The organism is Sphingomonas sp. PAMC 26621, assembly GCF_000251145.1.
GTDB lineage: Bacteria > Pseudomonadota > Alphaproteobacteria > Sphingomonadales > Sphingomonadaceae > Sphingomonas.
The window spans coordinates 57,672-172,143 of record NZ_AIDW01000006.1; the positions used below are offsets into that span (position 1 = coordinate 57,672).

The 114,472-nt window shown below is 66.8% G+C and carries 97 protein-coding genes and 6 pseudogenes (1 of these 103 running past the window's edge); 55 read left to right on the forward strand and 48 right to left on the reverse strand.

Annotated features, from left to right (window positions below; all coding sequences use genetic code 11):
* Positions 1 to 168: 168 nt before the first annotated feature.
* Positions 169 to 690 (forward strand): DUF1993 domain-containing protein, encoded by a 522-nt coding sequence (locus RI03_RS02885; protein ID WP_010215067.1) that lies wholly within the window; start codon positions 169 to 171, stop codon positions 688 to 690.
* Between the two features lie 28 nt (positions 691 to 718).
* On the opposite strand, the gene RI03_RS02890 is transcribed toward RI03_RS02885, so the two are convergent.
* The 11 genes and pseudogenes from RI03_RS02890 to RI03_RS02935 form a co-directional block, all read right to left on the reverse strand.
* A complete protein-coding gene (locus tag RI03_RS02890) occupies positions 719 to 2,842 on the reverse strand; it encodes a hybrid sensor histidine kinase/response regulator (RefSeq protein WP_010215069.1) in 2,124 nt (707 codons plus the stop codon).
* A 135-nt stretch (positions 2,843 to 2,977) separates the two neighbouring features.
* Positions 2,978 to 5,404, reverse strand: coding sequence for a polyribonucleotide nucleotidyltransferase (gene pnp / locus RI03_RS02895; RefSeq protein ID WP_010215071.1), 2,427 nt, complete (start codon positions 5,402 to 5,404; stop codon positions 2,978 to 2,980).
* 248 nt (positions 5,405 to 5,652) lie between these two features.
* Positions 5,653 to 5,922, reverse strand: coding sequence for a 30S ribosomal protein S15 (gene rpsO, locus RI03_RS02900; protein WP_010160983.1), 270 nt, complete (start codon positions 5,920 to 5,922; stop codon positions 5,653 to 5,655).
* A gap of 21 nt (positions 5,923 to 5,943) precedes the next feature.
* Positions 5,944 to 6,930 carry a tRNA pseudouridine(55) synthase TruB gene (truB, locus tag RI03_RS02905; protein ID WP_010215074.1) on the reverse strand — a complete coding sequence of 329 codons (987 nt, stop codon included), beginning with the start codon at positions 6,928 to 6,930 and terminating at the stop codon, positions 5,944 to 5,946.
* A complete protein-coding gene (locus RI03_RS02910) occupies positions 6,927 to 7,631 on the reverse strand; it encodes a site-2 protease family protein (RefSeq protein ID WP_010215075.1) in 705 nt (234 codons plus the stop codon). The genes truB and RI03_RS02910 overlap by 4 nt, the downstream gene beginning before the upstream one ends.
* Positions 7,632 to 7,645: 14 nt before the next feature.
* A complete protein-coding gene (locus RI03_RS02915; RefSeq protein WP_010215077.1) occupies positions 7,646 to 8,224 on the reverse strand; it encodes a thymidine kinase in 579 nt (192 codons plus the stop codon).
* Between the two features lie 65 nt (positions 8,225 to 8,289).
* Positions 8,290 to 9,711, reverse strand: coding sequence for a hypothetical protein (locus RI03_RS02920; RefSeq protein ID WP_010215079.1), 1,422 nt, complete (start codon positions 9,709 to 9,711; stop codon positions 8,290 to 8,292).
* Positions 9,712 to 9,847: 136 nt separating this feature from the next.
* Positions 9,848 to 10,243 carry a 30S ribosome-binding factor RbfA gene (gene rbfA / locus RI03_RS02925; RefSeq protein ID WP_010215081.1) on the reverse strand — a complete coding sequence of 132 codons (396 nt, stop codon included), beginning with the start codon at positions 10,241 to 10,243 and terminating at the stop codon, positions 9,848 to 9,850.
* Between the two features lie 140 nt (positions 10,244 to 10,383).
* Positions 10,384 to 13,101 (reverse strand): translation initiation factor IF-2, encoded by a 2,718-nt coding sequence (infB, locus tag RI03_RS02930; RefSeq protein WP_010215083.1) that lies wholly within the window; start codon positions 13,099 to 13,101, stop codon positions 10,384 to 10,386.
* Positions 13,096 to 13,208, reverse strand: a pseudogene (locus RI03_RS25315) (translation initiation factor IF-2 associated domain-containing protein); the annotation flags it as partial. The gene infB and the pseudogene RI03_RS25315, both read right to left, overlap by 6 nt.
* A gap of 32 nt (positions 13,209 to 13,240) precedes the next feature.
* A complete protein-coding gene (locus RI03_RS02935; protein WP_010215084.1) occupies positions 13,241 to 13,978 on the reverse strand; it encodes a DUF448 domain-containing protein in 738 nt (245 codons plus the stop codon).
* A 155-nt stretch (positions 13,979 to 14,133) separates the two neighbouring features.
* Between RI03_RS02935 and RI03_RS02940 the strand changes: the two genes are divergently transcribed.
* Positions 14,134 to 14,415, forward strand: a complete 282-nt coding sequence (locus RI03_RS02940) for a GIY-YIG nuclease family protein (protein ID WP_010215087.1) — start codon at positions 14,134 to 14,136, stop codon at positions 14,413 to 14,415.
* A gap of 130 nt (positions 14,416 to 14,545) precedes the next feature.
* On the opposite strand, the gene RI03_RS02945 is transcribed toward RI03_RS02940, so the two are convergent.
* From RI03_RS02945 to rimP, 3 genes are read right to left on the reverse strand one after another with little or no spacing between them, the layout of a single operon-like run.
* Positions 14,546 to 14,776, reverse strand: a complete 231-nt coding sequence (locus tag RI03_RS02945; RefSeq protein WP_010215088.1) for a tautomerase family protein — start codon at positions 14,774 to 14,776, stop codon at positions 14,546 to 14,548.
* Positions 14,776 to 16,458, reverse strand: a complete 1,683-nt coding sequence (nusA, locus tag RI03_RS02950) for a transcription termination factor NusA (RefSeq protein ID WP_010215090.1) — start codon at positions 16,456 to 16,458, stop codon at positions 14,776 to 14,778. Before nusA ends, RI03_RS02945 begins: the two co-directional genes overlap by 1 nt.
* Positions 16,458 to 17,120 (reverse strand): ribosome maturation protein RimP, encoded by a 663-nt coding sequence (gene rimP, locus RI03_RS02955; RefSeq protein ID WP_010215092.1) that lies wholly within the window; start codon positions 17,118 to 17,120, stop codon positions 16,458 to 16,460. The genes nusA and rimP overlap by 1 nt, the downstream gene beginning before the upstream one ends.
* Positions 17,121 to 17,316: 196 nt before the next feature.
* Between rimP and RI03_RS02960 the strand changes: the two genes are divergently transcribed.
* The 3 genes from RI03_RS02960 (at position 17,317) to RI03_RS02970 (ending at position 21,397) form a co-directional block, all read left to right on the forward strand.
* Positions 17,317 to 18,567 carry a PQQ-dependent sugar dehydrogenase gene (locus tag RI03_RS02960; RefSeq protein WP_010215093.1) on the forward strand — a complete coding sequence of 417 codons (1,251 nt, stop codon included), beginning with the start codon at positions 17,317 to 17,319 and terminating at the stop codon, positions 18,565 to 18,567.
* A 98-nt stretch (positions 18,568 to 18,665) separates the two neighbouring features.
* A complete protein-coding gene (locus tag RI03_RS02965) occupies positions 18,666 to 20,102 on the forward strand; it encodes an amidohydrolase (protein WP_010215095.1) in 1,437 nt (478 codons plus the stop codon).
* On the forward strand, positions 20,099 to 21,397 hold the full coding sequence (locus tag RI03_RS02970) for an amidohydrolase family protein (protein WP_010215097.1): 1,299 nt from the start codon (positions 20,099 to 20,101) through the stop codon (positions 21,395 to 21,397). Before RI03_RS02965 ends, RI03_RS02970 begins: the two co-directional genes overlap by 4 nt.
* 294 nt (positions 21,398 to 21,691) lie before the next feature.
* Here the strand turns inward: RI03_RS02970 and RI03_RS02975 are convergent, their stop codons facing one another.
* From RI03_RS02975 to RI03_RS03000, 6 genes and pseudogenes are all read right to left on the reverse strand, one after another.
* A complete protein-coding gene (locus RI03_RS02975) occupies positions 21,692 to 22,480 on the reverse strand; it encodes a crotonase/enoyl-CoA hydratase family protein (protein ID WP_010215098.1) in 789 nt (262 codons plus the stop codon).
* Positions 22,481 to 22,491: 11 nt separating this feature from the next.
* Positions 22,492 to 24,027 (reverse strand): acyl-CoA synthetase, encoded by a 1,536-nt coding sequence (locus RI03_RS02980; RefSeq protein WP_010215099.1) that lies wholly within the window; start codon positions 24,025 to 24,027, stop codon positions 22,492 to 22,494.
* A 288-nt stretch (positions 24,028 to 24,315) separates the two neighbouring features.
* Positions 24,316 to 25,757: pseudogene (locus tag RI03_RS02985) on the reverse strand (DEAD/DEAH box helicase).
* Positions 25,758 to 26,252: 495 nt separating this feature from the next.
* Positions 26,253 to 26,678 carry an acyl-CoA thioesterase gene (locus RI03_RS02990; RefSeq protein ID WP_010215103.1) on the reverse strand — a complete coding sequence of 142 codons (426 nt, stop codon included), beginning with the start codon at positions 26,676 to 26,678 and terminating at the stop codon, positions 26,253 to 26,255.
* Complete coding sequence (locus RI03_RS02995; protein WP_010215105.1) at positions 26,679 to 27,461, reverse strand: SDR family oxidoreductase; 783 nt, start codon at positions 27,459 to 27,461, stop codon at positions 26,679 to 26,681.
* A 140-nt stretch (positions 27,462 to 27,601) separates the two neighbouring features.
* Positions 27,602 to 28,774 (reverse strand): acetyl-CoA C-acetyltransferase, encoded by a 1,173-nt coding sequence (locus RI03_RS03000; RefSeq protein WP_010215107.1) that lies wholly within the window; start codon positions 28,772 to 28,774, stop codon positions 27,602 to 27,604.
* A gap of 101 nt (positions 28,775 to 28,875) precedes the next feature.
* Here RI03_RS03000 and RI03_RS03005 point away from each other — a divergent pair, with 101 nt between their 5' ends.
* A complete protein-coding gene (locus RI03_RS03005) occupies positions 28,876 to 29,541 on the forward strand; it encodes a nitroreductase (RefSeq protein WP_010215108.1) in 666 nt (221 codons plus the stop codon).
* Positions 29,542 to 29,591: 50 nt separating this feature from the next.
* Here RI03_RS03005 and RI03_RS03010 read toward each other — a convergent pair whose 3' ends face one another.
* Positions 29,592 to 30,221 carry a flavin reductase family protein gene (locus RI03_RS03010; protein ID WP_010160959.1) on the reverse strand — a complete coding sequence of 210 codons (630 nt, stop codon included), beginning with the start codon at positions 30,219 to 30,221 and terminating at the stop codon, positions 29,592 to 29,594.
* 92 nt (positions 30,222 to 30,313) lie between these two features.
* On the opposite strand from RI03_RS03010, the gene RI03_RS03015 reads away from it, so the two are divergent.
* From RI03_RS03015 to RI03_RS03035, 5 genes are all read left to right on the forward strand, one after another.
* The gene (locus RI03_RS03015; RefSeq protein ID WP_010215111.1) at positions 30,314 to 31,069 is read left to right on the forward strand and encodes a cytochrome b/b6 domain-containing protein; all 756 of its coding nucleotides are present in this window, start codon (positions 30,314 to 30,316) and stop codon (positions 31,067 to 31,069) included.
* Positions 31,066 to 31,827 (forward strand): molybdopterin-dependent oxidoreductase, encoded by a 762-nt coding sequence (locus RI03_RS03020; RefSeq protein ID WP_010215112.1) that lies wholly within the window; start codon positions 31,066 to 31,068, stop codon positions 31,825 to 31,827. Before RI03_RS03015 ends, RI03_RS03020 begins: the two co-directional genes overlap by 4 nt.
* An 18-nt stretch (positions 31,828 to 31,845) precedes the next feature.
* Positions 31,846 to 33,072, forward strand: coding sequence for an SAM-dependent methyltransferase (locus RI03_RS03025; RefSeq protein WP_010215113.1), 1,227 nt, complete (start codon positions 31,846 to 31,848; stop codon positions 33,070 to 33,072).
* A gap of 59 nt (positions 33,073 to 33,131) precedes the next feature.
* The gene (locus RI03_RS03030) at positions 33,132 to 34,349 is read left to right on the forward strand and encodes an argininosuccinate synthase (RefSeq protein WP_010215114.1); all 1,218 of its coding nucleotides are present in this window, start codon (positions 33,132 to 33,134) and stop codon (positions 34,347 to 34,349) included.
* Positions 34,350 to 34,795: 446 nt separating this feature from the next.
* Complete coding sequence (locus tag RI03_RS03035) at positions 34,796 to 36,211, forward strand: hypothetical protein (protein WP_010215115.1); 1,416 nt, start codon at positions 34,796 to 34,798, stop codon at positions 36,209 to 36,211.
* 118 nt (positions 36,212 to 36,329) lie between these two features.
* Here the strand turns inward: RI03_RS03035 and RI03_RS03040 are convergent, their stop codons facing one another.
* The gene (locus RI03_RS03040) at positions 36,330 to 36,758 is read right to left on the reverse strand and encodes a glycine zipper 2TM domain-containing protein (RefSeq protein WP_026046404.1); all 429 of its coding nucleotides are present in this window, start codon (positions 36,756 to 36,758) and stop codon (positions 36,330 to 36,332) included.
* 140 nt (positions 36,759 to 36,898) lie between these two features.
* Between RI03_RS03040 and RI03_RS03045 the strand changes: the two genes are divergently transcribed.
* Positions 36,899 to 37,876: an esterase-like activity of phytase family protein gene (locus RI03_RS03045; protein WP_238542211.1), complete on the forward strand. Its 978-nt coding sequence runs from the start codon at positions 36,899 to 36,901 to the stop codon at positions 37,874 to 37,876.
* A gap of 18 nt (positions 37,877 to 37,894) precedes the next feature.
* Here RI03_RS03045 and rpmB read toward each other — a convergent pair whose 3' ends face one another.
* Positions 37,895 to 38,197, reverse strand: coding sequence for a 50S ribosomal protein L28 (gene rpmB, locus RI03_RS03050; protein ID WP_010215119.1), 303 nt, complete (start codon positions 38,195 to 38,197; stop codon positions 37,895 to 37,897).
* Positions 38,198 to 38,411: 214 nt separating this feature from the next.
* Between rpmB and RI03_RS03055 the strand changes: the two genes are divergently transcribed.
* The 3 genes and pseudogenes from RI03_RS03055 (at position 38,412) to RI03_RS03065 (ending at position 40,606) form a co-directional block, all read left to right on the forward strand.
* On the forward strand, positions 38,412 to 38,699 hold the full coding sequence (locus RI03_RS03055) for a hypothetical protein (protein WP_037514676.1): 288 nt from the start codon (positions 38,412 to 38,414) through the stop codon (positions 38,697 to 38,699).
* A gap of 75 nt (positions 38,700 to 38,774) precedes the next feature.
* Positions 38,775 to 39,203 (forward strand): nucleoside deaminase, encoded by a 429-nt coding sequence (locus tag RI03_RS03060; RefSeq protein ID WP_026046407.1) that lies wholly within the window; start codon positions 38,775 to 38,777, stop codon positions 39,201 to 39,203.
* 99 nt (positions 39,204 to 39,302) lie between these two features.
* Positions 39,303 to 40,606: pseudogene (locus RI03_RS03065) on the forward strand (hemolysin family protein).
* A 208-nt stretch (positions 40,607 to 40,814) separates the two neighbouring features.
* Here RI03_RS03065 and RI03_RS03070 read toward each other — a convergent pair.
* Both RI03_RS03070 and purD read right to left on the reverse strand, forming a co-directional pair.
* A complete protein-coding gene (locus RI03_RS03070; protein ID WP_010215122.1) occupies positions 40,815 to 41,480 on the reverse strand; it encodes a helix-hairpin-helix domain-containing protein in 666 nt (221 codons plus the stop codon).
* 62 nt (positions 41,481 to 41,542) lie between these two features.
* The gene (purD, locus tag RI03_RS03075) at positions 41,543 to 42,814 is read right to left on the reverse strand and encodes a phosphoribosylamine--glycine ligase (protein ID WP_010215123.1); all 1,272 of its coding nucleotides are present in this window, start codon (positions 42,812 to 42,814) and stop codon (positions 41,543 to 41,545) included.
* On the opposite strand from purD, the gene xseA reads away from it, so the two are divergent.
* From xseA to RI03_RS03095, 4 genes are all read left to right on the forward strand, one after another.
* A complete protein-coding gene (gene xseA, locus RI03_RS03080; RefSeq protein WP_026046408.1) occupies positions 42,813 to 44,207 on the forward strand; it encodes an exodeoxyribonuclease VII large subunit in 1,395 nt (464 codons plus the stop codon). The two genes, purD and xseA, sit on opposite strands and share 2 nt — an antisense overlap.
* 23 nt (positions 44,208 to 44,230) lie before the next feature.
* Positions 44,231 to 44,440: a DUF2093 domain-containing protein gene (locus RI03_RS03085; protein WP_010160944.1), complete on the forward strand. Its 210-nt coding sequence runs from the start codon at positions 44,231 to 44,233 to the stop codon at positions 44,438 to 44,440.
* A 166-nt stretch (positions 44,441 to 44,606) separates the two neighbouring features.
* The gene (locus RI03_RS03090) at positions 44,607 to 45,350 is read left to right on the forward strand and encodes a peptidoglycan DD-metalloendopeptidase family protein (protein WP_010215126.1); all 744 of its coding nucleotides are present in this window, start codon (positions 44,607 to 44,609) and stop codon (positions 45,348 to 45,350) included.
* Between the two features lie 271 nt (positions 45,351 to 45,621).
* Positions 45,622 to 48,672 (forward strand): TonB-dependent receptor domain-containing protein, encoded by a 3,051-nt coding sequence (locus RI03_RS03095; protein WP_026046410.1) that lies wholly within the window; start codon positions 45,622 to 45,624, stop codon positions 48,670 to 48,672.
* Here the strand turns inward: RI03_RS03095 and RI03_RS23415 are convergent.
* The gene (locus tag RI03_RS23415) at positions 48,669 to 48,941 is read right to left on the reverse strand and encodes a hypothetical protein (protein WP_138995594.1); all 273 of its coding nucleotides are present in this window, start codon (positions 48,939 to 48,941) and stop codon (positions 48,669 to 48,671) included. The two genes, RI03_RS03095 and RI03_RS23415, sit on opposite strands and share 4 nt — an antisense overlap.
* Positions 48,942 to 49,009: 68 nt before the next feature.
* Here RI03_RS23415 and RI03_RS03100 point away from each other — a divergent pair, with 68 nt between their 5' ends.
* Positions 49,010 to 51,970: a TonB-dependent receptor domain-containing protein gene (locus RI03_RS03100; RefSeq protein ID WP_010160941.1), complete on the forward strand. Its 2,961-nt coding sequence runs from the start codon at positions 49,010 to 49,012 to the stop codon at positions 51,968 to 51,970.
* A gap of 69 nt (positions 51,971 to 52,039) precedes the next feature.
* Here RI03_RS03100 and RI03_RS03105 read toward each other — a convergent pair whose 3' ends face one another.
* A complete protein-coding gene (locus RI03_RS03105) occupies positions 52,040 to 53,065 on the reverse strand; it encodes a hypothetical protein (protein ID WP_010215128.1) in 1,026 nt (341 codons plus the stop codon).
* Between the two features lie 80 nt (positions 53,066 to 53,145).
* Between RI03_RS03105 and RI03_RS03110 the strand changes: the two genes are divergently transcribed.
* A complete protein-coding gene (locus RI03_RS03110) occupies positions 53,146 to 54,420 on the forward strand; it encodes an aspartyl/asparaginyl beta-hydroxylase domain-containing protein (protein WP_010215129.1) in 1,275 nt (424 codons plus the stop codon).
* Positions 54,421 to 54,427: 7 nt separating this feature from the next.
* Here the strand turns inward: RI03_RS03110 and RI03_RS03115 are convergent, their stop codons facing one another.
* On the reverse strand, positions 54,428 to 55,882 hold the full coding sequence (locus tag RI03_RS03115; protein ID WP_010215131.1) for a tetratricopeptide repeat-containing sulfotransferase family protein: 1,455 nt from the start codon (positions 55,880 to 55,882) through the stop codon (positions 54,428 to 54,430).
* 41 nt (positions 55,883 to 55,923) lie between these two features.
* Positions 55,924 to 56,442 (reverse strand): hypothetical protein, encoded by a 519-nt coding sequence (locus tag RI03_RS03120; RefSeq protein ID WP_010160936.1) that lies wholly within the window; start codon positions 56,440 to 56,442, stop codon positions 55,924 to 55,926.
* A 249-nt stretch (positions 56,443 to 56,691) separates the two neighbouring features.
* On the opposite strand from RI03_RS03120, the gene RI03_RS03125 reads away from it, so the two are divergent.
* A complete protein-coding gene (locus RI03_RS03125) occupies positions 56,692 to 59,841 on the forward strand; it encodes a TonB-dependent receptor domain-containing protein (RefSeq protein ID WP_010215132.1) in 3,150 nt (1,049 codons plus the stop codon).
* 186 nt (positions 59,842 to 60,027) lie between these two features.
* Here RI03_RS03125 and clpB read toward each other — a convergent pair whose 3' ends face one another.
* Positions 60,028 to 62,607, reverse strand: a complete 2,580-nt coding sequence (clpB, locus tag RI03_RS03130; protein ID WP_010215133.1) for an ATP-dependent chaperone ClpB — start codon at positions 62,605 to 62,607, stop codon at positions 60,028 to 60,030.
* 144 nt (positions 62,608 to 62,751) lie between these two features.
* On the opposite strand from clpB, the gene RI03_RS03135 reads away from it, so the two are divergent.
* Both RI03_RS03135 and RI03_RS03140 read left to right on the forward strand, forming a co-directional pair.
* Positions 62,752 to 64,887, forward strand: coding sequence for a penicillin acylase family protein (locus RI03_RS03135; RefSeq protein WP_026046412.1), 2,136 nt, complete (start codon positions 62,752 to 62,754; stop codon positions 64,885 to 64,887).
* Between the two features lie 120 nt (positions 64,888 to 65,007).
* A complete protein-coding gene (locus RI03_RS03140; RefSeq protein WP_238542213.1) occupies positions 65,008 to 65,802 on the forward strand; it encodes a hypothetical protein in 795 nt (264 codons plus the stop codon).
* A gap of 142 nt (positions 65,803 to 65,944) precedes the next feature.
* Here RI03_RS03140 and RI03_RS03145 read toward each other — a convergent pair whose 3' ends face one another.
* On the reverse strand, positions 65,945 to 66,664 hold the full coding sequence (locus RI03_RS03145; RefSeq protein WP_010215136.1) for a carbon-nitrogen hydrolase family protein: 720 nt from the start codon (positions 66,662 to 66,664) through the stop codon (positions 65,945 to 65,947).
* Between the two features lie 310 nt (positions 66,665 to 66,974).
* Here RI03_RS03145 and RI03_RS03150 point away from each other — a divergent pair.
* The 3 genes and pseudogenes from RI03_RS03150 (at position 66,975) to RI03_RS03160 (ending at position 72,184) form a co-directional block, all read left to right on the forward strand.
* Positions 66,975 to 69,787 (forward strand): annotated as a pseudogene (locus RI03_RS03150) (M16 family metallopeptidase).
* A gap of 20 nt (positions 69,788 to 69,807) precedes the next feature.
* Positions 69,808 to 70,110 (forward strand): hypothetical protein, encoded by a 303-nt coding sequence (locus RI03_RS03155; protein ID WP_010160928.1) that lies wholly within the window; start codon positions 69,808 to 69,810, stop codon positions 70,108 to 70,110.
* Between the two features lie 178 nt (positions 70,111 to 70,288).
* On the forward strand, positions 70,289 to 72,184 hold the full coding sequence (locus RI03_RS03160; RefSeq protein ID WP_010215139.1) for a CocE/NonD family hydrolase: 1,896 nt from the start codon (positions 70,289 to 70,291) through the stop codon (positions 72,182 to 72,184).
* Positions 72,185 to 72,302: 118 nt separating this feature from the next.
* Here the strand turns inward: RI03_RS03160 and RI03_RS03165 are convergent, their stop codons facing one another.
* Positions 72,303 to 73,370 (reverse strand): 5-(carboxyamino)imidazole ribonucleotide synthase, encoded by a 1,068-nt coding sequence (locus tag RI03_RS03165; RefSeq protein WP_010215141.1) that lies wholly within the window; start codon positions 73,368 to 73,370, stop codon positions 72,303 to 72,305.
* Positions 73,367 to 73,822, reverse strand: coding sequence for a 5-(carboxyamino)imidazole ribonucleotide mutase (gene purE / locus RI03_RS03170; protein ID WP_238542214.1), 456 nt, complete (start codon positions 73,820 to 73,822; stop codon positions 73,367 to 73,369). Before purE ends, RI03_RS03165 begins: the two co-directional genes overlap by 4 nt.
* 154 nt (positions 73,823 to 73,976) lie before the next feature.
* Here purE and RI03_RS03175 point away from each other — a divergent pair, with 154 nt between their 5' ends.
* A complete protein-coding gene (locus RI03_RS03175) occupies positions 73,977 to 74,621 on the forward strand; it encodes a hypothetical protein (protein WP_010215144.1) in 645 nt (214 codons plus the stop codon).
* A 178-nt stretch (positions 74,622 to 74,799) separates the two neighbouring features.
* Here the strand turns inward: RI03_RS03175 and gpmA are convergent, their stop codons facing one another.
* The 3 genes from gpmA to RI03_RS03190 all read right to left on the reverse strand — a co-directional run bounded on the left by gpmA (position 74,800) and on the right by RI03_RS03190 (position 77,437).
* Positions 74,800 to 75,486, reverse strand: coding sequence for a 2,3-diphosphoglycerate-dependent phosphoglycerate mutase (gene gpmA / locus RI03_RS03180; protein WP_010160923.1), 687 nt, complete (start codon positions 75,484 to 75,486; stop codon positions 74,800 to 74,802).
* Between the two features lie 110 nt (positions 75,487 to 75,596).
* Positions 75,597 to 76,745 carry a M14 family metallopeptidase gene (locus RI03_RS03185; protein ID WP_010215146.1) on the reverse strand — a complete coding sequence of 383 codons (1,149 nt, stop codon included), beginning with the start codon at positions 76,743 to 76,745 and terminating at the stop codon, positions 75,597 to 75,599.
* The gene (locus RI03_RS03190) at positions 76,742 to 77,437 is read right to left on the reverse strand and encodes a DUF4136 domain-containing protein (RefSeq protein ID WP_010215147.1); all 696 of its coding nucleotides are present in this window, start codon (positions 77,435 to 77,437) and stop codon (positions 76,742 to 76,744) included. The genes RI03_RS03185 and RI03_RS03190 overlap by 4 nt, the downstream gene beginning before the upstream one ends.
* A 151-nt stretch (positions 77,438 to 77,588) precedes the next feature.
* On the opposite strand from RI03_RS03190, the gene ykgO reads away from it, so the two are divergent.
* Positions 77,589 to 77,714: a type B 50S ribosomal protein L36 gene (ykgO, locus tag RI03_RS03195; RefSeq protein WP_010160916.1), complete on the forward strand. Its 126-nt coding sequence runs from the start codon at positions 77,589 to 77,591 to the stop codon at positions 77,712 to 77,714.
* A gap of 7 nt (positions 77,715 to 77,721) precedes the next feature.
* Positions 77,722 to 78,339, forward strand: coding sequence for an HAD family hydrolase (locus tag RI03_RS03200; RefSeq protein ID WP_010215148.1), 618 nt, complete (start codon positions 77,722 to 77,724; stop codon positions 78,337 to 78,339).
* Between the two features lie 172 nt (positions 78,340 to 78,511).
* Here the strand turns inward: RI03_RS03200 and pyk are convergent, their stop codons facing one another.
* Positions 78,512 to 79,966, reverse strand: a complete 1,455-nt coding sequence (pyk, locus tag RI03_RS03205; RefSeq protein ID WP_010160914.1) for a pyruvate kinase — start codon at positions 79,964 to 79,966, stop codon at positions 78,512 to 78,514.
* A gap of 81 nt (positions 79,967 to 80,047) precedes the next feature.
* On the opposite strand from pyk, the gene RI03_RS03210 reads away from it, so the two are divergent.
* From RI03_RS03210 to ruvA, 5 genes are all read left to right on the forward strand, one after another.
* Positions 80,048 to 80,344: a DUF1244 domain-containing protein gene (locus RI03_RS03210; RefSeq protein ID WP_010215149.1), complete on the forward strand. Its 297-nt coding sequence runs from the start codon at positions 80,048 to 80,050 to the stop codon at positions 80,342 to 80,344.
* Positions 80,345 to 80,585: 241 nt separating this feature from the next.
* A complete protein-coding gene (locus tag RI03_RS03215; protein WP_010160912.1) occupies positions 80,586 to 80,825 on the forward strand; it encodes a DUF2312 domain-containing protein in 240 nt (79 codons plus the stop codon).
* Positions 80,826 to 80,962: 137 nt separating this feature from the next.
* Entirely contained in the window at positions 80,963 to 81,706 is a 744-nt protein-coding gene (locus RI03_RS03220) for a YebC/PmpR family DNA-binding transcriptional regulator (protein WP_010160910.1), read from the forward strand.
* A 505-nt stretch (positions 81,707 to 82,211) separates the two neighbouring features.
* A complete protein-coding gene (gene ruvC / locus RI03_RS03225; RefSeq protein WP_010215150.1) occupies positions 82,212 to 82,697 on the forward strand; it encodes a crossover junction endodeoxyribonuclease RuvC in 486 nt (161 codons plus the stop codon).
* 134 nt (positions 82,698 to 82,831) lie between these two features.
* Positions 82,832 to 83,428, forward strand: a complete 597-nt coding sequence (gene ruvA / locus RI03_RS03230; protein WP_010215152.1) for a Holliday junction branch migration protein RuvA — start codon at positions 82,832 to 82,834, stop codon at positions 83,426 to 83,428.
* A gap of 8 nt (positions 83,429 to 83,436) precedes the next feature.
* On the opposite strand, the gene RI03_RS03235 is transcribed toward ruvA, so the two are convergent.
* Positions 83,437 to 84,336 (reverse strand): 2-hydroxyacid dehydrogenase, encoded by a 900-nt coding sequence (locus RI03_RS03235; RefSeq protein WP_010215154.1) that lies wholly within the window; start codon positions 84,334 to 84,336, stop codon positions 83,437 to 83,439.
* 59 nt (positions 84,337 to 84,395) lie between these two features.
* Here RI03_RS03235 and ruvB point away from each other — a divergent pair, with 59 nt between their 5' ends.
* From ruvB to RI03_RS03270, 7 genes are all read left to right on the forward strand, one after another.
* A complete protein-coding gene (gene ruvB, locus RI03_RS03240; protein ID WP_010215155.1) occupies positions 84,396 to 85,418 on the forward strand; it encodes a Holliday junction branch migration DNA helicase RuvB in 1,023 nt (340 codons plus the stop codon).
* Between the two features lie 94 nt (positions 85,419 to 85,512).
* Positions 85,513 to 87,783, forward strand: coding sequence for a phosphoenolpyruvate--protein phosphotransferase (ptsP, locus tag RI03_RS03245; protein ID WP_010215156.1), 2,271 nt, complete (start codon positions 85,513 to 85,515; stop codon positions 87,781 to 87,783).
* Positions 87,784 to 87,892: 109 nt separating this feature from the next.
* Complete coding sequence (locus tag RI03_RS03250) at positions 87,893 to 88,828, forward strand: helix-turn-helix domain-containing protein (RefSeq protein WP_010215157.1); 936 nt, start codon at positions 87,893 to 87,895, stop codon at positions 88,826 to 88,828.
* A 52-nt stretch (positions 88,829 to 88,880) separates the two neighbouring features.
* The gene (locus RI03_RS03255; protein ID WP_010215158.1) at positions 88,881 to 89,879 is read left to right on the forward strand and encodes a tetratricopeptide repeat protein; all 999 of its coding nucleotides are present in this window, start codon (positions 88,881 to 88,883) and stop codon (positions 89,877 to 89,879) included.
* A gap of 1 nt (position 89,880) precedes the next feature.
* Entirely contained in the window at positions 89,881 to 90,903 is a 1,023-nt protein-coding gene (gene tilS, locus RI03_RS03260; protein ID WP_010215160.1) for a tRNA lysidine(34) synthetase TilS, read from the forward strand.
* 81 nt (positions 90,904 to 90,984) lie between these two features.
* Entirely contained in the window at positions 90,985 to 92,937 is a 1,953-nt protein-coding gene (ftsH, locus tag RI03_RS03265; protein WP_010160901.1) for an ATP-dependent zinc metalloprotease FtsH, read from the forward strand.
* 225 nt (positions 92,938 to 93,162) lie between these two features.
* Positions 93,163 to 93,471 carry a hypothetical protein gene (locus RI03_RS03270; RefSeq protein WP_238542216.1) on the forward strand — a complete coding sequence of 103 codons (309 nt, stop codon included), beginning with the start codon at positions 93,163 to 93,165 and terminating at the stop codon, positions 93,469 to 93,471.
* A 117-nt stretch (positions 93,472 to 93,588) separates the two neighbouring features.
* Here the strand turns inward: RI03_RS03270 and RI03_RS03275 are convergent, their stop codons facing one another.
* Positions 93,589 to 94,656 carry a DUF3667 domain-containing protein gene (locus tag RI03_RS03275; protein ID WP_010215166.1) on the reverse strand — a complete coding sequence of 356 codons (1,068 nt, stop codon included), beginning with the start codon at positions 94,654 to 94,656 and terminating at the stop codon, positions 93,589 to 93,591.
* Positions 94,657 to 94,727: 71 nt separating this feature from the next.
* Here RI03_RS03275 and RI03_RS03280 point away from each other — a divergent pair, with 71 nt between their 5' ends.
* The 13 genes and pseudogenes from RI03_RS03280 to RI03_RS03330 all read left to right on the forward strand — a co-directional run bounded on the left by RI03_RS03280 (position 94,728) and on the right by RI03_RS03330 (position 103,675).
* Positions 94,728 to 95,996 (forward strand): glutamate-5-semialdehyde dehydrogenase, encoded by a 1,269-nt coding sequence (locus RI03_RS03280; protein ID WP_010215168.1) that lies wholly within the window; start codon positions 94,728 to 94,730, stop codon positions 95,994 to 95,996.
* Positions 95,997 to 96,026: 30 nt separating this feature from the next.
* Positions 96,027 to 96,281: a CopG family ribbon-helix-helix protein gene (locus tag RI03_RS03285; RefSeq protein WP_010215169.1), complete on the forward strand. Its 255-nt coding sequence runs from the start codon at positions 96,027 to 96,029 to the stop codon at positions 96,279 to 96,281.
* Positions 96,282 to 96,288: 7 nt separating this feature from the next.
* The gene (locus tag RI03_RS25320) at positions 96,289 to 96,498 is read left to right on the forward strand and encodes a type II toxin-antitoxin system RelE/ParE family toxin (protein WP_170318337.1); all 210 of its coding nucleotides are present in this window, start codon (positions 96,289 to 96,291) and stop codon (positions 96,496 to 96,498) included.
* The gene (locus tag RI03_RS25045) at positions 96,444 to 96,572 is read left to right on the forward strand and encodes a type II toxin-antitoxin system RelE/ParE family toxin (protein WP_010215170.1); all 129 of its coding nucleotides are present in this window, start codon (positions 96,444 to 96,446) and stop codon (positions 96,570 to 96,572) included. Before RI03_RS25320 ends, RI03_RS25045 begins: the two co-directional genes overlap by 55 nt.
* Entirely contained in the window at positions 96,569 to 97,186 is a 618-nt protein-coding gene (locus RI03_RS03290; protein WP_010215171.1) for a nicotinate-nucleotide adenylyltransferase, read from the forward strand. The genes RI03_RS25045 and RI03_RS03290 overlap by 4 nt, the downstream gene beginning before the upstream one ends.
* A gap of 8 nt (positions 97,187 to 97,194) precedes the next feature.
* A complete protein-coding gene (rsfS, locus tag RI03_RS03295) occupies positions 97,195 to 97,605 on the forward strand; it encodes a ribosome silencing factor (RefSeq protein WP_238542218.1) in 411 nt (136 codons plus the stop codon).
* A 39-nt stretch (positions 97,606 to 97,644) separates the two neighbouring features.
* Positions 97,645 to 98,066 (forward strand): annotated as a pseudogene (locus RI03_RS03300) (23S rRNA (pseudouridine(1915)-N(3))-methyltransferase RlmH).
* Positions 98,066 to 99,238, forward strand: coding sequence for a murein hydrolase activator EnvC family protein (locus tag RI03_RS03305; protein WP_010215173.1), 1,173 nt, complete (start codon positions 98,066 to 98,068; stop codon positions 99,236 to 99,238). Before RI03_RS03300 ends, RI03_RS03305 begins: the two are co-directional and overlap by 1 nt.
* Positions 99,239 to 99,342: 104 nt before the next feature.
* Positions 99,343 to 100,686 carry a S41 family peptidase gene (locus tag RI03_RS03310; protein ID WP_026046414.1) on the forward strand — a complete coding sequence of 448 codons (1,344 nt, stop codon included), beginning with the start codon at positions 99,343 to 99,345 and terminating at the stop codon, positions 100,684 to 100,686.
* 1 nt (position 100,687) lies between these two features.
* Positions 100,688 to 101,155 carry a disulfide bond formation protein B gene (locus tag RI03_RS03315; protein ID WP_010160889.1) on the forward strand — a complete coding sequence of 156 codons (468 nt, stop codon included), beginning with the start codon at positions 100,688 to 100,690 and terminating at the stop codon, positions 101,153 to 101,155.
* Between the two features lie 2 nt (positions 101,156 to 101,157).
* Positions 101,158 to 101,691, forward strand: a complete 534-nt coding sequence (locus RI03_RS03320) for a demethoxyubiquinone hydroxylase family protein (protein ID WP_010215175.1) — start codon at positions 101,158 to 101,160, stop codon at positions 101,689 to 101,691.
* 11 nt (positions 101,692 to 101,702) lie between these two features.
* Positions 101,703 to 102,131 carry a hypothetical protein gene (locus RI03_RS03325; RefSeq protein ID WP_010215176.1) on the forward strand — a complete coding sequence of 143 codons (429 nt, stop codon included), beginning with the start codon at positions 101,703 to 101,705 and terminating at the stop codon, positions 102,129 to 102,131.
* A gap of 32 nt (positions 102,132 to 102,163) precedes the next feature.
* Positions 102,164 to 103,675 (forward strand): hypothetical protein, encoded by a 1,512-nt coding sequence (locus RI03_RS03330; RefSeq protein WP_238542220.1) that lies wholly within the window; start codon positions 102,164 to 102,166, stop codon positions 103,673 to 103,675.
* Positions 103,676 to 103,731: 56 nt separating this feature from the next.
* Here the strand turns inward: RI03_RS03330 and RI03_RS03335 are convergent, their stop codons facing one another.
* The 9 genes and pseudogenes from RI03_RS03335 to RI03_RS03375 all read right to left on the reverse strand — a co-directional run.
* Positions 103,732 to 104,109 carry a tRNA-binding protein gene (locus tag RI03_RS03335; protein WP_010215181.1) on the reverse strand — a complete coding sequence of 126 codons (378 nt, stop codon included), beginning with the start codon at positions 104,107 to 104,109 and terminating at the stop codon, positions 103,732 to 103,734.
* Positions 104,090 to 104,761, reverse strand: coding sequence for a glutathione S-transferase family protein (locus tag RI03_RS03340; protein WP_010160883.1), 672 nt, complete (start codon positions 104,759 to 104,761; stop codon positions 104,090 to 104,092). Before RI03_RS03340 ends, RI03_RS03335 begins: the two co-directional genes overlap by 20 nt.
* A 323-nt stretch (positions 104,762 to 105,084) precedes the next feature.
* A complete protein-coding gene (locus RI03_RS03345; RefSeq protein WP_010215182.1) occupies positions 105,085 to 105,522 on the reverse strand; it encodes a hypothetical protein in 438 nt (145 codons plus the stop codon).
* A gap of 292 nt (positions 105,523 to 105,814) precedes the next feature.
* Positions 105,815 to 110,335, reverse strand: a complete 4,521-nt coding sequence (gene gltB / locus RI03_RS03350) for a glutamate synthase large subunit (protein ID WP_010215183.1) — start codon at positions 110,333 to 110,335, stop codon at positions 105,815 to 105,817.
* The gene (locus tag RI03_RS03355; RefSeq protein WP_238542221.1) at positions 110,332 to 110,727 is read right to left on the reverse strand and encodes a hypothetical protein; all 396 of its coding nucleotides are present in this window, start codon (positions 110,725 to 110,727) and stop codon (positions 110,332 to 110,334) included. The genes gltB and RI03_RS03355 overlap by 4 nt, the downstream gene beginning before the upstream one ends.
* 83 nt (positions 110,728 to 110,810) lie before the next feature.
* Positions 110,811 to 111,107, reverse strand: a complete 297-nt coding sequence (locus RI03_RS03360; RefSeq protein ID WP_010160879.1) for a hypothetical protein — start codon at positions 111,105 to 111,107, stop codon at positions 110,811 to 110,813.
* The gene (locus RI03_RS03365) at positions 111,104 to 112,546 is read right to left on the reverse strand and encodes an NAD(P)-dependent oxidoreductase (RefSeq protein ID WP_010215186.1); all 1,443 of its coding nucleotides are present in this window, start codon (positions 112,544 to 112,546) and stop codon (positions 111,104 to 111,106) included. Before RI03_RS03365 ends, RI03_RS03360 begins: the two co-directional genes overlap by 4 nt.
* Before the next feature lie 159 nt (positions 112,547 to 112,705).
* Positions 112,706 to 113,514, reverse strand: a pseudogene (locus tag RI03_RS03370) (undecaprenyl-diphosphate phosphatase).
* Between the two features lie 51 nt (positions 113,515 to 113,565).
* A protein-coding gene (locus tag RI03_RS03375) for a complex I NDUFA9 subunit family protein (RefSeq protein ID WP_010215187.1) crosses the window boundary here: on the reverse strand, positions 113,566 to 114,472 show its 3' portion. It continues 29 nt past the right edge of the window; 907 of the gene's 936 nt are visible here — the last part of the coding sequence; the start codon falls outside the window, past its right edge; its stop codon occupies positions 113,566 to 113,568.

Below are 114,472 nucleotides of genomic sequence, written 5' to 3' on the forward strand. Positions count from 1 at the left end.
TCACGCGCGGAAGGGCAAGTTCGACGGCCCGCAACGCCGCGGTCCGTCAAACCCGGCCGCCGCGTTCGTCGGCAAGGTTGGCGAGGCGCGCCGCTCCGCTGCGCAACGGCCGATGGACCGTAGCGCAGGGAGGCTGCATAAGGCCGCAGCTTCCAAAGGATCGAGACGATGACCTTCTCTTTGTACGACGCCGTGGTACCGTCCAACCTCCAGATCCTGCGCTCGGTCGATGCCCTGGTCGACAAGGCGGCGGCATTCTGTTCCGAGCACGGACGCGCGGAGGCGGACCTGATCGACGCGCGTCTCGCGCCCGACATGCTGCCGTTCGGCTATCAGGTGAAGTCTTGCGCCGCGCACTCGATCGGCGGGATCGAGGGGGTCCGCGCGGGGACGTTCTCGCCCGATCGGTCGGCCTGGCCGACCGACTTTGCAGGGCTGCACGCCATCCTTCAGACCGCGGTCGCCAGCCTCACCGCCATCGACCGGGCGGCGTTCGACACGCTGGTCGACAGCGATACGCACTTCGCGTTCGGCGAAACCCGGATGCCGTTCACAGGCGCGAACTTCCTGCTCTCCTTCTCGCAGCCCAACTTCTATTTCCACGCGAGCATCGCCTACGCGATCCTGCGCGCGGAAGGGGTGAAGCTGGGCAAGCGGGACTTCCTGGGCATGCCGCGCATGAAGGCCTAGGCCTCGCCGCTCGCCCGGGATGACCGCCTTATCCCGGGCGTACGGAGGCTGCCGGCGCGCCCGGCAGCATGTCCGCGACCTTCGCGGTCAGTTGATGCATCGTGAAGGGCTTGGTCAGCAGTTCCATCCCGTCGTCGAGCGGACCGTTGCCGAACGCAGCGGTCTCGGCGTAGCCGGTCACGAACAGGATCCGGAGCTCGGGCCGCAACAGCCGCGCAAGATCCGCGACCTGCCGCCCGTTCATCCCGTTGGGCAGCCCCACGTCGGTGATCAGCAGGTCGATCCGCGCGCCCGACTGAAGCACCTTGATCCCCGCAGCGCCGTCCGCCGCGCCGATCACGGTATAGCCGAGATCATCGAGCACTTCGTCGATCAGGTGGCGGATGCTGGCTTCGTCGTCGATCAGCAGGATCGTGCCGCCGCGCGCGACGGGCAGGGGGGCGTCGCTCGCCGTCTCCTCCTGCGGCACCGCCGCGCCCGCATGCTGCGGCAGATAGACGCAGATCGTCGACCCCTGGCCGAGCGTCGAGGTGATCCGCACCTGCCCGCCCGATTGCCGTGCGAAGCCGTAGATCATCGACAGGCCAAGCCCGGTGCCCTGGCCAATCGGCTTGGTGGTGAAGAACGGCTCGAACGCATGGTCGATCGTCTCGGCGGACATACCGGTGCCGGTGTCGGTGACGCACACCGCGAGATAGGGCCCCGCCACGAGATCGCGATCGCGCGCGGTCGCTTCGTCGAGCCACGCGTTTTCGGTCGTGATCGTCAGCGCCCCGCCGTCGGGCATCGCGTCGCGCGCGTTGATGCACAGGTTGAGCAGCGCGTTTTCGAACTGCGTCGGGTCGATCATCGCGGTCCAGAGCTCTGGCGCGCCGGCGACGTGGATCGTCGTTGCCGGGCCGACCGTGCGCCGCAGCAGATCCTCCATCCCGTGGATCAGCCGGTTGACGTCGGTCGCGCGCGGATCGAGCGTCTGGCGGCGCGAAAAGGCGAGCAAGCGTTGCGTGAGCGCCGCCGCGCGGCGCCCGGCCTGTTGCGCGGCCAGAATGAACCGCTCCAAGTCATCGACCTGACCGCGCGCGATGCGCCTTTCGAGCAATTCCAGATTGCCCATCACGCCGGTCAGCAAATTGTTGAAGTCATGCGCAATCCCGCCGGTGAGCTGCCCGACCGCTTCCATCTTCTGCGCCTGGCGCAACTGCCCCTCGGCGGCTTCGAGGGCGCGCGCCTTGGCCTTGTCCTCGGTCGAATCGCGGCCGACCGCGATGATCTTGCCGTCGCCCGGCCCCGCGTTCCACACGATGTCGCGGTAGCTGCCGTCCTTGTGGCGGTAGCGATTGCCGAAGCGGGCGAACACGTGGCCGTCGCCAATGCCTTGCGCGGCACTGATCGTATTTTCCAGATCGTCGGGATGGATGAAGCCGAACAGCGGCTGTCCGAGCAATTCCGCCTCGCTCCAGCCGAGCACGTGCGTCCAGGCGGGGTTGACCGCATTGATCGTGCCGTCGAAATCCGCAACGAGCATGATGTCGGACGACAATTGCCACAACCGGTTGCGATCGGTCGTGCGCGCGGCGACCTGCTGCTCGAGCGTCGCGTTGAGATCGAGCAGATCGGCCTGCGCGCGCAGCAGCGCTGCGTCGCTGAGCACGCGATCGGTCGTCTCGTTGGTCAGGATGAACAGGCCGGCGATCTTCCCCGTGGAGTCGAGGATCCGCGAATAGGAGAAGGAGAACCACGTCTCCGCCAAACCCCGGTCGGTGTCGAGCTTCCACGGCAGGTCGCTGAACCGCTGGCTGCGCCCGGCGAACGCATCGTCGATGATCGGCTTGGCCTGATCCCAGCCATCCGCCCACACCTCGCGGAACGGCGACCCCATCGCCCACGCCACCCGCGGCCCGAGCAACGGAATATAGGTCTCGTTGAAGAAGAAGCTGAGCGTCTCCGCCCCCCAGGCGAGGATCATCGATTCCGGCGAATTGAGGATCGTGCTGATCTGCGATTTGAGTGTGTCGCACCAGTCCGCGGGCTCGCCCAGCGGATGATCGGACCAGTCGCGCGCGAGGATGAGCTGCGTCGCCGCGCCGCCACCGGCGAGGAACCGGAGATCCGGCGCAAGCAGGGCCGGGTCGCGAGCATCGGGTGAGATCATGATACGCTCTTACAGGGCCATGCGACGGATCGCGCGGTAAAAAATGGTGCCAGGTGCGGGGAAAGGGCGCCCCAAGAAAAAGGGCCCGGATTGCTCCGGGCCCTGATCCTACCCAACGCTTTCGCGTTTAAGGTCTTAGTCGCGATCGCCGGTCAGGAAAGCCGGTGCGAACTCGGGCGCGGGGCCGTCGTCGTCGCTCGGCTTGTCGTTACGCGGAGCGCGCTCTGCGCCACCGGCACCGCCGCCCGAACCGCCATCACGGCGCGGGCCGCGACCACCGTCGCCGTCACGACGCGGGCCACGGCCTTCGCCGCGACCGCCAGCGCCGTCACCACGACCGCCGCCGCCTTCGCTGCGCGGCGGACGACCACCGTCGCCATCGCGACGCGGGCCACGGCCTTCGCCCCGACCTTCACTCCGGCCTTCACCGCGCGGACGCTCTTCGCGTGCCGGACGGGTGTCCTCGATCTCGGCACCGGTCTCCTGGTCGACGACGCGCATCGACAGGCGAACCTTGCCGCGCGGGTCGATCTCGAGGACCTTGACCTTGACCTCCTGGCCTTCGCTCAGGACGTCCGAGACCTTCTCGACGCGCTCGTTCTTGATTTCGGACACATGGACGAGACCGTCCTTGCCACCCATGAAGTTCACGAACGCCCCGAAATCGACGAGGTTGACGACCTTGCCGTCATAGACCTTGCCGACTTCGGCTTCCTCGACGATGCCCTTGATCCACTTGATCGCGGCTTCGATCTGCGCGGTGTCGGACGAGCTGATCTTGATCAGGCCCTCGTCGTCGATGTCGACCTTCGCGCCGGTCTGCGCGACGATCTCGCGGATCACCTTGCCGCCGGTGCCGATGACTTCCCGGATCTTCGCCTTGTCGATCTGCAGCGTCTCGATCCGCGGTGCGTGCGCCGACAGTTCGGTACGCGTCGAATCGAGCGCCTTGTTCATCTCACCCAGGATATGCGCACGGCCTTCCTTGGCCTGCGCGAGCGCGACACGCATGATCTCGTCGGTGATGCCGGCGATCTTGATGTCCATCTGCATCGTGGTGATGCCGGCCTCGGTCCCCGCGACCTTGAAGTCCATGTCGCCGAGGTGATCCTCGTCGCCAAGGATGTCCGAGAGGACCGCAAAGTCCTTGCCCTCGAGGATCAGGCCCATCGCGATGCCCGACACCGGACGCTTGAGCGGAACGCCCGCGTCCATCATCGACAGCGAACCGCCGCAGACCGTCGCCATCGACGAGGAGCCGTTGCTCTCGGTGATGTCCGACAGGACGCGGATCGTGTACGGGAACTCGTCCTTCGACGGCAGCACCGGATGCAGCGCGCGCCAGGCGAGCTTGCCATGGCCGATTTCACGACGGCCCGGCGCGCCGAAGCGGCCGACTTCACCGACCGAATAGGGCGGGAAGTTATAGTGCAGCATGAAGTTTTCGTAGGACAGGCCGGTCAGCCCGTCGATCATCTGCTCTGCGTCCTTGGTGCCGAGCGTGGTCGTGCAGATCGCCTGCGTCTCACCGCGGGTGAACAGCGCCGAACCGTGCGCGCGGGGCAGGAAGTGCACCATCGCCTCGATCGGACGGATCTGCGTGGTGGTGCGGCCGTCGATGCGCGTGCCATCCTTGAGGATCGCGCCGCGGACGATCTCGCCCTCGAGCTTCTTGACGAGCTTGCCCGCTGCCATCTGGTCCTGCGGTGCTGCATCGGCGAACGCCTCGCGTGCCTTGGCGCGGACTTCGTACAGCATCGTCGAACGCTTCGACTTGTCGGTCACCTTGTAGGCGGCGGCAATGTCGGCACCGACGAGCTTGCGCAGCTTGTCCTTGGCGGCGGTCAGATCGCTCTGAACCGGCATTTCCCACGGATCCTTGGCAGCCTGCTCGGCCAGATCGATGACGAGGTTGCAGACTTCGCGGCACGCCTTGTGCGCGAACTGGACCGCGCCGAGCATGATCTCTTCCGAAAGCTCCTTGGCTTCGGATTCGACCATCATCACGGCGTCGCCGGTCGCGGCGACGACGAGATCGAGTTCGCCTGCCTTGATCTGCTCGACGGTCGGGTTGAGGATATACTCGCCATCGATGTAGCCGACGCGCGCTGCGCCGATCGGGCCCATGAAGGGAACGCCCGAGATGGTCAGCGCAGCCGAGGCAGCGACCATCGCCAGCATGTCCGGCTCGTTCTCGCCGTCATACGACAGGACCTGGCAGATCACGTTGATCTCGTTGTAGAACCCTTCCGGGAACAACGGGCGGATCGGGCGGTCGATCAGGCGGCTGGTCAGCGTTTCCTTCTCGGTCGCGCCGCGCTCACGCTTGAAGAAGCCACCGGGGATACGGCCGGCAGCCGAATATTTTTCCTGATAGTGAACGGTCAGCGGGAAGAAGTCCTGGCCTTCCTTCACCGACTTGGCGGCGGTCACGGCGCACAGCACCACGGTCTCGCCGAGCGTTGCCATCACGGCGCCGTCAGCCTGGCGCGCGACGCGGCCGGTTTCCAGCGTCAGCGTCTTGCCACCCCATTGGGTGGTCACGGTCTTGGTATTGAACATGCTTTTTCCTTCAACACCGCCGGCCGGATGCCGACGGGGCCACTGTGCGGACTAACCGGTCCGCGCGGTCTGGAGCGCTTGATCGCTCCCGACGGAAGGGCCGAATTGCCATTCCCTCTGCACTTCCCCGGCTTTAGGCCGGGGTCCAGGTGCGCAGCGTCCGCTGAAGGGCCGCTGCGCCCGAACTCGTTATGCCCGATGTCGGGCCGGAATGCCAAAAGGGGCGACCTTTCGGCCGCCCCCCGGTGTTACTTGCGAAGACCGAGCTTCGCGATCAGGTCGAGATACCGCTGACCGTCCTTGTGACGGAGATAGTCGAGCAGCGAACGCCGCTTGTTGACCATCATCAGCAGACCGCGACGCGAATGGTTGTCCTTCTTGTGGCCCTTGAAGTGCTCGGTCAGGTTGCGAATGCGCTCGGTGAGGATCGCGACCTGGACTTCGGGGCTGCCGGTGTCGCCTTCGACGCGGCCATGTTCCTTGACGAGCGCGTCCTTGCGCTCTGCAGTGATCGTCATTTCAGTCTTCCTTCGACATCGTCACAGGTTGAAACCGCGAACGACGCGGACCTCGCGGTCCTGAACCTCCACCAGAGCAACCGGACTGTCGTCCAATGTCGCGAAGTAGGGGCCATCGTCTGCGGCGATCCCGACCAACACCCGCCCCTGTCGGAGCAGCCCTGCCTGATCGGGGGTGAGGGATAGAGCCGGGATGTCGTCCAGCCCCGCCCTCAACGGCAGGAGATTGTGTTCAAGGGTGCGCGCTTGGCCGAATTCGGCCAGTTTGTCCAGCGATATCGCGTGGGACAGGTCGAACGGCCCGGCCCTGGTGCGGCGGAGCATCGTGACATGCCCGACCGTGCCGAGCGCGATCGCGATGTCGCGCGCGAGGGAGCGGATGTAAGTGCCCTTTGAGACGTGCGCGGTGAGGGTGACGTCGTCCAACGACGGCTCGTCACCTCGGCCCTGTGCCGAGGTCCACGCCTCGACCGACCCGGCGGCTTGCGGCACGGTGGACCCCGGGACAAGCCCGGGGGGACGGATCGTGAGTGTGTGGATCGTCACCCGGCGGCTTGCCAGCACGACGTCCTCGCCGGCGCGCGCGCGATCATAGGCGCGTTCGCCATCCACCTTGAGCGCGGAATAGATTGGCGGAACTTGCTCGATCGGCCCGGTGAAGTGTGCCAGCACCGCCTCGACCCCGGCGAGCGTCGGCCGCACGTCGGACGTCGCGATGACTTTGCCCTCGAGGTCGAGCGTGTCGGTCTGGCTCCCGAAGCCGATCGTGAAGTCGTAGATCTTGTCGCTGTCGAGCATCCGCCCCGCAAGCTTGGTCGCCTCGCCGAGCGCGATCGGCAGTACGCCGGTCGCCAGCGGATCGAGCGTGCCGCCATGCCCGACCTTGATCCCGCGCTTGCTCGCATCATAGCCCGCGGCGCGGAGCGCGCGCTTGACCGCGGTGACCCCGTCGGTCGACCCCAGCCCGAGCGGCTTGTCAAGGATCAGCCAGCCGTTGATTCCGCTCACAACCCACCCAACTGCGCAAAGCCGAGGAAGAAGTCCGCGACCGCGCTCGCGATCGGGCCGATCACGCGGCGGACGATGTCGGCCTTGGGGCTGATCATCGGCAGCACGAACAGCAGGAACAGCAGCAGCGGAAACCCGAAGCGCGCGAGCTTGGAATAGTGGATGGCTGCCGCGCGCGGGAGCAGCCCCTGCACGACATGCCCGCCATCGAACGGCGGCAGCGGGATCAGGTTGAAGACGCCCAGGAACACGTTGACCAGCACGAAGCTGTAGAGGCTGTCGAACACGAACCCCGCCACCGTATGCGGTGCGCCCTGCGCGGGGATCCCGCCATGCAGCCCGACGAACGCGCCAAGCGCCAGCGCCGCGATCGTCGCCAGCACGAAATTGGTCGCCGGCCCCGCCAGCGCCACCAGCATCATGTCGCGGCGCGGGTTGCGCAGCCGCGTCGCGTCGACCGGCACGGGCTTGGCCCAGCCGAAGATCGGCGCATGCGCGATCGCCAGGATCATCGGGAGCACGACCGTGCCGATCGGATCGACATGGCGGAGCGGGTTGAGCGTCAGCCGTCCGAGCCGGTCCGCGGTCGGATCGCCGAAGATCCGCGCGACATAGCCGTGGGCGACTTCGTGGAAGACGATCGCGATGACGAGGGGGATGAGCCACACCGCGATGGTGTAGGGCAGGTTGGGGTCGTTCATTCAGGTCCGTTCGGTCAGGAGGCGGCAAGCGCTTCCCGGAAATGGCGACGACACAGGGCGATGTACAGGTCATTGCCGCCGATCTCGGTCTGCGCGCCCGCCGCGATCGCGCGGCCGTCGGCATCGACGCGCAGGTTCATCGTCGCCTTGCGCCCGCACGCGCAGACCGATTTGATCTCGATGAGCGAGTCCGCGATCGCCAGCAACCGCGCCGATCCCTCGAACAGCGCGCCGAGGAAATCGGTGCGCAGGCCGTAGGCGAGCACCGGGATACCGTGGTCGTCGGCAAGTTCGGCGAGCTGATCGACCTGCCTGGCGGTCAGGAACTGCGCTTCGTCGACCAGCACGCAGGCGGGCGGCGTCTCGCCTTCACGCGCGACGACCGCGATCAGATCGGTATCGCGATCGAACGCGATCGCATCCGCGGCAAGCCCGATCCGCGAGGTGATCGTGCCGGCGGCGAAGCGATCGTCGATCGCCGCGGTGAGCAACACGGTCCGCATCCCGCGCTCGCGATAGTTGAAATCGGCTTGGAGCAGGTTGGTCGATTTGCCCGCGTTCATGCTGGCGTAGTAGAAATAGAGCTTGGCCATTTCCCGCTAATGGCGAGATTGCGTTCGTCCGTCCATTGTCGCGCCGTCCGGCATGCGCCGCAGGATCAGGCCTGCAGCGCCCCGGCATCGCGCAGCAGGCGAATGCCGTGCGGGCGGCTTGCCCGCATCCACGGTGCCGGCGCGATCGCGACGCGTAGCGCGACGAGACTTCCGAAGATCAGGGCATTAAACGGTCCGAAATCCACCACCGTGCCGGCACCGAGCGCCGGAACCGCGACGACGATCAGTGCGATGCGGCTGCCGAGGCACATCGCGCGCAGGCCCGGATCACCCCGTGGAACCGGTGCAAACAATGCCAGCGATACGAAGGCGAGCAACAGACCGGCACCGAGAAGGCCGGTCCCGGTCAAAACCGCCAGGAGCCAGTTCGAGGTTCGTGTCGATCCGACACCGACGCCAAAGCCGTTCGTTTCCAGCAACCCGTCGAGGCTGACGCTGTTCCACGTACTGCGTTCCAGGTACGAACTCGACTCGCCCTTTTTCAGCAGGATGGTATCGATCGTCCCGTAGATTGCCGACCGGATTGCGGGATCCAGCAGCAGGACCGTGACGATACCGATCGATACCGCGCCGAGCGCGAGGACATCCCAGACGAGCGCGCGACCGTCTTCGGGCGCGCGTTGGACGATCGCGCGGCGCACGACATCAACCACCGCGCAGAGAATGAATGTCGCCAGGCCGGCATAGGCCGCCGAGGACGTCGAAAGGATCGTCATCGCGAAACACGCCGCCGCCAGGACCTGCTGAAACGACCGCGCAAACGGACCGAGGATGTTGGCCGGGCGGATGAAATAGAGGATCGCCGCGAACGACAGGGCCAGCGCGCCAAAAGACGATGCTTCCGTGTCGAAGCCGACAACCCGCCGCATCGCACCGACGCTGTCGTTGGTAAGAAGGGCGTAGGTTGCCGTGCGCACTGGTTCGAGCACCGCCGTGCCGGCCGCGGCCATGTCGGCAAGACCTGAAGCGACCACGACCGTACCGCCCACCAGCACCGCACGCGCCACGACCGGACGATCCTCCGGATTCAGGAGCAGGCAATACAGGCTGGCAGTAATCAAGAATGAACTCGACAGGTAGACGCTTTGCGTCAGATTGCCTGCACCATGGGCAAGCGGTGTGATCGTCAGGGTATTGAGGCCCATGACCGGCGTTCCGGAAAACAGTTGCGGCGCGGTCGCCGTTACGATCAGTGCCACCAGAACGAAGCCGGTCAGCAGGCCAAGCCGCCTGATGCCGAGCAATCCGTCGATCAGTGTGATGCGATGGCGATCATCGCTAAACACCTTGGCCACCATCAGTGCCGAACAGACGATCACCGGGAGGATCGTGGTTCCTCCCGTAATCTCGGTCGGAATGACGCTGAAGGCTCCGAAAGGAAGCATCGCGAAAAAGAGATAGACGCTCCAGTGCTTCGGCAGAATGGCCGCAAGCGCAAAGCTCAACCAGAAGATCGCGAGGACCACGGCAGTGCATCTCCACTTCGCTAATACCGGAAACCAGCTGTGCGGGAAGCATAGCTGGTCTTGGACGCGGTGTCAGTGTGGAATGATCGAAAGACTTCGCCGGCCGGTCGTATCAGCGGAACGGCATGTCAGGCGCTCATGCCTCTGGTTCGAGATCCCGCGCAACCTTGGGGTCCCGTAGCAACGAGTCGATATGGCTGCCCTCGTCGAAGCTGTCGTCGGCGAGGAACTTGAGCTTGGCGGCGTATTTCATCCGCACCCGCGATGCCACTTCTCGCTGGAGATAGGCAGTGTTGGTGCGCAGCGCCTTCAGCACTGCTTCCTCGTCCTTGCCGAGCAGGGGTTTCATGAACACGGTCGCGTGGCGCAGGTCGGGCGACATGCGGACTTCGGTGATCGTCACCGGATGCTTGGCCAGCGTCTCGTCATGCACGTCGCCGCGGGCGAGGATCTCGCTCAGCGTGTGGCGCATCTGCTCGCCGACGCGAAGCAGGCGGACGTTGCGGGACTCTGGGGTATCGTTGGGGCGCATATTCTTCTCACTTCCTCTCCCCTCCGGGAAGAGGGTCGGGGAGAGGGGCAGCCCAGCAGACCAACGTCCGCGGCACTGCCCCTCTCCCGACATCGCTTCGCTCGTCTGCCCTCTCCCCGCGGTCGGGGAGAGGGAGACGATTACAGCGTGCGTTCGCGCAGTTCGACTTCGAACGTTTCGAGGAAGTCGCCCGGCTTGATGTCGACGAAGTTCGACGTGAAGGTCACGCCGCACTCCAGACCAGCCCGCACTTCGGCGACGTCGTCCTTGAAGCGCCGCAGCGAGGCGATCTCGCCCTGGTAGATGATGACATCCGCCCGGGTGATACGCGCCTTGAGCGCCTTGCGGATATTGCCCTCGGTAACGAGCAGACCAGCCGCCTTGCCGTGCTTGCCGGCCGAGAAGACGTCGCGGATTTCGGCGCGGCCAACGACCGTTTCGAATGCCTCGGGTCCAAGCTCGCCCGCCATGCCGGCGCGGATCTCGTCGGTCAGGTCGTAGATCACGTCATAATATTTGAACGCGACCTTCTGCCGTTCCGCGATCTCGCGTGCCTTGGCGTTCGGACGGACGTTGAAGCCGATGATCGGTGCGCCCGATGCCCCGGCCAACGTGACGTCGCTCTCGGTGATGCCACCGACGCCCGAATGCAGGACGCGCGCCTTGATGAGATCGGTCGAGATCTTGTTGATCGCGCCAACGATCGCCTCGACCGACCCTTGCGTGTCGGCCTTGACCACCAGCGGATATTCGATCGCCTGCTTTTCCTTGAGCGCCGAGAACATCGACTCGAGGCTGGCCGGGCCACCCCCGGTACGCTTGTCGGTGATGACGCCCTTGCGGTATTCGGCAACTTCACGCGCACGCGCTTCGCTCTCGACCACCGACAACGGATCGCCCGCACGCGGGACACCCGAGAGACCGAGCACCTCGACCGGCATCGACGGGCCAGCGACCTTGATCTGCTGACCCTTGTCGTTGGTCATCGCGCGGACCTTGCCGCTCTCGGCGCCGACGACGAAGATGTCGCCGACCTTGAGCGTGCCACGGTTGACGAGGATCGTCGCGACCGGGCCGCGGCCCTTGTCGAGCTTTGCCTCGATCACGGTGCCCTCGGCGGTCCGGTCCGGGTTGGCCTTGAGCTCGAGCAGTTCGGCCTGGAGCTGGATCTTCTCGATCAGCTCGTCGAGACCGGTCTTCTTGAGCGCAGAGACCTCGACGTCCTGGACGTCACCCGACAGTTCCTCGACCACGACCTCATATTGCAGCAGCTGCTCGCGCACCTTCTGCGGATTGGCGTCGTGCTTGTCGATCTTGTTGATCGCGACGATCATCGGCACGCCAGCGGCGCGCGTATGGTTGATCGCTTCGACGGTCTGCGGCTTGATGCTGTCGTCCGCTGCGACCACGAGCACGACGATGTCGGTCACGTTGGCGCCGCGCTGGCGCATCTCGGTGAACGCTTCGTGGCCGGGCGTGTCGAGGAAGGTGATCTTCGACTTGTCCTTCAGCGTGACCTGATAGGCACCGATATGCTGGGTGATGCCACCGGCCTCGCCCTTGACCACATCGGTCCCGCGCAGCGCGTCGAGCAGCGAGGTCTTGCCGTGATCGACATGGCCCATGATCGTCACGACCGGCGGACGCGTGACCGCGTTCTCGTCATGATCCTCATGCGTGTCGTTGGTCAGATCGATGTCCGAATCGCTGACGCGCTGAATGTTGTGGCCGAATTCGGTCACCAGCAGCTCGGCGGTATCCTGGTCGATCGTCTGCGTCATCGTGACGGGCATGCCCATCTTGAACAGCGTCTTGACCAGGTCCGCGCCCTTTTCCGCCATGCGGTTGGCGAGTTCCTGGACGGTGATCGCCTCCGGCACAACGACGTCGCGGATCTGCTTGGCCTGCGCTTCGCGCGGGCCGCCCATCCGGCGATTTTCCTTCTCGCGGGCCCGCTTCAGCGCGGCGAGCGAGCGCGCACGCGCGCCATCGCCATCGTTGAGCGCACGATTGACGGTCAGCTTGCCGCCGCGACGTTCGTCACCCTTGCGGTCACGCGGACCGGCACCGGGACGCGATGGCGCTTCGGTCGGGGCAGCCGAGGGCGACCCCGGACGCTTGACCGTACCAGCGGGCGTCGGCGTTGCCGAAGCCGTGGTTGCAGCAGGCGTCGGCTCGGGTGCCGGCGCTGGCGCGGGCGGCTTGGGCCGCTCGGGCCGCGGAACCGGCGTGAACAGGCGGGGCGCGGGCATCGACGGATCGCGCTCGAGCGACAGCGGGCGCAGCACGGGGGCCGGCGCTGGTGCAGGGGCGGGCGTCGGCTTGGCGGCGACCGGCGCGGGCTTCGCAACCGGCGCAGGCGCAGCGGCTACGGGAGCCGGTGCCGGCGCAGGCGTTGCGGCGACCGGCGCTGCCGGGGCGGCGGGTGCCGCGACCGGAGCCGGCGCTTCGGGCGCTGCAGCTTCGACCGGAGCCGGGGCAGGAGCCGCCTGCTCTACGGCGGGTTCGGGTGTCGGCTCGGGAGCGGGCGTCGGCTCAGCCGCCGGAACAGGCGCCTTGGCCCGTTCCTCGGCGCGACGACGGTCTTCCTCGAGCGCCTCGGCGCGGAGGCGTTCGTCGCGGCGACGGTTCTCTTCCTGCGCCTGCATGCGCGCCTCATCTGCCTCGCGGAGCAGCTTGGTCTGGAGTTCCTGACGGGACAGCAGCGAGTTGGCGGGCGACACTGGCGCGGGCGGGGGCGCGCGGCGGGGTTCCGGCGCACGCGCAGCCGGGGTTGGTGCCGGTGCGGGGGCCGCAGCCGGAGCCGCCGCTTCCTCGACGACGGGCGCATCGACCGGGGTGCCGCCCGGGCCGAGCACGCGGCGCGCTTCACCTCGACCACGACGGTGTTCGACCGTCCATGGCTGAAGCTCTGCTTGACCTGGCCGGTCTCGACCGTACGCTTCAAGCCCAAAGGCGCGCGCATGCCCAGCTTCGGCTTTTCGTTCTCGGTATCGCTCACTCAAATTCCTCGTGTACGTCGTCTGTCGGCACTCGGGCCAGATCGGCCAGCGGACCGGCGTCGTGGTGAGACGCCGATGCCCCCTGCGAGGCCGTTTCGCAAGGCGCGGGAGTTGGGTCAGGGCCGATGAAATGCAGCCAGCGGTGTAGCGAATCGCGTACGCGTCCGGCGGCATCGGGATCAGTCAGGCCTATATGTACCACATTCTGGCGGCCTAGTGCCACGGCCAATATGGTGCGCGGGACCGGCAGAACCAACCCCCTCAAATCACTTCCTTCTTCATCGTTGCCGATGCGCCAGGCCTGATCGAGTTTACGGTTGCCGTCCGCGCCCGCATCGCAGGCGTGGAGCAGCATGTGAAGTTTGCCGCTGCGCGCCGCGGTCTCGATCTTTTCCGCGCCGGTCAACAGGTTGCCGGTGCGCGCCTCGAGGCCGAGGCGGTCGAGCACGGCGCGTTCGAGCGCGGTCGCGATCTTCTCGGACAGGTCGTCCGGGATCGCGATCGGCCCGGTCTTGAACGCACGGGCGAGCGCGGCCTTGAGCTTGCCCTTGGCGATCGCGGTGTCGAGGTCCGCGCGGGTCACGCCGATCCACGCGCCACGACCGGGGGCCTTGGCACGTACGTCGGGGTGGACCGCGCCGTCCGGGGACAGCGCGAGGCGAACCAGCGTCTCGCGCGGGGCGCGCTCGCCGAGCAGGATGCAGCGGCGGATTGCGCCGGTTTCGTCGGTCATGCTGCATGCCCTTCGACGTTCGTCACCCCGGCCTTGTGCCGGGGTCCACCGTGCCGCACATTCTGCGCCGGGGGAGTGTGCCCAGCGGTGGACCCCGGGACGAGCCCGGGGTGACGACGGAGGGCCGAGTGCGCGAACGGATACCGTGCGTTTACATGCTGGCGAGCGGGTTCAACGGTACGCTGTATGTCGGCGTTACGTCGAACCTGGTCGGCCGTGTGTTGCAGCATCGGAATGGTGCGTTCGATGGCTTCACCAAGCGCTACGCGATCAAGCATCTTGTCTGGTACGATGTCGCGGACACCATGGACGCCGCGATTGCCTTCGAGAAACGTCTTAAAAAATGGCCGCGCGACTTCAAGAAGAACCTGATCGAGCGCGACAACCCGCACTGGCAGGACGTCGCCGTCGGGCTCGGCCTGACAGCTATGCCCTAAACCCAACCCGTCACCCCGGCCTTGTGCTGGGGTCCACAGCGCAGCACGTCCTCCGCGCCGCAGAGAGCGCGGCCCGGTGGATCCCGGGACAAGCCCGGGATGACGACAGCGAAGGGTAACCGCTAGAGCGTCATTGCGAGGATTCCGCATGAGCGTCCTCCTGCAACTTGGGTGCATCCCGGTCGGCGATCAGGATCCCGCCCGCGCCGTAATTCTCGGTCGACACTTCCTCGATCACGATCTGCACCGCAGCCGGGTTCTTGCCCAGCCGCTCTACTAGCGACCGGGTGACATCCGCGACGATCCCGGACTTCTGGTCCCTGGTCGCGGTGCCCGAGAGGCGGATGCTGACGAACGGCATCAGGCGTCCTTTTCCTCCGAGGCGTCGGCAGCAGGCGCGTCGGCCGCAGGGGCTTCCTCGACTTCGGCTTCGGCATCGACTTCCGCTTCCGCGGTCGGCTCATCCTCGAACCAGTGTGCGCGTGCGGCCATGATGATCTCATTGCCCTGCGCTTCGCTCAGGCCATATTCGCCGAGCACGCCCCCCTTGTCCTCGACGCGCTTGGGCGCATCCTCGGCGCGGCGGCGCTGTTCCTGGCGCTTCTTCTGGATCAGCTCGTCGGTCGCCAGATCGGCGAGGTCGTCGAGCGTCTTGATCCCGGCCTTGCCGAGCGTGACCAGCATCGCCTCGTTGAGGTGCGGCAGCGCGGCAAGCGCATCGTCGACACCCAGACCACGCCGCTCTTCGCGGTTGGTCGACTCGCGACGATCGAGCGCCTCGGTCGCGCGGCTCTGCAGCTCGGCTGCAAGATCGTCATCGAAGCCTTCGATCGACGCGATTTCGTCGACGCCGACATAGGCGACTTCCTCGAGGCTGCCGAAGCCTTCGGCGACCAGCAACTGCGCGAGCGTCTCGTCGACGTCGAGTTCCTTCTCGAACAGGGCCGAGCGCTCGACGAATTCCTTCTGGCGCTTCTCGGAGGCATCCGCCTCGGTGAGGATGTCGATCGCCTTGGCGGTCAGCTGCGACGCGAGCCGCACGTTCTGGCCACGACGGCCGATCGCGAGCGACAGCTGGTCATCGGGAACGACGACCTCGATGCGATCCTCTTCCTCGTCGATCACCACGCGCGACACGGAGGCCGGCTGCAGCGCGTTGACGACGAAGGTCGCGGTGTCGGGCGACCACGGGATGATGTCGATCTTCTCGCCCTGCATTTCCTGGACGACCGCCTGGACGCGGCTGCCCTTCATGCCGACGCACGCGCCGACCGGGTCGATGCTCGAATCATGCGAGATGACGCCGATCTTCGCGCGCGAACCCGGGTCGCGCGCGGCGGCCTTGATCTCGATGATGCCGTCGTAGATTTCGGGCACTTCCTGCGCGAACAGCTTCTTCATGAAGTCGGGGTGCGCACGGCTGAGGAAGATCTGCGGACCGCGGTTCTCGCGGCGCACGTTGAGGATCAGCGAACGGATCCGGTCGTTGACGCGGACGACTTCGCGCGGGATCTGCTGGTCGCGGCGGATCACGCCCTCGGCGCGGCCGAGGTCGACGACGACATGGCCGAACTCGACGCGCTTGACGACGCCGGTGATGATCTCACCCATCCGGTCCTTGAATTCTTCATACTGGCGCTCGCGCTCGGCGTCGCGGACCTTCTGGAAGATGACCTGCTTGGCGGCCTGGGCGGCGATGCGGCCGAATTCGATCGGGGGCAGCGGATCGACGATATAATCGCCGACGACAGCACCCTTCTGGAGCTTGTCGGCTTCCTTCAGATTGACCTGCTTGAAATAGTCATCGACCGCCTCGACCACTTCGACGACGCGCCACAGGCGGAGATCGCCGGTGTTGGGGTCGAGCTTCGCGCGGATGTCGTTCTCGGCACCGTAGCGCGCGCGGGCGGCGCGCTGGATCGCGTCTTCCATCGCCTCGATGACGATGCCCTTGTCGATCATCTTCTCGGTGGCGACGGCGTTCGCAATCGCGATCAGCTCGGCGCGGTTGGCGGTGACGCCGGAGGTTGCTGGGGTGGCCATCAGTTATGTCCTTCTTCGCGGTCGGCACCCTCGGGCGCGTCTACAGCTTCGTCGTCGTGTTCGATTTCTTCCTCGTCCGCACCGTCCATCGACAGCGGGCGAGTCGCGGCGATCAGCGCGTCGGTCAGCACCAGCTTGGCGGTGTTGACCTGCGCGAACGGCACGTCGAGTTCGCCATGCTTGGCGAGGTAGATCGCGATGCGGTCGTCGGTCACGCCCTTGAGCGTGCCGGTCAGCACCTTGCGGCCCTCGATCGGCGCGAGCAGCACGATCCGTGCCTCATGCCCCGCCCAGTCGCTGAAGTCCTTGAGCCGGGTCAGCGGCCGGTCGATCCCGGGCGACGATACCTCGAGCCGATATTCGTCCTGGATCGGATCCTTGCCCTCGAGCTCGAGCGCATCGAGCACGTCCGAGATGCGGCGCGACAGTTCGGCGCAATCGTCGATCGTCAGCTGGCGCGTGTCGGGGCGCTCCGCCATCACCTGGAGCGTGAGGTCGCCCTTGCCGCCGAACAGCTTGACCCGCACGAGATCGAACCCGAGCGCTTCGGCTTCGGGGGCTACCAATGCGGTCAGATCGGGGGTGTCGGTCAAGTCGGGTTGGTCCTTCAGGATCAGGCAAAGGTCTTCGGCGCCGGAACCGGGGGGCTCCAGCCTCTTCATCCGATGATGTAGAGAATAGGGGCGATATAGTCGGATTGCAGGGGGCTGGCAAGCGGCTGCGAACGGGGGCCTGGTATCGGCCGGATTCGTCCGATGCGGCGCGTCCCGGCGGGGTCGCGGTCGCGGTGTGCCGTCGAGGTGACGGAACAACTTCGGGACGACGACGGTATGTGTCGTATATCCCGGGAGAAATCTGATGCAGCTTTTTCGTGCACCCCTCGCGCTTCTGCTCGCGACGACCGCCTGTTCCGGGCAATCGGGGCAATCCACGACGGCATCTCCGGTCGGGGGCACCGTCACTCCGGCTCCGGCCGAAACCCCGGCACCGACCCCGTCGCCGACCGCCGCGCCCGTCACCAGCCTGCCCGATGATGCCCCCGACGCGACCGTCCCCAACGTTCCCGCGACCACGGGGCGCGCCAACGTGACGGAAACCGCGCCGCCGTTCGCGATGCAGACGATCGGCCAGTTCGAGGACCCGTTCGCGGTCGCGGTGCTGCCCGACGGGTCCGCGCTGGTCACCGAGAAGGCGGGCAAGATCAAGCTGCGCCGCGCCGACGGAACGATCGCCGACGTTACCGGTGCGCCCAAGGTGCTGTTCGACAATCAGGGCGGGCTGCTCGACATCGCGCTGGCGCCCGATTTCGCGACGAGCAAGCTGGTCTACATCTCCTATTCCGAGCCGCGCCCCGGCGGGAGCAGCCTCGCGCTCGCCCGCGGGCTGTTCACCGGCACCGCACTGGTGAACCTGCAGGTGTTGTGGCGCGCCGGGTCGGACGGGGTCGGCGGGCAGTTCGGCGCGAACATTCTGTTCGCCCCCGACGGCAAGTCGCTGTATCTCTCCTCGGGTGAGCGCCAGCGCTTCACCCCGGCGCAGGATCCCGACCAGGCGATCGGCAAGATCCTCCACCTGACGCTCGACGGGAAGGCGGCGGCAGGGAACCCGCAGGTCACAGCGGGGGGCGTCCGGGCCGAGACGTGGAGCAGCGGGCACCGCAACCCGTACGGCATGGTGTTCGCGCAGAACGGCACCTTGTGGGAGGTCGAGATGGGTCCGCGCGGCGGCGACGAGCTCAACCTGATCCTGCCGGGGAAGAATTACGGCTGGCCGATCGTTTCCAATGGCGACAATTATTCGGGCAAGCCGATCCCCGATCACCCCAGCCGCCCCGATCTCGAAGCGCCCAGATTGTGGTGGAACCCGTCGATCTCGCCCGGCGGCATGATCTATTATACCGGCGCGATGTTCCCCGAATTCCGCGGCAATCTGCTGATCGGCGCGCTCGGCGGCGAGGCGCTGATCCGCGTCGCCTTGTCCGGCGACACCGCGCGGGTCGAAAACCAGTATAAGATCGGCGAGCGCGTCCGCGATGTCGCGGAGGGGCCGGACGGCGCGATCTGGCTGCTCGAGGACGGCGGCAAGCTGGTACGGCTGGCGAAGAAATAGGGCGACGTGGCGGGACCGTCGCCAATGGATTGACAGCCCGCTCATCCTCCCGGATGACTTGCCCAGGACAGCGCGAAACGCGCGACAAGGGGGCAAGTATGAAGCGGATCGGATTGGCCACGGTGGCGCTGGCCGCCTTGCTGGCGGGCTGCGCGAGCGATGGCGGCAGCCGCCCCGCGAGTGCGTCGGCGAAGGGTGACAAGGCGAGCACCGGCAAGGGCCCCGGCATCGGCAAGGCGTTCAGCCACGATCCGTTCCCGTCGACCTACAAGCGCTATCCCGGCACCCCGACGCTCGTCACGCACGTCACGATCTTCGATGGCGAGGGCGGGAAGACCGACGACGGTTCGGTGCTATTCGCCGACGGCAAGATCGTCGCACTCGGCCAGAGTGTCGCGGCACCGGCGGGCGCGACCGTGATCGACGGCACCGGCAAGACGCTGACCCCCGGGATCATCGATATCCACAGCCATCTTGGCGACTATCCCTCGCCCGCGGTCCAGGCCAATTCGGACGGCAACGAAGCGACCGGTCCGGTCACCGCCGACGTCTGGGCAGAGCACAGCGTCTGGCCGCAGGACCCCGGCTTCAGCCGCGCGCTCGTCAATGGCGGGGTGACGACGCTCCAGATCCTCCCCGGTTCGGCGAACCTGATGGGCGGGCGATCGGTCGTCATCAAGAACGTCTACGCGCGCACCGAACAGGGGATGAAATTCCCCGGCGCGCCCTATGGCCTCAAGATGGCGTGCGGCGAGAATCCCAAGCGTGTCTATGGCAGCAAGGGCCGCGAGCCCTCGACCCGGATGGGCAACATCGCGGTCGACCGCCAGACCTGGGCGAAGGCGGTCGAATATAAACGCAAGTGGGACAAATACGAGAAGGACGGCGGCGAGGTGCCCGGGCGCGACATCGCGATGGACACGCTCGCAGGCGTGCTGTCGGGCGAGATCTTGGTCCAGAACCATTGCTACCGCGCGGACGAAATGGCCATCGTCATGGATATGGCGAAGGAGTTCGGCTACCACGTCTCGGCGTTCCACCACGCGGTCGAGGCGTACAAGATCGCCGATCTGCTCAAGCAGAACGGGACCTGCGCGGCGGTCTGGGCGGACTGGTGGGGCTTCAAGATGGAATCCTACGACGCGATCGGCGAGAATCTCGCGCTGCTCCAGAAGAACGGCGCCTGCGCGATGATCCACTCGGATGACGAGAACGGGATCCAGCGCTTGAACCAGGAAGTCGCCAAGGCGCTCGCCTCCGGGCGGCGCGCGGGGATCGACATTTCGGATGCGGTCGCGTGGGAATGGCTGACCTACAACCCGGCCAAGGCGCTCCACATCGACGACAAGACCGGCAGCCTCAAGCCCGGCAAGATGGCCGACGTGGTGCTGTGGAACGGCAATCCGTTCAGCGTCTACACAAGGCCCGAGAAGGTGTGGATCGACGGCGCGTTGCTCTACGATGCGAATGATCCCAAGCGCCGACCGGTATCCGATTTCGAACTTGGCCAGCCCGGCTCGGGAGACGTGAAGTGAAGCGCCTGCTCCTCCTCTCCGCCGCCATTCTGGCAACCCCGGTCGCCGCGCAGACCGTCGCGATCACCAACGCGAAACTCGTCATCGGGGACGGCTCCGCGCCGATCGAGGGCGGCACCGTGGTCGTTCGCGACGGACGCGTCGTGGCGGCAGGGCGCGGGGTCGCGGTTCCGGCGGGCGTGTCCGCGGTCGACGCGGGCGGACGCTGGGTCACGCCCGGGATCGTCGCGGGCTTCACGCGGATGGGGATCGTCGAAGTCGACGGCGTCGACGAAACCGCGGATGCGGGCGCCAAGACCAGCCCGTTCCACGCCGCGATCGACATCGCATCGGCGGTCAATTCGAGCACGAGTTCGATCCCGCTCAACCGCGCCGAAGGCGTGACACGTGCGATCGTCGCGCCCGACAACGCCGGGTCGATCTTCGCGGGGATGGGCGCGGTGATCGATCTCGGGGCGGACCGTTCGCCGGTCACCCGCCCGCGCGCGTTCCAGTTCATGGAATATGGCGTGGACGGCGGGCGCGCGGCGGGTGGCAGCCGGCCCGCTGCGATCGCGATGTTCCGCAACGCGATGGCGCAGGCAAAGGATTTCGCGCGCGACCCCAGTCATTATGCGGACCAGGGCAAGGACGCGCTACTGACCCGCGCCGATGCCGAGGCCCTCGTACCCGTCGCGAACGGCAAAGTGCCGCTGCTCGTCCATGTCGAGCGTGCGTCGGACATGCTCGCGCTGATCGACCTCAAGCGGGATTTTCCCGCGGTGAAGATGGTCTTCGTCGGCGCGGCGGAGGGCTGGATGGTCGCGCCGCAACTGGTGGCGGCACGGATTCCGGTGATTGCCTCGGCGCTGACCGACCTGCCCAATTCGTTCGATCAGCTTGGCTCGACCCAGTCGAACGTCGGGCGGATGAAGGCGGCGGGCGTGCTCGTCGGGATCGGGACGATCAACGACAATGAGGCGCGGCAGGCGCGGCTCGAAAAGCAATATGCAGGCAATCTCGTCGCGCTGACCAAGCTGCCGGGCGCGACCGGGCTCGACTGGAACGCGGCGTTCGCGGCGATCACCTCGGTGCCGGCCGAGGCGATCGGGATGGGCGAGGAGATCGGGTCGCTCAAGGCGGGGCGGCGCGGCGACGTCGTGGTGTGGGATGGCGATCCGCTGGAACTGGGGACCGGGGTTGCGGCGGTCTATATCGACGGGGTGAAGCAACCGCTGCGCACCCGACAGGATGCGTTGCGCGATCGGTATATGGTGCCGCAGGAAGGCGCATTGCCCAAGGCGTATGAGCGGTAGCAGGTCTTAGCACTTCCCCGGCGAAGGCCGGGGCCCAGTCGTGATGGTCGATGGAGAGGGCAGCTACGGCGCTACGCTTGGCCCGCGACTGGGCCCCGGCCTTCGCCGGGGAAGGGTGCTTGAGGATTCATGGATGTCCTCCCGCGAAGGCGGGAGTCCAGGAGTCTCGAGAGCTGCAAGACGGTGTTCTTCTTGGCACTGGATTCCCGCCTTCGCGGGAAAACAGCAAAGGACGAGTCCGTAATTCAACTTTCCTACAAGTCTCGCGACGGCCGAAAAAAATGGCCAACTGGTTCACTCTGCGTCGTGAAACACCGCAGGCCGCTTCTGGATGTTCGCCGCGACCTGCTCCATCATCGCGGGCTTGCCGATCACCGCGACCTGCTCGGCGGTCTCCGCCTCGAGCAACGTCCGCGCATCCGCATCGAACGCCATGTTGCACAACCGCTTCGCGCCGCGGATCGCATTGGGGCTCTTCGCCGCGATCTGATGCGCCAGCTCGAGCGCGGCGGCGTGCGGCGCATGCGCGATCCGCGTGACGAAGCCGTGACGGAGCGCTTCCTCCGCATCGAACTCGCGCGACGTATAGACCAGCTCGCGCAGCACATCGTCGCGCACCAGCCCGCGCCAGATCGGGAAGCCCGCCATGTCGGGGACGAGGCCCCAATAGCTCTCGCGGATCGCAAAGCGCGTTCCCGGCGCGGCGATCCTGATGTCCGCGCCCGCCATGATCTGGAACCCGCCGCCGAACGCCACGCCGTGCACCGCCGCGATCACCGGCATCGGCAGATTGCGCCAGCCCCACGTCACATGCTGCGGCAGGATGCTGCCCTGGTCGTTGCGGTCGACCGTGCTGAGGCCGGAGCCGCCCCCCGCCATGCTCGTCATGTCGAGCCCCGCGCAGAACGCCTTGCCATCGCCCGACAGCACGACGCAGCGGACGTCCTTGCGGGTGTGGAGCGAGTCGATCGCCGCGCCGATCCCCTCGAACATCGCAGGGTCGATCGCGTTCATCTTGTCGGCGCGATACAGCCGCACGTCCGCGACGTGATCGGTCACGGTGATCGAAACCCGGTCGTTCATGCAATCCTCCATCAGACGATCCGGCTGCCCGTCTCGCCCCAATATTGGTCGCGCAGCAGCCGTTTGTACAATTTGCCCGTCGCATGCCGCGGCAATTCCGCGGTGAAATCGATCTGGCGCGGCGTCTTCACCCCCGACAGTTCGGCGCGGCACCAGGCGATCAGTTCGGCGGCAAGCTCCGCCCCCGCTTCGTCCATGTTGACCGGCTGGACCACCGCGACGACGCGCTCGCCCATCTCCGCATCGGGCGCGCCGATCACCGCGACGTCGGCGACGCGCGGGTGGGTGATCAGCCGGTTCTCGATTTCCTGCGGGTAGATATTGACGCCGCCCGAGATGATCATGAAGCTCTTGCGATCGGTCAGGTACAGATAGCCGTCCGCGTCGATCCGCCCGATATCGCCGAGCGTCGACCAGCCGAACGCATTGCGCGCCTCGGCGGTCTTTTCGGGGTCGTTGTGATATTCGAACGCGCCGCCGCCCTCGAAATAGATCAGCCCTTCCTCGCCCGCCGCGATCTCCGCGCCATCCTCGCCGCAGACGTGGAGCACGCCGTACGCCGCCTTGCCGACCGACCCGCGATGCGCGAGCCATTCGTTTGAGGCGATCGTGGTGAGGCCATTGCCCTCCGACCCGGCATAATATTCGAACAGCACCGGCCCCCACCAGTCGATCATCGCTTCCTTGACCGGCACCGGGCACGGGGCGGCGGCATGGATCGCAACCTCGAGGCTCGACAGGTCGTGCCGTCCACGTGCTTGCGGATCGAGCTTGAGCAGCCGGACGAAATGCGTCGGCACCCATTGGCTCGCGGTGACGCGGTAGCGTTCGATCGCGGCCAGCGCGGCTTCGGGCTCGAAATGCGCCATCATCACGACGGTGCCGCCGAGCCGCTGGACTGTCATCGACCAGCGCAACGGGGCGGCATGGTAGAGCGGCGCGGGGCTGAGGTAGATGCTGTCGGGGCCGAGCCCGTAGAGACCGCGCGCGAGCATCTCGAGCACGGTGGTCGCTTCGATGTCGGGGTCTTCCGGCAGCGCGACGCGGACGCCCTTGGGACGGCCGGTGGTACCCGACGAGTAGAGCATGTCGATCCCGGCGCGTTCGTCGGAGATCGGGTCGGCGGGCATTGTCGCGACCGCCGTGTCCCAGTCTTGCCAGCCGGAAATGACACCACCGACCGCGAAGCGTTGAAGCTCGGGCGCGACGTGTTCGGCGACCGCTGCCAACCCCGCCGACGCAACGACCAGCTTGGCGCCCGAATCCGTTAGGATGTAGCGCACTTCCGGCGCGGTCAGCTTGGTCGAGATGCAGACGAAGAACAGCCCGCTGCGCTGCGCCCCCCAGGCAATGTCGTAGAATTGCGGGGTGTTTTCGCAGAACAGCGCAATCGTGTCGCCCGCGTGCAGGCCATGCGCGCGGAACAGGTGCGCGGCGCGGTTGGCGCGCTGGTCGAGCTCGGCGAAGCTGATCGTCTCGCCGGTTTCGGCGACGATCAGCGCAGGCTTGCCCGGATCACTCCGCGCGTGGACGCATGGATGCGACATTCGCCAGCCCCTCCCCTGTAGATTCGTTTTCTTTTGCAACCCGATGCTAGCGCGGGGTGACGGGCGCGGCAACGGGGGAGTTTTGGAGGTGAGTAGGGCTCCGATCCCAAACGCCGTCATTTCCGCGAAGGCGGGAATCCATCGTCGCAACGGTCGGTTTTGGCGGCATGGCCAGCCAGTATGGATCTCCGCCGCCGCGGGGATGACGGAATGGAGGGAGCTTACGCACAAAAAAACGGCCGGTCCTTTCGGGCCGGCCGCTCTTTAATCGTTCGAGGCCAGGACGCCTCAGCCAGCAGCAGGCGAACGCCGTCCGCCGCCGCCGCCAGCCGGGCGACCGCCGCCCGCCGGACGACCGCTGCCACCCGGACGACCACCACCGGCCGGACGACCAGCGCCCGCAGGACGGCCAGCGCCACCCGCCGGACGGCCTGCGCCGCCAGCGTTATACGGACGGCTGCCACCAGCAGGACGCTCGCCGGTCGGGCGCGCGGCATGCGTTGCGCGTGGCGGCGCACGGTGACGACCGCTCTCGTCGCGCGGACGATCGCTGACGTCCGAACCCGCCGGGCGGGCCGCCTTGATGCGGGCCGCTTCGGCCATGAAGCCCTCGGGGAGCTTGACCATGTCGGGCTTGACGCGCGTCAGCTTCTCGATGTCGCGCAGGTAGCTCCGCTCGTCTCGGCGCAGAAGCTGATCGCAATGCCCGATGCGCCGGCGCGTGCGGTACGCCCGATGCGGTGGACATATTGCTCTGCCACGTTGGGCAGCTCGAAGTTGAACACGTGGCTGACGCCCGAGACGTCGATCCCGCGCGCCGCGATGTCGGTCGCGACCAGAACCTTGACCTTGCCGGTCTTGAACTCGCCGAGTGCACGCTCGCGCTGCGGCTGGCTCTTGTTGCCGTGGATCGCGTTGGCGGGAATGCCGTTCGCGCCCAGCAGCTTCACGACGCGGTCCGCGCCATGCTTGGTCCGCGTGAAGACGAGGCAACGCTCGATCGCGCCGTCCGCCAGCAGCATCGTCAGCAGCGCCTGCTTCTCGCCCTGGTTGACGAAATAGACATACTGCTCGACGCGCTCGGCCGTGCTCGACACCGGGGCGACCTTGACGGTCGCGGGATCGTTGAGGAACTGGTCGGCGAGCTCGCGGATCGCGTTCGGCATGGTGGCCGAGAAGAACAGCGTCTGGCGCACGCGCGGCAGCATCTTCACGATCTTGCGGAGCGCGTGGATGAAGCCGAGGTCGAGCATCTGGTCGGCTTCGTCGAGCACGAGGATCTCGAGCATCGCGAGGCTGACCATCCGCTGCTCGATCAGGTCGAGCAGACGGCCCGGCGTGGCGACGAGGATGTCGACGCCGCGGCTCATGTCCTGGCGGTTCTTGTTGATGCTGGTCCCGCCGAACACCGTCGCGACGGTCATTTTCGAGAACTTGGCATAATCGCGCGCGCTATCGGCGATCTGGCTGGCGAGTTCGCGCGTCGGCGCGAGCACCAGCATGCGGCAATGCGTCGGCAGGACGCGCTTGTCGGCGGCGACGAGGCGCTGGATCGACGGCAGCACGAATGCGGCGGTCTTGCCGGTGCCGGTCTGCGCGATGCCGAGCAGATCGCGGCCTTCGAGCAGCATCGGGATCGACTGTGCCTGGATCGGGGTGGGGGAGGTATAGCCCTTTGCTTCGAGCGCGCGGACGAGCGGCTCGGCAAGGCCGAGATGGGCGAAAGACATGAAAGTATATTCCATTGCATGTGCCATGGACGCACGTTCTCGACGCGCGGATGGCGGGGGGAGGATTTGACACCCCGCGTGAAAAGGGAAGTCCGTTTGATAACGACCGAGGCGGAGCTGGGACGATAAAGTCCGATCACGCTGCATGACGCTTCGATGAGCGCCATATGGCCGAGGCGGGGGCGGAAGTCAAGGTTGGGTGTCGCGCGGGGAGACAGCCGTCACCCCGGCGGAGGCCGGGGCCGTTGTGTTTGTGTCCCGCCGTTGCCGTAAAACGGGGCGGCCCGGGCCTTTGCGAGACCCCTGCATAAAGATAGTCGTAGGTTTGGTCGTCACCCCTCGCCCCAAAAGGCAGCCGTCATGCTGAACTTGTTTCAGCATCCACCGCGCAGCAAGCATAGTCCGGACTCGCGGAGGGCTGGATCCTGAAACAAGTTCAGGATGACGGGCGGTTTTGCAGAACTCTCGCCCCCGCCGGGGTGACGACCAGTTACATCACCCGACCCGGTTCGCCTCCAGCCCGGCGCGGAAATTATCCGGCAGCGTGGTCAGCCCGCCACTCGCGCTCATCACGATCACGACGTCGCAGGTCGCGACGCACACGCCTTTCTGGAACGCCGCCGACAGGATCTGCCAGCTACGATTGCCGATCTCGCCGATCCCGGTCGCGATCTCGACGTCATCGGGGAAATACGCCTCGGCAAGATAATTGACCTCGACTCGCGCGACCAGCCAGCGATGCCCCGACCAGCCCGAAAGCTCGAGCGCGCGGTTGAACCGGACGCGCGCGCTTTCGAACAGCGCCGCCATCGCGACGTTGTTGATATGGCCGAGCACATCGAGGTCCTGGAACCGCGTCTGGATCGTCGTCCTATGCGGATAGTGCGCGGGGTTCTGCCGCGCCGGATCGGGCCGCGCCATTCAACGCGGCGCCATCCGGATCGCGCCGTCGAGTCGCACGTCCTCGCCGTTGAAATAGCTGTTCTCGACCATCGCGAGCGCGAGCTTGGCATATTCCTCGGGCTTTCCCAGCCGCTTGGGGAAGGGGACCGAGGCGGCGAGATTGTCCTTCACCTGCTGCGGCGCGCCCTGCATCAACGGCGTCTCGAAGATGCCGGGGAGGATCGTATTGACGCGAATCCCTTCGCCCATCAGGTCGCGCGCGATCGGCAGTGTCATCCCGACGACCCCGCCCTTGGACGCGGAATAGGCGGCCTGGCCGATCTGCCCGTCCTCGGCGGCGACGCTCGCGGTCATCACGATCGCGCCGCGCTCGCCGTCTTCACCGGGCGACAGCGTCAGCATTCCCGCCGCCGACTTGGCGACGCAGCGGAACGTGCCGACGAGGTTGATCTGGATGAGCCAGTCGAACGCCGCCAGGCTGAAATGCTTGATGCTGCCGTCTTCCTTGGAACGGCTCGCGGTCTTCATCGCATTGCCGGTCCCCGCGCAGCAGATGAGGATGGATTCCTGGCCGTGCGCCGCGCGCGCCTTTGCGAAGCCTGCGTCGACCGAGTCTTCGGACGTAACGTTCACTTCGCAGAAGGTGCCGCCGATCTCGGCAGCGATCGCTTCGCCCTTCTCTGCCTGCATGTCGAAGATCGCGACCTTGACGCCTCTTGCGGCAAGTGCGCGGGCGGTGGCGGCACCGAGGCCGGAGGCGCCGCCGGCGACGACCGCGGCGGTGGTGGAGTCGAGAATCATGTTGGGGTCCCTCCCTTGGAACAAGAACGCCCCTTCCCTTCGGGGGAGGGGATGGGGGTGGGGCGTGCCTCGCAGAGAGGTTTGCCCTGCTCGACTTCCCCACCCCAACCCCTCCCCTGAAGGAGAGGGGCTAAGTCGGATCAAAGCCGCTCGATGATCGTGACGTTGGCGATCCCGCCGCCCTCGCACATCGTCTGCAAGCCATAGCGCCCGCCCGAGGCGTGCAGCGCACGGACCAGGGTCGCCATCAGCTTCGTGCCCGACGCTCCCAGCGGATGCCCCAGGGCGATCGCGCCGCCGTTGACGTTCAACCGCGCATGGTCCGCCCCGGTATGCTTGAGCCACGCGAGCGGCACGGGAGCGAACGCCTCGTTGACCTCGTACAGGTCGATATCCTCGATCTTCATCCCCGAGCGCTGCAACGCGCGGTCGGTCGCGAACAGCGGTTCCTCGAGCATGATCACCGGGTCTCCGCCGGTAACCGTCAGGTTGACGATCCGCGCGAGCGGGGTCAGCCCGTGTTCCTTCAACGCGCGTTCGCTGACGATCATCACCGCCGACGCGCCGTCGCAGATCTGGCTGGCGTTGGCGGCGGTGATGTTGCCGCCTTCCTGCAACAGCTTGACCGCGCCGATGCTCTCCAGCGTCGCGTCCGCGCGGATGCCCTCGTCGGTGCGATGGCTGATGATGCCGTCGGGCGTCTCGACGTCGAGCGCGAGGATTTCCTTGTCGAACGCCCCCCGCTCGGTCGCGGCGGCGGCGCGGCGGTGGCTTTCGACCGCGAAGGTGTCGAGCTGCTCGCGGGTGAAGCCGTGCTTCTTGACGATCATCTCCGCGCCCATGAACTGGCTGAACAGGATGCCCGGGTATTTCTCCTCGAGCAGCGGCGACTTGTAGTTGCCCAGCCCCTCTTTCATGAACAGCGTCGCGGTGGTGCCCATCGGGACGCGAGTCATGCTCTCGACGCCTGCCGCGATCACGATGTCCTGCGTCCCCGACATTACCGCCTGCGCCGCGAACTGCATCGCCTGTTGCGAGGAGCCGCACTGCCGGTCGATCGACACCGCGGGGACGCTGTCAGGCAGGTTCTTTGCCGCGAGCACCGCGTTGCGGCCGACCTGGCCAGCCTGCTGCCCGCCCTGCATCACGCAACCCATGATCACGTCGTCGACCGCCGCGCCGTCGATCCCGGTGCGTTCCACGATCGCGTCGAGCACCGATGCCGCCAGGTCGACCGGATGCCAGCCGGCAAGCTTTCCGCCTCGCTTGCCGCCAGCGGTGCGCACTGCGTCCACGATATAGGCCTCGGCCATGCTCGACTCTCCATAAGGGTTGTATTTTGCAACTGTCTTGCCCTGAATGGTGGCGGCGGGCAAGAGTGCGGTTGCATACCCAAGGCTCGAAAGGATATTCCATGACCGTCAGCGAGGCGATTGCGGCGCGGCGTTCGGTACGCGGGTTCCTGCCGACGCCGATCGATCCGGAGGTGCTGCGCGGGCTGGTCACCAAGGCCGCGCGCGCGGCGACCGGCGGCAATCTCCAGCCGTGGCACGTCGACCTGCTGACCGGCGCGCCGCTCGTCGCGCTGAAGGAGACGATCGCCGCGAAACTGTGGCGCGGCGAGAGCGAGGAACCCGCCTACGCCATCTACCCGACCGACCTCGTCGCGCCCTATCGTGACCGGCGTTTCGCGGTCGGCGAGGCGCTGTACGGCGAACTTGGTATCCCGCGCGCGGACAAGGCGGCGCGGCGGCTGTGGTTCGCGCGCAACTTCCAGTTCTTCGGCGCGCCCGCCGCGCTGTTCTGCAGCGTCGACCGGCGGATGGGGCCGCCGCAATGGTCCGACCTCGGCATGTATCTGCAGAACGTGATGCTGCTCGCGGTGGAGGCGGGGCTGGCGACCTGCGCGCAGGAGTGCTGGGCGATGTATCCCGAGACGGTCGGCGCGGCGATCGGTATTCCGGCGGAGCGGATGCTGTTCTGCGGGATGGCGATCGGCGTGGAGGATCCCGCCGATCCCGCGAACGCGCTGCGGACCGAGCGGGCCGATGTGACGGAGTGGTTGACGATCCGGAACTGACGGGGCGAGGCTTAGAGGGCGGCGGGGCCGGCCGCTTCACCCCGGCCCCCTCACCCCGGCCGCGGCATCTTGAACAGCGCGTCTGCGCCGATCTCGAAGTAATCCGCCGGGCCGCCCCCGCGCAGGATCGGATGCGCCGCCGCGGTCTGATAGGCGCCGTCGGCGATCAGCGCCGGCGCGATGTGGATGCCGATCACTTCGCCGAGGATCATCCACTGGTCGAGCTCGCGGCCGTCGGTGGTCTTCAGCCGCAGCGTCTGGGTGTGGCGGCATTCGAACGCGACCGGGCTCGCCGCGACGCGCGGCGGCTTGACCAGCCGCGACGGCACCGTCGCAAGCTTCGCCAGATCGAACTCGTCGACCTCCGGCCCCACCGTCGCCGCGCTCGCATTCATCGCGTCGGCGAGATCGCGCGTGACGAGGTTCCACACGAACTCGCCGGTCGCGGTGATGTTGGCGGCGCTGTCCTTCCACCCCATCGATGCGAAGCCGATGATCGGCGGGCGATAATTGAACAGGTTGAAGAAGCTGTACGGCGCCAGGTTACGCGTCCCGTCCTCCGCGAGCGTGCTGATCCAGCCGATCGGGCGCGGCGCGACGATCGCATTCAGGGGGTCGTGGTCGAGCCCGGGGACGCCCGCATGGCCATCGCGCGGCTCGTAGAACAGAAGGTCGGACATGGAATTATCCTCGGATGCGGTTAGCGGTGGGCGACGGCGGGGATCGGGGCTAGGTGTAACCATTCCCGGCGAAGGCTCGAATAGGTACCTGCATGACCGACGCAACCCGCTCCCCCGACATTCCGCTGCAAGGGTCGGCCACGCCGATCTATCGGCATCGCCTCACAACGCGGATCTGGCATTGGGTGTCCGCGATCACGGTTTTCATCATGATCGGCAGCGGGCTGACGATCCTCAACGCGCATCCGCACCTTTATTGGGGGCAGTTCGGCGCGAATTCGGATCATCCCTGGCTCAATACCCCGCATGTGCCATCGTTCCTGACGATCCCGGCCGGGTATAATCTCGCGGTCGCGCGGCGCTGGCATCTGCTGTTTGCGCTGGTGCTCGGGTTCGGGCTGCTGCTCTACATGGTCGCGAGCCTGATCAACCGGCATTTCCAGCGCGACCTGGCGATCCGCCCGCGCGAACTCGCGCCAGCGCACCTGTGGTATGATGCCAAGGAACATGCCGCGCTGCGCTTCCACGACCCCAGGCAGCCCAACGCGCGCAACATCTTCCAGAAGCTCGCTTACGTGCTCGCGATCTTCATCCTGTTGCCCGCGATGATCCTGTCCGGGCTGGCGCTGTCGCCGGGCATGGATGCCGCGTGGCCGTGGCTGCTCGACCTGATGGGCGGGCGCGCGTCGGCGCGCTCGGTGCATTTCATCGCGATGGTGGGGGTGGTGCTGTTCATCATCGTTCACCTCGCGCTCGTCATCCTGGCGGGGGCATGGCCCGAGACACGCTCGATGATTACCGGCTGGTGGCGAATCCCCGGCCACGACAAGCGCGAGGACGCAGCATGAGCAGCCTGATCACCCGTCGCGCCCTGGTGACGACCGCCGCGCTCGGTTCCGGCGCCTTGCTCGCCGGGTGCGACCGCATCGCCGATCTCCCGGCGGCGCGGAAGATCCTGTTCTCGGGCGAGAAGCTCAACATGGGGTTGCAGCGCGCGCTGTCGAACCGGCACAGCCTCGCGCCCGAATATCGCGCCGACCAGATGTCGCCGTTCTTCCGCACCAACGGCACCAGCAACCCCGGCACCCCCGAATATGCCGCGATGGTCGCGGACAAGTTCGCAAGCTGGCGGCTCAAGGTCGGTGGCCTCGTCACGCGGCCGCTCGCGATCTCGCACCAGCAGTTGATGGCGATGCCCGCGCGCACCCAGATCACGCGGCACGACTGCGTCGAGGGCTGGAGCGCGATCGGCAAGTGGCACGGGCCGATGCTCGGCAGCGTGCTCAAGGCGGCGGGGGTGAAGGACAGCGCGCGCTACATCGTCTTCATCTGTGCCGACCTCTATTCGGGCGCGCACTACTATGAATCGATCGACCTGATCGACGCGTTCCACCCGCAGACGATCCTGGCGTGGGGAATGAACGACCAGTTGCTCGACGTTGGCCACGGTGCGCCGGTGCGGCTGCGGCTCGAGCGCCAGCTTGGCTACAAGCAGGCCAAATACGTCATGGCGATCGATGCGGTGGCTTCGCTTGCGGGCATCGGGCTCGGCAAGGGCGGCTATTGGGAGGATAATGTCGATTACGATTGGTATGCGGGCATTTGACGCGTTAGTGGGCCGCACATGGCCCTTATCGATTTGTTTCTCGCCAAGCGCGTCCAGCGCGGCACCCTCACCGTACACCACGCCGATGGCAAGACCGTCCGCTTCGGAACGCCCGATGCACGCTTCCCGGATGTAACGATTCGCTTCACCGATGCGGGGGCAGCGGCGGCGATCGTCCGCGATCCCGGGCTCGGCGCGGGCGAAGCGTATATGAAGGGCCGGCTCGTGGTCGAGGAGGGCGACGTGCGCGACCTCGTCCGGTTGCTGACCGCGAACGACCCGTGGGAAGCGGGCGCGAACGGCCTCGCCGCCTCGCCGATGCGCCGCGCGATCCAGGCGGTGACGCACCGGATCGAGCGCGTGAACATGGCGCGCCGTTCGAAGCGCAACGTCGCGCACCATTACGACCTGTCCGACCGCCTCTACGACCTCTTCCTCGATTCCGACCGCCAGTATAGCTGTGCGTATTACACCAACCCCGGCAACAGCCTCGAGCAGGCGCAAAGCGACAAGAAGGCGCATATCGCCGCAAAGCTCGCGCTCGAACCGGGGATGACGGTGCTCGACATCGGTTGCGGCTGGGGCGGGATGGCGCTGTACCTCCACCAGCATACCGGCGCGGACGTGCTCGGCGTCACGCTGTCCGAGGAACAGCTCAAGGTCGCGCGGCGGCGCGCGCAGGAGGCGGGAGTCGCCGACCGCGTCAAGTTCGAGCTGATCGATTATCGCCACCTGACCGGCACGTTCGACCGGATCGTCTCGGTCGGCATGTTCGAACATGTCGGCCCCGCGCATTACAAGACCTTCTTCCGCCAGTGCCGCGACCTGCTGACCGAGGACGGCGTGATGCTGCTCCACACGATCGGTCGCGCGGGCGGGCCGGGCGTCACCGACAAGTGGACGACCAAATACATCTTCCCCGGCGGCTATAATCCGGCTTTGTCGGAAATCATCTCGGCGAACGAAGGCCTGCGCTTCATGGTCACCGACGTCGAGGTGCTCCGGCTGCATTACGGCTACACGCTCGACGACTGGTACGACCGCACCGTCGCGGCGCGCGAGCAGATCATCGCGCTGTATGACGAGCCATTCTACCGGATGTGGCAATTCTATCTGGCGGGGGCGGGGGCGGCGTTCCACTTCGGCGGGATGGTCAATTACCAGATCCAGTTCGCCAAGAACCGCCACGTCCTGCCGATCACGCGCGATTACATGCTCGAGACCGAGCGCGCTTTTCGCGGCTAGCCCGTTGCACCCTGTCGCCCCCTCGCATAGGGGGCAGCCGAACACGAAGGATCCTGCCCGTGACTGACAAAATCAACCGCGTCGTCCTTGCTTATTCGGGCGGGCTCGACACCAGCGTCATCCTCAAGTGGCTCCAGCAGACCTATCAATGCGAAGTCGTCACCTTCACCGCCGATCTCGGGCAGGGCGAGGAGCTCGAGCCCGCGCGGCGCAAGGCGCAGCAGGCCGGCGTCAAGCCCGAGCACATCTTCATCGACGATCTGCGCGAGGAATTCGTCAAGGATTACGTCTTCCCGATGATGCGCGCGAACGCGCTGTACGAGGGGTTGTACCTGCTCGGTACGTCGATCGCGCGGCCGCTGATCGCCAAGCGCCAGATCGAGATCGCGCGGATGGTCGGCGCGGATGCGGTCAGCCACGGCGCGACCGGCAAGGGCAACGATCAGGTCCGCTTCGAGCTCGGCTATTATGCGCTCGCACCCGACATCAAGGTCATCGCGCCGTGGCGCGAGTGGGACCTCACCAGCCGCACCCGGCTGATCGAATGGGCCGAGCAGCACCAGATCGAGATCCCGCACAACAAGCGCGGCGAGGCACCGTTCTCGACCGACGCCAACATGCTCCACACCTCGTCGGAAGGGCTCGTGCTCGAGGATCCGTGGGACGAGGTGCCGGACTATGTCTATTCGCGCACGGTCAATCCCGAGGACGCGCCCGACCAGCCGGAGACGATTACGATCGATTTCGAACGCGGCGACGGTGTCGCGCTTAATGGCGTCGGTATGTCGCCCGCGACGCTGCTGGAAGCGCTCAATGAGCTTGGCCGCAAGCATGGCATCGGGCGGCTCGACCTGGTCGAGAATCGCTTCGTCGGCATGAAGTCGCGGGGCATGTACGAGACGCCGGGCGGCACGATCTATCACCTCGCGCATCGCGGGATCGAGCAGATCACGCTGGATCGTGGGGCTGCGCACCTCAAGGACGAGCTGATGCCGCGCTACGCGGAGCTGCTCTACAACGGCTTCTGGTTCTCGCCCGAGCGCGAGATGCTCCAGGCCGCGATCGACCACAGCCAGGCGAAGGTCGAGGGGACCGTCCGGCTCAAGCTGTACAAGGGCTCGGTCAACGTCACCGGCCGCAAGTCGCCGCAGTCGCTGTATTCGGAAAAGGTCGTCACGTTCGAGGACGACCAGGGCGCATACGACCAGCGCGATGCGGCCGGGTTCATCAAGCTCAACGCGCTGCGCTTGCGGCTGCTCGGGCGGCGGGACCGGTAAGCGTTTTGCGGCGCGCGTACCGTGCGCTCTGGGTTAAGCGCATTGGGAACGGACACGCGCGCCTGCCGCGGAGCGACGGTACGATGGCCGCGGACAAGCGGGCTTTGGCCCTTCGGCAGGCTGGTCGCAACGATCGGTGATTCACTAATCCGTGCCGTCGAGAAGGCCGCTGCGTCCGGTATTTACTTCGAAACACTGTTCGCCCTACAGGACCGGGTCGGCCTGGCGGTTAACCTCGGCAGCTTTAAAGGAGTTGCACAAATGTTCTGCGGTGGCCTCGAACGCCTACGGAAATCGCGTAAATCCGGAACTGCGCCGGCGGTTTTCGGCGTTGCGCGGGAACGGAGTGGCCCACTCGAGGACTTTCACTGCCCGGTGCCCACGCCCTGCATGGCGCAAGACGCGACCTTTGGTCCCGTCGCAGCGTGGTCTGGCTTTGGCATCGTATGATGACCGATCAGGCCCCCCTCCTCTGGTATAGCCTCGTGCGGTCGCGCTGGACGCTGATCGCACTGGGTGTCGTGCTCATGCTCGCCAATATTCTCTACCGATATCCCGGCGAGCTTAAATTCGATGCCCTTATACAATATTGGCAGGTAACGTCAGGCGTCTACAACGACTACCACCCGCCGGTAATGACGCGTTTCTGGAGCCTTTTGCATCCAATCGCTGATGGTACCGCGCCGATTTACGTCGCGCATCTGCTGATGTATTGGTTCGCCTTCATTCTCCTGGGCTATGAATTGCATCGTCGTGCCAGGCCAATATCCGGACTGTTCGTAATTGCGGTCGGTGCGACGCCGTTGTTCATCATGATGAACATCGTCGTCATCAGCGACGTCGGTTTGGCGTCGGCGTTCCTGGCGGTGATTGGTCTATGGCTCCGCGTCCAGCGGCGCGGGGGCTGGTCCGTCGATACGGTGATCCTTGTGTCGCTGTTGCTGTTCTACGGGACGCTGATCCGCGCGAATGCCGTCTTTGCCGTTCCGCCCTTGCTGCTGCTTATCTTTGGACGCCGCCTCACGATTAGGGGCTTGCCGACGACGCTCGCGCTTTCCGCGGTAATTGCCGTTCTCCTGATCCCGACATCGTCGTTCGTGAACCGCGTCGTCCTGGGCGCGAGCCCCGGTGGCGCGATCGGAACACTCCAGTTTTTCGACGTGATGGGGATCGTCCGCCTGTCGGGTGATCGGAGTGTCTTGCGCGACTTTGCGGGCCAGTATCCTGCCGACCGGCATTGCTACAGCCCCGTTATGCACGACACGTTGGGCGTGCGATGCAAGCAATTCACCGAAATGGTCCGATCGAGTCCCGAGCTACCCTCGATCTGGATCGGTTCCATAAAACGCCATCCGGTCAGCTATCTCGAGCATCGTCTCTTGAATTTGAATTCGGCGTTCTTCTTCTACGTGCCGCCGTTCCATGTAGCACTGGCCCACGCCGACAGGGATAATGCCAAACCGCCGTATCTGAGCAACAAGGGCTGGATCCTCGATACTTTGCGCAGCATTCCGATCCTGTCGGCTGCCAGCATCATCGTCCTCGCCGTGGGCCTGTATCTTATGATTGGCGGGGCGGAATATCGGAACCAGATAGAGCTGGTCGCCGCGCGGGCGATGTTGACGTCGGCGATCCTGTACAGCGCAGCGTTTGCCGTTGTGAACGTCGCTAGTGAACAGCGCTATTCGCTATGGCTGCTGATGGCGACCATGACGTCGACTGTCATCGCCGCACCGGTGTTGAGAAAGCGGCTTGTCGCACGCGACCCAACGTTGATCGTCGTTGCTTGCCTGATCGTCGGGGTCAATGCCGTCGAAGAGTATGCCCGCTGGACGGTGGATACGTCGCTTACGGCGTTTTGACGGGCGGAGTCGCGGGGTAGGACAAGGCTCGATAGCGGCGGCCAGTATTAACGCGACCGATGGCCCTCGAAAGGGGCAAGATCATGTGATCTTGCCCCATGACGGACCGGTCAGCCGATCAGCGGCAATAGCCCGGGCGGCCATCGCGATCGATCGCGCGCCCTGCAAGCGCACCACCGCCTGCGCCAAGCACCGTGCCGAGCGTCCGGTCGCCGCGCCCTGCGACGACGTTGCCAAGGAGGCCGCCCGCGATCGCGCCGATGATCGTGCCGCTGTCGCCGCTGCGGCACCGGTTGCGCGACGTGTTGTAATAGCGCCGGTCATTATAGCCGCGGTCGTCATAGCCACGCCGGTCGTCGCGGTAGCCGCCGCCACGATAGCCGTCGCCGCGATAGCCGTCATCGCGGTTGTAGCCATCGTGATACGCCTGATCATAGGCGTAGCCGTCGCCACGGTCGTAGTAGCGCTGGGCGCTCGCGGGGGTTGCAGCCAGACCGGAGACGGCAATCGCCATCGTCGTCGTAGCGAGCATGAGCTTCTTGAACATCGTCGTCTCCCTCTCGGTGTGCATTCCGATGATGCCCTTATGATCGATTCGGGGTGAGACGAGCCTGAATGGGCCTGTTAGCGCGTGTTCATCCACGAAAGGCGGTTGCGCGATGCCGGGCGGTCCCGCAGGGCCTGTCGGTGCGCTTCCTCATCTGTGCCTCGCTCTTCGTGCTGCTGGTCCCCGAATGGAGCGGCAAGGCGCGGATTTCCCTGCTCGGGCCCGATCCCGCCTTCACGGTCGCGCGCGTCCCGCTCGACGAGTCGAACCCGGCGCGGACCCGGGTCGGCGATCTCGTCTATCTCGGTGGCGTTCGGCTCAGGAGCGACGACTCGCAGTTCGGCGGCTTCTCGTCGCTCGCGGTGGCGGGGGATCGGTTCACGCTGCTCAGCGACAGCGGCGACATCGTGCGATTCGCGCTCGACCGGAACTGGCAGGTGCGTGACCGAAGCTATGCCGAATTGCCCGATGGCCCCGGGACCGGCTGGGAAAAGGCCGACCGCGACAGCGAATCGATGAGCGTCGATCCCCGCACCGGCGCAATCTGGGTCGGGTTCGAGAATGCCAACGCCTTCTGGCGCTACGATTCGACCTTCCGCACCGCGCAGGCGCATGTCGCGCCGCCGGTGATGCATCACTGGCCGCTGAACAAGGGCCCTGAAGCGATGATGCTGCTGCCCGGCGGCGGGATGGCGACGATCGGCGAGCAGGATCGGTGGCCCGGGGGGAAGGGGCGCGGCGGGGTCGTCTTTGCGGGCGATCCGAGCGTCCATTCGCGGCGCGGCTTCCGCTTCGACTATATCCCGCCCGAGGGCAGCAGCCCGAGCGACATGACGTTGCTGCCCGACGGGCGTTGGCTGATCCTCAACCGGCGCTTCGCATGGTTCCGCTTCTCGAACGTGCTGACGATCGTCGACCCGGCCGACGTCAAGCCGGGCGCAACCGTGCGCGGCCACGACATCGCGACACTCGAATCGCCGCTGATCCACGACAATTTCGAGGGTGTTGCCGCAACGCAAGAAGGCCGCGCCACCGTCATCTGGCTCGTTTCGGACGATAACCAGTTGCCGGTGCAGCGCAGCCTGCTGCTGAAGTTCAGACTGGATCCGGTCGCCTGAGGCGACCGGACCTGAGGCTTACGCCGCAGGTGCCTGCGCAGCGACGAGCTTCTTGGCGACGTCGCGCTTGAGGCGACGGCAGCGCAGCGACAGCTTGTCGTTGGTCGTCTTGACCAGCCAGTTGTCGAGACCGCCGACATGCTCGACCGAGCGCAGGCCGTGTGCCGAGACGCGCAGCTTGATGCTGGTGCCCAGGGCATCCGACATGAGCGTCACGTTCTGCAGGTTCGGCAGAAACGTCCGCTTGGTCTTGTTGTTCGCGTGGGAAACGTTGTTACCCACCATCCGGCCCTTGCCGGTCAGTTCGCAAATGCGCGACATCGTGAATTCCTGAATGTCCGGTGGGGCCCGTGACGAACCCCTAGAAGGGGGCGCGCTTACCCAAAGCATCCGGCCCCGTCAACCGATTCAGCCTTTTTCCCGTAACAATCAACTGTCGTTGGAAGGCCGGATCGGGGGGTATGCAACCTTCCGCAAACACGCGGCGTTTGATTACGGTAACGATCTGACTGCACGGAATAAGGGGATATCTGGGATGCGTTTTCTATTGGCTCTGGTGGGGATCGCAGCCCTTGTCGTCGTGGCGCTGGTATCGCTCGGCATGCTCAAGATCGATACGAGCGCGGGCTCGCTGCCGTCGATCAACGTCGCTGGCGGCAAGGCCCCCGAGGTCGATGCCAAGATGGCGACGGTCGAATTCGGCACCGCGAACAAGTCGGTCGAGGTGCCCACCGTCGGCACCACCACCAAGACGGTCTCTGTTCCGACCGTGCGAATCAACAAGCCCGTCGACGCGAACAGCAACACCGTCACCACGCAATAAGCACGGCTGGTCCGGGAGCACGGGTTCGGGCATGACCCGGTCATGTCGATAGCGTCCCTGTTGCTCCCGCCGCCGATGCGCGCCGCGCTCGATGCTGCCGCCGCGGCGGCGGAAGCGGGCGAGGTGCCGGTCGGCGCGGTGGTGATGCGGCACGGCGTCGTGATCGCGACGGCCGCGAATGCGCCGCGCGCGCTGCAGGATCCGACCGCCCATGCCGAGATGCTCGCGATTCGCGCGGCAGCAGTGGCAATCGGGAACGATCGGCTCGGGGAGTGCGACCTGTGGGTGACGCTCGAGCCCTGTGCGATGTGTGCCGGCGCGATCGCGCATGCGCGGATCGCGCGGCTCTACTATGGTGCGAGCGATCCGAAGGGCGGTGCGGTCGAACATGGTCCGCGGCTGTTTGCGCAGCCCACGATTCATCACCGGCCCGAAATCTTCCCCGGCATCGGCGAAGGCGAAGCGGCGGCGTTGCTGCGCGGTTTCTTCGCCGGACGGCGCTGACCGACGCTTCCGCCGGGCGCCGCAGGACGATCTATTCAGGCGCACCGTCAGGACGGCGGTTGTGCAATTCCCCGAATCGCGCAAAGGACGTGTTGCGCCATGCACCCACTCCCTCCCTTTCCCTGGATCGACGTCGCGATCATCTTCGCGCTCATCCTGCTCAACGGTGTCTTCGCCATGTCGGAGCTCGCCATCGTGTCCTCGCGCAAGGCGCGGCTCGAGGCGATGGCGCGCAGCGGCAAGCGCGGCGCGCGGACCGCGATCACGCTCGCGGCGGACCCGGGCAAGTTCCTGTCGACGACGCAGATCGGGATCACGCTGATCGGCATCCTGTCGGGTGCCTATTCGGGCGCGAGCCTCGGCGGACCGGTCGGCGCGCGGCTGACGGCGCTCGGGCTGAGCGCGGAGCTTGGCCAGACGATGGGCTTCGCCGTGGTGATCGGGATCACGACCTATGCCTCGCTGGTGGTCGGCGAGCTCGTCCCCAAGCAGATCGCGCTGCGCGCGCCCGAGCCGATCGCGGCGACGATGGCCGCGCCGTTGCTATGGCTCGCCTGGGTGACCGCGCCGGTCGTGTGGCTGCTCGATTCGTCCTCGGGTCTGCTGTTCCGCCTGATGCGGTTGCAGCGCGAGACCGAGGAGCATGTCACCGCCGAGGAACTCCACCTGATCGTCGCCGAGGCGTCCAAGTCGGGCGTGATCGAGGAGCACGAGCGCTCGATCATCTCGGGCGTGGTGCGGCTGCGGATCGCCCGGTGCGCGAGGTGATGACGCCGCGCACCGACATCGAATGGATCGACGCGACACTCGACGAGGCGGGGATTCGCGCCGCGCTGATGACCGCGTCGCACAGCCGGCTGCCGGTGACCGAGGGCTCGGTCGATACCGTCATCGGCGTGGTGCAGGCGCGCGACATCGCGGTGGCGCTGTTCAAGGGGCTCCCGCTCGACGTGCGCGCACTGATGCGGCAGGCGCCGGTCGTGCTCGACCAGATCGACGCGATGGACGCGCTCGACGCGTTGCGGCAGGCCGAAGTGCCGATGGCGCTGATTCACGACGAATACGGGCATTTCGAGGGAATCGTGACTCCGGCGGATCTGCTCGCGGCGATCGCGGGCGAATTCGCGTCGGATACCGATCCCGAGGAAGCGCCCTCGGTCGTGACGCGCGACGACGGGTCGTTGCTGGTCGCGGGGCAGATGGCGGTCGATGCGCTCGCCGAGCGGCTCGGGATCGATCTGCCCGAGGACCGCGATTATGCGACCGTCGCGGGGCTTGCGCTTGCCGTATTCCGCCATCTGCCGGGCGAGGGCGAAAGCTTCGTCGAGCAGGGCTGGAAGTTCGAGGTGGTCGATCTCGACGGGCGGCGGATCGACAAATTGCTGGTGAGCGAGGCACGGTAGCTTCGTCGCTTAAAGGTATCTTGCTTCCCCGGCGGAGGCCGGGGCCCAGTCGCGACACGATCCTGGCGAATGCCGTGCTTAATGCCACAGGCCACTTCTACTGGGCCCCGGCCTTCGCCGGGGAAGCCGTTTTTGGTAAAGTGCCAGCCACAAGGCAGCCGCAGCCCGCGCGCGACGGCGGATACCGGGACACGCCCGGAATAAAGCCTTACCCGCCCAATTTCCCGAACTGCGCCTCATAGCCGGCACGGTCGCCAGCGCTGAGCAATCTGGCCTGTTCGATCCAGCGGTCGCGCGTCATCCGCCCGCGGAATGCGCCGAGCTTGGCATCGAGTGCCTCGGCGTCCGAAGGGGTGAGCGCCGCGATCTGCTCGACCCGCGTGATCCCCTGTTCGGCCAGCGTCGCGGCGAGCTTGGGGCCGAGCCCCTTGATCTGCGTAAGCGTGCTCGCAGCGGGGGCAGGTGCCGCGGGCGGAGCGGCGGCAGGGGCAGGGGCAGGGGCAGGGGCAGGGTCGGGCGTGGCCGTCGCGGGGGCGGCGCCGGAAACGGGCCGGTCCTCCGGAATGCGCGGGGCGACTGGCACCTGGCGATCGGTGTCTTGCGCAGGACGTTCGGGAACGTCTGCGGACATGGTCGCCACCTGCGTCCCGTCCGCCGATACGGTCGGTTCGTGGGTCGCGCCATGCGCCTCGGCCACCTCGAAATTTTCCTCGACCTGCTTTTCCGCATTCTTGCGGCGGCGGGCGAGCATGCTGCCCCAGATGATCGTCGCCACCGCGGCGATGGCGAGCACCACCATCAACGCGACGTGAACCGTCGTGATCGGCAGCATGAAGTCGATCGCCTGGTTCGGATTTTCGGGCGAGGCAGCCATCGGATACTCCTAAATCGATTGCGCGGTCCTAGCGCAGCGCATCCGCCCCCGTCGCGCGCTAATTAACCCTTGTTGTCCGCGCGCGCGATTTCGCGCCAGCCGATGTCGCGGCGACAGAAACCGGTCGGGAAGTCGACCGCATCGACCCCGCGATACGCCGCGTCACGCGCCGCGCCGATCGTGTCGCCCAGCGCGGTTACCGCGAGCACGCGCCCGCCCGAGGCGACGATGCCCCCGTCAGCCTGTCGAGTCCCCGCCTGGAAGACGCGCGCGCCGGTCGCTTCGGCGTCGGCGATGCCGTGGATCGCGCCGCCTGCCTCGGGCGTGCCGGGATAGCCGTTCGCGGCGAGCACCACCGTCAGCGCCACCGCGTCGCGCCACTGCGCCACGCCGTGGTCGGCCAGCGTGCCCTGCGCGACCGCAAGCAGGATCGGCACCAGATCGGACTCGAGCCGCGCCATCAGCACCTGGCATTCGGGGTCGCCGAAGCGCGCGTTATATTCGATCAGCTTGGGGCCGTCCGCGGTGAGCATCAGCCCGGCGTAGAGCACTCCCGAGAACGGGGTCCCCGCGGCCGCCATCGCCGCGACCGTCGGCCGCACGATCTCGTCGAGTGCGCGCGCCTCCAGCTCGGGGGTCAGCACGCGCGCGGGGCTATAGGCGCCCATCCCGCCGGTGTTGGGGCCGCTGTCGCCCTCGCCGACGCGCTTATGGTCCTGCGCGGAGCCGAACGGGAGGATCGCGGTGCCGTCCGTCAGCACGAACAGGCTGGCTTCCTCGCCGTCGAGGAATTCCTCGATCACCGCTTCGCCACCGGCTTCGGCGAACAGATCGCCCAGCGCCGCCTCGGCCTCGCCAAGCGTCGCCGCGACCGTCACGCCCTTGCCCGCCGCAAGCCCGTCCGCCTTGACCACCACCGGCAGCAGGAAGCCGCCGAGCGACGCGAGGCCTTCGTCGAGCGTCTTGACGTGGACGTAGCGCGCGGTCGGGATATGCGCGGCGTCGCACACCGCCTTGGTGAACGCCTTCGAACCCTCGAGCTGCGCCGCCGCCGCGTTCGGCCCGAATACCGCGAGCCCCGCCGCGCGGAGCGAATCGCCGAGACCGTCGACCAGCGGCGCTTCCGGGCCGATCACGACGAGGCCGACCGCGTTCGTCGCGCAAAAGGCGACGGTCGCCGCATGATCGCGCACGTCGAGCCCGACGAGGGTCGCATGTTCCGCAATCCCCGGGTTGCCCGGCGCGGCAAAGAGCGTATCGCACAGCGGCGACATCGCGAGCTTCCAGGCCAGCGCGTGTTCGCGACCACCCGATCCGATCAGTAGGATATTCATGTCGGACCCTCTTTTTGACGCCGCGGCCCGCCTCCTAGCGGGGGACGGTCCCGCCGACAACGCCACGCCGACCGCCACAGCATCGGGCAATTCGGTGATGAGCGTCGGCGAGTTCGCAGGCAAGCTCAAGCGCGCGGTCGAAAGCGAGTTCGGCAGCGTCCGGCTGCGCGGCGAAATCTCGGGGTACAAGCGCGTCGCGTCGGGGCATGCGTATCTGAGCCTCAAGGACGACAGCGCGGTGCTCGACGGCGTGATCTGGAAGGGGCAGGTCGCCGCCCTGGGCTTCCAGCCGCAGGACGGCGCGGAAGTGATCGTCTCCGGGCGGATCACCACCTATCCGGGCCGGTCCAAATACCAGATCATCATCGACCGGATGGAATTGGCAGGCGAGGGCGCGCTGATGGCGCTGCTCGAGAAATTGAAGGCGAAGCTTGCCGCCGAGGGGCTGTTCTCGGCCGATCGGAAGCGTCCGCTCCCGTTCATGCCGCGGACGATCGGCGTGGTCACTTCACCGACTGGCGCGGTGATCCGCGACATCCTCCACCGGCTCGAGGATCGTTGTCCGACGCATGTGCTGGTGTGGCCGGTCAAGGTACAGGGCGCAGGGGCGGCGGAGGAAGTCGCCGCCGCGATCCGCGGGTTCGACGCGATGCCGCCCGAGACGCGGCCCGATCTCGTCATCGTCGCGCGCGGTGGCGGGTCGATCGAGGATCTGTGGGCGTTCAACGAGGAAGTCGTCGTCCGTGCACTCGCGGCGTGCACGATTCCGACGATCTCGGCGGTCGGGCACGAGACCGACACCACGCTCGCCGATTTCGCTGCGGACCGGCGCGCGCCCACGCCGACCGCCGCCGCCGAGATCGCGGTGCCGGTGCTCGCGGACCTGCGGCTGACGATCGCGGGGTACGGCCAGCGCACCGAGAAATGCGCGCGGCGCTATCACGAACGCGGGCGCGAGCGGCTGACCGCCCTGGTCCGTGTGCTCCCGCGCCGCGACGCGTTGCTCGGGCCGCAGCGCCAGCGCGCGGACGACATCGGCGCGCGGCTCGACCGCGGGCTCGAACGCCGCGTGACGCTCGCGCGCGGGCAGCTCGATCGCTCGGCGGGCGCGCTCCGCCTCGCGACGCTCGAACGCCAGCTCGAACGCGCGCGCGATCGCACCGCGGCGGCGTGGCGGCTGGTGCAATCGCTCGGGCCGAACAGCATTCTCGATCGCGGCTATGCATTCGTTTCGGCGCGGGTCGGGGGTGCGGTCGTCGGCTCGGCGGCGGCGGCACGCGCGGCGGGGGGCGTGACGCTCCATTTCCGCGACGGCGAGGTCGATGCCAAGGTTGAGCGTGGCGGGGGCAAGGGGTATGCTGGTCCATCCGGCGACCAGCCGACCCTGCTGTAATTCTCGTTCGAAAGCCCCAGCCGATGCTCATGTCCAACACCGATCGCGCGGCGCGGCTGCACTTCATGGCGAACGGCTTTCGCGTGCTGAACCCGGGCGATCATGTCGTCTGTGCGGTCTCGGGCGCGCGGATCGCGCTCGACGACCTGCGCTACTGGAGCGTCGCGCGGCAGGAAGCCTATGCCACCGCGGCGCTCGCGACCCAGGCGATGGGCGGCGAAACTGCCGCATAGGCCCGCGCGGGTCGGCCATGTTCTGGCCGGTCTGGTCGTGATCGGACTCGGCGGTTGCGCCACCGTTCCGGCCACACCGCAGCGATTGAATGCTGCTCCGATCTCCGCCCCGTCTGAAGCGCCGCCGCGTCCCGCCGGACGGACACAGTTCAGCTATTCGGGGAGCATGACGCAAGGCGGGCTGGTGATCGGCATCGCGCCCGCCCATACCCGCGGCCTCCTGTTCGACACCGCGATCGTCCCCGTCGCCGCCGACGGCCGCTTCCTCATCGCGTTCGACCGGGACGCGCCTCCGGTCGCAATCCTCGCCGCGACGCTCGACGACGGGCGGGTGATCCGCGACACGCTGACGGTTTCGCCCCGCGCGTGGGACATCTCGCGGCTGACGACGCTCCCCAAGATCCCGCTGCCGCAACCCGAATTCGACCGCCTCCGCCCCGCCGAACTCGCGCAGATCGCTGCCGCGCGGCGGATCGTGACCGATGCGCAAGGCTGGCGGCAGGCGTTCGTCTGGCCGACCACGGGGCGCATCTCGACGCTGTTCGGATCGCAGCGCATCTATCGCAACGGCGAGGCGGGTTCGTATCACTCGGGCCTCGACGTCGCCAAACCGACCGGCTCGGAAATCGTGGCACCGGCCGATGGCGTGGTGATCCTGGCAGCGGACCATCCCTTCACGCTCGAGGGGAATCTGCTGATGATCGACCATGGCAACGGGCTCAACAGCGCCTTCCTCCACCTGTCCGAAATCGGCGTGCGCGTGGGCGATCACGTCCGGCGCGGGCAGCGAGTCGCATTGTCCGGCGCAACGGGACGCGCGACCGGTCCGCACCTCCACTGGAGCCTGCGCTGGCGCGAGGCAAAGATCGACCCGTTACTCGTTACGGGGCCGATGCGTAACGTTATGTGATCGCTACCTTTGCCGCGACGCAACATTAAATGGCGCGAATCTCGGGATTTGAACCAAAATAAGCCTTAGGCCCTTTTCGGCCATTATGTGACCAAAATGCTACACAGCCGCCGTAAAGTTGGCACAGTCTGAGAAGGCTGCTTTACAGCGCTGCAAACTCCGTCAAATTTTCCCCATGAGCGTCCTAGGATCCAATGATCCGCGGACGCTTGGCCATGCCCTACAAACACGCAGATCGTGACGTGTCGGGGAAGCAAAAGGGGCTGTGTTGATGTTAAATTCTGCATATCGTAAATCGTTTCTACTCGCGGCGACGGCATCGCTCGCCGTTGTCGTTTCCACCGGCAGCGCGCACGCGCAGGACGGCGTAGCAACGCCGCAAACCGACACGGCGCAAGGGACGACCACCACGTCGCCCACGACCGCCCCCACCCCGCAGGAAGAAGCCGGCGCGGACATCGTCGTTACCGGGTCGATCATCCGCGGCACGCTGACGCCGTCGCCCGTCACCACGCTGACCCAGCAAAACCTCGACCGCCGCGGCATCAACACCGTGCAGGACGCGCTCCAGCAGCTATCGTCGAACAACGGTGCGGCGCTGACCAACTCGTTCAGCGCGAACGGCGCGTTCGCTGGCGGTGCTTCGTCGGTGTCGCTGCGCGGTCTCTCGACCAGCTCGACGCTCGTCCTGTTCGACGGCCTGCGCGCGGCCTATTATCCGCTCGCGGATGACGGTCAGCGCAACTTCGTCGATCTCAACACCATCCCCGACGATATCGTCGAGCGGATCGACGTGCTGCGCGACGGCGCATCGTCGAGCTATGGTGCCGACGCGATCGCGGGCGTGGTCAACGTCATCACCAAGAAGCAGTTCAAGGGTCTCGCGGGTCGCGTCGAAGCCGGCATCGCCGAAAAGGGCTTCGCCGCCAACCAGCGCGTCACGCTGACCGCGGGTGTCGGCGATCTCGCCGAAAAGGGCTTCAACGCCTATATCAGCGGCTTCTACTACAACCAGGACATGGTGAGGAACTCGGATCTTCGCGCCCCCTATAACAGCGACGACCAGCGTCCGATCGGCGGCCCCAACGGCGTCACCAACGGTCTCGATGCCTCGGGCAACCTCAACGGCTTCTCGCCGGGGGCAACCGACTTCTTCGTCCGGCCCTATTCCAACGTCGGCTATAGCAACGGCGTCCAGAATGGCGGCGTTGCGCAGGGTCGCTACCAGAAGCTGAGCAACACAAGCTGCATCAGCGGCCAGTCGATCACCTTGAGCGCGGCGCAACTTGCGCAGGCCGCCAACGCAAACGCGCCGGCCGGAACGATCTGTCAGGAAGACAATACCGCGCAATATGGCGTGGTGGCGCCTAAGATCGAGCGCTTCGGCGGTTCGGCGCGCTTCACCGCGACGGTCGGTTCGTCGAGCGAAGCGTATCTCGCGGTGAACTTCCAGCAGAGCACGTCGAGCTACACCGGCCTACCCGCAACGATCCGCGGCAACGCGCCGACCGGGATCGACTTGCCGCGCTTCTCGACCTCGACCGCCTTCGGTGCGGGCCTTGCCCCGGGCTCGGGCATCCTCGCGCTCCCGGTCTATATCTGCGCCCGCACCACGGTCGGGGATTGCACCGCGGCCAACGGCACGCTCAACCCGAACAACCCGTTCGCCGCACAGGGCCAGATCGCGCGGCTCGTCGGGCGCATCCCGACCCCGACGTTCAACCAGACGCGGAGCCGCGTGTATCGCGGTGCGCTGGGGATCAGCGGGACCTTCGGGAAGGACTGGGACTATCGCGTCGAAGGCACCGCGATGCACACCGATCTGGAAGTGACCCAGAAGGGCTATGTCTACATCCAGAACCTGCTCAACGTGATCAAGGACGGATCGTACAACTTCCTCAACCCAGGTGCGACCTCGCAGGCGACGCTCGACTATCTGACCCCGACCAACGTCAACACCAATACCTCGGACCTGTACCAGGCGCAGGCCACCATCGGGAAGGCGCTGTTCGATTTGCCGGGCGGTCCGCTTCGCGTCGCGGCAGGCGGCTCGGTCTATTACGAAGCGGTCAACTCGCCGAGCGGCAACGCGGACTACACCGGCGCGACGCAGCGCTACTTCACGCTCAACGCGTTCGGCACGGTCGGCCACCGTACGGTCGCCTCGGCCTTCGGTGAAATCAAGGCGCCGATCTTCGACCAGCTCGAGATCGACGGTTCGGGTCGCTACGATCACTATTCGAGCGGTCAGTCCAACTTCTCGCCGAAGGTCGGCGTGATCGTGCGTCCGGTCCGGCAGGTCACGCTGCGCGGCACCTATTCGCGCGGGTTCCGGATCCCGAGCTTCGCCGAGGCCAATGCGCTTCCAACGACGGGCTATGTGTCGCAGTCGGTCGCCAACATCCCGGCGAACTTCCTGTCACAATATGGCGCGAACTGCACCCCGACCAACCCAACCGGCTGCCCGACCTACATCACCGCCTATTCGATCGGTCTGACGACGCTCGCGTCGCCCAACCTGCAGCCCGAGAAGTCGCGCAGCTTCACCGCGGGGATCAAGTTCGACCCGATCCGCAACGTGACCTTCACGGTGGATTACTACAATATCCGCAAGACCGGGGCGATCACCCCGCCGTCGTCGGGGGCGGCCATCGCGGCCTATTATGCCAACCAGGCGATCCCGGCCGGTTTCAACGTGATTGCGGATGCGGTGGACACGAACAACCCGACCGCACGGCCGCGCATCGCGTTCGTCGAATCGCAGCTGATCAATGCCAACACGCTCAAGTCCGAGGGTATCGATTTCGGGGCGAACATCTTCCACGATTTCGGTGCATTCAAGTTCACTTCGAACCTCGACGCGAGCTGGCTGATCGAACTCAGCACGACCTTCGCGGACGGAACGCGGGAGACGTATGTCGACACGCTCGGCAACTTCAACCTGACCGCCGGTTCGGGAACGTTCCGCTGGAAGGGGAACTGGCAGAACACGATCGAGACCGGCCCGCTCGCGGTCACCGGCACGGTCAACTACACCTCGGGCTACGATCTGTCGGCGATGGATCAGGGCAATGCATACGAAGATCACGGGCTTGCACCGGGCTATACGGGCAACCGCGTGAAGAGCTACGTGACGTTCGATCTCAACGTCAGCGCGAAGGTCAACAACGCCTTCACGCTGTATGCCAACGTCCTCAACCTGATCGACCGGCTGCCTCCGATCGACCCGGTCACCTACGGCGCGTATCTCTACAACCCGGTCCAGGCCGGCAACAACATCTACGGCCGCCAGTTCCGCGCGGGCGCGAAGTTCAACTTCTAACGGCAATCCGCGATCAGCGGAGGTCCTATCGGCGAGGCGGAAAGCAATTTCCGCCTCGTTTTTTTATGGCGTGCGCGCAGCGCGCACGGCGTGCCGGCGCCGGATCGCCCGGTCGTTCGATCCTTGGTCTTCCGACATTTCGGCACCGCAACATTGTTGCATTTTTGATACGGTGCAGCAAAAACCGTGAATGGGTCCGTCATGGCCACTTTACAGCGGAACTTCTGAATAGCATCAATCCCCCGGGCATATTTGAAAGTATCTGACATCGTCATCCTTTCGGATGATGTAATGTTTTCATGAGCTTTGTGGGCAATTGCAAAAGGGGGTTTTTTTGATGCGAACGACGACGCTTATTCGCAAGCTGGGGCTTGGTTCGGCTCTTTCGGTTCTTGCCGTGGCAACCTTTGTCTCTCCCGCATCTGCGCAAACCAGTCCGGTCGAGCCTGGCGTCACTGATTCCGCCGCGCAGGATCCGGCGGCTTCCGGGAGCGACATCGTCGTCACCGGCACGCTGATCCGCAATCCCAACCTCACTTCGTCGACCCCGGTCACCGTCATCAGCGACGCGGAAATCACCAAGCGCGCGCCGAACACGGTCGAGGAACTGGTCCGCGCGTTGCCGGGTGTGTCGCCGGGCATCGGCAGCCAGGTCAACAACGGCTCGAACGGCACCAACTCGGTCGATCTTCGTGGCCTGGGCGTTCAGCGCAACCTGGTGTTGCTGGATGGCAACCGCATCGTTCCGTCGCTTGCAAACGGCGCGACCGACCTCAACGTCATTCCGCTCGCGCTCGTCTCGCGGGTCGACCTGCTGACCGGCGGTGCGTCGACCACCTACGGCGCGGACGCGGTTTCGGGTGTGCTGAACTTCATCACCCGGCGCGACTTCACCGGGCTCGACGTGCGCGTCCAGAACAAGATCCTGGAAACGGGCGATGCCCGGTCGTTCCGCGGCGACTTGACGGTCGGCGCCAACTTCGCCGGCGACCGCGGCAACGCCGTGCTGAGCTTTGGCTATACGACCGTGGACCCCGTCTATCAGACGCAGGGCTATTCCAATTTCGGTGTCGACAGCGTGTCGGGTGTCGCCTCCGGAGCCTCGGGGACCGCGGTTCCGACGCGCATCGTCCTGCCGCGGCCTGCCGGGACGCTGCAGGTTTCGCCGGACGGTGCCTCGCTCGTACCGACCTACCAGCGCTTCAACTTCAACCCGTACAACATCTTCCAGACCCCGCTGGTCCGCAAGAGCGTCTATGCGGCAACCCATTACGACGTTGCCGACGGGGTCGAGTTCTACGCACGCGGGATGTTCTCGCAGAACACGATCAATTCGATCATCGCGCCATCCGGCGTCTTCGGGAACGCGCTGACGATCCCGGGACAAAACCCGTATCTGACCGCAGGGATCCGCAACCAGATCTGCGATGCCAACCGCATCGCGCGCGGGCCGACGTGCGACAACAATGCCGCATTGCCGTTGAGCGGCGTCTATCGCCGCCTCGTCGAGCTCGGGCCGCGCGTCAGCAACTATGAGAACAACGTCTATGACGCTCGGGTCGGCCTGAAGATCGAAGTCGGCAAGATCGGTACGCTCGATCTCGCCGGCTCCTACGGCCGCAGCGAGCAGACGCAGACGCAATCCGGCTACACGATCCTGCCGCGCATCCAGCAGGCGTTGAACGCCACCAACGCCACGACCTGCCTGGATACGAGCGGCAATTGCGTCCCGCTCAACCTCTTCGGCCAGTCGGGCAGCATCTCGCAGGCGCAGGTCGATTTCATCAAGGGCCAGAGCACGATCCGGATCAATACCGAACTGTCGCAGGTCCACGCGCTGCTGAGCGGTGAACTGCTGACGCTCGGCACGTCGTCGCAGGCGATCAGCTATGCGGTCGGCGGCGAATATCGGAAGTACACCTATGAGCGTATCCCGGATGCGTTCGCGCAGGATCCGTCGGCGCTCGGCGGCGCCGGTGGCGCTGTCCTCCCGTTCACCGGCGGGTATGACGTCAAGGAAGCCTTTGGCGAAGTCATCGCACCGCTGGTGACCGACAAGCCGTTCTTCAACGAACTGACGCTCGAGGCGGGCATCCGCTATTCGTCGTACAACGTGCAGGCGCCGAACAGCCCGCATTTCAACACGACGACCTATAAGGGCGGCGCCACGTGGGAGCCGGTCAAGGGCGTTCGTCTGCGCGGCAACTACCAGCGCGCCGTGCGCGCACCGAACATCAACGATCTCTTCTCGCCGACCGTGACGGCGCTGACGAACCTGACGACCGATCCGTGTCAGGACGCAGCCCCTTCGGCCAATGCGAACCTGCGCGCGGTGTGTATCGCCCAGGGGGCAACCGCCGGGCAAATCGGTGCCATCCCCGGTCCGAACGCCGGTCAGATCAACGCGACCTTCGTGACGAACACGCAGATCCGTCCTGAAAAAGCCGACACGTTCACCGTCGGCGCGGTGTTTACCCCCCGCGACGTCGTTCCGAACCTGACGTTCTCGGTCGATTACTTCAACATCAAGGTCAACAACGCGATCACCTTCGCCACGCCGGGTGATGCGATCTCCGCCTGCTTCGGGAACATCACGGCGGCGTCTGCCACGAATTCGGCCTGCACCGTCATCCGTCGCAACCCCGCCAACGGCGGCCTGAGCGGACCGTCTTCGTCGACGTTCGGCCTGCTCTTGCCCGAGACCAACCTTGGTCGACTGGCGACCGACGGGATCGATATCGGTGCCGCGTACAGTCGCAAGTTCGGCCAGTTCGGCCTCGACTTGAGCTTCAACGGCACCTGGACCAACCATCTCCGCTTCCAGTCCGCCCCGACGTCGCTCAACCGCGATTGCGTCGGCTATTACAGCGTCAACTGCGGGCCGAGCCTTGGCCAGATCCAGCCGAAGTACAGCTGGCAGCAGCGGACCGGCCTGTCCTACGGCCCCGTCAATGCATCGGTGCTGTGGCGGCATATCGACAAGGTGACCTACGAGCCGGGTCTTGGAACCCTGTTCAGCGGCACGATCACGAACGCGGCGGGCGTTTCGTCGGAACTCGCCGGGAAGTCGTACAACTTCAATCGTATCCCGGCGTATAACTACTTCGATCTGACCTTCCAGTTCGACGTCACCAAGCAGTTCAACCTCACCCTCGGTGTGCAGAACCTGTTCAACAAGCAGCCGCCGATCGTCGGTGGTCAAGCCGGCTCGACCACTGCCAACAGCGGCAACACCTTCCCGTCGACGTACGATCCGCTTGGTCGTTCGTTCAATGCGGCGCTTCGTGTGAAGTTCTGATCCGGGTATCTGACCGGATCTACGGGAGGCGGCCTTCGGGTCGCCTCCTTTTTTATGACGGGCAGACCGCTAGGATGCGTCCGGCAACAGCGGTGCCGGCGCGACCAGCGATACGCCCGCACCCTCCGCGACCTTCGCCGCCCAGGCCAGCACCATCCCGACTTCCTCGGCATGCAGCGACAGCGCCGCGCGCTGGTCGGCCTTGCGCGCCTCGGCGTCGAAGTCCCCGCCGAACTTGGCATGCTGCCGGAACACCGACCGGACGATCGCGTCGCGCCCCGCGTCGCTGTCGGCCACGTCGAACAGCGTATCGATCGCCGCCAGCGCCGCCGCCGGCTGCGCGAGCAGCACTTCGCTGTCGAGCGTCCGCACCCGCCCGGGCCACGCGCGGGCAAGCTTCGCGAACAAGGCGTGCTGCGCCAGCCAGCCGACCGCCGCGACCTGCAGGTCGGACTGCAGGAAGATCGCCTGCGGTTCGAACCCGAGGTCGACCAGCCCTTCCTTGAGGAACCCCGCCAGCAATTCGCGCACCCACAACCGGCCCCACATCCGCTTGCTCGCGATCGACCCGAGATACGTCTCGAGCGGCGCGTACAGCAGCACGGCCGCCGCCTCGGGCCGCTCGGTCAGCATCGCGGCGGCGAGGCCGTTGACGATGTTGGAGGGCTTGATGACGCAGCGCTCCCCCTGCGCGAACGGCCGCGCCAGCGCGCGCAGCCCATCGCCGAGCACCGCGCCGATCCGGCGCGGATCGCCGCCGCGATGCCGCCAGCCGACGAGATCGTTGAGCAGCACGGGTTCCTTCAAGCTGAACGCGCGGCCCGGCCGGTCATAGGCGTTGGCGAGCAGCGTTGAGCAGCAATAGGCCGAATGGAAGATGAAGTTCAGGCGGGGTGCCGCGCCCGTCAGGTCGCAGTCGCCGCGCCGGATGACGACCGGGTCGCCCGGCCCGGCGATATGCTCGTCGGTCAGGAACGGTACCGTCTGCCGCAGCGCGCGCGGGACCTGCAGGAAATGGAACGTATCCTGTCCGGGGTCGTAGCGATGCGCGAGCCAGTCGGGATCGGGAGCAATCGGAGGGTGCGCGGTGGCCATGCGGGATACTGTCGCGGAGTGCGTGCGCGGGATCAAGCGCGCGGCTTGCATGGGTCGGCGCGGTATGCTCTTTCGACCGCATGATCGATCCTGCCGGTGCCGTCGGACCCCTGCTGCGCGAAGCCGCCGCCCTGCGCCAGCGCGGCGATGCGGCGGGCGAACGCGCGACGCTCGACCGCGCGATCGCGCTCGATCCCGCACGGCCCGAGGCGCATAACGCCCGCGGCATGCGCGCGCTGGCGGACGCGGATTTCGGCGCGGCGGTGGCGTGTTTCGGCCGCGCGATTGCGCTCGACCCCCGCGAGCCGGCACTCCGGCTCAATCTCGCCGCCGCGCATCGCGCCGCGGGGGACGCCGACGGGGAACACGCCGCGCTCCAGTCGGTGCTCGACATCGACCAGCTCCATTTCCTCGCGCAGTTGCGGATGGCCGAACTGCTCCAGCGGCAGGGGCTGGTGTCGGATGCCGCGCGGCACTGGAGCGCGGTGGTTCAGCTTGCGGCGCAGGTCGCCGAACGCCCGCCCGCGTTGGTCGAGGCCGAGCGGCGTGCGCTGGGATTCCTCGAGGCGCACAACGTGGCGTTCGCGGATGCCCTGATGGACGAATTCGGCGGCGCGCCGCGGTTGCAGGCGGCGTCGCGGCGGTTCCAGGCGTGCGCGGACCACACGCTCGGGCGCCGCAGAGTCTACCAGAACCAGTGCGCCGGGGTGCATTTTCCGTTCCTCCCCGCGGACGAATTCTTCGACTCCGCGCATTTCCCGTGGTTCGCCGCGCTGGAGGCGGCGACGCCCGCGATCCGTGCCGAGGCGCTCGCGATGGTGGCGGGCGGGGCCGACGCGATCCGCCCCTATGTCCGGCTCGATGCCGGCACGCCCGCTACGCCGTGGAGCAGGCTCGACGGCTCGGCCGACTGGAGCGCCTGCTTCCTGTGGGAATATGGCCAGCGCAACGATGCGGTATGCGACCGCTGCCCCGTCACCGCGGCGGCGCTCGCGGCGGTTCCGCAGACGCAACTGCCGGGGAAGGCACCCTCGGCGTTCTTCTCGATCCTGCGCGGTGGCGCGACGATCCCGCCGCATACCGGCGTCACCAACACGCGCGCGATCATCCATTTGCCGCTGGTCGTCCCCGAAGGCTGCGGCTTTCGCGTCGGCGGTGAGACGCGCGCCTGGCGCGAGGGCGAGGCGTTCGGTTTCGACGACACGATCGAGCATGAAGCGTGGAATCGCAGCGACGAGATCCGCATCGTGCTGATCTTCGACGTGTGGAACCCGTATCTGACGCCCGACGAGCAAGCCGACCTCGCGCGCCTGTTCGCGGTGACCGACCGGGGATTGGTTGCGCCCCGCGCCTGATGGGGGATCAACCCCCGCCGACATCCACCCCCTGCTGTTCGAGCAGCGCGATCGCCCCGCCCAGCTGTACGCGATAGCGGTGCCAGCGGTGGAGCGATTCGCGGTGAATCGGGCGGCGGACCTGCCACGCGCTCGCGGTCCGCACCGCGAGCGGCGAGTCCGGCGCGGACAGGCAGGCGTCATCCCAACCGAGACCCAGGGACGCGAGCATGCCGGACACGCTCGCCTGCGGATCGGTGACCAGCGCGTCATAGTCCACGGTCACGATGTCGTCCCCATACACCCGCTCCCAGTGCGCCATCAGCCGCCGGTAAAGCAGGTAGAAATGCACCGCGTCGCGCAGGTCGGTGCCGTAGGTCACGCCATCGCCGAACTGGAGGAAATAGGTCGACAGCAGCGTGTCGAGCACGTTGCGCCGCGTGTGGAGGATGCGCGCCTCCGGAAACAGCGTCTTGATCAGCCCGATGTGGAGGAAATTGTCGCACCGCTTGTCGGTCACGATCCCCGTGCCGGGAAGCTCGGCGAGATAGCGTGCGCGCAACGTCGCGATCTCGCCGGCGGTCAGCGCGACGGGGTAGGGCGCGAGCGACTGGACGATCGCGGGAATCGCCTCGAGTTCCCCGCCCGGGGTGATCGCTTCGTGCTGCCCGAGGATCTTCTCGACCAGCGTCGAGCCCGAGCGGAACATCCCGCAGATGAACAACGGTGTCTTCGCACCCGCAGGCGGAGCGGGCGAAGGGGGTGCCGGCGCGGGATAGGCGGCGATCAGCGCGTCGACCAGTCGGGTGTGCGCCGCAGGATCATAGACCGACCGTGCGATCGACCGCGTGATCCAGTTCGCCGCCTCGATCGCCTGGAACGCATCCCCCGCATCCCCGGCGGCATCGAGCGCGTTGCCGAGCGCGAACAGCAAATCCGCGCGATCCTCGACCGAGGCGGCGCGCGGCAGCACCGTCTTCAGCCGCGCGACCGCAGCGCCCGCCGCGCCGTCCGCGACGTCGATGGCCGCGAGCCGGGCGTACGCACGGCCATTGTCGGGCGCGCGCGCCAGCACCGCGCTATAGGCACGCCGCGCCGCGCCACGGTCGCCGAGATCCTCGTGGAGATTGCCGAGGTTGAGCCATGCCGGCAGGAAATCGGGGTTGGCCTGCAGCGCGCGCTCAAGCTCGACGATCGCGGCTTCAGGGCGGAACAGGTGATCCGACAGGATCGCCGCGCGGTTGAGATGTGCCTGCTCGGGCTGCGGCTCGCCCTGCGCCAGTCCCTGCGCGTAAGACTCCAGCGCCGCATCGAACTGCCGCGTCGCGCGCTGCGCCCAGGCGAGGTTGAACCAGGCGTCGGGCTGGCGGGGATCGATCGCAAGCACCGCCTCGAACGCGGCGATCGCGCCCGGCAGGTCCCCGCCGCGCAACCGTTCGGCGGCGGTCTGGAGCAGGGCGGTCGGCTGGGGGGCGTGCGGCATTCTCGTGTCTTATCGGGTCCGGCCCGGGCCCGATAGCATCGTCAGGTAATCCGGTGCGCCTTGACCGCGGGCTGTCCGCCGACGTTCATCTGGTAGCTGCCGAGTGCGCCGCGCTTGATATGGACCTTGTCGCCGGGCTTGGGGCTGCGGCCGATGACATTGTCGTCGGTCTGCGCCCAGCGCGCGCCATCCGCCATCCGCAAGGTCCAGCGGCCGGCACCATCGACGCGCGCCTCGGCGACGGTCGTGTCGATGAAATCGATATCGGGCGCGTTCCCGAAGATCGGCAATGTCGGCAGCCCGATCCCGAACAGGGTGCGGCGCGCCTGGCGCATCTGCTGGCGGTCGACCACGACGACATCCTGTCGCGCCTCGGCGGAATCGAGCGTCTCGACCGTCTTGTCGAAACAGGCGAGCCGCGCGGCCGGGTCGGTCAGCTTGCGGCATTGCACGACATCGCTCAGCGCCTGCGAGCGGCCTTCCGCGCGCGGCGCGGCGGCGTTTGCGCTGCCCGACAGGGCGGCCGCGATCAGCAGAATTTGAAGCGTTCGAGCGCGCACAGCGTGTCCCCTTGGCAGAGCGTCCGACGCGCGGTACGGCCCGGCCCGCGCAGTCGCAAGCGTCTGTGAACGGGCTGTGTCTATTCTGCTACAGTTCCGGAACATTGTGAGTGATCTGCGCATTATGTCCGCAATTTCACTTTTGTGACGCGCCGCTCCTACTAAAGAAGCACCCCATAGACAGCGGGTTAACCGCTGTTGATTCGTGCCATCGCCCCCGCGTTGGCATCAAAGGGGATTCAATCCAACATGCAAAACCACGTTTTGCGCGGCTCTCTGCTCGCGTCCACGATGATTGCCGGCATCCTCGGTGCCCTTCCTGCCGCAGCGCAGGTCGCACCCGCCGCGCCGGCACCCGCACCCGCCGCCCAGCCCGCACCGCAGCCCACGCAGGAGCAGGCGCCGACCACGACCAGCACGGGTGACGACAGCGTTGCGAGCACCACGCCCGCCGCGTCCAACACCCCCGGTGCAGACGCTGGCGACATCGTCGTCACCGGTTCGCGCATCTCGAACCCGAACCTGACCTCGGCCAGCCCGATCACGGTTGTCAACGCAGCCGAGATCAAGCTGCAGGGCGCGACCCGCATCGAGGACGTGCTCAACAGCCTGCCGCAGTCGTTCGCGACGCAGAGCTCGTCGGTGTCGAACGGGTCGAACGGCACCGCGACCGCCAACCTGCGCAACCTCGGCGACCAGCGCACGCTCGTCCTCGTCAACGGTCGTCGCCTGATGCCGGGTAACCCGTCGTCGAGCAGCACCGCATCGGCCGCAGCCGATCTCAACGTCATTCCGCAGGCGCTGATCAAGCGCGTCGACGTGCTCACCGGCGGGGCCGGCTCGGTCTACGGGTCGGACGCGATCGGCGGCGTCGTCAACTTCGTGCTCGACACCAATTACGAAGGCGTCAGCCTCGACGCGTCGGGCGGCATCTACAACCACGACAACCGCAGCCAGCGCTTCCAGAACATCGCCACCGCAGCGGGCTATCCGACGCGTGACGGTCAGGCGTTCGACGGTACGCAGTTCGACGTCAACCTCAAGATGGGCGTCGGCACCAGCGACGGCCGCGGCCATGTCGTCGGCTACATGGGCTATCGCAAGATCGGCGCGATCCTCCAGGGCGACCGCGACTATGCGGCGTGCGGGTTGGGCACGCGGGCAACCAGCGCGGACTATGTCTGCACGGGTTCGCCCACTGCCTTCCCCGCCAACTTTACGCTGGGCGACGCGGTCGTAAACAATCTGCCGTCCGGTCTCCAGCAGCAGTATACGCTCAACGGCGCGGGCCAGCTCGCCCCCGGCCAGACGCTCTACAACGCGAACCCGCTCAACTATTATCAGCGCCCTGACACGCGCTACACGGCTGGCTTCCTCGCGCATTACGACGTGAGCGACAGTTTCAAGCCCTATGCCGAATTCATGTTCATGGACGATCGCTCGACCGCGCAGATTGCGCCGTCGGGTGACTTCAGCAACACATCGGTGCTGAACTGCAACAACCCGTATCTGTCCGCCGCACAGGTCGGCACCTTCTGCCGCGCGACCAACTTGGTCGTGGACGCAAACGGTGCCCCGATCGTCCGCACCAACCCCGATGGCACGACCTACAATCAGGCAAACGTCCTGATCGGTCGTCGGAACGTCGAAGGCGGTGGTCGTCAGGCCGATCTTCGCCACACCGCATACCGCTTCGTCGCGGGCGCACGCGGAGACATCGCGGACGGCGTTTCGTACGACGTCTATGGCCAGTACGGCACGACGATCTTCAGCCAGGTCTATCGCAACGAATTCTCGGTCTCGCGCACCCAGCGCGCGCTCGATGCGATCACCGACACGCGTCCGGGGTCTTCGACGCTCGGCCAGCCGGTCTGCCGCTCGGTCGTCGACGGCACCGATCCGAACTGCGTACCGCTCAACATCTTCGGCGCGGGCAACATCTCGCAGGCGGCGCTGAACTATGTCCAGACCCCGGGCTTCCAGTCGGGGAACACCGCAGAGAAGGTCGTCAGCGGCTCGGTCACCTTCGAAGGCGGCAAGTACGGCTTCCAGTCGCCTCTTTCGACCCAGGGCATCGGCATCAACGTCGGTGGCGAGTATCGTGAGGAATCGCTGACGCTCGAGGTCGACAACGGCTTCCTGAGCGGCGATCTGGCGGGCCAGGGCGGCGCGACGCTGCCGATCAACGGCTCGTTCAACGTCAAGGAAGTGTTCGGCGAAATCCAGGTTCCGCTGGTCACCGATCATCGCTTCTTCAAGGAACTGACGATCAACGGTGGCTATCGCTACTCGGACTACAGCACCTCGGGCGGCGTCTCGTCGTACAAGGGCGAGCTCGTCTGGGCACCGATCTCGGACGTCCGCTTCCGCGGTGGCTATAACCGCGCGGTTCGCGCCCCGAACACGCAGGAGCTGTTCGCGCAGCAGTCGGTCCAGATCGACGGTGCGACCGATCCGTGCGCGGGTCCGGCGGTCAACGGCCTGGTCAACGGCAACAATGCCGCGGCCTGCGCCCGTGCTGGCGTTGCGGCGAACCGCTTCGGCCTGATCACGCCGAACACGTCGGAACAGTATAACGGCCTGCTCGGCGGCAACCCGAACCTGAAGCCCGAGAAGGCGGATACGTTCACGGTCGGCGTCCTGCTCCAGCCGAGCTTCCTCCGCGGCTTCAACCTCTCGGTCGACGCCTTCTCGATTAAGCTGCAGGACCGGATCGGCGTCATCGGCGCCGACACGATCATCGCGCAGTGCATCGCGACCGGCGCACAGTCGCTGTGCGGCGCCATCAACCGCGATGCCAACGGCACGCTGTTCCAGGGCAACATCGGTTACATCGTCGACACCAACGTCAACGCGGGCTCGCTCAAGACGCGCGGGATCGACGTTTCGGCGGGCTACACGCTGCGGACCGGCCAGATCGGTACGTTCGGCCTGTCGTTCAACGGGACGTATGTCGACCAGTTCACCTCGGACAAGGTCGGGGCGAAGTTCGACTGCGCCGGCCTGTATGGCGCACAGTGCGGTTACCCGCAGTCCAAGTGGCGGCATTCGGCACGCGTGACCTACACGTCGCCGCAGGGCATCGGCCTGTCGGCACGCTGGCGCTATCTGTCGGCGACCAAGTATGAGCGCACGAGCACCGACACGGACCTTGCCGGTTCGTTCTCGCCGCTCGACGCGCGCATCCCGGTGCAGAACTATTTCGATCTGGCCGCAACCGTGCGGGCAGCGGACAAGTTCACCTTCCGCATCGGCGCGAACAACCTGCTCGATCGCACGCCGCCGATCCTCAGCCAGGCCGCGTCGCCGATCGGTTCGTTCGGCAACGGCAACACCTACCCGGGCATCTTCGAAGGCAATGGCCGCTACCTGTTCGTCGGCGTCACCGTCGACATGTAAACGGCGCGTCCTTCGGGAAGCGATTGGGGCGGCGGATCACACGATCCGCCGCCCCTTTTTTGTCTTTGCCGGAAGTGGCCCCCTCCGTTCGCCCTGAGCGCAGTCGAAGGGCCTGCGATGCGCGTGGGGCTTCGACTTCGCTCAGCCCGAACGGAGGTTCGGAGATTCACCTCGGGAGCGGCGGCTTTACCCCACCACCAGCTCCAGCTTCCCGTCGCCCTCGTCGACCCGCACGGTCGCGCCGTCCTTCACGCTCCCGCGCAGGATCAGGTCCGCGAGCGGATCCTGCAGATAGCGCTGCACCGCGCGCTTCAGCGGCCGCGCGCCATAGACCGGATCGTAGCCGACCCGCCCGAGCCAGGCGCGCGCCGCCTCGGTGAGGTCGAGCGTCACCTTGCGTTCGCTGAGCAGCGTCGCGATCCGCTTGACCTGGATGTCGACGATCGGCGCCATTTCCGCCTGGCCGAGCCGGTGGAACAGCACGATCTCGTCGAGCCGGTTGAGGAATTCGGGCCGGAAATGCCCGCGGACGATCTCCATCACCTGCGGCTCGACCGAAGCAACGTCCTCGCCTTCGCCCAGCGTCGTCAGCACCTGGCTGCCGAGGTTGGAGGTCAGCACGATGATCGTGTTGGTGAAGTCGACCGTGCGGCCCTGGCCGTCGGTCAGCCGCCCGTCGTCGAGCACCTGCAACAGGATGTTGAACACGTCGCCGTGCGCCTTCTCGACCTCGTCGAACAGCACGACCTGATACGGCCTACGACGAACCGCCTCGGTCAGCACGCCGCCTTCCTCATAACCGACATAGCCCGGAGGCGCACCGATCAGCCGCGCGACCGCGTGTTTTTCCATGAACTCGCTCATGTCGATACGGACCATCGCGGTCGGGTCGTCGAACAGGAATTCGGCGAGCGCCTTGGTCAGCTCGGTCTTGCCGACGCCGGTTGGCCCGAGGAACAGGAACGAGCCGAGTGGCCGGTTCGGGTCCTGCAGGCCCGCGCGCGCACGCCGCACCGCGGTCGAGACGGCGCGGATCGCGTTCTGCTGGCCGATCACGCGCTTGCCGATCGTCGTTTCCATCTGGAGCAACTTGTCGCGCTCGCCCTTGAGCATCCGCTCGACCGGAATCCCGGTCCAGCGCGCGACCACGCCCGCGATGTCCTCGCCGGTCACTTCCTCGCGCAGCATCGCACCCTTGGTCGCGCCCGCCGCGGCATCCAACTGCCGTTGCAGCTCGGGGATGCGCCCGTAGGACAGCTCCCCCGCCTTGGCGAGATCGCCCGCGCGTTGCGCCTGCTCGAGTTCGAGCCGCGCGGCATCGATCTGTTCCTTGAGCTTCGCCTCGGCTGAGATCTTGTCCTTCTCGCCCTGCCAGCGCGTCGTAAGCTCGGCCGACTGCTGCTCGAGATTGGCGAGTTCTCCCTCGAGCGTGCCGAGCCGGTCGCGCGACGCTTCGTCGGTCTCGCGCTTCAGCGCCTCGCGCTCGATCTTGAGCTGGATGATCCGCCGGTCGAGGATCTCGATTTCCTCGGGTTTGCTCTCGACTTCCATCCGGATGCGGCTCGCGGCCTCGTCCATCAAATCGATCGCCTTGTCGGGCAGAAAGCGGTCGGTGATGTAGCGGTTCGACAAGGTCGCCGCCGCGACGATCGCCGCATCGGTGATCCGCACGCCGTGGTGAAGTTCGTACTTTTCCTTCAACCCACGCAGGATCGAGATCGTGTCGGGAACGGTCGGCTCGCCGACGAACACCGGCTGGAAACGGCGCTGGAGCGCGGCGTCCTTCTCGACATATTTGCGATACTCATCGAGCGTGGTCGCACCGACACAGTGCAGCTCGCCGCGCGCGAGCGCCGGCTTGAGCAGATTGCCCGCATCCATCGCGCCTTCGGATTTCCCCGCGCCGATCAGCTGGTGCATCTCATCGATGAACAGGACGATGTCGCCGTCGGCGGCCTTCACCTCGTCGAGCACGCCCTTGAGCCGCTCCTCGAACTCGCCGCGATATTTCGCGCCCGCGATCAGCGAGCCCATGTCGAGCGACATCAGCTTGCGGTCCTTGAGCGTATCGGGGACGTCGCCATTCGCGATGCGCAACGCGAGCCCCTCGGCGATCGCGGTCTTGCCGACGCCGGGTTCGCCGATCAGCACCGGGTTGTTCTTGGTGCGGCGCGCAAGGATCTGGATCGTGCGGCGAATTTCCTCGTCGCGCCCGATCACGGGGTCGAGCTTGCCGTCACGCGCCGCCTGCGTCAGGTCGCGCGCGAACTTCTTCAAAGCGTCGAACTTGTCCTCCGCACCCGCGCTGTCGGCGACGCGGCCGTTGCGCACCTGTTCGATCGCGGCGTTGAGCGCCTCGGGCGCGACGCCCGCGGTCTTGAGCGCCTTGCCCGCCGCGGTGTTGAGCGACAGCGCGAGCGCGACCAGCAGCCGCTCGACCGTGACGAAGCTGTCGCCCGACTTGGTCGCGATCTGCTCGGCTTGGTCGAGCACGCGCACCGCGTCATTGTCGAGCCCCGGCGTTTGTTGCGCGCCGCTGCCCGATACCGCCGGGATCTTCGCCAGCAGCAGGTCGGTCTCGCTCGTCGCACGCTTGGGATCGCCGCCGGCTGCCGTGATCAGCCCGGACGCCATGCCCTGCTCATCCTCGAGCAGCGCCTTGAGGATATGCTCGGGCGCGATCCGTTGATGGCTCATCCGGATCGCGACGGTCTGGGCCGATTGCAGGAAGCCCTTGGCGCGATCGGTAAATTTCTCGATGTTCATCCACACCCTCACAGTTGCTTTCGCGCCGATATGGTGTTGCAAATATACAACACAAGTCGTGAGACTACGGATTGCGTGACAAATCCGCCCCGTTCGCCAAGATAGCGCAGGACCTGGCCAAGACCAGAGCCGCAGGGGGAATGCATGCTGCGAACATTTGGGGTGGGCCTGGCCGGTCTGCTGGTCATCACCGCCGCTGGCCTGGCACTCTGGGAGCCGATCGCGGCGACCAGCGCGACCCCGCCACCCGCGCACCGCTATGACAGCGTGATCGCGCGCGATCGCTTTGGCGTACCGCATATCTTCGGCAAGACCGACCCCGACGTCGCGTATGGCGTCGCCTATGCCCACGCCGAGGACGATTTCGCGACGCTGCAGGAAGCCGTGGCGATGGCGCGCGGGCGGCTCGGCGCGATGACCGGGGCGGATGGCGCGAAGGTCGATTACACGCTCGCGCTGCTCGGCGCGCGCGAGACCGCGCATCGCGATTATCTCAAGCAACCCGCCGATGTCCGCGCGTTGCTCGATGCCTATGCGACCGGGCTCAACGTCTATGCGCGGCGGCATCCGGGGCAGGTGCGGCTCGCCAAGCTGTTCCCCGCCAATGGCGAGGACATCGCGACCGGCTTCGTCCTGCGCACGCCGTTCTTCTTCGGGCTGGATCAGGTGCTCGGCGCGCTGTCGGGCGACACGCCGCTGCCGCGCGAAAGCGCCGGCGCGATCCCGGATGCGCCCGATCCCGCGGCGCTTCCGCCGACGGGGGAGGGTAATCAGAACGGCTCCAACGCCTTCGTCGTCGCGCCGAAACGGTCGGCGGATGGTTTCACCCGCGTTCTCTCCAATTCGCACCAGCCGTGGAAGGGGCCGGTCGCCTGGTACGAACTGTCGGTGCAGTCGGGGACCGGCTGGCACTTTTCGGGCGCGACGTTCCCCGGCGTGCCGTTCCCGGTGCTCGGGCATAACGAGCATCTCGGCTGGACCAACACCGTCAACCGGCCCGACCTGACCGACGTCTACACGCTCGACACCGATGCCGCGCACACCCGCTATCGCTTCGATGGCGCATGGCGGCCGCTTGAGGCGCGGCGCGTGTGGCTGGGCGTGCGGGTCGGGCCGTTCGTGCTGCCGATCCCGAAGATGGTGTACCGCGCGGTGCAGGGGCCGGTGATCGTCAACAAGAGCGGCGCCTATGCGATCCGCTATGCCGGCGCGGACCAGTTGCGCATGGTCGAGGAATATTACCGCCTGACGCGTGCGCGGAATTTCACCGAATGGCAGCAGGCGCTGGCACTCCAGGGCGTTCCGGCGACCAATTTCCTGTACGGCGATGCGCAGGGCAACATCGCCTATGTCTACAACGCGAGCTTCCCCAACCGGCGACCAGGCTATGATTACCAGCACCTGCTCCCCGGCGACACGTCGCGCGACCTGATGCCGGGGACGGTGCCGTTCGCGGCCGTGCCGCGTAACGTGAGCCCCGCGTCGGGCTTCCTGATCAACGCCAACAACACGCCGTATCAGGCCGCCGGGCAGGGGTCGGAGCTTCGCCCGCAGGATTACAGCCCGCTGCTCGGAATCGAGACCGACACCACCAACCGCGGCACCCGCGCGGTCGAGCTGATGGGCCAGACCCCGCGGATCAGCGAGGCCGACCTGCTCAGGATCAAGTTCGATACCGGGATCAGCCGCTTAAGCTGGGCCGCGAAATGGTATCGCGACATCGCACGGGTCGACCCGCGCGGCGATCCGCAGCTCAGCGCAGCGCTCGGCGTGCTGCAGCGCTGGAACTGGAATTTCGACGGCCAGCACGGTGGGCAGGCGCTCGCCGCGATCCTGCTGCGGACCGGGCAGAAATGGCATTACCAGCGCCGCCCCGAACTCGACCCGCGCGATGCGCTGGCGAAGGCGGCGGCGTATCTCCAGACGCATTTCGGCACGCTCGACCCGCCTTTGGGCACCGTGCTGCGGCTGCGGCAGGGCAAGGTCGATCTGCCGCTCGACGGCGCGCCCGACGTGCTGCGCGCCGCCTCGACGTGGGACGAAGCGCCCGACGGGCGGCTGGTGGTGAAGCATGGCGACAGCTTCATCATGCTGATGGCGTGGGACAAGGCGGGGCGGGTGGAATCGCGCTCGATCCAGCCGTTCGGCGCGGCGACGACCCGGCCGGAGTCTCCGCATTACGCGGACCAGGCGCCGCTGTTCGTGGCGCACCGGTTCAAGCCGGTGCTGTTCTGGCGCGAGGATCTGCGGCGGAACGTCGAGCGGGTGTACCGGCCGTAAGGGTGGGGCACCGCGCGGGATATGGCAACCGCTCCGGCCGCGTGCCCGACATCCCTAGCGGGGAACGATGTGTTTACGATTTGGCCGCTAGCCTGATTGCTCCATCTTGAAGGAAGCATGATGAAGCGTCTCTTGCTCTGTGCGGTAGTGCTGGCCGTACCCGGATCGGCATGGGCCGGGGACGACGCGCCATATTATGGTCCGATGCAGCGCTGGCACGGTATCGGCTATACATTCGGCTATAGGGACAAGGTCGAGCGCGACGGATCCTGGCGGATCGACACCGCAATCCGTGGCCGCGGCGAGGCGGTCGACATGGCGCTGTACCGTGCCGCCGAACGCGCCCGCGCCGAAGGGTATCGCTACGTCATGCTTCTTGGCGGTAACAGCCAAACGTCGCCGGGGGTCAAGGCCGCCACGCTCTATGCGCGGCCCAGTCGCGAAGCCGTCCCGCCAGGCGAGTGCCGATCGAGGAAAGCCACGACCTGCTACACCGCCGACGTGGGCGAGATCCTCCGCATCCTCGGCGGCCCGAACGGCCAGCACCCCGGCGTCGCCATCGTCGATCACCTTGACGAATACGGCCGCGAAGTTTCGGTGTCGGGCTACGGGATCGGCGCGGTCGCCGCGTCCTTACCGCCTGGCAAACAACGCCGACTTACGACGATCATCACCGACGGCCGGGTGCAGATCCGCTCGAGCAGCGTGGTACCGTTTGCGCCCGCTCCCGCGCCGTTCGTCCCCGCGCCAAGATCCGCTCCGCTGCCCCCCGCAGCGGTTGCGCGCGCGCCGATCCCACGCGCTGCGGCATCGCCCTCCAGTCCCAGCGCTAGTGAGCGTTTTCAGGCAGCGCTGAAGGCGGCACAGCCCGTACACGGCAACAATCGCGAGCAGGGTTGGACCGCCAGCGACTGAGCGTGCCGGGAACGCGAAGGCTCAATGCGGCACTCGTTATCGAGGACGTGTCGCAATCCGCCCTGACCGGTCCGCTGCCGACCGACGTGGCCGCTGCCATGGTATCGTACGATCGCGCCGGCACGCATCGAGCGTCAGGCGCCTAGCGGCAGGGCATGTCATAGACCGCCACACCCTCCTGCAATTCCGGCACGCGAGCGACAACGCTGCCGTCCGGCGTCACGATCGCAGAGCATCCATAGCTGACGAGATCGCCCGACGTGCCGGTGACGTCGGACGATGCCACCCAACAGCCCGTCTGGCGCGCGCGGTCGATCAGGTTGGCGAGGCTCTTGTCCCGCCAGCGATCCGCCGTCTCCAATCGCAGCATGTTATTCAGGGGATAGAGGATCAGTCGCGCGCCTTGGTCGGCGATGCGCTGTGCCGCGGCGGGATGGTTGGCGTCGTTGCAGATGTTCACGCCATAGCGGACGCCCGACCGCAGGAATGTGGGGAAAGCGCTGCCGGGGGTCACGCCCGGTTCGTTCGGATGCGCCTTGGCATATCGGCCTACGACCCGACCCGCTGCGAGGATGCTCGCGCTGTTGAACACGTGCCCTTCCATCACATCGAAAGCGCCGACCACAAGGGTCGCGTGAAATGCCGCCACGCGCAGGCACAAGGCGGCGATGGCCGAGGTGCCTGCGCTGGCGCGCGCCCGGATCGTCTCGGGGTCGTAGGAGTGACCCAGCAGGAACGCCTCCGGGAAGAGCATGAGGTCGACCCCGTGCTCGTCCGCCCAGCGGAGTCGCTGCACGATCGCATCACCGGCACGGTGCGCGTCATCGGGGATGCTGGGGCATTGAACGACGGCAATACGCATTGACGGGCGCTTTGCCCGTGATTGGACGCTCCTGCAAAGGCAGAGCCCTTTGCGGCCCGGAACAGTCCCATCCTTGCGTCACCCCGGCCCCGTGCCGGGGTCCACCGTGACGCGATCCCCACGGTCAAGAACGCGAACCACGGTGGACCCCGGGACAAACCCGGGGTGACGAAACGCGGGTCATGCTCTCTACCGGACCTCCGCAGACAAGCGCCCCCGCGCGGACCTGATTGCCACGCCGAATCCCTTGGCTATACCTTGGCTATCCAGTGTCGTTTCAACGACCTGACACCCGGGAGAACCATCCGTCATGACCGTCAAGCTCCTTGCGCTTTCGGGCGTCGCGCTCGCGACCTTTGCCACGCCGGTTTTCGCGCAGGGGCCGACCCCCAAGCCCGCCCCGGTCGCGGATCTCGTCCGCCAGGTCGATATTCCCTACACGCAGTTCCGCCTCCCCAACGGCCTGCGCGTCATCGTCAACACCGATCGCAAGGCGCCGGTCGTGGCGGTCAGCATCTGGTACAATGTCGGCTCCAAGTTCGAGACCAAGGGCAAGACCGGCTTTGCGCATCTGTTCGAGCATCTGATGTTCAACGGCAGCGAGAATGCGCCGGGGGATTATTTCGATTACACCAAGGCGATCGGCGCGACTGATCTCAACGGCACGACCTATTTCGATCGCACCAATTATTTCGAGACGGTCCCGTCGGCGGCGCTCGAGCGGACGCTGTTCCTCGAAAGCGACCGGATGGGCTATCTGCTCGGTGCGATCACCCCGGCGGTGGTCGACGAGCAGCGCGGCGTCGTCCAGAACGAGAAAAGGCAGGGGGACAATCAGCCTTACGGCCTCGTCGAGTACAAGCAGGTCGAGAACCTGTTCCCCGCGACCCACCCCTATGGCCACACGACGATCGGATCGATGGCGGATCTCGATACTGCGAGTGTCGAGGACGTGAAGAGTTGGTTCCGCGGCCATTATGCCCCCAACAATGCGGTGCTGGTGCTGTCGGGCGATATCGATGCGGCGAGCGCGAAGACGCTCGTTGCCAAATATTTCGGTGCGATCCCGCGCGGACCCGAAAGCATCGTGCCTGCCGCCCCGGTGCCGACGCTCCCGGTCGCCAAATATGAGACGATGAAGGACCGCGTCGCCAACACGCGGATCTATCGCATGTGGGCGGTGCCGGGGCTCAACGACCCGGATTCGGTCGCGCTCGACGTTGCGGCGGGGGTGCTCGGCGGATTGTCGAGCAGCCGGCTCGACAATGCGCTGGTCCGCAAGGAGAAGCTCGCGGTCAGTATGACCGCCGGCAACGAGAGCTTCGCGCAGGTCGGGATGTTCGTGGTCAGCGCGGACGTCCGGCCCGGGGTCGATCCCGCGCTGGTCGCCAAGCGGCTCGACGCGATCATCGCGGATCTCATCGCCACCGGACCGAGTGCGGACGAGGTCCAACGCGTCGCCACGCGCGATGCCGCGCGGACGATCGCGGGGCTTGAATCGACCGGCGGCTTTGGCGGCAAGGCGGTCGCGCTCGCGCAGGGCGAACTCTATTCGAACGATCCGGGCTTCTACAAGAAACAGCTCGTCACGCTCGCGGCGGAAACTCCGGCGCAGGTCAAGGCGGCGACCGCCAAATGGCTGTCGCGACCGGTGTACGGCCTGACCGTCGTCCCCGGCGCGCGCGACGCCTATGTCGAATCGACCCCGCCCGCCAAGATTGTCACCGCGCCCGAGCCCGCGGTCAAGGGCACGCGCGGCACCCTGCCCGCGGTCGGCACGCTCGGCGAGCTGGTGTATCCGAAGATCGAGCGCGCCAAGCTGCGCAACGGGATCGAGCTGGTCTACGCACAGCGCACTGCGGTGCCGATCACCCAGGCCGCGATCAGCTTCGACGCGGGCGTCGCGGCGGACGTGCCCGGCAAGCTCGGCACGCAGCAACTGACGCTCGCGATGATGAGCGAAGGCACGACGACGCGCGACTCGATCGCGCTTGCCGAAGCCAAGGAGCGGCTCGGCGCGAGCATTTCGGCAGGGTCGAGCGCGGATCGCACGATCCTGACGCTGTTCACGCCAAGCGCGAACCTCGCGGCAGCAACCGAGCTGTTCGCCGATGTCGTCCGCAACCCGAAGTTCGACCCCGCCGAAGTCGCGCGGCTCAAGAACCAGCAGGTCTCGCGGATCGCCGCCGAGCTGACCAGCCCGAACGGTCTGGCGGCGCGGGTCTATCCCAGGCTCGTCTACGGCGCCGGCTCGCCTTATGCCAAGGCGATCGGCAGCGGCGACGCAAAGGCGGTGGCGACGCTCGGTCGGGACGATCTGGTCGCGTTCCAGCAGCACTGGATCCGTCCCGACACCGCGAGGATCTTCGTCGTCAGCGATCGCCCGCTTGCCGAGGTCAAGGCAGCGCTCGATGCGCGCTTCGGCGACTGGACCCCTACGGGCGCGCGGGGCACCAAGGACTTCACCGCCGCCGCCACGCCGGCCACTCCGCGGATCGTACTGATCGACCGGCCGGATTCGCCGCAGTCGCTGATCGTTGGTGCGGCCCCGACCGCGCTCGTCGGGACCGACGACCTGCTCGGCGTCACCACCGCGAACGACACGCTCGGCGGCGATTTCACCGCGCGGATCAACATGGATCTGCGCGAGGACAAGCATTGGTCCTACGGCGTCAGCGGCGGGTTCCGGCGCGCGGAATATCAGACGCCCTATGTCCTCTCGGCCCCCGTCCAGGCGGATCGCACCGGGGATTCGATCAAGGCGCTGCAGGGGGACATCAAGGCGTTCCTGACGACCAAGGGGATCACCGCACCCGAGTTCGACCGGACGATCACCGATGCGATTCGCTCGCTCCCGGGGAATTTCGAGACGTCGGGCGCGGTGCTCGGGGCGATGCAGTCGAACGAGCTGTATCGCCGCCCGGACGATTACTACGCGACGCTCCCGCAAAAATATCGCGCAATGACCGCGGCCGAGCTTGACGCTGCGGCACGCAAGGCGCTCGACCCCGCGAAGTCGTCTGGGTCGTGGTGGGCGATGCGAGCAAGGTCCGCGGCCAGCTTGACAGCATCGGGCTACCGGTCGAGGTGGTGCCGGCGGCGTCCGTAGCGGACGTGCGCTGAGCTGATTCAGGAGAGATACGATGGCTGCTGTCGATGGAAGCTGGGATACGATCGTCAAGTCGCCGCTGGGCGACCAGAAGGCAGTGCTGACCGTCAAGACCGACGGCGACAGCTGGACCGGAAGCCAGGTCGGCGCGATGGGCGCGGTCGACATCACCGACGGCAAGGTCGAGGGTGACACGATCAAGTGGACGATGTCGATCACCGTTCCGATGCCGATGAGCCTCGATTGCAGCGCGACCGCCGAGGGCGACACGCTGACGGGTTCGGTCGGCGCAGGCGCGTTCGGCAGCTTCCCGATGACGGGTACGCGCCAGGCGTAACGCCGGCGCGGTCGTGCTGAAAGACGGCCTGCTCTCTGCACGGAGAGCGGGCCGTTTTTTTGTGCCTGCGGTCACCCCGGGCTTGTCGCGGAGGCCACCGTGCCACACACTCGCCGCATCGGGACTGCGACCCGTGGACCCCGGCACGAGGCCGGGGTGACGGATGGGGGAATGGGGCATGAAGGCACATTGGTTGTTGGGCGCAGCATTGGCGCTCTTTCCCGCGACCGTCCAAGCGCAGAAATACGACGAACGCCCCGCCACGCTCGTGCCCGCGACCGAGGGTTTCAACTATGAGCGCCGCATCGTCGAGATCCCGATGCGCGACGGGGTCAAGCTCCACACCATCATCCTGATCCCCAAGGGCGCGCACGACGCGGGCATCGTGATGACCCGCACGCCGTACAGCGCGGACGGGATGACGGGGAAGGGCGGCAACAACGCCGATCTCGCCTCGAGCATCACCGGTTATGACAATGCGACCGACGTGATCGTCGAGGGCGGCTACATCCGCGTCGTGCAGGACGTCCGCGGCAAATACGGGTCGCAGGGCATCGCGATGATGAACCCGCCGCTCCACGACACCGCGCTCAACCCGACCCACACCGACGATTCGACCGACACTTACGACACGATCGACTGGCTGGTGAAGCACCTGCCCGAATCGAACCGCAAGGTCGGGATCATGGGGATTTCCTACGACGGCTTCCTGTCGCTGATGCCGCTGATCGACCCGCACCCCGCGCTCGTGGTGGCGGTGCCCGAGAACCCGATGGTCGACGGCTGGCGCGGGGACGACTGGTTCCACAACGGCGCGTTCCGGCTCGGGATCGATTACATCTGGGAGCAGATCGCGACCCGCGACAATTCGTCGCCTTATGCGCGCACCACCTATGACGAATATGACTCCGCGATGCGCGCCGGGTCGGCGGGCGCGCTCGCCAAGGCGCACGGGCTCGACCAGATCGGTTTCTGGCGCAAGCTGTCCGCGCATCCGGCCTATGACAGCTTCTGGCAGGCGCAGGCGATGGATCAGGTGCTTGCGCGCTATCCGCTCAAGGTGCCGGTGATGCTCGTCCACGGCTTGTGGGACCAGGAGGATATCTACGGCGCGACCGCGGTGTACCGCGCGCTCAAGCCCAAGGATACCGCCGGCAACATGGTCTATCTGACGATGGGCCCGTGGTATCACGGCCAGCAGATCGACGAGGGCAGTGCGCTCGGCGACATCAAATGGGAGCAGGACACCGCAAAATGGTGGCGCCGCACCGTGCTCGCGCCGTTCCTCGCGCATTACCTCAAGGGCACGCCGATGGACGTCGCCCCCGTCACCGCGTTCCAGAGCGGCACCAACCAGTGGCAGCGTCTACCCGGCTGGTCCGCGCAGCCGGCGATGACCAAGCTGTTCCTCCAGCCGGGCGACGCGGTCGGCTTCGCGCCCGCGCCCGCAACCGCGCCGGTGCAGACCGCGGACTACGTCTCCGATCCCGCGCATCCGGTGACGAACGTCGCGCGCCCGGTCCGCCCGGTCGGCTATGAGGACAATCACTGGAAGGCGTGGCTGGTCGGCGACCAGCGGGTCGTCTCCAGCCGCCCCGACGTGCTGACCTTTACCGGCCCGGCGCTGACGCAGGCGGTGACGATCGCGGGGCAGCCGGTCGTCCATCTCACCGCCGCGACCAGCGGGACCGACAGCGACTGGGTGGTCAAGCTGATCGACGTCTATCCCGACCAGGTCCCGAGCGATCCGAAGATGGGCGGCTATCAGCTCGCGGTCGGCATGGACATCTTCCGCGGGCGCTACCGCGAGGGGCTCGACCATGCGGTGGCGGTCAAGCCCGGCGTCCCGCTGGCGTATAGCTGGGCCTTGCCGCATGCGAACCATGTGTTCCTGCCGGGGCACCGCATCATGGTGCAGGTCCAGTCGAGCTGGTTCCCGCTCTACGACCGCAACCCGCAGAGCTTCGTGCCGAACATCTTCTTCGCCAAGCCCGCGGACTACGTGAAGGCGACGCAGCAGGTGACGGTGAGCGGCCCGGACCAGAGCTATATCGCGCTGCCAGTGGTGCCGTAACCTTCTCCCTCTCCCCGCTTGCGGGGAGAGGGTCGGGGAGAGGGGCAGTATCGTAGCGCAGCGCTGCTGGTCTGCCCCTCTCCCCGGCCCTCTCCCCTGAAGGGGAGAGGGAGAGGAATCACCTACCCAATCGCGTGACATGCCCCATCTTGCGCCCGGGCCGCGTTTCCTTGCCGTACAGGTGCAGATGCGCGCCCGGCTCGGCGAGGATCTCCGCCCAGCGATCGGCGTCATGCCCGATCAGATTCTCCATCGCGACGGTCGGTGCGGTCAGCGCGGTGTCGCCCAGCGGAAGCCCGCAGATCGCACGGATGTGGTTCTCGAATTGCGAACACGCCGCGCCCTCGATCGTCCAATGCCCCGAATTGTGGACGCGCGGCGCCATTTCGTTGAACACCGGGCCGTCCGCGCCCGCGAAGAACTCGCACGCCAGCACCCCGACATAGTCGAGCCGGTCCGCGATCCGCCCCGCAAGCGCCGCCGCCTCGCCCCATTGCGACGCGATTTCGGCGGGCGCGGGGAGGGTGGAGCGCGCGAGGATGCCGTCCTCATGCTCGTTCCACGGCGGCGGATAGCTCACCATCTGACCGTCGCCGCGACGCACCAGCAGGATCGAGAATTCGTGGCTGAAGGTGACGAACCCCTCGAGGATCGCGGGGCGCTGCCCGATCGCGTCCCACGCCGCGGCGACCTCGCCTGCGTCCATGATGCGGACCTGGCCCTTGCCGTCATAGCCCATGCGGAGCGTCTTGAGGATCGCCGGCGTCCCGATCTCCGCGACCGCCGCCTCGAGCTCGGCGAGCGTCTCGACCTTCGCCCAGGGCGCGGTGCGGCCACCGATCTCCCCGACGAACGCCTTTTCGCTCGCGCGGTCCTGCGCGATGCCGAGTGCGGCGGGGGCCGGGTGAACCGGCACCTTCGCCGCGAGATACTGGACGGGATCGAGCGCGATATTCTCGAACTCATAAGTGACGACATCCGCCGCCGCGGCGAATTCGTCGAGCACGATCCGGCTGTGATAATCCGCGCGGGTGAAGCTCGTCGCGGTCTGCGCCGCGACCGCTTCCTCGTCGGGTGCGAGGATGCGCGTGTGATAGCCGAGCTGCGCCGCGGCCACCGCGAGCATCCGCCCGAGCTGCCCGCCACCCAGTATACCGATCGTCGAACCGGGGGGAAGCATCGTCATGCCGGATCGGTGGCGACGCCGTCGGTCTGCGCGGCGCGCCACGCCTGCAACCGTGCGGACAGGTCGGGGTCGGACAGCGCGAGGATCGCGGCGGCGAGCAGCGCCGCGTTCTTCGCGCCCGCCTTGCCGATCGCGAGCGTGCCGACCGGAATGCCCGCGGGCATCTGGACGATCGAATACAGGCTGTCGACGCCCTTGAGCGTCTTGCTCTCGACCGGCACGCCGAGCACTGGAAGATGCGTCAGCGCGGCAGCCATGCCGGGCAGATGCGCCGCCCCGCCCGCGCCCGCGATGATCACCTTGAGCCCGCGTCCCGCCGCGCTACCCGCATAGTCGTACAGCCGGTGCGGGGTGCGGTGCGCGGAGACGACCTTGGCCTCCTGCGCGATGCCGAGCTCGTCGAGCAGATCGGCGGCGTGGCGCATCGTCTCCCAATCGGAAGTGCTGCCCATGATGATGCCGACAGAGGGTTCCATCGCGCGGGGTTAGCGGGCCGACGGCGCAAGAGCAACCATCCGCGTGACGGCTTAACCATAACGGTTGCGGAACCAATGGATGCGAGCACGAGTTAAGCGGATCAGTCTCACAGTACAGGGTGCTGCTTCAATGAACCGCAAGATCTCTGCCATTTCCTGCGCCGCAATGTCGGCCGTTCTCTTCTTCGCGACGCCCGCGTTCGCCGAAGGCAAGGCCGACCGCGCGCGCGTCGCGATCGCCGCTGCGCAGGCCAAGATCGATGCCGCCAACAAGGTCGGCGCGACCGGCGAGGTTCCCCGCATGCAGGCAGCCGCGCAGGCCGCGCTGCGCACCGCGCAGGAGGATCTTGCGCGCGGCGACAAGGAGCAGGCGATCGCCGCGGCGAACCACGCGTCCGAGCTGGCCGACACCGCCATCGGTGAATCGCAGCGCGCGCGGACCCAGGCGGCACGCGCCGCCAACGGTGAAGCGCGCGATGCCGCCGCCAACGCACAGGCCGATGCCGCCGCCGCCAACCAGCGCGCGGTCGCCGCAGAGCAGGCGGCGTCCGCCGCCGCCGCCGATGCAGCCGCCGCCCGCGCGACCCCCGTCGTCGTCGCAGCCCCGGTCGCACCGACCACGACCGTGACGACCGAGACCGAGAAGGTCGCGACCCCCGCGCCGCGTCCCGCCGCCCGCCGTGTCGTCAAGCGCACCGTCCGCCACACCGCGGTACGCCCGGCACCCCGGACGGTCGAGAAGACGACCACCACGGTGAAGACCGAGGCCAACTGAGTTTCCCGAATTCCCGTCGCGCCGGGCGCACCCGGCATTCATCGACCTGCCAGTTTGTAGCGTATGGCGTTTCGCAGGTGGATGAACCCCGGCACCGGGCCGGGGCGGCGCGGAAGTGTTTTGTACCGCGTACCCGATATCATCGTCACCCCGGCCCCGCGCCGGAGTGACGCTCTGATTAGCGCTCGTTCAGATAATAGCGATCCGTCGCCGCCAGCGTGTCGTCCAGTTCGTAGACGATCGGCTGTCCGGTCGGGATCTCCAGCGTGGTGATCTCGTCATCCGGGATACCCGAGAGATGCTTGACCAGCGCGCGCAGCGAATTGCCGTGCGCCGAGATCAGCACGCGCTGCCCCTCCTTCAACGCCGGCACGATCCGCGCCTCCCAATAGGGCAGGACGCGCGCGATCGTGTCCTTGAGGCTTTCGGTCGCGGGAATGGCGATCCCGGCATAGCGGCGGTCCTGCGACAGGTCATACGCGCTGCCCGCTTCCATCGGCGGCGGCGGCACGTCGAAGCTGCGGCGCCAGATGTGGACCTGCGCCTCGCCATGCTTTTCCGCGGTCTCGGCCTTGTTGAGCCCGGTCAGCCCGCCATAATGCCGTTCGTTCAGGCGCCAGTCCTTCTCGACCGGAAGCCACAGCCGGTGCATTTCCTCGAGCGCGAGGTTGAGCGTCTTGATCGCGCGGGTCTGCAGCGAGGTGAAGCACTGGTCGAAATCGAGCCCCTTCTCCGCCATCAACCGCCCCGCCGCGCGCGCTTCCTCGGCGCCCTTTTCGGTCACGTCGACGTCCCACCAGCCGGTGAAGCGATTCTCGAGGTTCCAGCTGGACTGGCCGTGGCGGATCAGGACGAGCGTTGGCATCAGGGGTTCTCCAATTTCACGGCACCCCGGCGCAGGCCGGGGCCGTCAGGTATTTCGGGAAAGGGTGGTACGGAAACGCAACGGTCCCGACCGTCGGAGGGGGGTGACGGCTAGATCCCGTCGATCATCTCCGCCAGCACGTCGAGGCAGGCATGCGCGAGCGTCTTCGAGCGTTCGCCCGACCAGCCGAATTCCGCGTCCGGGTTGGGATCGTGGTCCTTGAACGGCATTTCCAGCGTCATCGACACCGCGCCGAACCGTTCGGCGACCTGATTGGTCGACATCGACAGGTTCGCGCGGCCAGGGGCTGCCTTGTCATAGCCCTTGGCGGTCTGGAAATCGGGGGTCACCGCCTCGAGCCGCTGCCCGAACTCGGTATATTTCGCGCCCTGCGCCTCGGTCCACGAGGGAATCCCCTCGAACCCGGCGAAGAAGTTTGCGGGGATCGCCTCGTCACCGTGGACGTCCATCGCGAAGTCGACGCCGGTCCGGTCCATCGCCGCGAGCACGCACAGCACTTCGGGGCTCTTCTCGGGCGTCGGGGTGAGCCATTCGCGGTTGAGGTTCACCCCCGCCGCATTGGTGCGCAGATGCCCGCGGAACGACCCGTCGGGGTTCATGTTCGGGACGCAATAGAACGTCGCCTTCGCCAGCAGCGCGGCGGTGGCGGGATTGGCGGTGTCGGTCAGCCGCTCGAGCAGGCCTTCCATGAACCATTCCGCCATGCTCTCGCCCGGATGCTGCCGCGCGTAGAACCATATCGGCTTGGGGCCGGTACCGAGCTCGAGGCAATCGATCGACCGCCCGTCGAGCGTCTGGCCGAGTTCGTGGTGCGTCACGCCCGGCGCGAGCGCGATCCGCGCGACCAGGTCGTCGTGCCGTTCCATCGTATACGGCTGGAAATAGGCGAACCAGGCGAGGTCGCCCGTCCCGGTCCATTCGAACTCGAGCACCCCGTCGACGTAGCGCGTCGGGATCATCCGCCAGTGGATCCGGTCGGTGCTGACGCGCACCTTGTAGCCCGGCCAGCCGAACGGATAGGCCGATCCGCCCGCGTTCAGGATCCGGAAGGTGCAGTTCGTCCCCTTCACGCCCGAGACGCGGAAGTGGAACCACTGATAGAAATCCGACTGGCGATCATGCGCGATGTTGAGATCGATCCGGGCGGCATGGCTGCCCCCCGAATCGATCCCGACCAGCTTGATGTTGCCGCTGTCGAAGGCGGCGGTAACGGCGATGGTGTTCTGGATGAGGCTCATTTCACCGTGATAGTGCGGCCCGAATCCCCGGGGAAGCCCTGGAACAGCGCCATCGCCAATTTCCGCGCGACCGCATCGGGCTGCGCATCGCGCGCGGACCCGTCGGCGCTGGTCTGCGCGCGGCCTTCCCAGATGATCGTCTGGTCGCTGCGGCGGCGGATCTGCACCTGCATGTCGGTCAGCACCACGGTGCGATATTTCGGACGACCGATCGGTAAGGAAATCCCGCCGCCGAGCCCGACGCCGCCGCCGCCCCGATAGCCACCGCCACCATAGCCGCCACCGCCGAGCCCGACCTGCAACCCGCTGCTACGCGGTGCGCCTTCGCGATATTGCCGGTTGAAGCCGACCACGGCGATATATTGCGACGTCGCGCCGGCGGCCGGCATGGTGAAGCCATACCGCATCGCTTCCGCCTGGACCGCACCGGCATAGTTACGGAATTCGAGCCCGTCATCGATCGGCTGCCGATCCTGCGGGTTGCGCGGAGTCGGCTCGGTCCCGACGTTCGATCCGTACGTGCCGTACCGCCCGACCGCGCCACGCTGCATCGGCTCGACCGCGAGCGTCCCCGTCTCGAGCGGTGCACCGAGGTGGAAGCGGGTCACTTCCACCGGGCCGCTGCGCGTCGTCGTCGCGCAGCCCGCGAGCGCGGTTGCTGCTACCAATGCCAGTCCCAAACCGATTTTCATGCGCTTGCGCCTTTAAGAGAGCTTGTTGCGATGGGGTAACGCCTCGACGCCCGGTTGGGGTTCCGCGGCAACCCGATCTTGACTAAGAGTGATTGGCCCCATATGCGAGCGCCTCTTTTCCACATTCCAGAATTTGCAAAGCGAATCGATCATGAAGATCCGCAATTCCCTGAAGTCGCTCAAGGGCCGTCATCGCGACAACCGCGTGATTCGTCGTCGTGGGCGCACGTACATCATCAACAAGACCAACCGTCGCTTCAAGGCGCGCCAGGGTTAATCACCCGATGCGTGCCCGGACGCGGGCCGTCGTTTTCGACGTCGGCAACGTCCTGTACGACTGGAACCCGCGGTTCCTCTATGAGCGCCTGATCGATGATGATCGGGCGCTCGACGCGTTTCTGCGGGATGTTGCGACCAAGGACTGGCATTTCCAGCATGACGCTGGCCGCCCCTTCGCCGAGACCTCGGCGGAGCTTGCGGCCGCGCATCCGGACCATGCCCATCTGATCGCCGCCTGGGGGCCGCGATTCATCGATCAACTCGGGGGGATGCTTCCGGGGATGGACGCGCTCGTGCGCGAGATCGATTCGGCGGGCGTGCCGCTTTATGCCATCACCAACTTCTCCGGCGAGTTCTGGCCGCCGTTCCGCGCGCGTGAGGCGGACCTGTTCGATCGCTTCGCCGATATCGTGGTGTCGGGCGACGAACTGCTGACCAAGCCCGATCCTGCCATCTATCGCCTCGCGCTCGATCGCTTCGGATTGGCCGCGGAAGATGCGCTGTTCGTCGATGACCGCGAAGACAATGTCGCGGGCGCGCAGAGCGTCGGCATGCCCGCGGTCGTGTTCACCGATGCGGAGACGCTGCGCGCGGATCTGGTGAACCTCGGATTTCTAGCCTGACCCAAATGGAGTGCTCCTGCGCAGGCAGGAGCTCAGGGTAACAGGCGTGGCGCTTGCAACTCTGGGCGCCTGCCTGCGCAGGAGCACGAGCGATTCGGCGGCTCTCCCATGCCGACGACGGTGGACCCCGGCACGAGGCCGGGGTGACGGTCAGCGGTCGGTCAGTCCAACCTCACTTATAATCCTTCAATTCGTCCCCGATGATCCGCACCACGTGGAGCACGTTGGTCGACCCCGGCGTCTTGAACGGGACGCCCGCGATGATGATCACGCGGTCGCCCGCCTTCGCCAGGGTGTGGCGCAGCGCCATGCGCTTGGCCTTCGCCACCATCGCCTCGAACGAATCGACGTCCTTGGTGTGGACCGCATAGGCGCCCCACAGCAGCCCGGCGCGCCGTGCGGTCTCGATGTTCGGGGTCAGCACCATCAGCGGCACGCCCGGCCGCTCGCGCGCGACACGACGCGCGGTCGAGCCCGAGGCGGTGAAGCAGATGATCGCCGCGGCATCGACGGTGTGCGCGATGTTCTTCGCGGCTTCCGCCAGAGCGTCCGCGGTGGTCGGGTCCGAATGGATCTGCGTGAAGTGGATCCGGTCGCCGTGCGTCGGGTCCTTTTCGACCGCCTCGCCGATCGCGTTCATCATCGCGACCGATTCCTTCGGCCATGCACCCGCGGCACTTTCCGCCGACAGCATGATCGCGTCCGCGCCGTCATAGATCGCGGTCGCCACGTCGGAGACTTCGGCGCGAGTCGGCGAGGGCGAGGAGATCATCGATTCGAGCATCTGCGTCGCGACCACGACCGGGCGGCCGAGGCGGCGCGAAACCTCGATGATCCGCTTCTGCAGCGGCGGCACGCTCTCGGGCGGCAATTCGACACCGAGATCGCCGCGCGCGACCATCACGCCGTCGCATGCCTCGACGATTTCCTCGAGCCGCTCGATTGCCGAAGGCTTCTCGATCTTGGCGAGCAACGCGGTCTTGCCGCCGATCAGCTTGCGCGCCTCGGCGAGATCCTCGGGCCGCTGGACGAAGCTGAGTGCGATCCAGTCGACACCCTGGTCGACCGCGAAGGCGAGGTCGCTGCGATCCTTCTCGGTCAGCGCGGCCATCGGCAGCACGACGTCGGGGACGTTGAGCCCCTTGTTGTTCGACAGCGCGCCACCGACGATGATCTCGGTGACGATCGTCGTCTCGGTGTGGCTGGTCACGCGCAGCACCAGCTTGCCGTCGTCGAGCAGCAGCCGTGCGCCGGGCTCGATCGCCTCGAAGATCTCGCGGTGCGGGAGCTCGACGCGAGTCGCATCGCCCGGGGTCGCATCGCGGTCGAGCGTGAAGGTGTTGCCGGTGACGAGCTCGACCCGGCCGCCCTCGAACTTGCCGACGCGCAGCTTCGGCCCCTGCAGATCGGCGAGGATCGTCGACGGGCGGTTGTAGGTCTTCTCAAGCGCGCGGATCGCCTGGATCACCGCGACCTTCGACTGCTGGTCGCCGTGGCTCATGTTGACGCGGAAGGCATCGGCCCCCGCTTCGAACAGCGTGGCGATCATCTCGGGCGTATTGCTGGCGGGACCGAGCGTCGCGAGAATGCGGACTTTGCGCGCGCGGGGGCTGATGGCCTTTGTCATGGATTGTCCTTGCCCTGGGGAGTGGCGTTGCGCGTGCCGCTCTAACCCCTATCTCGGCACGATCAACCTTTGGAGCGTGCGATGAGCGATTTGAATGATCTGGATGATTCGGTCGCGGCGGCGGCGTTCCGGCGGCTGGTGCTCCATCTGCGCCACCGCGACGACGCGCAGAACGTCGACCTGATGGGGCTGGCGGGGTTCTGCCGCAACTGCCTGTCGGATTGGGTGCAGGAAGCATCGCATGGCACGCTTGACAAGGAAGCGGCGCGCGAGACGATCTACGGCATGCCCTACAGTGAGTGGAAGACGCACCACCAGGGCGACGCGACGCCGGAGCAATTGCAGCGGATGAAGGACAGCGTCGCCAAGAATGCGTGACCCGTGGCGGGCAGGCGCGCGCGCGAGGGTGACACGCGGGGTGACGCGGGGGGGTGACGCGGGGCACGCGGATGGGTAAGGCCCGCGTCCACCGCCATTCGCCCTGAACCGCCACCGAGCGTGTCGACCCGGCGTATCGCAAAGTGCCCGCTGATCCAGCGCGGCGCCCCCGATACGCCCCGACCCCGCCCGGCCCCTGTTCGGGACGGATGGTCCACGATCTGTTTGCAGGGGACTTTTCATGAGCGAGACCATCGCCGCCGACCAGCTACGCCTTCTCATCGAGCGCATCGAGCGGCTCGAGGAAGAGAAAAAGGGCATCGCGGACGACATCAAGGACGTCTACGGCGAAGCCAAGTCCACCGGGTTCGACGTCAAGACGATCCGCACCATCGTGCGCCTGCGCAAAATGGAAAAGCACCACCGCGACGAGGCAGAAATGCTGCTCGAGACGTACAAGCAGGCGCTCGGCCTGGCGTAAGCGCCGACCGACCTACACTCTTGCCGTCATGCCGGACTTGTTCCAGCATCCACTTCGCCCCGGACGGTATGCGACGGGGCACAGGATGGATCCCGGCCCAGGCGCCGGGATGACGCGCAGGCAAAGCAGAGAGACCCATGGCAGGCCATTCCAAATACAAGAACATCATGTACCGCAAGGGCGCGCAGGATAAGAAGCGCTCGGGCATGTTCTCCAAGCTCAGCCGCGAAATCACCGTCGCGGCGAAGATGGGCCTGCCCGATCCGGACATGAACCCGCGCCTGCGCATGGCGATCAACGCCGCCAAGGCGCAGTCGATGCCCAAGGACAACATCCAGCGCGCGGTCGACAAGGCATCGAAGGGCGATACCGAGAATTACGAGGAAATCCGCTACGAGGGCTTCGGTCCCGGCGGTGTCTCGCTGATCATCGAGGCGCTCACCGACAACCGCAACCGCACCGCGACCAACGTCCGCACCGGCATGGCCAAGAACGGCGGCAATCTGGGCGCGTCGGGCTCGGTCAGCCATGCGTTCGACCGGATGGGGCTGATTTCCTATCCGGCGTCGGCGGGCGATGCGGAGAAGGTGTTCGAGGCGGCGCTGGAAGCCGGTGCCGAGGACGTCCAGTCGAGCGACGAGGGCCACGAGATCTGGACCTCGAACGAATCGCTCCACGAAGTCGTCACCGCGCTGACCCCGGTGCTCGGCGAGCCCGAGGGTGCGAAGCTCGCGTGGCGTCCACAGACGATGGTCGAAGTCGGCGAGGACGATGCGGCGACGCTGTTCAAGCTGATCGACGTGCTCGACGACGATGACGACGTGCAGACGGTGTGGGGCAATTACGAAGTGTCCGACGCGATTTTGGAGAAGCTCGGCTAACCCTTTCCTAAAAGCCCCTCCCCTTCAGGAGCGTCGGGTGAACAGCGCCCCGCGCTGTTCAGGTCATGCCGGGGGCATGACCGACCCGACGCTGGGTTGGGGTGGGGCAGTGTCTCACGGAGAGCGGCGTCATAGGTTCGGGATAACGAAACGGCGCAGGCGCTGCCTCAGAAGGCCTAAGCAAGGATTTATCACGCAAAGCCGCAAAGCCGCAAAGCCACAAAGAGAAGAAGTTTATGTCTCCCGGCCCGCCGCGCTCGTCCCGGCACAGCCTAACGCACTTTCCGCGAAGCGGCCGATGCGAACCCCGGTGGATCCCGGGCCAAGCCCGGGATGACGCGGGGAGGGGGCGGTTCTGAACCCCCTTCCTTCCTTCCCTCTTAGTGCCTTTGTGGCTTTGTGCGAGAACCCCCTTCCTTGACCCGGCCAATTCAATGACACTCCCAAAGTCTTCTACCTTCGCGGCTTCGCGCCTTTGCTTGAAACCCCCTTCTTCCAACCCAAAATGCTGATCCTCGGCCTGGACCCCGGCCTCGGCACCACCGGCTGGGGCCTGATCCGCGCAGAGGGCAACCGCCTGAGCCACGTCGCCAACGGCCGCCTCAAGACCGACACCGCCGCGCCGCTCCCCCGCCGCCTCGCGCATCTCGACGCGATGCTCGCCGCGCTGATCGTCGATCATGCGCCGGACGCGTGCGCGGTCGAGGAAGTGTTCGTCAATTCCAACCCGCAAAGCACGCTCAAGCTCGGTCAGGCGCGCGGCGTCGTGCTGTGCGCGGGCGCGCGGGTCGGGCTCGAGGTCGGCGAATATGCCGCGCGGCTGGTCAAGAAGGCGGTGGTCGGCGTCGGCAATGCGGACAAGGCGCAAGTCCATGCGATGGTGTCGGTGCTGCTCCCGGGCGTCAAGATCGACGGCGCGGACGCGGCGGACGCGCTGGCCGTGGCGATCTGCCACGCGCACCACATGGCGAGCGCCCGGCGCATCCCCTGATTTCGCTTTGCTCGCGCCACCCGTTCCGGTTACGCATCAGTGCCCGCCGCAGACGATTGGCGCATGCTGGTCCGGTCGACTAATCAGATTGTTTTACAAGGACTTACGCTAATGTCTCGTTTCGCGTCTGTGCAATGATCGCTCACTTACGCGGCGTCCTCAGCGCGACCGACCTCGACCATGCGGTGATCGACGTCGGCGGGGTGGGGTACCTCGTCGGCGCGTCGTCCCGGACGCTCTCCGCGATCGGCCCGGTCGGCGAGCCGGTGATGCTCCACACCGAGATGCTGGTCGCCGAGGACTTCATCCGCCTCGTCGGCTTCGCAAGCGCCTCGGAACGCGACTGGTTCCGCCTGCTGACCGGCGTCCAGGGCGTCGGCGCGCGGGTCGCGCTGGCGATCCTGTCCGCGCTCGAACCGACCGATCTCGTCCGCGCGATCGCCGCGCAGGACAAGGCAATGGTCGCGCGCGCCAACGGCGTCGGCCCCAAGCTCGCCGAGCGGATCGTGCGCGAACTCAAGGACAAGACCGGCGGCATCGCGCTCGGCAGCGGCGGCGGCGGCGCGGTCGCCCCGGTCGGCGCGGGCGCGGATGCGGTATCGGCGCTGCTCAACCTCGGCTTCCGCCCCGCCGAAGCCAGCAGCGCGGTCGCGGCGGCGGAGGAGGAGCTCGGCACGGGCGCAACGCTCGATGCGCTGGTCAGACTGGCGCTGCGCAAGGCGGCGAAGTAGGGGCCGGGCTAAACCACTGCGCTCGGCAACGGTTTGCCTGAAAAATGCGCGTCGAGATTGGCGAGCACCAGTGCCGCCATCGCCGCGCGGGTCTCGACCGTGGCGCTGCCCTGATGCGGGGACAGGACGACGTTCGGCATCGTCTTGAGCGCCTCGGGCACGGCGGGTTCGTCCGCGAAGACGTCTAGGCCAGCCCCTCCGATCTCGCGGGTTTCCAGTGCCGCAACCAGCGCGCCCTGATCGACCAGGCTGCCGCGCGCTACGTTGACCAGCACGCCCTCGCTGCCAAGCGCCGCCAGCACCGCCGCATCGACGATGCGCTGCGTCCCGGTCCCACCCGGCGCGGCGAGGATCAGCACGTCGCATGCTGCGGCAAGCGCGGTGATGTCGGGCACGAACCGCCACGTGACCGGTTTCTCGCTGCGCGCGGTGTAGAGGATCTCACCGCCGAACGGTTCGGCGCGCCGCGCGATCGCGTGGCCGATCCGGCCCAGCCCGAAAATCCCGATCGTCCGCCCGCTCGCCTGCCGCGCGAGCGGAACGTTCCAGCCGCCGTCACGCACCGCTGCGTCGTTCGCCGCGATCCGCCGCTCGACCGCGAGCCACAGCCCGATCGCGAGGTCGGCGACGTCATCGGTCAACACGTCGGGGGTATTGGTCACGCGAACCCCGCGCACCTTCGCAGCAGCCACGTCGATCCCGTCATAGCCCACGCCGTTGATCGCGATGATCTCCAGCGCGGGGAGCTGGTCGATCAGCGCGGCATCGACCACGCTGCTCCCGCCCCCACAGATCGCGCGGGTCGTCGCAGGCGGATCGGTGCGGTGCACCGTGAAGCGCTGCTCCAGCGCGTCCACCAGATCGGGGGCCATGTCGGCGATAAGATACAGATCGGGAAGGTCAGCCATCGTCACGCCTTACCCGCTGCGCCTTGCCCCGCCCAGCCACCGCGCGCTATCGCGGCGGGATGACCGAAGACCGCATCCTCACCGCTGCCCGCACGCCCGAGGACGTCGATGCCGCGCTGCGCCCCAAGTCGCTCGACGATTTCGTCGGGCAGAAGGCCGCGCGCGAGAATCTGCGCGTCTTCATCGCGGCGGCACGTGCGCGTGGCGATGCGCTCGATCACGTGCTGTTCTTCGGCCCACCGGGGCTCGGCAAGACCACGCTCGCGCAGATCATCGCGCGCGAGATGGGCGTCGGCTTCCGCGCGACCTCGGGCCCGGTGATCGCCAAGTCGGGGGATCTCGCCGCGCTGCTGACCAACCTCGAGGATGGCGACGTGCTGTTCATCGACGAGATCCACCGCCTCCAGCCCGCGGTCGAGGAAGTCCTTTATCCCGCGATGGAGGACCGCGCGCTTGACCTGATGATCGGCGAGGGGCCAAGCGCGCGCAGCGTCCGCATCGACCTGCCGCGCTTCACCTTGGTCGGCGCGACCACCCGGCAAGGGTTGCTCACCACGCCGCTGCGCGATCGCTTCGGCATCCCGGTGCGGCTGTCCTTCTACACGGTCGAGGAACTCACACGGGTCGTGACGCGCGCGGCCGGGCTGCTCGGCCTCGCGATCACCCCCGAGGGCGCGACCGAAGTCGCGCGCCGGTCGCGCGGGACGCCGCGCATCGCGGGGCGGCTGCTCCGCCGCGTCCGTGATTTCGCGCATGCCGCCGGACGGGACAGCGTCGATGCGACCGAGGCCGATCGCGCGCTCAACCGCCTCGAGGTCGACAAGCTCGGGCTCGACGCGATGGACCGGCGCTACCTGATGATGATCGCGGACATCTATCGCGGTGGTCCAGTCGGGGTGGAAACCCTTGCGGCGGGCTTGAGCGAACCCCGCGACACGGTCGAGGAAGTGATCGAACCGTATCTCATCCAGTTGGGCCTGATCGCGCGGACGGCGCGGGGGCGGTGCCTCAATGCGGGCGGGTGGAAGCACCTCGGGCTCAACCCGCCGGCGGGGAGCCAGGAAAGCCTGTTCGAAAGCTGAGGAACCATCCCGATCCCCCACCCGATCAGCCGCCAAAAATTATGTTGTGCGGCGCAAGATGGAACGTGGCCAAGCAATCTGTTAGCGCCATCGCATGACGACTGCAGCCGCTTCCGCCCGCGAGATCCTCGTCCGTCTTCACGACGTGATGGCGTCGCGAACGCCTGCGCAATCAAAGCTCAACGCGGTCGTCGGGATCGTCGGCGAGGCGATGGCGAGTGAGGTCTGTTCGATCTACCTGCTCCGCGAAGGCGTGCTCGAACTCTTCGCCACCCGCGGCCTCGCGCAGGAGGCGGTGCACGTCACCAAGCTGGCGATGGGCGAGGGGCTCGTCGGCACGATCGCCGAACAGGTCGAGACGCTCAATCTCGACGAGGCCGCGTCGCACCCCGATTTCGCCTATCGCCCTGAGACCGGCGAGGATCGCTTCCACAGTTTCGCGGGCGTGCCGATCATCCGCCGCGAGCGCGCGGTCGGGGTGCTGTGCGTCCAGCACGTCGAATCACGCCGCTACGCCGATGTCGAGATCGAGGCGCTGCAGACCGTCGCGATGGTGCTGAGCGAGCTGATCGCCAATGCCGAACTGGTCGACGCGAGCGGCGCGGCGACGATGCGCCCGCAGTCGACCGCGCCGATGCGGATCGCCGGGCTCCGGCTCGTCGACGGGATGGCGAGCGGCTATGCCGTGTTCCACCAGCCGCGCGTCCATGTCGAACATACCGTCGCCGAGGATGCCGAGGCCGAGCGCCACCGCGTCTATGCCGCGTTCGACAAGATGCGCGACCAGATCGAGCGGCTCGCGAGCCAGGCCGAATTCGGCGGCGGTGGCGAGCATGAGGAAGTGCTCGAGACGTACAAGATGTTCGCCTATGACGAGGGCTGGAGCCGCCGCATCAACGAGGCGATCGACAGCGGCCTCACCGCCGAGGCGGCGATAGAGCGGGTTCAGCAGCGCACCCGGATGCGGATGCGGCAGATCGACGATCCTTTGCTCGCGGATCGGATGCACGATCTTGAGGATCTGTCGAACCGGTTGCTGCGGATCGTCTCGGGGCAGATGGGCACCGCCGCGCAGATGGGGCTGCGGCAGGACACGATCCTGATCGCGCGCAATCTCGGGCCCGCCGAGCTGCTCGAATATGACCGCCGTCGCCTGAAGGGCGTGATCCTCGAGGAGGGCTCGCTGACCGCCCATGTCACCATCGTCGCGCGCGCGATGGGCGTGCCGGTGCTCGGGCGCGTGCGCGACGTGCGGCGGCTGATCGGGGAGGGCGATCTGTTGTTGCTCGACGTCACCGCGGGCAACGTCTTTGCGCGCCCGTCGTCCGCGATGGAGGAAGTGTTCGAGACCGCGTTGCAACTCCGCCAGAAGCGCCGTGCGGTGTTCGCCGCGCTCAAGAGCGAGGCACCGGTGACGAAGGATGGCCACCGCCTCACGCTGATGGTCAACGCCGGGCTGCGCGACGATGTCTCTGCGCTCGACATGACCGGGGCGGACGGGATCGGGCTGTTCCGCACCGAATTCCAGTTCCTCGTTTCCGCCACGCTCCCCTCGCGCGAGCGCCAGCAACGGCTGTACCGCGACGTGCTCGAAGCCGCAGGCGATCGCCCGGTGGTGTTCCGCACGGTCGACATCGGCGGCGACAAGGCGCTGCCCTATCTCAACAAAACCGACGCGGATGAGGAGAACCCCGCGATGGGGTGGCGTGCGCTCAGGCTGGCGCTGGAGCGTGGCGGATTGATGAAGGTCCAGGCGCGCGCGCTGCTCGAGGCGGCGGCGGGGCGGACCTTGAGCGTGATGTTCCCGATGGTGAGCGAGCCGTGGGAATTCGACGAGGCGCGCGCCTTGTTCGAGGCGCAGCGTGACTGGCTTTCGGCGCGCAACAAGAAATTGCCGACCGAAATCCGCTATGGCGCAATGCTCGAGGTTCCGGCGCTGGCCGAGCAGCTCGACCTGTTGCTGCCCAACATCTCGTTCCTGTCGGTCGGCACCAACGACCTGACGCAATTCCTGTTCGCCGCCGATCGCGCCAACCCCAAGCTCGCCGAACGCTATGACTGGCTGAGCGCGGCAATCCTGCGGTTCCTCGCCAGGCTGGTCGAGCCGACGCGCGCGGCGGACGTCCAGCTGACGGTGTGTGGCGAGATGGGCGGGCGGCCCCTGGAAGCGATGGCGCTGATTGGCCTTGGCATCGAACGGCTGTCGATCACACCGGCGGCGGTTGGGCCGATCAAGGCGATGGTCCGCACGCTCGATCGCGCGGCCTTGTCCGCGCATATGGCGACGCTGCTCAAGGCCCCGCCGCGCGACATGCGGGGCGCATTGACCGAATGGGCCCGGCAACACGACGTCGAACTGGCGTGAACCGGGCGGCGACAAGCGCGCAAGGCGTTGACTTGTCCCGCCCGCTTTGTGAGACACGGGGGCGAGGGCCGGGCGCACCCGGGGCGCAACCGTCCGGCCGGAGGACTGCATGACCGATCCGTTACCGCCTGAAGAGGCGACGCTGTTCCCCAAGACGGCTGGCGAGCGGCTGCGCGAGGCGCGCGAGGCGATGGGGCTGTCGCTTGCCGAAGTCGCGGCGCGCACGCGGATACCGGTGCGCCAGCTCGAGGCGATCGAGCAGTCGAACTTCGCTGCACTGCCGTCGATCACCTATTCGGTCGGCTTCGCCAAGGCGTACGCCCGCGCCGTGGGGGTCGACGAGGTTGCGGTCGGGCGCGATATCCGGGGAGCGGTCGACAAGCCGACCACGCCACGCCGGATCGAATATGAGGCGTATGAAATCGTCGAACCGTCGCGTGGCCCGACCCGCGGGCTTGCCCTCGGTGCGTTGATCGCGGCGGTGATCCTGCTGATCGGGGCGGGGATCTGGTATGGCACCAACCTGTTCCATCCCGAGGAAAACGCACCGGCGAATTCTGCGCCGGTCGCCAGCACCGTGCCCGTCGCAGCACCGGCTCCGGCGCCGATCCCCACGCCGCAGAACGGGCCTGTCGTGCTCACTGCGACCGACGAGGTGTGGCTCAAGGTCTATGACGGCGCGAACAAGACGCTCTACATCGGGACGCTCAAGCCGGGCGAGGCCTATACGGTGCCGGGCGATGCCGCCGGGCCGATGATCAACGTCGGCCGTCCCGACAAGCTGCGCGTGACGGTCGGCGGCCAGCCGATCACGCCGCTGGGCGACGGCAAGCGCGCGATCAAGGACGTCAAGGTCGACCCCGCGTCGCTGATCGCGCGGGGCAAGCCCGCGACCGAAGCGGGTGCGGCACCCGACACGACGCAGCGTTCGCAAGGATCGCCGCGGACCGCCGCGGCGTCCGGCTCGGGGCTCAACATCGCCGCGCCGGCCGCGGTCGCGCCGGAACCCGCCGCACCGTCGGGCGGCAGCAGCCCCACGCCGTGACGTCGGTCGGCGTCGCGATCTTTCTTTCCTTTCTCGCACCGGGGGGTGTTTGATGCGCCAGTTTCCAGTCGTCACGATCCTGCTTGCCGCCACCATGCTCGGCGGAACACCAGCGCTCGCGCAGTCCAATGTCGAGGGGCGTGTCGGTCGGCTCGAGAGCGAGATGCGTGCGGTCCAGCGCAAGGTCTTCCCGGGCGGCGCGGGGGCCTATGTCGAGCCTGACAACGTTGCGGCACGGCCGCAGGCGGTGATCCCGGGCACCCCCGCCGCCAGCCCGGTCGCGGATCTCACCGCGCGAGTCGATTCGCTCGAAGCGCAGCTGCGCCAGATGACCGGGCAGGTCGAGACCAACCAGCATCGGATCGACGTGCTCGAAGGCCGCCTCAAGACGATCGAGACCAACGCTGCCGCGCGTGCGGCGGATACGCCGCCCGCCGCTGCACCTGGCGCGTTCGGCGGCGCGGGCGAAGCGCGGACGCTCGAGGAGCAGGCGGGCGACCGCCCGGCCCCCGCGAACCCGCGGCCGAGCGCGTCGCGCCCGTCCCCGGACGCCGCGGCACCGACGATGGCCAATCCGACCCGAGCCGCCGCCGTCGCCGGGGATACGCAACGAACCACCCAGGTCGCTTCGGTCGAGCGTCCGGAGACCGGCGACCCGGTCGAGGATACCTATCTCTACGGCTATCGGCTGTGGACGGCGAAGCGATATGCCGAGGCGGAAACGCAGTTCAAGACGGTCACGACCAAATACCCAAAGCACAAGCGCGCAAGCTATGCGCAGAACCTGCTCGGCCGGTCGTATCTCGAGGATGGCAAGCCATCGCTCGCCAGCCTTGCCTTCTACGACAGCTACAAGACCTGGCCCGATGGCGACCGGGCGCCCGAGAGTCTGTTCTACCTCGCACAGGCGCTGGTGAAGCTCGACAAGCCCGCGGCACAGGTGTGCAAGGTCTATACCGAGCTCCAGCGCACCTATGGCGCGAAGGTCGATGCCGATCCCAAGATGAAGGCAGGGGTGGCAAAGGGCCGCGCGGCCTCGAACTGCAGCTGACATGACCGCCCCGCATCCGGGGCTCGATCCCGCGCAGGTCGCGCGGTTTCGCGAGGATGTGGCGGATACGCTGGGCGCGCCGCTGGCGGCGGACGGCGTGCTGGCGCTCGCTGTGTCGGGCGGGCCTGACAGCATGGCGATGCTCGCGCTGGCGACCGCGGCGTTTCCGGGGCGCGTGTGCGCGGCGACCGTAGACCACGGCCTTCGCCCCGCCGCCGCGGTCGAAGCCGCGATGGTCGCGCGCTGGTGTGCGAACCGCGGCGTCCCGCACCGGACGCTGCCGTTGCGCGAGACGATCGGAAAGACCGCGATCCAGGCGACGGCGCGTGCGCTGCGCTATGACGTCATGGGGCAATGGGTGATCGACTCCGGCGCGGTGGCGCTGGCGACCGCGCATCATGTCGAGGATCAGGCGGAAACCTTCCTGATGCGCGCGGTTCGGGGAACCGGTCCGGCCGGGCTTGCCGGCGTCCGGTCGCGGCGGACGCACGCGATCAGCGGCGGCGGGGGGCATTTCACGATCATCCGCCCGCTGCTCGGCTGGCGCCGCGCCGCGTTGCGCGCGGTCGTGATGGATGGCGTGATTCCCTTCGTCGACGATCCGAGCAACGACGACACGCACTTCGAGCGGGTGCGCGTGCGGCACATGCTGCGCGAGACGACGTGGCTCGACCCGGCCGGCCTTGCCCGCACGGCGGCTTATGCGGGTTCCGCGCAACGCGCGCTGGAGGCGATGGCGGCGTGGCTGTGGGACGAACGGCTCGTCGCCGACGACGCGGTGGGCGTGAAAGTGCGGTTGGGGGATCTGCCGCGCGACATGCAGCGGATGCTGGCCCGCAGGGCAATCGCACGGGTGCGCGAAAACCACCGTATCTCGCGCCCCGTCTTCGAGTCGGCGGGCGATATCGAGCCGGTGCTCGAGTCTTTGCGTGCGGGTACGCCGGGCACCAAAGCGGGCGTGATGGTGTCAGAACATTGCGGGATCTGGTATTTTCGTCCGGAACCGCCGCGTCGATCGTCCTGATCGACGAATCCGCCCTCGCGTTCCATTGCCATTAATCCTTCTGTGCTTATCTTGGGCGTTCGAGAAAGGTACGACCCACCCATGAACGACAACGAGAAGCCGCCCGAAGGCCCGAACCCCTGGATGAAGTCGCTGCTCATCTGGGTCGGCATCCTGGTTGCGCTGGCATTGTTCGTGACGCTGATCGACACCCGTACCGCGACGACGGGGTCGAACCAGATCGCCTATTCGACCTTCCTCGACAAGGTCGAGAGCGGTGCGGTCCACGACGTCAACATCGCGGGCGAGGTCGTCACCGGAACCTACTCCGACAACACCAAGTTCCGCACGTTTGCACCGCAGGACCCGCGGCTGACCGATCGCCTGCGCGAAAAGGGCGTCGTGATCAGTGCGAAGCCGGAAGAGGGCGCGCCGATCTGGCAGATCCTGCTGATGCAGTCGCTGCCGTTCTTCCTGTTCCTCGGCCTCGGCTATTTCGTCCTCCGCCAGATGCAGAAGAATTCGGGTTCGGGCGCGATGGGCTTCGGTAAGAGCCGCGCGAAGATGCTGACACAGAAGGAAGGTCGCGTGACTTTCGACGACGTCGCCGGCATCGACGAGGCGCGCGAGGAGTTGCAGGAGATCGTCGAGTTCCTCAAGGACCCGACCAAGTTCGCCCGCCTCGGCGGCAAGATCCCGAAGGGCGCGTTGCTCGTCGGTTCGCCGGGGACCGGCAAGACCTTGCTCGCTCGCGCGATCGCGGGTGAAGCTGGCGTGCCGTTCTTCACTATCTCGGGTTCGGACTTCGTCGAGATGTTCGTCGGCGTCGGCGCCAGCCGTGTCCGCGACATGTTCGAGCAGGCCAAGAAGTCTGCGCCATGCATCGTCTTCATCGACGAAATCGACGCGGTCGGTCGTCATCGCGGGGCCGGACTCGGCAACGGCAACGACGAGCGCGAGCAGACGCTCAACCAGTTGCTCGTGGAGATGGACGGGTTCGAGGCAAACGAGGGCATCATCATCATCGCGGCGACCAACCGTCCCGACGTCCTTGATCCCGCACTGCTGCGCCCAGGCCGCTTCGATCGCCAGGTCGTCGTGCCACGGCCGGATATCGAAGGTCGTATCAAGATCCTCGAGGTCCACATGAAGAAGGTGCCGCTGGCACCCGACGTCGATGCCCGCGTCATTGCGCGCGGTACGCCGGGCTTCTCGGGCGCGGATCTCGCCAACCTCGTCAACGAGGCGGCGCTGACCGCGGCGCGCAAGGGCAAGCGGCTGGTCGCGATGGGCGAGTTCGAGGAAGCCAAGGACAAGGTCATGATGGGCGCCGAGCGTCGGTCGATGGTCATGACCGAGGACGAGAAGCGGATGACGGCCTATCACGAGGCGGGCCATGCGATCGTTTCTATCCACGAAGCGGCGTCCGATCCGATCCACAAGGCGACGATCATTCCGCGCGGTCGCGCGCTGGGCATGGTGATGCGCCTGCCGGAGCGCGATTCGTACAGCTATCACCGCGACAAGATGTACGCGAACCTCGCGGTCGCGATGGGCGGTCGTGTCGCAGAGGAAGTGATCTTCGGCTACGACAAGGTGTCGTCGGGGGCGTCCTCGGACATCCAGTATGCGACGGGGCTCGCGCGCGACATGGTCACCAAATGGGGCATGTCGGACAAGGTCGGTCCGGTCGAATATTCTCAGCCGGAGGGCGAGTCGTTCCTCGGCTATTCGAGCTCGCAGCCGGTCCGCATGTCGAACCAGACCGCGCAACTGATCGACGACGAGATCAAGACGATCGTTCAGGGTGGTCTCGATCGCGCCAAGCATCTGCTGACGCATCACATCGACCAGTTGCACCTGCTGGCGGGCGCGCTGCTCGAATATGAGACGCTCTCGGGCGACGAGATCAAGGCGCTGATCGCCGACGGCAGCATGTCGCGCGACGACGGTCCCAAGAGCCCCTCGGTTCCGGGAGCGGGCACCTCGATCCCCAAGACGCGGCGACCCAAAGGCGGCGGCCCGTTCGGGAGCCCGGCACCCGCTGGCGCCTGATCAGAACTGACCTGCGCAAAAGGCGTCGTCCCGACTGGGGCGGCGCCTTTTTCGTATCTGGCGACGTGGTGAGGCGACTCGGCGCAAACCGCGTCTCGTGCCCTTTTGCCAACCCTCGGCCCGTGACACGTTCGGTCAACGGCAAGCGATGGGGTAGGGATGCGGGGACGATCGGCAATTGCGGGTGCTGTGGTTCTGGCGTTCGCGCCCATGATGGCCAAAGCGATGACGGTCGACACGTTCCTCGCCAAGGCAAGAGCGCTTCAGGCAAAAGGCGTGCTCGCCGCCGCCTCGCCCGATTTGACGGAAGTCCGCGGCGAGATAGCGACGGCGGCGCAAGCGTACCGCGCGCAAGTCGAAGCGGATCGTCTCGCGGGCAAGCCGCCGCGGAGTTGTCCACCGCCGCGCGGCAAGGCCAATGTCGACGCGAAGACGTTGATCGCCGATTTCGCCGCGCTCCCGCCAAGCGACCGGTCGCAGAGCGTTACCACCGCGTTTCAGGCGATGATGCAGCACCGGTATCCCTGCGGCTGAATGCAGCAAGCGGGAACGCCGCCCATCGTCCGTTCCGAGCGGTGTCGAGAAACACGCGCCGTGCCGGTTTTCCCGACGGCACCCGCAACGGACCGATCGGGATGGGGCGAGAGCCCCTTATTCCGCGATCATCCCCAGCACGCCGACGAAGAACAGCAGACCGGCAACATACGCCGAGCAGACCAGCGCCACCGTCCGCCACAAGGCACCGAACCGGCTCAGCCGATAGGCCCCCTTGAGCTGCCGATACATGTGCAGCGGCGGCCCGAGCAGGAACACCGTCCCGACCAGCTTGCCCGAAACCCCGACCGCGAGCAGGATCGTCAGGACCACCGTCCCCATCGTCATCGCGGACAGCGAATAGATCGCGAAGATGGCGTGATCATACGGCCCGACATCGCGGCGGAACGCAAACAGCAACCAGATGAACGGCAGCGAGATCGGAATCAGCGCCCAGCTGAATTTGTACGCGGTCGATTGCAGCTTGTAGAGGAACAGCTTGGGCTCGGCGAACGCGTGCGCGATCCGTTCGTCGAGCATCGTGCTCCCGGTGTTGATGTCACCAACCGAGATCGGCTTGCTGAAATCGCCGTGGGTGAGCGCCTTGGCCGATTGCAGGCCCGCCGCGGTCTTGCGCAGCGCCTTGAGCTCGATCGCGATCTCGGCGGCCTTGTCGCCCTGATCGCGGCGTTTCTCGAGCACGCCGATCCGCGCCTCGGTGTCGGCGATCTCGGAGTCGAGCTTCGCGGGTGTCATCTTTGCGCCCTGCCGTTCGGCCGTACTCGTCCCGCCGACCGGTCCGCCGACCGTCTCGAACGTGGCGACCATCAGGAACACCGAAAAGAGGAACAGCGCGAGCGGGGACACGAACCGCGCGCGCTCGCCCGCGATGTAGCGCCGGGTCAACGCGCCCGGGCGGGTGAACAGCATCGGCAGCGTTCGCCAGATCTTGCCCTCGAAATGGAAGACGCCGTGCAACAGGTCATGCCCGATCGACGCGAGCGTGCGGTGCACGTGCGCGGCCTGGCCGCAGCGGTGGCAGAACTCGCCCGAAAGCCGCGTCCCGCAATTGAGGCACAAGCCCGCCGCCGCGCCGCCATGACCCTCCCGGTCGGGATAGGAATCGATCGCGTGCGCCGCGAGCATTCCCGTCGCTGCATCGCCTGCCGCCGTCAGCTCGGTCATGCGCCTTTCCCCTGTCATGCCGCGCAGATAGGCTTTGCCGCGGTCCCCAAGGCCATGATAGCGAGACCGTAATGACCGATGCAACCGCCCTTGTTGCCGACCTGACACGCAGCGCCCGCGCCGCCGCCCGAACGCTGGCGACGCTGCCGACCGCGACCAAGGCGAGCGCGCTGCATGCTGCGGCGGACGCCCTGCGCGCCGCCGAAGCCGCGATCGTCGCGGCCAATGCGGTCGACCTGGACAAGGCCACTGCCGCCGGGCTCTCGGGCGCGCTGCTCGATCGGTTGCGGCTCGACGGCGCGCGCGTGCGCGCGATGGCGGAGGGCGTCGCCGCGGTCGCGGGCTTGCCCGACCCGGTCGGCGCGCTGATCGACGAACGCGTGCGCCCCAACGGTCTCGTGCTGCGCCGCATCCGCGTGCCGATCGGGGTGATCGGGATCATCTACGAAAGCCGCCCCAACGTCACCGCGGATGCGGCGGCGCTTGCGGTGATGGCGGGCAATGCGGTGATCCTGCGTGGCGGGTCCGAGGCGATCGAGAGCAACCGCGCGATCCACGCCGCGCTGGTGAGCGGCCTCGCCGCGCACGGCGTCCCCGCCGATGCCGCGCAACTCGTGCCGACGACCGATCGCGCCGCGGTTGGGGCGATGCTCGTCGCGGACGGATCGGGCGGGGGGGATGCGATCGACCTGATCGTGCCCCGCGGCGGCAAGGGGCTGGTCGCGCGAGTCCAGGCCGAGGCGCGCGTTCCGGTGCTCGCGCATCTCGACGGGATCAACCACGTCTATGTCGATGGCTCCGCGGACCCGGCGATGGCGCAGGCGATCGTCCGCGATGCCAAGCTGCGCCGCACGGGCGTCTGTGGCGCTATGGAAACGCTGCTGATCGACCGGGACTATCCGCAGGCAGCGGCGCTGGTCGCGGGCTTGTCCGAAGCCGGGTGCGAGGTCCGCGTCGACGCCGCCTTGGCACGACACTTTCCCGAACTGACCCGCGCGAGCGACGCCGACTGGGACACCGAATATCTCGACGCCATCGCTTCCGCGACGCTGGTCGACGGGGTGGATGGTGCAATCGCGCACATCGCGCGGCACGGGTCGCATCATACCGACGCGATCGTCGCCGCCGATGCGACGGTCGCGGATCGTTTTCTCGCACAGGTCGACAGCGCGATCGTGCTGTGGAACGCCTCTACCCAATTCGCCGATGGCGGCGAGTTCGGGCTCGGCGCGGAAATCGGGATCGCGACCGGGCGCCTGCACGCGCGTGGGCCGGTCGCGCTGGAGGGGCTCACGACGTATAAATGGATCGGTTATGGGACGGGTCAGGTGCGGGGTTGACCGTGTGTACCGCGTGTATACATTCGATGCGTGGACAAGACATCGGTCATCACTACGCGCTTGAACGCGGAGACGGTCGCGGAAGTCGACCGCATCGCTGCGGCACAAGGGCGTAGCCGAGCGGGGTTTGCAGCAGAGGCCATCCAACGCACCGTCGAGGCCGAAGCGGAATTCATGGTGTTTGTCCAGGAGGGGATCGACTCGGCGGACCGTGGCGAATTGACCGGTCAATATCAGGTCTTTGCTAATCTCAAGGAGCGCAGGCAGCAGCGCTACGGCCTTTGATTCTGCGGTGAGCAGTATCGAATGGACCGGACGCGCCATCGCGGACCTTTACGACATCGATGACTACTGGTCAGCATATTCGAACGAAGCGGCAGCTCGCATGGCAGAGCGGATCGAGGCGGCGGCGGCCTTTCTTGAGACAATGCGAACGCAGGACCTGTATTGCGGCACAAAGACGCGCGCAAATGGCGGATCTCTGCATCTCCCTACATCTTGATCTACCGGGTGCTCGACAACCGGATCCAGATCCTGCGCATCCGGCACGGACGCGAGAACTGGACGTTCGAGTGACCCGCATCGGCATCCTCGGCGGCTCGTTCAACCCCGCGCATGCAGGGCATCGCGCGATCAGCCTCGCCGCGCTCGATGCGCTTGGGCTCGACGAAGTGTGGTGGCTGGTCTCGCCGGGCAACCCACTCAAGCAGAGCCGCAGCGACATGGCGCCATTCGCCGCGCGGTTCGCTTCCGCGACGCGGATGGCGCGCCACGCCCCGATCCGGGTCAGCGCGATCGAACAGCGCCTCGGGACGCGCTACACCGTCGATACGGTCATCAAATTGCGCCGCCTGTATCCCAAGAAGCACTTCATCTGGCTCATGGGATCGGACAATCTTGCGCAGTTCGACCAGTGGAAAGGGTGGCGCACGATCGCGCGCGAGGTTCCGATTGCGGTAATCGCGCGTCCGGGGTATGACAGGGATGCTCTCGCGGCTCCCGCGATGGGTTGGTTGCGGCGCGCTCGTCGGCCCGCACACCAGGCGAAGAACTGGACGCAGTGGAGATTGCCGGCCCTCGTGCTGTTGCGCTTCCGCCCCGACCCGCGCTCCGCGACGCAGCTTCGTGCTGCCGACCCCGCCTGGCAGCGGCATTTCCTGCCGGATACTGACTCTCCCCCTACAGAATAGGAATCGCCTTGGCTTCATCTTCTCCTGTGTATCGCGCGTCCGAACCCGATGAGGTCGAGGCGCTGCATCGGCTCGTGCTCGCGTCGCTCGACGACGATCAGGCGGTCGATACCATTTCGATCCCGCTCGCGGGCAAGTCGACCATCGCGGACTATATGGTGATCGCGAGCGGTCGGTCGACCCGTCAGGTCGCGTCGATGGCGCAGAAACTGTCCGAGAAGATCAAGGGCGAACTCCGCCGCTCGACCCGGATCGAAGGCTTGCCGACCGCCGACTGGGTGCTGATCGACGCGGGCGACGTGATCGTCCACCTGTTCCGCCCCGAAGTCCGCAGCTTCTACAATCTCGAGCGGATGTGGGCGTTCGGCGACGCCCCGACTCCGCCTGCCACGCCCGATCCGTTCGGCGGCGAAGCGTAAGGCGCACCGGTCGTCAGACCGGGGCAGGGGTGGGGACTGATGCTGCTGCATATCGTCGCGCGCGGGCGGATCGGGCGCGGGCCCGAGGCCGAACTGGTCGCGCGCTATGTCAAACGGCTGTCCTGGCCGTACAAAGTGACCGAACTCCCCGACAGCGGCGGCAAGATCCCCGCGCTCGACCCCGGGACCCGTGTCGTCCTGCTCGACGAGACCGGGGTCGTACTCCCCTCGTGCGAATTGCAGGGACGCTCGAGAAATGGCGCGATTCGGGCGTGCGCGAGGTCCGTTTCCTGATCGGCGCGGCGGACGGGTTCGACGATACCGCGCGCGCGCAGGCGGACCTGCTGCTGAGTTTCGGGCGCGCGACCTGGCCGCACCTGCTCGCGCGCGCGATGCTGGCCGAGCAATTGTGGCGCGCGACCAGCATCCTAGCCAACCATCCCTACCACCGCGAGGGCTGATGCGGCGTCCGTCCGTTCTGCTCGCCCTTGCGCTCGCCGCGGCCGGTGGCAGCGCCGCGCCCGCGCAGGACCAGCGCAGCCAGCTTGCCGCCGCCAACGCCCAATCGGCCGCCGCTGCCGCGCGTTCTGCCGCGCTTGAACGGCAGGCCGCGAACGAACAGAACCAGGCCCGCCAGGCGCAGGCGCGCGAGGCGGCGGTCGCCGCACGGATCCAGCAGGCCGAGGCAGACGTCGTTGCCGCGCAGGCACGGATCGTGATCGTCGCGCACTTGCTCGAAGCCCAACGGGCGCGGCTCGCGGCGCAGCAGCAACCCGTTGCGCGGTTGCTCGCGGCACTCCAGTCGTTGGCGCGTCGCCCGGCGGTGATCAGCGTTGTCCAGCCCGGATCGATCGACGATATCGTCCATGTCCGCGCAGTCCTCGCGAGTACGCTCCCCGCAATCCGTGCACGCACGCAGGGCGTCCGCGCCGAGCTCGCCCGGACCCGGCTGCTTCAGGCGCAGGCGACGCTTGCAGGTCAGGCGTTGGCGGAAGGGCGGACCCGGCTCGAGGCGCAACGGCTTGCGCTGAGCCGGCTTGAAGCCGCGCATCGGCTCCGCGCCCGCGCGCTCGGGCGCGACGCGTTGTTCGAATCGGATCGCGCGATCGCGCTCGGCGAAAAGGCGCGCGACCTGGTCGACGGGATGGACCAGGCCGATACGCTCGCGACGACACAGCAACACCTGGCAACGCTCCCCGGGCCGGAGCAGCGCCCGGCGCGACCGGGGACGGTCGCGGGCGGCGGCGGCATCGGCTGGTCGAGCGCGACGCCGCCATATCGTCTGCCCGTCAGCGGGCGCATCGCGACGGGGTTCGGCGAGGTGTCCGATGCCGGGGTCCGGTCGCGTGGGCTGACGATCGCGACGCTGGGCCGCGCGCGGGTCGTCGCGCCTGCGGCTGGGCAGGTCGCCTTCGCCGGACCGTTTCGCGGCTATGGCACGATCGTGATCCTCGATCACGGCGGTGGCTGGACCTCGCTGATCGCGGGACTCGGCGAGACCACTGCGCGCGCCGGCCAGCACATCGCGCAGGACGCCCTCGTCGGCTATGCCGCGGCAGGCCCGGCACCCCGCGTCACGATCGAATTGCGCCGCCGCGACCGGCCGATCGACATGACGCCGTTGCTTGGCTGAGCCGATCTTGCCGTTCCGCCTGCGTTCATGCGTCGCGTGCTTTGATCGCGCCACAAACCCGGCTACGGTGGACTGATCTCCTCATGCCGTTCGAGTATTCGCCGATGTCGCGCTTTTCCACGTCCCTGCTTCAGGCTTCCGCGATCGCGGCGGTGCTGGCGATCGTGCCGGTCGGCACCAGCGCGATGGCGGCGGTCGACACCGGCACCTATCGCGAGATGTCGGTGTTTCTCGACGTCTATAATCGTGTGAAGGCGGAATATGTCGACAAGGTCGACGACAAGACGCTGGTCAAGGGCGCGATCGACGGGATGCTCGCCGCGCTCGATCCGCACAGCGCGTATGAGACCGGGCTCGATTACGACAATCTGCGGATCCAGACGCTCGGCAGTTATGGCGGGCTTGGCCTGACCGTGACGATGCAGGACGGCGCGATCAAGGTGATCGCCCCGGCGGAAGACACGCCGGGCGGGCGCGCCGGGATCAAGTCGGGCGACTACATCACCCACATCAACGGCAAGCTGATCTTCGGCCAGACGCTCGACGAGGCGATCACGCAGATGCGCGGGCCGCCCGGGTCGAAGGTCGGGCTGACGCTGCTCCGCCCGGGCCGGGACAAGCCGATCGAGGTGTCGCTGGTGCGCGAGAAGATCGTCCAGAAGCCGGTCAAGTGGAGCGTCAAGGATGGCGTCGGGATCATCAACATCAACGCCTTCTCGGAACATACCGGCGAGGCGGTGACTGCCGCGATCAAGGGCATCCAGAAGCAGATCGGGAATGATCCGCTCGGCTATATCGTCGACCTGCGCGACAATGGCGGGGGCCTGCGCGACGAATCGATCGCGGTGGCGGACAATTTCCTGAGCAGCGGCGAGATCGTCTCGCAGCGCGGGCGCGACAAGGCGGATATCGAACCCTTCTATGCCGAAAGCTATGTGAAGGGCGACCTCGCGCACGGCGCGCCGATCATCGTGCTGACAAACGCGGGCACCGCTTCCGCGTCCGAGATCGTCGCGGGCGCGCTGCAGGATCATCACCGCGCGCTCGTGATGGGCGAGCGCTCGTTCGGCAAGGGCTCGGTCCAGACCGTGATCGACCTCGGCGCGAATGCCGCGCTGCGGCTGACGACGTCGCGCTATTATACGCCGTCGGGCCGCTCCGTGCAGGAAGGCGGGATCGAACCCGATATCGCGGTGCCGCAGATTTCGGACCCGGACTACAAGTCGCGCCCCGTCTTCCGCGAAGACGACCTGCGCCGCCACCTGATCAACGAGGTCAAGGCGGACAATGCCGCGATCGAGGAAGACACCAAGACCGACCCGCGCTTCGCCGCGACGCCGGACCAATTGAAGGCCAAGGGCATTGAGGATTTCCAGTTGAGCTATGCGCTCCAGACGATCGGCCGGCTCGGGGCCGCGTCGCCACGGTCGGCAACGGCGGCAAAATAGCATGACGACCGATCGTTTCCCGCTCGCGCGCCTGCTCGCGCTGGTCGTTCCCGCAGCGCTGCTGGGCGGCGCATTGGTGTCGCAATATGTCGGCAAGCTGTATCCGTGCGAATTGTGCTGGTTCCAGCGCTATCCGCACGGCGTCGCGATCATCCTCGCGGCACTCGCGTTCGCTGCGCCCGGGCGTGGCGTGCAACGCCTCCTCGTCGCGCTCGCGGGCGTGGCCGTCCTGCTCAGCGGGCTGATCGGGGTGTTTCACGCAGGCGTCGAATATCACTGGTGGCAGGGCTTCACCGAATGCACCTCGACGATGACCGGCCCGGTCACGCTCGAATCGATCATGAAGGCGCCGATCGTCCGGTGCGACGTCGCGCAATGGCGGCTCGGCGGGATTTCGCTCGCCGGGTTCAACGCGATCTTTTCGATCGCAGGGGCAATCGCCATCTTCTGGGCATTGCGGAGGAAATGAGCATGGGCTGGAAGCCGGGCGACGCGCGACGCGCGACCGAATCGATGATCCGGGTGGATCAGGCCGGCGAGTTCGGCGCGACGCGGATCTATGCGGGGCAACTTGCGGTGCTGGGCGATCGCAGCCCGGCGGCGCGCGCGATCGCGGGGATGGCGAACCAGGAGGCACGCCACCGCGCGTTCTTCGACGCGATGATGGCGCGGCGCAGCGTACGCCCGACGCTGCTCGAGCCGATCTGGAACGTCGCGGGGTTCGCGCTCGGTGCGGTGACCGCCGCGATCAGCCCCGAGGCCGCGATGGCCTGCACCGCCGCGGTCGAGACCGAGATCGACAAGCATTACGAAGACCAGCTCGTCGCTTTGGGCGACAGCGACCCCGAGCTGACCGACGCGATCCGCGACTTCCAGGCGGAAGAGGTCGAGCACAAGGAAGCCGCGCTCGCGGCAGGTGCCGAGAACGCGATCGGCTATCCGGTTCTGAGCACGTTCATCCGGCTTGGCTGCAAGGTTGCCATTGCCACGGCCAAACGGATTTGACGGAGAAAGTGATGACCCGAGCCTTGTTCCCCCGGCTGACGCTCGCCGCGACCGTGATGGTCGGCGCAGCCGCCAGCCTCACCGCTCCGGCCCCGCTCGCCGCGCAGAACGTGCCTGCACCGACGATGACGATCTACGGCAACCAGAAGTGCCCGACCGATACCAACGGCAACGAGATCGTCGTCTGCGTGCGCCGCGCCCCTGGCGAACAGTTCCGCATCCCCAAGGAGTTGCGCGAGCTGGAAGTGACACCCGAAAACGAGAGCTGGGCCGCGAAGGCGCAGGCGAACGACAAGGTCGGGGTCGAGGGGATCGGCAGCTGCTCGACCGTCGGCGCGGGCGGCGCCACCGGGTGCCTCGCGCAACGCGGCCAGCAATATAAGCGCGAGCGTCAGGCCGCCAAGGCGGACCAGCGCGCAGTCGACCGGGCGCTCGAATAGGATGTGGACGCAACCGGCGTGGTGCTGATCGGGTGCCGGAACGCTTGATCACGCCTGGTTCGTCTTCGACCATCGAAACGGCGCGCGGGCCGCATGGCGTCGCGCTCCTGCTGTTCGCGCTGGTCTGGCTGTCGTGCGTGTGGTTCGGGTCCAACGCGCTCAACCCGAACACCGCGACCCGCCTTTTCGCCGCGATCGCGCTGGTCGAGCATGGCGATGCGCGGATCGACCGGTACCAGTCGCTGACGATCGACAAGGCGCAGTTCGGCAACGGGGCGGCGCGGCATTATTACATGGACAAGGCCCCGGGGATGACCGTGATGGCGGTCCCGGCGGTGTGGGCGGTCAACGCGGTTTCCGGCACCCGCTCGCAGGACGAGGTGATCGACATCGCCAATCCGCGGCTGCGCGCCTTCCTTGGTGTCCGGCTGTCGCTCGCGGTCGCGGGTAGCGCGGCGTTGCTGACGGCCTTTGCCGCGGTCCTTCTGCTCGATCTCGGGACGGGGATTACGGGCAGCCCCGCCGCGGGGCTGTTCGCTGCACTCGGCTATGCGCTCGGGTCGGTGGCGTGGGGCTGGTCGACCACCCTGTTTGGCCATGCGCCGGTCGCCGCACTCCTGCTGATCGCGACCTGGGCGATCTGGCGGGGGACGTCTGGCCCTCGCGCGCTTGGCCGGTGGCGCTATCCGGTGATGGCGGGTCTTGCGCTGGGCTGGGCGGCGGCGATCGAATTCCAGGCAGCGCTTGCGGGGCTGGCGATCGGCGTGTGGGCGCTGTGGCGAACCCGTCGCACCGCCGGACCGGTCCGGAACCGCCTGTATGCGGCGGCGCTGCTATCGGCGAGTGTCGCGCTGCTGCCGGTCCTGGCCTATAACGAGATCGCGTTCGGCACGCCGTTCGTGCTCGGCTATCAGGGGGTGGTCGGCTTCCAGGGGATGAACGAGGGGCTGTTCGGCCTGACCTACCCGAAACCGTTTGCGCTGTGGGAGATCCTGTTCGGGCTGCGGCGCGGGCTGTTCTGGGTGGCACCTGTTCTGCTGCTGGGGGTGGTCGGGCTGGTGCGATTGATCCGTACCCCGGCGACGCGCGATCTCGGCTGGCTTGCGGTCGCGGTCGTGACGATCGCGCTGCTGGTCAACGCCTCCTATCATTATTGGGACGGCGGCGCATCGGTCGGGCCGCGTCACGCGGTTCCGGCCATTCCCTTCCTCGCGCTCGGCCTCGCCCCCTTATGGGCCTCGCTGGAACGCCGCCGCGCGCGCTGGGCCGCAATCGGCGTGCTGGCGCTGTCGAGCGCGATCAACCTGATCGTCGTCAGCACCGACATCTTCGCGCCCGAGGCGATGCTGACGCCGGTGTGGACTCGCAATTTCTCCGGGATGTTCCTCCACGGGAAACTGGATACCGTGCTCAATCTCTACGCCGGCTGGGCCCCGTGGTTCGGCTTTGCGCTGTATCTCGACATCGCCGTGCCGCTGCTGGGACTGATGCTGTGGCAGACACGCCGGGCGGAACGCCGCGTCCGGGTGCAGGGCAGCGCGTAGCGGGATCGCTCCGTCCGTTCGTTTCGAAACGAACCGGGGAGGGCCAGGCAGACGGCCTAGAACAGGCGCCCGCCATTGGGTACGCCATGCCCGGGCTGGAGCAACACGACTTCGCCCGCCGCGTCGGGGAAGCCGAGCGTCAGCACCTCGGACATGACCGGGCCGATCTGCCGCGACGGGAAGTTGACGACCGCGGCGACCTGTCGCCCGACGAGCTCCTCCAGCGTGTAATGCACCGTGATCTGCGCCGAGGACCGCTTGATCCCGATCCCGGGGCCGAAGTCGATCGCCAGCCGATACGCGGGCTTGCGCGCCTGCGGGAAGGGGAGCGCCTCGACGATCGTCCCGACGCGAATGTCGACCTTCAGGAAGTCGTCGAACGCGATCTGGGGCGCCAGATCGGAGGCGACGGGGTCAGAAGTCGACATCGTCATAATGTTTCGGTGCCATGATTCCCTCCATCCGTTCGGACAGCAGCGGGCGGAAACTGGGGCGGCTCTTGAACCCGCGATACCATTTCGCGGTCTGTTCGTGATTCTTCCAGTCGATCCCGCCGAGATAGTCCGCGACCGAAATCTGCGCCGCCGCAGCCAGATCCGCAAGGCTCATCGTCGCACCCGCCATCCAATTGTGATGATCGAGCAGGTAATCGGTATAGTCGAGATGTCGTACCGCCGCCTTCATCGCGTCGCGAAGCCGCTTCGAATCGGGTGGTTCCTTGGTCACGAGCCGCTTCTCCATCCGCTCGTGGAGCAACGGCGCGACGATATCGGCGAAGAACTGCGTATCGAACCACGCGACGAGCCGGCGGATCTCCGCGCGACTGGTCGCGGTGCCGTTTATCATCGCGCTCTTCTCGACCGTTTCCTCGAGATATTCGCAGATCGCCATGGAATCCATCAGCAGGATCCCCCGCGACTGGTCCGCCAGCACTGGCACCTGGCCCGCCGGGTTCATGTCGAGGAATTCGTCGCGGCGTTCCCACGGGCTTTCGCGGACGAGTTCATAGCCGATGCCCTTTTCGCCGAGCAGCAGGCGGACCTTGCGCGAGAACGGGCAGAGCGGGAATTGATAGAGTTGCCACATATCCTGCGTGGTAGAAGCAGTGCGGCGCAGGGGGAAGATGGCGCGCGGGATTAATCGGTCGGGCGCAATGGCATTTGCGACAGTGGCCATATCGGGGCGGGCGACGGTCGGAGCGAGATGACGCCGCGCCAGACCCGCATCCCAGGCATTTCCCCTGAGGCCCTCTCTGTATCCTCCCCGGCGAAGGCCGGGGCCCAGGAGCGGAACGAAGGGGGAGGGGCGCTGCGCCACGGTACTTCGGCCATTCCAACTGGGCCCCGGCCTTCGCCGGGGACGCATCTTTCCCAGCGCCGCGAGACCGCCAAGCGGCAAAAACTAGGGATTTAGCGCGCCGCGTCCAACCCCAGACCGCTGCTCCCGAGGACCGCGCGAAGCCGGTTGGCGGTGCGCTGGAGTTCGGCGGTCATGCTGGCGATGTCCTTGGCGGCCTGTCCGGTCGCCGCGATCGCACCCTTCGCACCCTTATTGAGATGGTCCGCATAGTGCGGGTCCTGCCGGCCGATCACGTCGCCGAGCGTGTCTTCCTGGCGGATGCCCGCGTCCGGCCCCGCCAGTTTCGCAACCGGCCCCACGCGGGTCTGGAGCAAGGCGCCCGCATATTGGTCGACGACCGCGGCGAGCCCTTCCTGCACCAGCGGGTTGGACAGTAACGCGCCGACCTGCGCCGCGTCGATCGACGGCGCGGGGCGCGGGGCGGGTTCGCGCGCAAGCGCCGGGGTGGCGGCGGTCAGGGCGAACAAACCGAGGAGATACAGGCGCATGGCGTACCTTTTGGGATGCGGTGAAGGCGCACGTATAGCAGCTTTCGCGGCGTGCGTCGATTGGCGAAGCCGTATGGGGTCAGCTTCGGGCACGCGCTCACCGCAATCATCCCCCCCTGCGAAGGCCGGGGTCCAAGAGCGACGGCCGATGTAACATCGCTTATCGCGACGGTACGACCGTGCCACCTTTGGGCCCCGGCCTTCGCCGGGGAGGGCGTCCAAAAAGCCGCTGCTAGACACCTTTGCGCAGTGCGTCCGGTGCGCTTTGCTGCCGAGGCGGTGCGGCCCTGCGCTACTCCGCCGCTACCTGTTCCACCCGGTCGTCGATCGGATGGCTCAGCCGCGTCAGCATTTCCTTGGGCACGACCTGCCAGAAGCGATCCACCACGCGGCCCCAGTCGTCGAGCAACGCGCCCGACCATTTGCTGTCGGTCGCGGCATGATGCGCGCGGACCATCCCGAGCAGGACCGCTTCCCAATGGAGCGACGAGAGCCGGTTCCACGTGATGCTGTCCGGGTTGGCGCGCCGCGCGAAGCTGCCGTCGGCATCGTAGATGAACGCCATACCGCCGGTCATCCCCGCGCCGAAATTGGCGCCGACCGGACCGAGCACGACAGCGGTCCCGCCGGTCATATATTCGCAGCCATTTGCGCCACAGCCTTCGACCACCACGTTCGCGCCAGAGTTGCGCACCGCGAACCGCTCGCCCGCCTGGCCCGCGGCATAGAGGCTGCCCGAGGTCGCGCCGTACAGCACGGTATTGCCGATAATCGTATTGTCCTGGCTGACCAGCGGCGAACTCACCACCGGGCGCACCGCGATGATCCCTCCGGACAGCCCCTTGCCGACATAGTCATTGGCATCGCCGAACACCTCGAGCGTGATCCCCTTGCAGAGGAACGCGCCGAGGCTTTGCCCCGCCGAGCCACGCAGCCGGACATGGACGTGTCCGTCCGCGAGAGCCGACATGCCGAAGGTGCGCGTGATCTCGCTCGACAGCCGCGTGCCGACCGCGCGGTGCGTGTTGCGGACCGAATAGGTCAGCTGCATCTTCTCGCGCCGGCTGAACACCGCGCCCGCATCCTTGATGATCTGCGCGTCCAGACTGTCAGGCACTTCGTTGCGCCGCGTTGTCAGGCTGAAGCGGCGCTGGTCGTCCGGCGCGTCGACTTTGGCGAGGATCGGGTTGAGATCGAGATCGTCGAGATGTTCCGCGCCCCGGCTGACCTGCCGCAGCAATTCGGTCCGGCCGATCACTTCGTCCAAGCTACGGAAGCCGAGCCGCGCGAGAATGTCGCGGACTTCCTCGGCGATGAAGGTCATCAGGTTGATCACCTTCTCCGGCGTGCCGGTGAACTTGTCGCGCAGCTTCTGGTCCTGCGTGCAGACGCCGACGGGGCAGGTGTTCGAATGGCACTGGCGCACCATGATGCACCCCATCGCGACCAGCGACAGCGTCCCGATCCCGAACTCTTCCGCGCCGAGGATCGCCGCAATCACGATATCGCGCCCGGTCTTGAGCCCGCCATCGGTCCGCAGCTTGATCCGCCCGCGCAGGCCGTTGAGCGTCAGCGTCTGGTTGACCTCGGACAGCCCCATTTCCCACGGCGTCCCGGCATATTTGATGCTGGTCTGCGGGGACGCGCCGGTGCCGCCGACATGGCCTGCGATCAGGATGACGTCGGCATGCGCCTTCGCCACGCCCGCCGCGACCGTGCCGATCCCGGCGGACGAGACGAGCTTGACGCACACCCGCGCGGTCGGGTTGATCTGCTTGCAGTCGTAGATCAGCTGCGCGAGATCCTCGATCGAATAGATGTCGTGATGTGGCGGCGGCGAGATGAGCGTCACCCCCGGCGTCGCATGGCGCAGCTTGGCGATGAACTCGGTCACCTTGAAACCGGGCAGCTGCCCGCCTTCGCCGGGCTTGGCACCCTGCGCGACCTTGATCTCGATCTCCTCGCAGGCGTTGAGATATTCCGCGGTCACGCCGAAGCGCCCGCTGGCGATCTGCTTGACGCCCGAATTGGCGTTGTCGCCATTGGCACGCGGGGAAAAGCGTTCGGTATCCTCGCCGCCTTCGCCCGACACGGCCTTCGCGCCGATCCGGTTCATCGCGATCGCGAGCGTCTCATGCGCTTCCGGGCTGAGCGCGCCGAGCGACATGCCCGGCGTCACGAAGCGTTTGCGGATCTCGGTGATCGCCTCGACTTGGTCGACCGGGATGCCTTCGTCGGGATATTTGAACTGGAGCAAGTCGCGCAGATAGACCGGGGGCAGCGCCTCAACCCCGCGCGCGAATTGCAGATAGGTCGAATAGCTGTCGGTCGCGACCGAGTTCTGCAGCAGGTGCATCAGCTGCGCCGAGTAAGCGTGCGTCTCGCCGGTGTGGCGCTGGCGATAGAAGCCGCCGATCGGGAGCGTGGCGACGCCCTCGTCGAACGCCTTGTCGTGGCGAAGCTGCGCATTGAGGTGGAGCGAGGCATAGCCCTCGCCCGAGATCTTCGCGGGCATCCCCGGGAACAGGTCGTTGACGAGCGCACGGCTGAGCCCGACCGCCTCGAAGTTGTAGCCGCCGCGATAGCTTGAGATCACCGCGATCCCCATCTTCGACATGATCTTGAGCAGCCCTTCGTCCACCGCGGTGCGATGCCGGGCCAGACATTCGGCGAGGGTCAGCGCGCCGAACAGCCCGCGCGCCTGCCGGTCCGCGATCGACGCTTCGGCCAGATAGGCGTGGACGGTGGTCGCGCCGACGCCAATCAGCACCGCATAATAATGCGTGTCGAGGCATTCGGCAGTCTGGATGTTGATGCTGGCGTAGGAGCGCAGCCCCATGCGGACGAGGTGCGTATGCACCGCCGCCGCCGCGAGGACGCCCGCGATGCCAATCCGGTCCGCGCCGATCCCCATGTCGGTGAGGAACAGTTCGCTCTTGCCCTGGCGCACTGCCGTAACGGCTTCCGCGCGGATGCGCGCGATGGCTGCACGGAGCGTTTCGGGCCCGCCGCCTGCTTCGAAGGTGCAGTCGATCTCTGCCGCCTGCGCGCCGAAATGCGCCTTGAGCTGCGCCCAGCTGGTGCCATCGAGCACCGGCGATTGCAGCACCAGCACGCCGTCTCGCCGATCCTCGGTGTCGAGGATGTTGGCGAGATTGCCGAAGCGCGTCTTGAGCGACATCACGTGGCGTTCGCGCAACGGGTCGATCGGCGGGTTGGTGACCTGGCTGAAATTCTGCCGGAAGAACTGGCTGATCAGGCGCGGCTTGTCCGAGATGACCGCGAGCGGCGTATCGTCGCCCATCGAGCCGATCGCTTCCTTCGCGCCCTCGACCATCGGCGACAGGATCAGCTCCATGTCCTCGAGCGTCTGCCCGGCCGCGACCTGACGGCGCGTGAGGTCGGCGCGCTCGAAGTGCGTGATCGCGTCCTCTGCGGGCTGCGGCAGCGCCTCGATGCGCTTGAACGCGCCGATCATCGCGGCGTAATCCGCCTCGCCCGCGATCTGGTCCTTGATCGCGCGGTCATGGTACAGCACGCCCTCGTCGAGATCGATCGCGAGCATCTGGCCCGGCCCGAGCCGGCCCTTCTCGATGATCGTCGATTCGGGGACGACGACCATCCCGCTTTCCGACCCGACGATGACGATTCCGTCGACCGTGCGGACATAGCGCAGCGGACGCAGCGCGTTGCGGTCCATCCCCGCGACCGCCCAGCGGCCATCGGTCATCGCGAGCGCGGCGGGACCGTCCCACGGCTCCATCACGGAGGCGAGATACTGGTACATGGAAAGGTGATCGGCGGGCATGTCGATCGAGTCCGCCATCGCCTCGGGCACCAGCATCAGCTTGGCGGTCGGCGCGTCTCTCCCTGAGCGGCAGATCGCCTCGAACACCGCGTCGAGTGCTGCGGTGTCGGATGCGCCCGCCGGGATCACCGGCTTGATGTCCTCCGACTGATCGCCGAACGACAGGCTCGCCATCTTGATCTCGTGGCTGAGCATCCAGTTCTTGTTGCCGCGGATCGTGTTGATTTCGCCATTGTGCGCGAGGCAGCGGAACGGCTGCGCCAGCCACCATTGCGGGAAGGTGTTGGTCGAATAGCGCTGATGGAAGATCGCGACGCGGCTCTCGAACCGCGGGTCGCGCAGATCGGGGTAGAAAACCGACAGCGATTCCGCGAGGAACAGGCCCTTGTAGATGATCGACCGGCACGACAGCGAGCAGACGTAGAAGCCCTGGATCTGCGCCGCGATCACGCGCTTCTCGATCCGGCGACGAACGAGGTAGAGGTTCTTCTCGAACTCGGCGGCGGTCTGGTCGTCGGGCAGGGGGCCCGCGATCATGATCTGCTCGATCTCGGGGCGAGTCGCCTGCGCCTTCTGGCCGATCACCGACACGTCGACCGGCACCTGGCGCCAGCCGTAGATCGTATAGCCTTCCTCGATGATCGCGCTTTCGACGATCGTGCGGCACGCCTCCTGCGCGCCGAGATCGGTGCGCGGCAGGAAGATCATGCCGACCGCAAGGCGATTGGGCATCTGGCGATGGCCCGAGGCGGCGACCGCATCGTCGAAGAACTTGAGCGGCAGGTCGATGTGGAGGCCAGCGCCATCGCCGGTCTTGCCATCGGCATCGACCGCACCGCGGTGCCATACGGCCTTCAGCGCATCGATCGCGGATTGCACGACGCGGCGCGATGGCGTTCCATCGGTCGCGGCGACGAGACCGACGCCGCAGGCGTCGCCCTCGAATTCGGGGCGATACATGCCGTGTTCGGCGAGGCGGAGGCGTTCGGAGTCCATGTTGGTCATGCCAATAGTCTCTCTTGTTCGACGAAGCGCTCGATAGCCGCCCACGTCTCGATCAGGGTTTCCCGCGCATCCCACGCTGCATTCACTTGGTCGGCGCGCTTTTGCGGGTTGAGGGGATATTCGTGCGCTAGGGCATTGCGGGTGCGTACCGCATCCGCCCAGATTGTCTCGTTTGGCAGTATCCCCAAAGCATAGGCGCGGCGGGTTACATCCACTGAAGTCAGGCGTTCGATCTTGCCATGCTCCATGATCTTCGAGATCGCTTTCAACGTGCGATGCAGCGCATCCTCGAACTGTTCGTAGCGCTTCAGATACCCCAGCACGTAGCTATCTTCCTCGAACGGAAGCTCGTCGATGCGTGCTGCCGTCATCGGCACCAGCGGTTCAACCAATGCGACGGTTCTGACGAATCCCGTATGAAGCCGACCGCATGTCGCAAGATAGTCCGTAAGCAGGGCGCGTTCGCCGTCTCGCGTCACAGCACCACTCCGTCGCGGTAGGCAATCTGCTCGATCGGGGTGGGTGTCGCTCCGCGTTTGGTCGCAATCAAATCGACGCGCTGGGCATCTATCCGGGCAAACAGCCGTTCCAGAAACACATCTTTGGCACGCCAAACATCGACCTCGTCCTGCGTTTCGACATGGAGGTCGATATCACCGCCACACCGCGTGTCGATAGTACGGCTACCATACAAGCGCACCACGGCGTCCGGGCCGAATGTCAGCCGGGTCGCGGCCTTGATGGCCGAAACTTCTTTGTCGGTCAGCCTCATGCCGCCTTCCTCGCCGCGCTCGCTTTCGCCTTGAGGAACTTGTGCATGCTCGCCGCAACATCGCGTCCGTCGCGGATCGCCCACACCACCAGCGACGCGCCGCGCACGATGTCGCCCGCCGCGAAGACGCCGTCGAGCGAGGTCATCAGCGTCTTGTTGTCGACCAGCACCGTGCCCCAGCGGGTCACGCCAAGCTCGGGCGCATCGAACAGCCGTGGCAGATCCTCGGCGTCGAAGCCGAGCGCCTTGATGACGAGATCGGCCTGCAGATCGAACCCGCCCTCGGGATCGATCTCGGGCGCGCGCCGGCCGCTCGCATCGGGTGCGCCGAGCCGCATCGCGCTCGCCTTGACGCCAGACACGCGATCTTCGCCGACGAAGCTCTCGGGCGCCGAGAGCCAGACGAACTCGACGCCTTCTTCCTCGGCATTGTTCACTTCGCGCTGCGACCCCGGCATGTTGGCGCGGTCGCGGCGGTAGAGACACTTCACCGAGGCAGCATCCTGGCGGATCGCGGTGCGCACGCAGTCCATCGCGGTATCGCCGCCGCCGATCACGACGACATGCTTGCCCGCCGCGTTGAGGCTGCCATCGTCATAAGCGGGGACGGCATCGCCGAAATTCTTGCGGTTCGAGGCGGTCAGGAAGGCGAGTGCATCGACCACGCCGTCACGCTCGACGCCGGGGGCCTTGATCGCGCGCGCCTTGTACACGCCGGTCGCGATCAGCAGCGCGTCATGGCGCTGGCGGAGCTCGTCGAGCGTCGCGTCGCGACCGACCTCGAAGCTCTCGTGGAAGACGATCCCGCCCGCCTTAAGCCGCTCGACCCGGCGCGTGACGACGGGCTTCTCGAGCTTGAACCCGGGGATGCCGTAGGTCAGCAACCCGCCCGCGCGGTCGTAGCGATCATAGACGTGGACGTCATAGCCGTTGCCACGAAGATATTCCGCTGCGGACAGGCCAGCAGGTCCGGCACCGATCACGCCGACCGACTGGCCGCGCGCGGGGCCAACGACGAGCGGCTCGACCCAGCCCTCTTCCCAGGCGGTATCGGTGATGAACTTCTCGACCGCGCCGATCGTCACCGCGCCATGCCCGGAGAATTCGATAACGCAATTGCCCTCGCACAGCCGGTCCTGCGGGCAGATCCGGCCGCAGATCTCGGGCATGGTCGAGGTGGCGTTGCTCAGCTCATAGGCTTCGCGCAGCCGCCCTTCGGCGGTCAGACGGAGCCAGTCGGGGATGTGATTGTGCAGCGGGCAGTGCACCGAGCAATAGGGCACGCCGCATTGCGAGCACCGCCCCGCCTGTTCCTCGGCATCGGGGACCGCATAGCGATCCGCGATCTCCTGAAAGTCCTCGGCCCGCAACTCGGGCTCGCGCTTGGCCGGGTAGGCCTGCTCGCGATCGACAAACTTGAGCAGCAAAGAGTCCGCCATGCACCCATCCTTTCGAGAATGCGGCGCATATCGCACTATTATGTCGCTGTCACCTTGAATCCGCAACATAGGTCAGCATACGTAACCTAAATATTGTTCAGCAAGGTGCTCGGCAGGAGATTCTGTTGGGAACAACTGCTCGAAAGAACCGATACGGCCCTAAAGCGTGGAAAGCCATGCCAGGGCTACGGCACCTGCGATGATCCGGTACACCGCGAAGGGCACGAAACCGTACCGTGTCACGACCCCGATGAACCATTTTACCACCAACAGGGCGACCACGAACGCCACGGCAAATCCCAGCGCGATCGCGCCAAGCCCAATCCCTTGCCCGCTCATCAACTCATGTCGGTTCTTGACGAGTTCGAGCGTCGTCGCGCCCAGCATCGTGGGGATCGCGAGAAAGAAGCTGAACTCCGCCGCCGTCCGCCGCTCGACACCGAGCGCGAGCGCGCCAAGAATAGTCGCGCCCGACCGGCTGACGCCGGGGACCATCGCCAGGCACTGCAGGAAGCCGATCCCGATGACCTTGGCAAGGGAATGTCTGCGACTCCGACGATATCGCTCTTGGGGGCAAGCCGCTCGACCGCGATGATCGCAAACCCGCCGACGATCAACGCGATTGCCACCACCTCGGCATTGCCGAGCAACGCCTCGATCTGCTTGTGGATCGCAAGGCCGATCACGGCGGCCGGGACGAAGGCCACGAGCACGTTGCGGACGAACAGCAGCGACTTGGGTTCGCGCTTCATCACCCCCATGCCGACCGCCCAGAACGTCCGCCAGTAGAGCGCCACGATCGCGAGGATCGCGCCCAACTGAATGATCACGTTGAAGGCACCCCAGCGCGCTGCATCATAGCCGAGCAGCTTGGTCGCGAGGATCAAATGGCCGGTCGAGGAGACGGGCAGGAACTCGGTGACCCCCTCGACGATGCCGAGGAGGATGATGCTGATGATTTCGTTCACGAACGTTCCCTTTCAGGATCCTGCGGGATCGATGTGCGACGGTCGCGTCAGTCAGGCCGCGACGGGCATCGAGAAACGACCGCCCTTGCGGTATCGCACCAGCCACGCCGGCGCGACCGCATCGAGCGGGGTCGGCGTGATGCTGAACGCATCCAGCCCGGGTGTGCCGGCCGCGACGACGTTGTCGTGTGCCAGCATCTTCCACTGGTCCTTGGTAATCGGCGCCCCCGGCAGGAAGCCGAACCCGGCGATCGCCGCACCGATCGAATCGGGGAGGTCGATGATCCGGCGCTTGTGCCCGGTCGTCTTGGCGATCCAGCGGACCAGCGCCCCCATCGTGATCGTGTCGGGGCCGCCGAGCTCGAAGGTCTTGCCCGCGGCGATCGCGGGCTCGTCGAGCGCCTTGACGACGGCCTGTGCCACGTCGCCGACATAGACCGGCTGGAACTTGGTGCCCGTCCGCAGCACCGGAACGATCGGTGCGCTGCCGATCATCGCGGCGAAGCGGTTGAGGAACTGGTCCTCGCGGCCGAACACGATCGACGGACGCAGGATCGTCGCAGCCGGGAAGGCGGCGCGAACCGCCGCCTCGCCATCGCCCTTGGAGCGGCCATAGGCCGATTCGGACGCGCTATCCGCACCGATCGCGGACATGTGAACGAGCGTTTCCACCCCGGCGCGCGCCGCGGCCTCGGCCACGATGCGCGCGCCATCGACCTGAATCTTCTGGAAATCGCCGCTCAGGATCCCGACCAGGTTCACCACCGCGTCCGCCCCCGCGACGGCACGGGCGATCGATTCGGGCTTTGTGATGTCGACCGCGACGAATTGCGTCTGGCCGAGCCCGCCCTGCGTCTTGAGGAAAAACGCCTGATGCGGGTCGCGCTGCGCAATCCGCACCCGCGCGCCCCGTTCAAGCAGCGCCTGCGCCACATAGCGGCCGAGGAAACCCCCGCCG

What these genes read in the sequence shown, in the direction of transcription:
- RI03_RS02885 (WP_010215067.1), top strand. Translation starts at nt 169, where the DNA reads ATGACCTTCTCTTTGTACGACGCCGTGGTACCGTCCAACCTCCAGATC.
- RI03_RS02890 (WP_010215069.1), bottom strand. Translation starts at nt 2,842, where the DNA reads ATGATCTCACCCGATGCTCGCGACCCGGCCCTGCTTGCGCCGGATCTC.
- pnp (WP_010215071.1), bottom strand. Translation starts at nt 5,404, where the DNA reads ATGTTCAATACCAAGACCGTGACCACCCAATGGGGTGGCAAGACGCTG.
- rpsO (WP_010160983.1), bottom strand. Translation starts at nt 5,922, where the DNA reads ATGACGATCACTGCAGAGCGCAAGGACGCGCTCGTCAAGGAACATGGC.
- RI03_RS02910 (WP_010215075.1), bottom strand. Translation starts at nt 7,631, where the DNA reads ATGAACGACCCCAACCTGCCCTACACCATCGCGGTGTGGCTCATCCCC.
- RI03_RS02915 (WP_010215077.1), bottom strand. Translation starts at nt 8,224, where the DNA reads ATGGCCAAGCTCTATTTCTACTACGCCAGCATGAACGCGGGCAAATCG.
- rbfA (WP_010215081.1), bottom strand. Translation starts at nt 10,243, where the DNA reads ATGCGCCCCAACGATACCCCAGAGTCCCGCAACGTCCGCCTGCTTCGC.
- RI03_RS02935 (WP_010215084.1), bottom strand. Translation starts at nt 13,978, where the DNA reads ATGACCGACGAAACCGGCGCAATCCGCCGCTGCATCCTGCTCGGCGAG.
- RI03_RS02940 (WP_010215087.1), top strand. Translation starts at nt 14,134, where the DNA reads ATGCTGGCGAGCGGGTTCAACGGTACGCTGTATGTCGGCGTTACGTCG.
- RI03_RS02945 (WP_010215088.1), bottom strand. Translation starts at nt 14,776, where the DNA reads ATGCCGTTCGTCAGCATCCGCCTCTCGGGCACCGCGACCAGGGACCAG.
- nusA (WP_010215090.1), bottom strand. Translation starts at nt 16,458, where the DNA reads ATGGCCACCCCAGCAACCTCCGGCGTCACCGCCAACCGCGCCGAGCTG.
- rimP (WP_010215092.1), bottom strand. Translation starts at nt 17,120, where the DNA reads ATGAAGAGGCTGGAGCCCCCCGGTTCCGGCGCCGAAGACCTTTGCCTG.
- RI03_RS02960 (WP_010215093.1), top strand. Translation starts at nt 17,317, where the DNA reads ATGCAGCTTTTTCGTGCACCCCTCGCGCTTCTGCTCGCGACGACCGCC.
- RI03_RS02965 (WP_010215095.1), top strand. Translation starts at nt 18,666, where the DNA reads ATGAAGCGGATCGGATTGGCCACGGTGGCGCTGGCCGCCTTGCTGGCG.
- RI03_RS02975 (WP_010215098.1), bottom strand. Translation starts at nt 22,480, where the DNA reads ATGAACGACCGGGTTTCGATCACCGTGACCGATCACGTCGCGGACGTG.
- RI03_RS02980 (WP_010215099.1), bottom strand. Translation starts at nt 24,027, where the DNA reads ATGTCGCATCCATGCGTCCACGCGCGGAGTGATCCGGGCAAGCCTGCG.
- RI03_RS02990 (WP_010215103.1), bottom strand. Translation starts at nt 26,678, where the DNA reads ATGGCGCGGCCCGATCCGGCGCGGCAGAACCCCGCGCACTATCCGCAT.
- RI03_RS02995 (WP_010215105.1), bottom strand. Translation starts at nt 27,461, where the DNA reads ATGATTCTCGACTCCACCACCGCCGCGGTCGTCGCCGGCGGCGCCTCC.
- RI03_RS03000 (WP_010215107.1), bottom strand. Translation starts at nt 28,774, where the DNA reads ATGGCCGAGGCCTATATCGTGGACGCAGTGCGCACCGCTGGCGGCAAG.
- RI03_RS03005 (WP_010215108.1), top strand. Translation starts at nt 28,876, where the DNA reads ATGACCGTCAGCGAGGCGATTGCGGCGCGGCGTTCGGTACGCGGGTTC.
- RI03_RS03010 (WP_010160959.1), bottom strand. Translation starts at nt 30,221, where the DNA reads ATGTCCGACCTTCTGTTCTACGAGCCGCGCGATGGCCATGCGGGCGTC.
- RI03_RS03015 (WP_010215111.1), top strand. Translation starts at nt 30,314, where the DNA reads ATGACCGACGCAACCCGCTCCCCCGACATTCCGCTGCAAGGGTCGGCC.
- RI03_RS03020 (WP_010215112.1), top strand. Translation starts at nt 31,066, where the DNA reads ATGAGCAGCCTGATCACCCGTCGCGCCCTGGTGACGACCGCCGCGCTC.
- RI03_RS03025 (WP_010215113.1), top strand. Translation starts at nt 31,846, where the DNA reads ATGGCCCTTATCGATTTGTTTCTCGCCAAGCGCGTCCAGCGCGGCACC.
- RI03_RS03035 (WP_010215115.1), top strand. Translation starts at nt 34,796, where the DNA reads ATGATGACCGATCAGGCCCCCCTCCTCTGGTATAGCCTCGTGCGGTCG.
- RI03_RS03040 (WP_026046404.1), bottom strand. Translation starts at nt 36,758, where the DNA reads ATGTTCAAGAAGCTCATGCTCGCTACGACGACGATGGCGATTGCCGTC.
- rpmB (WP_010215119.1), bottom strand. Translation starts at nt 38,197, where the DNA reads ATGTCGCGCATTTGCGAACTGACCGGCAAGGGCCGGATGGTGGGTAAC.
- RI03_RS03055 (WP_037514676.1), top strand. Translation starts at nt 38,412, where the DNA reads ATGCGTTTTCTATTGGCTCTGGTGGGGATCGCAGCCCTTGTCGTCGTG.
- RI03_RS03060 (WP_026046407.1), top strand. Translation starts at nt 38,775, where the DNA reads ATGCGCGCCGCGCTCGATGCTGCCGCCGCGGCGGCGGAAGCGGGCGAG.
- RI03_RS03070 (WP_010215122.1), bottom strand. Translation starts at nt 41,480, where the DNA reads ATGGCTGCCTCGCCCGAAAATCCGAACCAGGCGATCGACTTCATGCTG.
- xseA (WP_026046408.1), top strand. Translation starts at nt 42,813, where the DNA reads ATGTCGGACCCTCTTTTTGACGCCGCGGCCCGCCTCCTAGCGGGGGAC.
- purD (WP_010215123.1), bottom strand. Translation starts at nt 42,814, where the DNA reads ATGAATATCCTACTGATCGGATCGGGTGGTCGCGAACACGCGCTGGCC.
- RI03_RS03085 (WP_010160944.1), top strand. Translation starts at nt 44,231, where the DNA reads ATGCTCATGTCCAACACCGATCGCGCGGCGCGGCTGCACTTCATGGCG.
- RI03_RS03090 (WP_010215126.1), top strand. Translation starts at nt 44,607, where the DNA reads ATGACGCAAGGCGGGCTGGTGATCGGCATCGCGCCCGCCCATACCCGC.
- RI03_RS03095 (WP_026046410.1), top strand. Translation starts at nt 45,622, where the DNA reads ATGTTAAATTCTGCATATCGTAAATCGTTTCTACTCGCGGCGACGGCA.
- RI03_RS23415 (WP_138995594.1), bottom strand. Translation starts at nt 48,941, where the DNA reads ATGTCAGATACTTTCAAATATGCCCGGGGGATTGATGCTATTCAGAAG.
- RI03_RS03100 (WP_010160941.1), top strand. Translation starts at nt 49,010, where the DNA reads ATGCGAACGACGACGCTTATTCGCAAGCTGGGGCTTGGTTCGGCTCTT.
- RI03_RS03105 (WP_010215128.1), bottom strand. Translation starts at nt 53,065, where the DNA reads ATGGCCACCGCGCACCCTCCGATTGCTCCCGATCCCGACTGGCTCGCG.
- RI03_RS03110 (WP_010215129.1), top strand. Translation starts at nt 53,146, where the DNA reads ATGATCGATCCTGCCGGTGCCGTCGGACCCCTGCTGCGCGAAGCCGCC.
- RI03_RS03115 (WP_010215131.1), bottom strand. Translation starts at nt 55,882, where the DNA reads ATGCCGCACGCCCCCCAGCCGACCGCCCTGCTCCAGACCGCCGCCGAA.
- RI03_RS03125 (WP_010215132.1), top strand. Translation starts at nt 56,692, where the DNA reads ATGCAAAACCACGTTTTGCGCGGCTCTCTGCTCGCGTCCACGATGATT.
- clpB (WP_010215133.1), bottom strand. Translation starts at nt 62,607, where the DNA reads ATGAACATCGAGAAATTTACCGATCGCGCCAAGGGCTTCCTGCAATCG.
- RI03_RS03135 (WP_026046412.1), top strand. Translation starts at nt 62,752, where the DNA reads ATGCTGCGAACATTTGGGGTGGGCCTGGCCGGTCTGCTGGTCATCACC.
- RI03_RS03140 (WP_238542213.1), top strand. Translation starts at nt 65,008, where the DNA reads ATGAAGCGTCTCTTGCTCTGTGCGGTAGTGCTGGCCGTACCCGGATCG.
- RI03_RS03145 (WP_010215136.1), bottom strand. Translation starts at nt 66,664, where the DNA reads ATGCGTATTGCCGTCGTTCAATGCCCCAGCATCCCCGATGACGCGCAC.
- RI03_RS03155 (WP_010160928.1), top strand. Translation starts at nt 69,808, where the DNA reads ATGGCTGCTGTCGATGGAAGCTGGGATACGATCGTCAAGTCGCCGCTG.
- RI03_RS03160 (WP_010215139.1), top strand. Translation starts at nt 70,289, where the DNA reads ATGAAGGCACATTGGTTGTTGGGCGCAGCATTGGCGCTCTTTCCCGCG.
- RI03_RS03165 (WP_010215141.1), bottom strand. Translation starts at nt 73,370, where the DNA reads ATGACGATGCTTCCCCCCGGTTCGACGATCGGTATACTGGGTGGCGGG.
- purE (WP_238542214.1), bottom strand. Translation starts at nt 73,822, where the DNA reads ATGGGCAGCACTTCCGATTGGGAGACGATGCGCCACGCCGCCGATCTG.
- RI03_RS03175 (WP_010215144.1), top strand. Translation starts at nt 73,977, where the DNA reads ATGAACCGCAAGATCTCTGCCATTTCCTGCGCCGCAATGTCGGCCGTT.
- gpmA (WP_010160923.1), bottom strand. Translation starts at nt 75,486, where the DNA reads ATGCCAACGCTCGTCCTGATCCGCCACGGCCAGTCCAGCTGGAACCTC.
- RI03_RS03185 (WP_010215146.1), bottom strand. Translation starts at nt 76,745, where the DNA reads ATGAGCCTCATCCAGAACACCATCGCCGTTACCGCCGCCTTCGACAGC.
- RI03_RS03190 (WP_010215147.1), bottom strand. Translation starts at nt 77,437, where the DNA reads ATGAAAATCGGTTTGGGACTGGCATTGGTAGCAGCAACCGCGCTCGCG.
- ykgO (WP_010160916.1), top strand. Translation starts at nt 77,589, where the DNA reads ATGAAGATCCGCAATTCCCTGAAGTCGCTCAAGGGCCGTCATCGCGAC.
- RI03_RS03200 (WP_010215148.1), top strand. Translation starts at nt 77,722, where the DNA reads ATGCGTGCCCGGACGCGGGCCGTCGTTTTCGACGTCGGCAACGTCCTG.
- pyk (WP_010160914.1), bottom strand. Translation starts at nt 79,966, where the DNA reads ATGACAAAGGCCATCAGCCCCCGCGCGCGCAAAGTCCGCATTCTCGCG.
- RI03_RS03210 (WP_010215149.1), top strand. Translation starts at nt 80,048, where the DNA reads ATGAGCGATTTGAATGATCTGGATGATTCGGTCGCGGCGGCGGCGTTC.
- RI03_RS03215 (WP_010160912.1), top strand. Translation starts at nt 80,586, where the DNA reads ATGAGCGAGACCATCGCCGCCGACCAGCTACGCCTTCTCATCGAGCGC.
- RI03_RS03220 (WP_010160910.1), top strand. Translation starts at nt 80,963, where the DNA reads ATGGCAGGCCATTCCAAATACAAGAACATCATGTACCGCAAGGGCGCG.
- ruvC (WP_010215150.1), top strand. Translation starts at nt 82,212, where the DNA reads ATGCTGATCCTCGGCCTGGACCCCGGCCTCGGCACCACCGGCTGGGGC.
- ruvA (WP_010215152.1), top strand. Translation starts at nt 82,832, where the DNA reads ATGATCGCTCACTTACGCGGCGTCCTCAGCGCGACCGACCTCGACCAT.
- RI03_RS03235 (WP_010215154.1), bottom strand. Translation starts at nt 84,336, where the DNA reads ATGGCTGACCTTCCCGATCTGTATCTTATCGCCGACATGGCCCCCGAT.
- ruvB (WP_010215155.1), top strand. Translation starts at nt 84,396, where the DNA reads ATGACCGAAGACCGCATCCTCACCGCTGCCCGCACGCCCGAGGACGTC.
- ptsP (WP_010215156.1), top strand. Translation starts at nt 85,513, where the DNA reads ATGACGACTGCAGCCGCTTCCGCCCGCGAGATCCTCGTCCGTCTTCAC.
- RI03_RS03250 (WP_010215157.1), top strand. Translation starts at nt 87,893, where the DNA reads ATGACCGATCCGTTACCGCCTGAAGAGGCGACGCTGTTCCCCAAGACG.
- RI03_RS03255 (WP_010215158.1), top strand. Translation starts at nt 88,881, where the DNA reads ATGCGCCAGTTTCCAGTCGTCACGATCCTGCTTGCCGCCACCATGCTC.
- tilS (WP_010215160.1), top strand. Translation starts at nt 89,881, where the DNA reads ATGACCGCCCCGCATCCGGGGCTCGATCCCGCGCAGGTCGCGCGGTTT.
- ftsH (WP_010160901.1), top strand. Translation starts at nt 90,985, where the DNA reads ATGAACGACAACGAGAAGCCGCCCGAAGGCCCGAACCCCTGGATGAAG.
- RI03_RS03270 (WP_238542216.1), top strand. Translation starts at nt 93,163, where the DNA reads ATGACGGTCGACACGTTCCTCGCCAAGGCAAGAGCGCTTCAGGCAAAA.
- RI03_RS03275 (WP_010215166.1), bottom strand. Translation starts at nt 94,656, where the DNA reads ATGACCGAGCTGACGGCGGCAGGCGATGCAGCGACGGGAATGCTCGCG.
- RI03_RS03280 (WP_010215168.1), top strand. Translation starts at nt 94,728, where the DNA reads ATGACCGATGCAACCGCCCTTGTTGCCGACCTGACACGCAGCGCCCGC.
- RI03_RS03305 (WP_010215173.1), top strand. Translation starts at nt 98,066, where the DNA reads ATGCGGCGTCCGTCCGTTCTGCTCGCCCTTGCGCTCGCCGCGGCCGGT.
- RI03_RS03310 (WP_026046414.1), top strand. Translation starts at nt 99,343, where the DNA reads ATGTCGCGCTTTTCCACGTCCCTGCTTCAGGCTTCCGCGATCGCGGCG.
- RI03_RS03315 (WP_010160889.1), top strand. Translation starts at nt 100,688, where the DNA reads ATGACGACCGATCGTTTCCCGCTCGCGCGCCTGCTCGCGCTGGTCGTT.
- RI03_RS03320 (WP_010215175.1), top strand. Translation starts at nt 101,158, where the DNA reads ATGGGCTGGAAGCCGGGCGACGCGCGACGCGCGACCGAATCGATGATC.
- RI03_RS03325 (WP_010215176.1), top strand. Translation starts at nt 101,703, where the DNA reads ATGACCCGAGCCTTGTTCCCCCGGCTGACGCTCGCCGCGACCGTGATG.
- RI03_RS03335 (WP_010215181.1), bottom strand. Translation starts at nt 104,109, where the DNA reads ATGACGATGTCGACTTCTGACCCCGTCGCCTCCGATCTGGCGCCCCAG.
- RI03_RS03340 (WP_010160883.1), bottom strand. Translation starts at nt 104,761, where the DNA reads ATGTGGCAACTCTATCAATTCCCGCTCTGCCCGTTCTCGCGCAAGGTC.
- RI03_RS03345 (WP_010215182.1), bottom strand. Translation starts at nt 105,522, where the DNA reads ATGCGCCTGTATCTCCTCGGTTTGTTCGCCCTGACCGCCGCCACCCCG.
- gltB (WP_010215183.1), bottom strand. Translation starts at nt 110,335, where the DNA reads ATGACCAACATGGACTCCGAACGCCTCCGCCTCGCCGAACACGGCATG.
- RI03_RS03360 (WP_010160879.1), bottom strand. Translation starts at nt 111,107, where the DNA reads ATGAGGCTGACCGACAAAGAAGTTTCGGCCATCAAGGCCGCGACCCGG.
- RI03_RS03365 (WP_010215186.1), bottom strand. Translation starts at nt 112,546, where the DNA reads ATGGCGGACTCTTTGCTGCTCAAGTTTGTCGATCGCGAGCAGGCCTAC.